This is a genomic window from Mesorhizobium sp. BR1-1-13, assembly GCF_020165515.1.
Lineage (GTDB): Bacteria > Pseudomonadota > Alphaproteobacteria > Rhizobiales > Rhizobiaceae > Mesorhizobium.
On record NZ_JAIUIH010000010.1, the window covers coordinates 112,102 to 223,032 of the forward strand.

Annotated in this window: 117 protein-coding genes, 1 tRNA gene and 2 pseudogenes (2 of these 120 cut by a window edge); 38 read left to right on the forward strand and 82 right to left on the reverse strand. The window is 62.8% G+C overall.

Annotated features, from left to right (window positions below; all coding sequences use genetic code 11):
* The 12 genes from LB533_RS22025 to LB533_RS22080 all read right to left on the reverse strand — a co-directional run.
* Window positions 1-301 carry the beginning of an LpxI family protein gene (locus LB533_RS22025; protein WP_411970904.1) on the reverse strand. It extends 599 nt beyond the left edge of the window, so only the first 301 of its 900 coding nucleotides appear in the window; it begins with the start codon at window positions 299-301; the stop codon falls past the left edge of the window.
* Window positions 288-1,121 (reverse strand): acyl-ACP--UDP-N-acetylglucosamine O-acyltransferase, encoded by an 834-nt coding sequence (gene lpxA / locus LB533_RS22030; RefSeq protein ID WP_140638181.1) that lies wholly within the window; start codon window positions 1,119-1,121, stop codon window positions 288-290. Before lpxA ends, LB533_RS22025 begins: the two co-directional genes overlap by 14 nt.
* A gap of 14 nt (window positions 1,122-1,135) precedes the next feature.
* Complete coding sequence (gene fabZ / locus LB533_RS22035) at window positions 1,136-1,600, reverse strand: 3-hydroxyacyl-ACP dehydratase FabZ (protein ID WP_140498686.1); 465 nt, start codon at window positions 1,598-1,600, stop codon at window positions 1,136-1,138.
* Window positions 1,593-2,651, reverse strand: a complete 1,059-nt coding sequence (gene lpxD / locus LB533_RS22040) for a UDP-3-O-(3-hydroxymyristoyl)glucosamine N-acyltransferase (protein WP_140548367.1) — start codon at window positions 2,649-2,651, stop codon at window positions 1,593-1,595. The genes fabZ and lpxD overlap by 8 nt, the downstream gene beginning before the upstream one ends.
* Before the next feature lie 76 nt (window positions 2,652-2,727).
* Window positions 2,728-5,106, reverse strand: coding sequence for an outer membrane protein assembly factor BamA (gene bamA, locus LB533_RS22045; RefSeq protein ID WP_140638183.1), 2,379 nt, complete (start codon window positions 5,104-5,106; stop codon window positions 2,728-2,730).
* A gap of 217 nt (window positions 5,107-5,323) precedes the next feature.
* Window positions 5,324-6,466, reverse strand: coding sequence for an RIP metalloprotease RseP (gene rseP, locus LB533_RS22050; RefSeq protein WP_224678224.1), 1,143 nt, complete (start codon window positions 6,464-6,466; stop codon window positions 5,324-5,326).
* A 100-nt stretch (window positions 6,467-6,566) separates the two neighbouring features.
* The gene (locus tag LB533_RS22055; protein WP_224678225.1) at window positions 6,567-7,382 is read right to left on the reverse strand and encodes a phosphatidate cytidylyltransferase; all 816 of its coding nucleotides are present in this window, start codon (window positions 7,380-7,382) and stop codon (window positions 6,567-6,569) included.
* Window positions 7,379-8,113 carry an isoprenyl transferase gene (locus LB533_RS22060; RefSeq protein WP_140548359.1) on the reverse strand — a complete coding sequence of 245 codons (735 nt, stop codon included), beginning with the start codon at window positions 8,111-8,113 and terminating at the stop codon, window positions 7,379-7,381. The genes LB533_RS22055 and LB533_RS22060 overlap by 4 nt, the downstream gene beginning before the upstream one ends.
* Window positions 8,114-8,146: 33 nt before the next feature.
* The gene (frr, locus tag LB533_RS22065; RefSeq protein WP_140498698.1) at window positions 8,147-8,701 is read right to left on the reverse strand and encodes a ribosome recycling factor; all 555 of its coding nucleotides are present in this window, start codon (window positions 8,699-8,701) and stop codon (window positions 8,147-8,149) included.
* Window positions 8,702-8,811: 110 nt separating this feature from the next.
* Window positions 8,812-9,534 (reverse strand): UMP kinase, encoded by a 723-nt coding sequence (gene pyrH, locus LB533_RS22070; protein ID WP_140498986.1) that lies wholly within the window; start codon window positions 9,532-9,534, stop codon window positions 8,812-8,814.
* Window positions 9,535-9,681: 147 nt separating this feature from the next.
* Complete coding sequence (locus tag LB533_RS22075) at window positions 9,682-10,791, reverse strand: aldo/keto reductase (protein ID WP_224678226.1); 1,110 nt, start codon at window positions 10,789-10,791, stop codon at window positions 9,682-9,684.
* Window positions 10,792-10,820: 29 nt separating this feature from the next.
* Entirely contained in the window at window positions 10,821-11,348 is a 528-nt protein-coding gene (locus LB533_RS22080) for a nuclear transport factor 2 family protein (RefSeq protein WP_224678227.1), read from the reverse strand.
* A 111-nt stretch (window positions 11,349-11,459) separates the two neighbouring features.
* Between LB533_RS22080 and LB533_RS22085 the strand changes: the two genes are divergently transcribed.
* On the forward strand, window positions 11,460-12,386 hold the full coding sequence (locus LB533_RS22085) for a LysR family transcriptional regulator (protein ID WP_140638189.1): 927 nt from the start codon (window positions 11,460-11,462) through the stop codon (window positions 12,384-12,386).
* 27 nt (window positions 12,387-12,413) lie between these two features.
* Here the strand turns inward: LB533_RS22085 and tsf are convergent, their stop codons facing one another.
* The 4 genes from tsf to LB533_RS22105 all read right to left on the reverse strand — a co-directional run bounded on the left by tsf (window position 12,414) and on the right by LB533_RS22105 (window position 15,697).
* Window positions 12,414-13,334, reverse strand: coding sequence for a translation elongation factor Ts (gene tsf, locus LB533_RS22090; RefSeq protein WP_224557195.1), 921 nt, complete (start codon window positions 13,332-13,334; stop codon window positions 12,414-12,416).
* Between the two features lie 107 nt (window positions 13,335-13,441).
* The gene (gene rpsB / locus LB533_RS22095; RefSeq protein WP_140498708.1) at window positions 13,442-14,224 is read right to left on the reverse strand and encodes a 30S ribosomal protein S2; all 783 of its coding nucleotides are present in this window, start codon (window positions 14,222-14,224) and stop codon (window positions 13,442-13,444) included.
* Between the two features lie 200 nt (window positions 14,225-14,424).
* The gene (locus LB533_RS22100) at window positions 14,425-14,703 is read right to left on the reverse strand and encodes a DUF4031 domain-containing protein (RefSeq protein ID WP_140638191.1); all 279 of its coding nucleotides are present in this window, start codon (window positions 14,701-14,703) and stop codon (window positions 14,425-14,427) included.
* Window positions 14,704-14,869: 166 nt separating this feature from the next.
* On the reverse strand, window positions 14,870-15,697 hold the full coding sequence (locus tag LB533_RS22105) for a cell envelope integrity EipB family protein (protein WP_140638192.1): 828 nt from the start codon (window positions 15,695-15,697) through the stop codon (window positions 14,870-14,872).
* A gap of 138 nt (window positions 15,698-15,835) precedes the next feature.
* Here LB533_RS22105 and LB533_RS22110 point away from each other — a divergent pair, with 138 nt between their 5' ends.
* The 4 genes from LB533_RS22110 (at window position 15,836) to LB533_RS22125 (ending at window position 18,903) form a co-directional block, all read left to right on the forward strand.
* Window positions 15,836-16,300, forward strand: a complete 465-nt coding sequence (locus tag LB533_RS22110; protein WP_224678228.1) for a RidA family protein — start codon at window positions 15,836-15,838, stop codon at window positions 16,298-16,300.
* Window positions 16,301-16,311: 11 nt separating this feature from the next.
* On the forward strand, window positions 16,312-17,040 hold the full coding sequence (locus LB533_RS22115; protein WP_224678229.1) for a glycerophosphodiester phosphodiesterase: 729 nt from the start codon (window positions 16,312-16,314) through the stop codon (window positions 17,038-17,040).
* A 56-nt stretch (window positions 17,041-17,096) separates the two neighbouring features.
* Window positions 17,097-18,311: a GNAT family N-acetyltransferase gene (locus tag LB533_RS22120; RefSeq protein WP_224678230.1), complete on the forward strand. Its 1,215-nt coding sequence runs from the start codon at window positions 17,097-17,099 to the stop codon at window positions 18,309-18,311.
* Window positions 18,312-18,468: 157 nt separating this feature from the next.
* Window positions 18,469-18,903 carry an HIT family protein gene (locus tag LB533_RS22125; protein WP_224678231.1) on the forward strand — a complete coding sequence of 145 codons (435 nt, stop codon included), beginning with the start codon at window positions 18,469-18,471 and terminating at the stop codon, window positions 18,901-18,903.
* Between the two features lie 196 nt (window positions 18,904-19,099).
* Here LB533_RS22125 and LB533_RS22130 read toward each other — a convergent pair whose 3' ends face one another.
* The 4 genes from LB533_RS22130 to LB533_RS22145 form a co-directional block, all read right to left on the reverse strand.
* A complete protein-coding gene (locus tag LB533_RS22130) occupies window positions 19,100-19,735 on the reverse strand; it encodes a chloramphenicol phosphotransferase CPT family protein (protein WP_140638197.1) in 636 nt (211 codons plus the stop codon).
* Window positions 19,736-19,797: 62 nt separating this feature from the next.
* Window positions 19,798-22,266, reverse strand: a complete 2,469-nt coding sequence (gene clpA / locus LB533_RS22135) for an ATP-dependent Clp protease ATP-binding subunit ClpA (RefSeq protein ID WP_224678232.1) — start codon at window positions 22,264-22,266, stop codon at window positions 19,798-19,800.
* A 6-nt stretch (window positions 22,267-22,272) separates the two neighbouring features.
* A complete protein-coding gene (gene clpS / locus LB533_RS22140; protein WP_027051901.1) occupies window positions 22,273-22,602 on the reverse strand; it encodes an ATP-dependent Clp protease adapter ClpS in 330 nt (109 codons plus the stop codon).
* Window positions 22,603-22,871: 269 nt separating this feature from the next.
* Complete coding sequence (locus LB533_RS22145) at window positions 22,872-23,201, reverse strand: phasin family protein (RefSeq protein WP_140498728.1); 330 nt, start codon at window positions 23,199-23,201, stop codon at window positions 22,872-22,874.
* Between the two features lie 283 nt (window positions 23,202-23,484).
* Here LB533_RS22145 and LB533_RS22150 point away from each other — a divergent pair, with 283 nt between their 5' ends.
* Window positions 23,485-24,918 carry a D-alanyl-D-alanine carboxypeptidase gene (locus LB533_RS22150; protein ID WP_224678233.1) on the forward strand — a complete coding sequence of 478 codons (1,434 nt, stop codon included), beginning with the start codon at window positions 23,485-23,487 and terminating at the stop codon, window positions 24,916-24,918.
* A 47-nt stretch (window positions 24,919-24,965) separates the two neighbouring features.
* Here LB533_RS22150 and LB533_RS22155 read toward each other — a convergent pair whose 3' ends face one another.
* The 3 genes from LB533_RS22155 to LB533_RS22165 all read right to left on the reverse strand — a co-directional run bounded on the left by LB533_RS22155 (window position 24,966) and on the right by LB533_RS22165 (window position 27,928).
* Window positions 24,966-25,664, reverse strand: coding sequence for a DnaJ domain-containing protein (locus tag LB533_RS22155; protein ID WP_181169265.1), 699 nt, complete (start codon window positions 25,662-25,664; stop codon window positions 24,966-24,968).
* A gap of 353 nt (window positions 25,665-26,017) precedes the next feature.
* Window positions 26,018-26,455: a DUF1489 family protein gene (locus LB533_RS22160; RefSeq protein WP_140638202.1), complete on the reverse strand. Its 438-nt coding sequence runs from the start codon at window positions 26,453-26,455 to the stop codon at window positions 26,018-26,020.
* Window positions 26,456-26,524: 69 nt separating this feature from the next.
* Window positions 26,525-27,928: an L-serine ammonia-lyase gene (locus tag LB533_RS22165; protein ID WP_224678234.1), complete on the reverse strand. Its 1,404-nt coding sequence runs from the start codon at window positions 27,926-27,928 to the stop codon at window positions 26,525-26,527.
* Between the two features lie 174 nt (window positions 27,929-28,102).
* Here LB533_RS22165 and LB533_RS22170 point away from each other — a divergent pair, with 174 nt between their 5' ends.
* Window positions 28,103-28,822 carry a DUF599 domain-containing protein gene (locus LB533_RS22170; protein ID WP_140638204.1) on the forward strand — a complete coding sequence of 240 codons (720 nt, stop codon included), beginning with the start codon at window positions 28,103-28,105 and terminating at the stop codon, window positions 28,820-28,822.
* On the opposite strand, the gene LB533_RS22175 is transcribed toward LB533_RS22170, so the two are convergent.
* The 6 genes from LB533_RS22175 to LB533_RS22200 all read right to left on the reverse strand — a co-directional run bounded on the left by LB533_RS22175 (window position 28,795) and on the right by LB533_RS22200 (window position 33,158).
* Window positions 28,795-29,592, reverse strand: a complete 798-nt coding sequence (locus LB533_RS22175) for a YdcF family protein (protein WP_140638205.1) — start codon at window positions 29,590-29,592, stop codon at window positions 28,795-28,797. The two genes, LB533_RS22170 and LB533_RS22175, sit on opposite strands and share 28 nt — an antisense overlap.
* Window positions 29,593-29,619: 27 nt before the next feature.
* On the reverse strand, window positions 29,620-31,185 hold the full coding sequence (locus LB533_RS22180) for an amidase (RefSeq protein WP_224678235.1): 1,566 nt from the start codon (window positions 31,183-31,185) through the stop codon (window positions 29,620-29,622).
* Window positions 31,185-31,643, reverse strand: a complete 459-nt coding sequence (locus LB533_RS22185) for a GNAT family N-acetyltransferase (protein WP_140638207.1) — start codon at window positions 31,641-31,643, stop codon at window positions 31,185-31,187. Before LB533_RS22185 ends, LB533_RS22180 begins: the two co-directional genes overlap by 1 nt.
* Window positions 31,644-31,650: 7 nt before the next feature.
* The gene (gene gatC / locus LB533_RS22190; protein ID WP_027044576.1) at window positions 31,651-31,938 is read right to left on the reverse strand and encodes an Asp-tRNA(Asn)/Glu-tRNA(Gln) amidotransferase subunit GatC; all 288 of its coding nucleotides are present in this window, start codon (window positions 31,936-31,938) and stop codon (window positions 31,651-31,653) included.
* Between the two features lie 88 nt (window positions 31,939-32,026).
* The gene (locus tag LB533_RS22195; protein ID WP_140638208.1) at window positions 32,027-32,443 is read right to left on the reverse strand and encodes a hypothetical protein; all 417 of its coding nucleotides are present in this window, start codon (window positions 32,441-32,443) and stop codon (window positions 32,027-32,029) included.
* Between the two features lie 19 nt (window positions 32,444-32,462).
* Entirely contained in the window at window positions 32,463-33,158 is a 696-nt protein-coding gene (locus LB533_RS22200; RefSeq protein WP_140638209.1) for a metal-dependent hydrolase, read from the reverse strand.
* Between the two features lie 123 nt (window positions 33,159-33,281).
* On the opposite strand from LB533_RS22200, the gene ruvX reads away from it, so the two are divergent.
* Window positions 33,282-33,788 (forward strand): Holliday junction resolvase RuvX, encoded by a 507-nt coding sequence (gene ruvX / locus LB533_RS22205; RefSeq protein WP_140638210.1) that lies wholly within the window; start codon window positions 33,282-33,284, stop codon window positions 33,786-33,788.
* Here ruvX and LB533_RS22210 read toward each other — a convergent pair.
* From LB533_RS22210 to LB533_RS22220, 3 genes are all read right to left on the reverse strand, one after another.
* On the reverse strand, window positions 33,706-34,047 hold the full coding sequence (locus LB533_RS22210; RefSeq protein ID WP_140638211.1) for a DUF6105 family protein: 342 nt from the start codon (window positions 34,045-34,047) through the stop codon (window positions 33,706-33,708). The genes ruvX and LB533_RS22210 overlap by 83 nt on opposite strands.
* Window positions 34,047-34,595, reverse strand: coding sequence for a hypothetical protein (locus LB533_RS22215; protein ID WP_140638212.1), 549 nt, complete (start codon window positions 34,593-34,595; stop codon window positions 34,047-34,049). The genes LB533_RS22210 and LB533_RS22215 overlap by 1 nt, the downstream gene beginning before the upstream one ends.
* A gap of 118 nt (window positions 34,596-34,713) precedes the next feature.
* On the reverse strand, window positions 34,714-36,342 hold the full coding sequence (locus LB533_RS22220) for a DNA alkylation response protein (protein WP_224678236.1): 1,629 nt from the start codon (window positions 36,340-36,342) through the stop codon (window positions 34,714-34,716).
* A 149-nt stretch (window positions 36,343-36,491) separates the two neighbouring features.
* On the opposite strand from LB533_RS22220, the gene LB533_RS22225 reads away from it, so the two are divergent.
* From LB533_RS22225 to dprA, 4 genes are read left to right on the forward strand one after another with little or no spacing between them, the layout of a single operon-like run.
* Entirely contained in the window at window positions 36,492-37,457 is a 966-nt protein-coding gene (locus tag LB533_RS22225) for an aspartate carbamoyltransferase catalytic subunit (RefSeq protein ID WP_140638214.1), read from the forward strand.
* On the forward strand, window positions 37,454-38,740 hold the full coding sequence (locus LB533_RS22230) for a dihydroorotase (RefSeq protein ID WP_224678237.1): 1,287 nt from the start codon (window positions 37,454-37,456) through the stop codon (window positions 38,738-38,740). Before LB533_RS22225 ends, LB533_RS22230 begins: the two co-directional genes overlap by 4 nt.
* A gap of 58 nt (window positions 38,741-38,798) precedes the next feature.
* Window positions 38,799-39,386: a glycerol-3-phosphate 1-O-acyltransferase PlsY gene (plsY, locus tag LB533_RS22235; protein ID WP_224678238.1), complete on the forward strand. Its 588-nt coding sequence runs from the start codon at window positions 38,799-38,801 to the stop codon at window positions 39,384-39,386.
* Window positions 39,383-40,519 (forward strand): DNA-processing protein DprA, encoded by a 1,137-nt coding sequence (gene dprA / locus LB533_RS22240; protein ID WP_224678239.1) that lies wholly within the window; start codon window positions 39,383-39,385, stop codon window positions 40,517-40,519. The genes plsY and dprA overlap by 4 nt, the downstream gene beginning before the upstream one ends.
* 9 nt (window positions 40,520-40,528) lie before the next feature.
* On the opposite strand, the gene LB533_RS22245 is transcribed toward dprA, so the two are convergent.
* The 5 genes from LB533_RS22245 to LB533_RS22265 form a co-directional block, all read right to left on the reverse strand.
* The gene (locus LB533_RS22245; RefSeq protein ID WP_224678240.1) at window positions 40,529-40,741 is read right to left on the reverse strand and encodes a hypothetical protein; all 213 of its coding nucleotides are present in this window, start codon (window positions 40,739-40,741) and stop codon (window positions 40,529-40,531) included.
* Window positions 40,742-40,793: 52 nt separating this feature from the next.
* The gene (gene otsB / locus LB533_RS22250) at window positions 40,794-41,597 is read right to left on the reverse strand and encodes a trehalose-phosphatase (protein WP_224678241.1); all 804 of its coding nucleotides are present in this window, start codon (window positions 41,595-41,597) and stop codon (window positions 40,794-40,796) included.
* Window positions 41,597-43,366 carry a trehalose-6-phosphate synthase gene (locus LB533_RS22255; protein WP_140638220.1) on the reverse strand — a complete coding sequence of 590 codons (1,770 nt, stop codon included), beginning with the start codon at window positions 43,364-43,366 and terminating at the stop codon, window positions 41,597-41,599. The genes otsB and LB533_RS22255 overlap by 1 nt, the downstream gene beginning before the upstream one ends.
* Before the next feature lie 80 nt (window positions 43,367-43,446).
* Window positions 43,447-45,609, reverse strand: a complete 2,163-nt coding sequence (locus LB533_RS22260; protein ID WP_140638324.1) for an amylo-alpha-1,6-glucosidase — start codon at window positions 45,607-45,609, stop codon at window positions 43,447-43,449.
* A 45-nt stretch (window positions 45,610-45,654) separates the two neighbouring features.
* Window positions 45,655-46,713, reverse strand: a complete 1,059-nt coding sequence (locus LB533_RS22265; RefSeq protein WP_140638221.1) for a glycosyltransferase family 4 protein — start codon at window positions 46,711-46,713, stop codon at window positions 45,655-45,657.
* Between the two features lie 137 nt (window positions 46,714-46,850).
* Between LB533_RS22265 and LB533_RS22270 the strand changes: the two genes are divergently transcribed.
* Window positions 46,851-47,369 carry a hypothetical protein gene (locus LB533_RS22270; RefSeq protein ID WP_224678242.1) on the forward strand — a complete coding sequence of 173 codons (519 nt, stop codon included), beginning with the start codon at window positions 46,851-46,853 and terminating at the stop codon, window positions 47,367-47,369.
* Between the two features lies 1 nt (window position 47,370).
* On the opposite strand, the gene LB533_RS22275 is transcribed toward LB533_RS22270, so the two are convergent.
* A tRNA-Lys gene (locus tag LB533_RS22275) sits at window positions 47,371-47,446 on the reverse strand.
* A gap of 296 nt (window positions 47,447-47,742) precedes the next feature.
* On the opposite strand from LB533_RS22275, the gene LB533_RS22280 reads away from it, so the two are divergent.
* Window positions 47,743-48,213, forward strand: a complete 471-nt coding sequence (locus LB533_RS22280; RefSeq protein WP_140638222.1) for a BA14K family protein — start codon at window positions 47,743-47,745, stop codon at window positions 48,211-48,213.
* A gap of 98 nt (window positions 48,214-48,311) precedes the next feature.
* On the opposite strand, the gene LB533_RS22285 is transcribed toward LB533_RS22280, so the two are convergent.
* The 16 genes from LB533_RS22285 to LB533_RS22360 form a co-directional block, all read right to left on the reverse strand.
* Window positions 48,312-48,782, reverse strand: a complete 471-nt coding sequence (locus LB533_RS22285) for a DUF6882 domain-containing protein (RefSeq protein ID WP_140638223.1) — start codon at window positions 48,780-48,782, stop codon at window positions 48,312-48,314.
* 41 nt (window positions 48,783-48,823) lie between these two features.
* Window positions 48,824-50,317, reverse strand: a complete 1,494-nt coding sequence (gene glpK, locus LB533_RS22290; RefSeq protein WP_140638224.1) for a glycerol kinase GlpK — start codon at window positions 50,315-50,317, stop codon at window positions 48,824-48,826.
* Window positions 50,318-50,410: 93 nt separating this feature from the next.
* Window positions 50,411-52,135 (reverse strand): ABC transporter substrate-binding protein, encoded by a 1,725-nt coding sequence (locus LB533_RS22295; RefSeq protein ID WP_140638225.1) that lies wholly within the window; start codon window positions 52,133-52,135, stop codon window positions 50,411-50,413.
* Window positions 52,136-52,218: 83 nt separating this feature from the next.
* Complete coding sequence (locus LB533_RS22300) at window positions 52,219-52,506, reverse strand: DUF2160 domain-containing protein (RefSeq protein WP_140638226.1); 288 nt, start codon at window positions 52,504-52,506, stop codon at window positions 52,219-52,221.
* A gap of 2 nt (window positions 52,507-52,508) precedes the next feature.
* Entirely contained in the window at window positions 52,509-53,429 is a 921-nt protein-coding gene (locus tag LB533_RS22305; RefSeq protein WP_140498790.1) for a carbohydrate ABC transporter permease, read from the reverse strand.
* Between the two features lies 1 nt (window position 53,430).
* Entirely contained in the window at window positions 53,431-54,297 is an 867-nt protein-coding gene (locus LB533_RS22310; RefSeq protein WP_140638227.1) for a carbohydrate ABC transporter permease, read from the reverse strand.
* Entirely contained in the window at window positions 54,298-55,365 is a 1,068-nt protein-coding gene (locus tag LB533_RS22315; protein WP_140498794.1) for an ABC transporter ATP-binding protein, read from the reverse strand.
* A 10-nt stretch (window positions 55,366-55,375) separates the two neighbouring features.
* A complete protein-coding gene (locus LB533_RS22320; protein ID WP_140638228.1) occupies window positions 55,376-56,455 on the reverse strand; it encodes an ABC transporter ATP-binding protein in 1,080 nt (359 codons plus the stop codon).
* Window positions 56,456-56,491: 36 nt separating this feature from the next.
* On the reverse strand, window positions 56,492-58,018 hold the full coding sequence (glpD, locus tag LB533_RS22325) for a glycerol-3-phosphate dehydrogenase (protein ID WP_224678243.1): 1,527 nt from the start codon (window positions 58,016-58,018) through the stop codon (window positions 56,492-56,494).
* 124 nt (window positions 58,019-58,142) lie between these two features.
* Complete coding sequence (locus LB533_RS22330; RefSeq protein ID WP_140515319.1) at window positions 58,143-58,910, reverse strand: DeoR/GlpR family DNA-binding transcription regulator; 768 nt, start codon at window positions 58,908-58,910, stop codon at window positions 58,143-58,145.
* Window positions 58,911-59,038: 128 nt separating this feature from the next.
* Window positions 59,039-60,448, reverse strand: coding sequence for a pyridoxal phosphate-dependent decarboxylase family protein (locus LB533_RS22335; protein WP_140638230.1), 1,410 nt, complete (start codon window positions 60,446-60,448; stop codon window positions 59,039-59,041).
* Window positions 60,449-60,545: 97 nt separating this feature from the next.
* Window positions 60,546-61,277, reverse strand: coding sequence for a peptidase (locus LB533_RS22340; RefSeq protein WP_140638231.1), 732 nt, complete (start codon window positions 61,275-61,277; stop codon window positions 60,546-60,548).
* 132 nt (window positions 61,278-61,409) lie between these two features.
* On the reverse strand, window positions 61,410-62,204 hold the full coding sequence (locus LB533_RS22345; protein WP_224678244.1) for a transglutaminase domain-containing protein: 795 nt from the start codon (window positions 62,202-62,204) through the stop codon (window positions 61,410-61,412).
* A gap of 7 nt (window positions 62,205-62,211) precedes the next feature.
* Window positions 62,212-63,153, reverse strand: coding sequence for an alpha-E domain-containing protein (locus LB533_RS22350; RefSeq protein WP_140638233.1), 942 nt, complete (start codon window positions 63,151-63,153; stop codon window positions 62,212-62,214).
* A 139-nt stretch (window positions 63,154-63,292) separates the two neighbouring features.
* On the reverse strand, window positions 63,293-64,705 hold the full coding sequence (locus LB533_RS22355; protein WP_181169266.1) for a circularly permuted type 2 ATP-grasp protein: 1,413 nt from the start codon (window positions 64,703-64,705) through the stop codon (window positions 63,293-63,295).
* A 172-nt stretch (window positions 64,706-64,877) separates the two neighbouring features.
* Entirely contained in the window at window positions 64,878-65,114 is a 237-nt protein-coding gene (locus LB533_RS22360; RefSeq protein ID WP_010909609.1) for an Lrp/AsnC family transcriptional regulator, read from the reverse strand.
* A gap of 216 nt (window positions 65,115-65,330) precedes the next feature.
* Here LB533_RS22360 and LB533_RS22365 point away from each other — a divergent pair, with 216 nt between their 5' ends.
* Entirely contained in the window at window positions 65,331-65,750 is a 420-nt protein-coding gene (locus tag LB533_RS22365; protein WP_140638235.1) for a DUF4864 domain-containing protein, read from the forward strand.
* A 28-nt stretch (window positions 65,751-65,778) separates the two neighbouring features.
* Here the strand turns inward: LB533_RS22365 and LB533_RS22370 are convergent, their stop codons facing one another.
* The 8 genes from LB533_RS22370 to coaD all read right to left on the reverse strand — a co-directional run bounded on the left by LB533_RS22370 (window position 65,779) and on the right by coaD (window position 71,331).
* Window positions 65,779-66,543 carry a DUF4145 domain-containing protein gene (locus LB533_RS22370; RefSeq protein ID WP_140638236.1) on the reverse strand — a complete coding sequence of 255 codons (765 nt, stop codon included), beginning with the start codon at window positions 66,541-66,543 and terminating at the stop codon, window positions 65,779-65,781.
* Window positions 66,544-66,753: 210 nt separating this feature from the next.
* Window positions 66,754-67,884 (reverse strand): tRNA guanosine(34) transglycosylase Tgt, encoded by a 1,131-nt coding sequence (gene tgt / locus LB533_RS22375; protein ID WP_140638237.1) that lies wholly within the window; start codon window positions 67,882-67,884, stop codon window positions 66,754-66,756.
* On the reverse strand, window positions 67,877-68,146 hold the full coding sequence (locus LB533_RS22380) for a hypothetical protein (protein WP_140638238.1): 270 nt from the start codon (window positions 68,144-68,146) through the stop codon (window positions 67,877-67,879). Before LB533_RS22380 ends, tgt begins: the two co-directional genes overlap by 8 nt.
* On the reverse strand, window positions 68,136-69,224 hold the full coding sequence (gene queA, locus LB533_RS22385) for a tRNA preQ1(34) S-adenosylmethionine ribosyltransferase-isomerase QueA (protein ID WP_140638239.1): 1,089 nt from the start codon (window positions 69,222-69,224) through the stop codon (window positions 68,136-68,138). Before queA ends, LB533_RS22380 begins: the two co-directional genes overlap by 11 nt.
* Window positions 69,224-69,673, reverse strand: a complete 450-nt coding sequence (locus LB533_RS22390) for a DMT family transporter (protein ID WP_140515312.1) — start codon at window positions 69,671-69,673, stop codon at window positions 69,224-69,226. Before LB533_RS22390 ends, queA begins: the two co-directional genes overlap by 1 nt.
* A 12-nt stretch (window positions 69,674-69,685) precedes the next feature.
* Complete coding sequence (locus LB533_RS22395; protein ID WP_140638240.1) at window positions 69,686-70,198, reverse strand: peptidylprolyl isomerase; 513 nt, start codon at window positions 70,196-70,198, stop codon at window positions 69,686-69,688.
* A gap of 27 nt (window positions 70,199-70,225) precedes the next feature.
* A complete protein-coding gene (locus tag LB533_RS22400; protein ID WP_224557239.1) occupies window positions 70,226-70,720 on the reverse strand; it encodes a peptidylprolyl isomerase in 495 nt (164 codons plus the stop codon).
* Window positions 70,721-70,830: 110 nt separating this feature from the next.
* Window positions 70,831-71,331: a pantetheine-phosphate adenylyltransferase gene (coaD, locus tag LB533_RS22405; protein ID WP_140638242.1), complete on the reverse strand. Its 501-nt coding sequence runs from the start codon at window positions 71,329-71,331 to the stop codon at window positions 70,831-70,833.
* A 194-nt stretch (window positions 71,332-71,525) separates the two neighbouring features.
* Between coaD and LB533_RS22410 the strand changes: the two genes are divergently transcribed.
* Window positions 71,526-71,678: a hypothetical protein gene (locus LB533_RS22410; protein WP_140498827.1), complete on the forward strand. Its 153-nt coding sequence runs from the start codon at window positions 71,526-71,528 to the stop codon at window positions 71,676-71,678.
* A 68-nt stretch (window positions 71,679-71,746) separates the two neighbouring features.
* On the opposite strand, the gene gyrA is transcribed toward LB533_RS22410, so the two are convergent.
* Window positions 71,747-74,545, reverse strand: coding sequence for a DNA gyrase subunit A (gyrA, locus tag LB533_RS22415; protein WP_140498829.1), 2,799 nt, complete (start codon window positions 74,543-74,545; stop codon window positions 71,747-71,749).
* A 183-nt stretch (window positions 74,546-74,728) separates the two neighbouring features.
* On the reverse strand, window positions 74,729-75,559 hold the full coding sequence (locus LB533_RS22420) for a helix-turn-helix transcriptional regulator (RefSeq protein ID WP_140638243.1): 831 nt from the start codon (window positions 75,557-75,559) through the stop codon (window positions 74,729-74,731).
* An 86-nt stretch (window positions 75,560-75,645) separates the two neighbouring features.
* Between LB533_RS22420 and LB533_RS22425 the strand changes: the two genes are divergently transcribed.
* Together LB533_RS22425 and LB533_RS22430 are read left to right on the forward strand one after the other, a co-directional pair.
* Window positions 75,646-76,182, forward strand: coding sequence for a hypothetical protein (locus LB533_RS22425; RefSeq protein WP_140638244.1), 537 nt, complete (start codon window positions 75,646-75,648; stop codon window positions 76,180-76,182).
* Window positions 76,183-76,355: 173 nt separating this feature from the next.
* On the forward strand, window positions 76,356-76,985 hold the full coding sequence (locus LB533_RS22430) for a MarC family protein (RefSeq protein ID WP_140498833.1): 630 nt from the start codon (window positions 76,356-76,358) through the stop codon (window positions 76,983-76,985).
* Between the two features lie 5 nt (window positions 76,986-76,990).
* Here the strand turns inward: LB533_RS22430 and LB533_RS22435 are convergent, their stop codons facing one another.
* Together LB533_RS22435 and LB533_RS22440 are read right to left on the reverse strand one after the other, a co-directional pair.
* A complete protein-coding gene (locus LB533_RS22435; protein WP_140638245.1) occupies window positions 76,991-77,416 on the reverse strand; it encodes an OsmC family protein in 426 nt (141 codons plus the stop codon).
* Window positions 77,417-77,495: 79 nt separating this feature from the next.
* Window positions 77,496-78,008 (reverse strand): single-stranded DNA-binding protein, encoded by a 513-nt coding sequence (locus LB533_RS22440; protein WP_140638246.1) that lies wholly within the window; start codon window positions 78,006-78,008, stop codon window positions 77,496-77,498.
* Between the two features lie 236 nt (window positions 78,009-78,244).
* On the opposite strand from LB533_RS22440, the gene LB533_RS22445 reads away from it, so the two are divergent.
* The 8 genes from LB533_RS22445 (at window position 78,245) to LB533_RS22480 (ending at window position 86,353) form a co-directional block, all read left to right on the forward strand.
* Window positions 78,245-78,559, forward strand: coding sequence for an ArsR/SmtB family transcription factor (locus LB533_RS22445; RefSeq protein ID WP_140638247.1), 315 nt, complete (start codon window positions 78,245-78,247; stop codon window positions 78,557-78,559).
* Complete coding sequence (locus tag LB533_RS22450) at window positions 78,556-79,059, forward strand: SRPBCC family protein (protein WP_140638248.1); 504 nt, start codon at window positions 78,556-78,558, stop codon at window positions 79,057-79,059. The genes LB533_RS22445 and LB533_RS22450 overlap by 4 nt, the downstream gene beginning before the upstream one ends.
* A gap of 31 nt (window positions 79,060-79,090) precedes the next feature.
* The gene (locus tag LB533_RS22455; RefSeq protein ID WP_140498846.1) at window positions 79,091-79,696 is read left to right on the forward strand and encodes an ATP-dependent Clp protease proteolytic subunit; all 606 of its coding nucleotides are present in this window, start codon (window positions 79,091-79,093) and stop codon (window positions 79,694-79,696) included.
* A 101-nt stretch (window positions 79,697-79,797) separates the two neighbouring features.
* Window positions 79,798-80,079, forward strand: a complete 282-nt coding sequence (locus tag LB533_RS22460) for a hypothetical protein (protein ID WP_140638326.1) — start codon at window positions 79,798-79,800, stop codon at window positions 80,077-80,079.
* Between the two features lie 708 nt (window positions 80,080-80,787).
* Window positions 80,788-83,709 (forward strand): excinuclease ABC subunit UvrA, encoded by a 2,922-nt coding sequence (gene uvrA / locus LB533_RS22465; protein ID WP_140638249.1) that lies wholly within the window; start codon window positions 80,788-80,790, stop codon window positions 83,707-83,709.
* Window positions 83,710-83,737: 28 nt separating this feature from the next.
* Window positions 83,738-84,208 carry a GNAT family N-acetyltransferase gene (locus LB533_RS22470; RefSeq protein WP_224678245.1) on the forward strand — a complete coding sequence of 157 codons (471 nt, stop codon included), beginning with the start codon at window positions 83,738-83,740 and terminating at the stop codon, window positions 84,206-84,208.
* 42 nt (window positions 84,209-84,250) lie between these two features.
* Entirely contained in the window at window positions 84,251-85,054 is an 804-nt protein-coding gene (locus LB533_RS22475; protein WP_224678246.1) for a DUF72 domain-containing protein, read from the forward strand.
* A gap of 147 nt (window positions 85,055-85,201) precedes the next feature.
* A complete protein-coding gene (locus LB533_RS22480; protein ID WP_224678247.1) occupies window positions 85,202-86,353 on the forward strand; it encodes a GGDEF domain-containing protein in 1,152 nt (383 codons plus the stop codon).
* Window positions 86,354-86,404: 51 nt separating this feature from the next.
* Here the strand turns inward: LB533_RS22480 and LB533_RS22485 are convergent, their stop codons facing one another.
* The 6 genes from LB533_RS22485 to urtA form a co-directional block, all read right to left on the reverse strand.
* Window positions 86,405-86,581 carry a hypothetical protein gene (locus LB533_RS22485; protein ID WP_140498860.1) on the reverse strand — a complete coding sequence of 59 codons (177 nt, stop codon included), beginning with the start codon at window positions 86,579-86,581 and terminating at the stop codon, window positions 86,405-86,407.
* A gap of 230 nt (window positions 86,582-86,811) precedes the next feature.
* Entirely contained in the window at window positions 86,812-87,507 is a 696-nt protein-coding gene (gene urtE, locus LB533_RS22490; protein WP_140548229.1) for an urea ABC transporter ATP-binding subunit UrtE, read from the reverse strand.
* Between the two features lie 69 nt (window positions 87,508-87,576).
* Window positions 87,577-88,323 (reverse strand): urea ABC transporter ATP-binding protein UrtD, encoded by a 747-nt coding sequence (gene urtD, locus LB533_RS22495; RefSeq protein ID WP_224661271.1) that lies wholly within the window; start codon window positions 88,321-88,323, stop codon window positions 87,577-87,579.
* A 5-nt stretch (window positions 88,324-88,328) separates the two neighbouring features.
* Window positions 88,329-89,558, reverse strand: a complete 1,230-nt coding sequence (gene urtC / locus LB533_RS22500; RefSeq protein ID WP_224678248.1) for an urea ABC transporter permease subunit UrtC — start codon at window positions 89,556-89,558, stop codon at window positions 88,329-88,331.
* On the reverse strand, window positions 89,555-91,171 hold the full coding sequence (gene urtB / locus LB533_RS22505; protein WP_224678249.1) for an urea ABC transporter permease subunit UrtB: 1,617 nt from the start codon (window positions 91,169-91,171) through the stop codon (window positions 89,555-89,557). The genes urtC and urtB overlap by 4 nt, the downstream gene beginning before the upstream one ends.
* A 106-nt stretch (window positions 91,172-91,277) precedes the next feature.
* Window positions 91,278-92,588 carry an urea ABC transporter substrate-binding protein gene (gene urtA, locus LB533_RS22510; protein WP_140498870.1) on the reverse strand — a complete coding sequence of 437 codons (1,311 nt, stop codon included), beginning with the start codon at window positions 92,586-92,588 and terminating at the stop codon, window positions 91,278-91,280.
* Window positions 92,589-92,900: 312 nt separating this feature from the next.
* Here urtA and LB533_RS22515 point away from each other — a divergent pair, with 312 nt between their 5' ends.
* Complete coding sequence (locus tag LB533_RS22515; protein ID WP_140638257.1) at window positions 92,901-93,299, forward strand: hypothetical protein; 399 nt, start codon at window positions 92,901-92,903, stop codon at window positions 93,297-93,299.
* Between the two features lie 48 nt (window positions 93,300-93,347).
* Here the strand turns inward: LB533_RS22515 and LB533_RS22520 are convergent, their stop codons facing one another.
* The 3 genes and pseudogenes from LB533_RS22520 to LB533_RS22530 form a co-directional block, all read right to left on the reverse strand.
* Complete coding sequence (locus LB533_RS22520) at window positions 93,348-94,070, reverse strand: DeoD-type purine-nucleoside phosphorylase (RefSeq protein WP_224678250.1); 723 nt, start codon at window positions 94,068-94,070, stop codon at window positions 93,348-93,350.
* 160 nt (window positions 94,071-94,230) lie between these two features.
* Window positions 94,231-94,434: pseudogene (locus LB533_RS22525) on the reverse strand (transposase); the annotation flags it as partial.
* A gap of 78 nt (window positions 94,435-94,512) precedes the next feature.
* Window positions 94,513-95,355 (reverse strand): oxidoreductase, encoded by an 843-nt coding sequence (locus LB533_RS22530; RefSeq protein ID WP_224678251.1) that lies wholly within the window; start codon window positions 95,353-95,355, stop codon window positions 94,513-94,515.
* Between the two features lie 49 nt (window positions 95,356-95,404).
* Between LB533_RS22530 and LB533_RS22535 the strand changes: the two genes are divergently transcribed.
* Window positions 95,405-96,031 (forward strand): TetR/AcrR family transcriptional regulator, encoded by a 627-nt coding sequence (locus tag LB533_RS22535; RefSeq protein WP_224678252.1) that lies wholly within the window; start codon window positions 95,405-95,407, stop codon window positions 96,029-96,031.
* Between the two features lie 205 nt (window positions 96,032-96,236).
* On the opposite strand, the gene LB533_RS22540 is transcribed toward LB533_RS22535, so the two are convergent.
* Window positions 96,237-96,995: an SDR family NAD(P)-dependent oxidoreductase gene (locus tag LB533_RS22540; protein ID WP_224678253.1), complete on the reverse strand. Its 759-nt coding sequence runs from the start codon at window positions 96,993-96,995 to the stop codon at window positions 96,237-96,239.
* 383 nt (window positions 96,996-97,378) lie between these two features.
* On the opposite strand from LB533_RS22540, the pseudogene LB533_RS22545 reads away from it, so the two are divergent.
* Together LB533_RS22545 and LB533_RS22550 are read left to right on the forward strand one after the other, a co-directional pair.
* A pseudogene (locus tag LB533_RS22545) lies at window positions 97,379-97,521 on the forward strand (carboxymuconolactone decarboxylase family protein); the annotation flags it as partial.
* A 68-nt stretch (window positions 97,522-97,589) separates the two neighbouring features.
* The gene (locus LB533_RS22550) at window positions 97,590-97,778 is read left to right on the forward strand and encodes a hypothetical protein (protein ID WP_224678254.1); all 189 of its coding nucleotides are present in this window, start codon (window positions 97,590-97,592) and stop codon (window positions 97,776-97,778) included.
* On the opposite strand, the gene cckA is transcribed toward LB533_RS22550, so the two are convergent.
* Complete coding sequence (gene cckA, locus LB533_RS22555) at window positions 97,756-100,332, reverse strand: cell cycle histidine kinase CckA (protein WP_140638262.1); 2,577 nt, start codon at window positions 100,330-100,332, stop codon at window positions 97,756-97,758. The genes LB533_RS22550 and cckA overlap by 23 nt on opposite strands.
* A 244-nt stretch (window positions 100,333-100,576) precedes the next feature.
* Between cckA and LB533_RS22560 the strand changes: the two genes are divergently transcribed.
* Entirely contained in the window at window positions 100,577-101,314 is a 738-nt protein-coding gene (locus LB533_RS22560; protein ID WP_181169267.1) for a flagellar biosynthetic protein FliO, read from the forward strand.
* A gap of 135 nt (window positions 101,315-101,449) precedes the next feature.
* Here the strand turns inward: LB533_RS22560 and dksA are convergent, their stop codons facing one another.
* Window positions 101,450-101,866: an RNA polymerase-binding protein DksA gene (gene dksA, locus LB533_RS22565; RefSeq protein ID WP_140498888.1), complete on the reverse strand. Its 417-nt coding sequence runs from the start codon at window positions 101,864-101,866 to the stop codon at window positions 101,450-101,452.
* 272 nt (window positions 101,867-102,138) lie between these two features.
* Between dksA and LB533_RS22570 the strand changes: the two genes are divergently transcribed.
* From LB533_RS22570 to LB533_RS22585, 4 genes are all read left to right on the forward strand, one after another.
* Window positions 102,139-102,642, forward strand: coding sequence for a SixA phosphatase family protein (locus LB533_RS22570; RefSeq protein ID WP_224678255.1), 504 nt, complete (start codon window positions 102,139-102,141; stop codon window positions 102,640-102,642).
* 62 nt (window positions 102,643-102,704) lie between these two features.
* Window positions 102,705-104,183, forward strand: a complete 1,479-nt coding sequence (locus tag LB533_RS22575) for a YcjX family protein (RefSeq protein WP_224678256.1) — start codon at window positions 102,705-102,707, stop codon at window positions 104,181-104,183.
* The gene (locus tag LB533_RS22580; protein ID WP_224678257.1) at window positions 104,180-105,301 is read left to right on the forward strand and encodes a YcjF family protein; all 1,122 of its coding nucleotides are present in this window, start codon (window positions 104,180-104,182) and stop codon (window positions 105,299-105,301) included. Before LB533_RS22575 ends, LB533_RS22580 begins: the two co-directional genes overlap by 4 nt.
* A 90-nt stretch (window positions 105,302-105,391) precedes the next feature.
* Entirely contained in the window at window positions 105,392-105,943 is a 552-nt protein-coding gene (locus LB533_RS22585; RefSeq protein WP_140498896.1) for a hypothetical protein, read from the forward strand.
* Window positions 105,944-106,031: 88 nt separating this feature from the next.
* Here LB533_RS22585 and LB533_RS22590 read toward each other — a convergent pair whose 3' ends face one another.
* On the reverse strand, window positions 106,032-106,298 hold the full coding sequence (locus tag LB533_RS22590; protein ID WP_224678258.1) for a hypothetical protein: 267 nt from the start codon (window positions 106,296-106,298) through the stop codon (window positions 106,032-106,034).
* Between the two features lie 264 nt (window positions 106,299-106,562).
* On the opposite strand from LB533_RS22590, the gene LB533_RS22595 reads away from it, so the two are divergent.
* Both LB533_RS22595 and LB533_RS22600 read left to right on the forward strand, forming a co-directional pair.
* Entirely contained in the window at window positions 106,563-108,398 is a 1,836-nt protein-coding gene (locus tag LB533_RS22595) for a monovalent cation:proton antiporter-2 (CPA2) family protein (protein WP_224678259.1), read from the forward strand.
* Between the two features lie 12 nt (window positions 108,399-108,410).
* Window positions 108,411-108,956: a DUF924 family protein gene (locus LB533_RS22600; protein WP_224678260.1), complete on the forward strand. Its 546-nt coding sequence runs from the start codon at window positions 108,411-108,413 to the stop codon at window positions 108,954-108,956.
* Here the strand turns inward: LB533_RS22600 and folK are convergent.
* The 3 genes from folK to folP are packed head-to-tail and all read right to left on the reverse strand — an operon-like array spanning window position 108,948 to window position 110,673.
* The gene (gene folK / locus LB533_RS22605) at window positions 108,948-109,475 is read right to left on the reverse strand and encodes a 2-amino-4-hydroxy-6-hydroxymethyldihydropteridine diphosphokinase (RefSeq protein ID WP_140638270.1); all 528 of its coding nucleotides are present in this window, start codon (window positions 109,473-109,475) and stop codon (window positions 108,948-108,950) included. The genes LB533_RS22600 and folK overlap by 9 nt on opposite strands.
* On the reverse strand, window positions 109,459-109,818 hold the full coding sequence (gene folB, locus LB533_RS22610; RefSeq protein WP_140498905.1) for a dihydroneopterin aldolase: 360 nt from the start codon (window positions 109,816-109,818) through the stop codon (window positions 109,459-109,461). The genes folK and folB overlap by 17 nt, the downstream gene beginning before the upstream one ends.
* Window positions 109,819-109,821: 3 nt before the next feature.
* On the reverse strand, window positions 109,822-110,673 hold the full coding sequence (gene folP, locus LB533_RS22615) for a dihydropteroate synthase (RefSeq protein ID WP_140638271.1): 852 nt from the start codon (window positions 110,671-110,673) through the stop codon (window positions 109,822-109,824).
* A gap of 135 nt (window positions 110,674-110,808) precedes the next feature.
* Here folP and LB533_RS22620 point away from each other — a divergent pair, with 135 nt between their 5' ends.
* Window positions 110,809-110,931 carry the beginning of a DUF922 domain-containing Zn-dependent protease gene (locus LB533_RS22620; protein WP_181169268.1) on the forward strand. 495 nt of this gene lie beyond the right edge of the window, so only the first 123 of its 618 coding nucleotides appear in the window; the start codon lies at window positions 110,809-110,811; its stop codon lies beyond the right edge, outside the window.

Sequence of the window (110,931 nt, forward strand, 5' to 3'; positions counted from 1 at the left end):
TGTCGGTCAGCCGGGGCCGGCGTCTGATTTCGCCGGCAAGGACCACATGAGTGATGCCGTGGCGCTTCAGCGTCGCCACCAGTGAACCGATCTGCTCGAGGGCGAGGCTGTCGTGTTCGTATCGGAGCAACTCCTGCTGGCGGTCGGCCTCACCTTCCATCAAGAGGATGAAGGGCGGGTAGCCATGCCCGGCCAGGCCTTGCGCGACTTCCACCGGCAGGCTGCCGCCGCCGGCGACGATGCCGACCCTGGCCCCCGGCGAGAGAACGAAATCCGCTGCCGCCGCCTCAGTCTTCTTCATCGCCGTCATCGCCATCGCTCCGCTTGAGCGATGGCACAGCATAGTGCCGCTTGCCGCGACTGGAGATGAAATCGATGATCTTCATGGCGGTCGGGGACGACGCAAACTCCGCCTTGGCGAACTCGATGTTCTCGCCAACGGTGCGGGAGCGATCGAAGATCATCTTGTAGACCCTGCGCAGCAGATAGATCTCGGATCTTGGCAGGCCGGAGCGCTTGAGCCCGATGATGTTGAGCCCGCGCAGGCTGGCCCGATTTCCCGCCGCCATGGCGTAGGGAATGACATCACCAACAAAAGCCGAGCACCCGCCAAGAAAAGCGTTGTCGCCTACCCGCACGAATTGATGAACGGCGCTGAGACCGCCGATATAGACGTTGTCGCCGATTTCGCAATGTCCGCCCAGCGTCGCGCCGTTGGCGAAGGTGGCGTTCTTGCCGACGACACAATCGTGGGCGATGTGGGCGTAGGCGAGAAAATTGCCATTGTCACCGACCGTCGTTTCGCCGCGGCTGGTATCGGTGCCGACATGCATGGTCACGCCTTCGCGAATGGTGCAATTCTCGCCGATGACGAGCGTGGTGCGGCCCCCCTTGTGCTTGGTGTTCTGCGGCGGCCCGCCCAGTATCGCCATCGGATAGACCTTGGTCGACGCGCCGATCGTCGTCGCGCCGATCACCGAGACATGGCTGACCAGTTCGACGCCGTCGCCGATCACGGCATCTGCGCCGACATAGCAGAGCGGTCCTATGCGGACGCCCTGGCCGATTTGAGCGCCTTCCTCCACGACGGAAGAAGGATGGATGGATGTGTTGATTTTCATAAGCATTCGATTTGTCAGTCGCCGGTGACCATCATGGCTGAAATCTCGGCCTCGGCGGCTTTGTTGCCGTCGACCAGGGCTTCACAGGCGAATTTGAGCAGGTTGCCGCGTTTTTTGATTTTCTTCACATGGATCTTCAACTGATCGCCGGGAACGACCGGTTTGCGGAACTTGGCATTGTCGATGGTCAGGAAATAGACCAGCGACGGCTTTTCAGTGCGAAGACTGCGGATGCAGATGGCCCCGGCAGTCTGTGCCATCGCCTCGACGATGAGCACGCCCGGCATGACCGGCTGCTCGGGGAAATGACCCTGAAAATGCGGCTCGTTTATGGTCACGTTCTTGATGCCGGTGGCGGATTCGTCGCCATCGATGTCGACGATGCGGTCGATCATCAGGAACGGATAGCGATGCGGCAGGAGCTTCATCAGTCCCAATATGTCGACTGCTTCCAGCGTCGTCCCGGTGATGTCAGCCATTGCTCCCCTCGCCCTGTTTGCGGGTCCTGGCGAGCTTGCGCAGCATGGCTATCTCGCGCATGGCTTCCGCCATCGGCTGTGCCGGATAGCCGCCCCAGATCTCGCCCGCGGGCACATTGCTCATGAATCCGCTTCTCGCGGCAAGCTTCGCTCCCGACCCGATAGTCAGGTGATCCGCGAGCCCGACGCCGCCGCCCATGGTGACATTGTCGCCCACGACGACGGAACCGGAGATACCCGAAAGCCCGGCCACGATGCAGTTGCGGCCAATGCGGACGTTATGCGCGATCTGCACGAGATTGTCGATCTTGGTGCCTTGGCCAATGATCGTGTCGGACATGGCGCCGCGGTCGACGGTGGAATTGGAACCGATCTCGACGTCGTCCTGGATGATAACGCGGCCGATCTGCGGAACACGTTCCGGTCCCTTGGCACCGGCAACGAAGCCAAAGCCGTCCTGGCCGATCCGGGCGCCGCCATGGATGATGACGCGGTTGCCGATCAAGGCATACTGGACGCTGGCGCCCGGGCCGATATAGCCGTCCCGCCCGATCTGGCAGGAACGGCCGATGACGGCATGAGGCGCGATGACGGTGCCGGCGCCAATGGACACTGCCGGACCGATCACCGCCCCGGCTTCGACGACAGCACCTTCCTCGACATGTGCGCTCGGATCGACATGGGCATGCGGCGAGATGCCGGTTTCACCGGTCATCGGCCCCGGTGTCGCCGCTGTCGGAAACAGCAGTCGTCCGACCAGCGCGAATGCCTGTTGGGGACGGGGATGTACAAGGACGGCGATGGCGGCAGGCGCCTTGCCGGCGAACTCCGCCGGGCACAGCACAGCGGCCGCCCGCAGCGACGGCATCAGCACGGAATTGCGTTTGCCATCAACGAAAACGAGCGCATTCTCGCCGCCTTCGTTGGCAGGCGCCAGCGCGTCGATGAAAACGCCGGACTGGCCGGAATCGACAAGCACCGAGCCGGTCAGATTCGCGACTTCGCCCGCCGTATACCGGCGTGATGGCGCGAAGAACACCGGATCGGTCATTCCAGAAGCTATATCCAGCTAGGTCGGAACATTTTCTCCCGGATCTCAACGACCCGGGAGCATCGTTATCCGCCGGTCAGAAGCGGGTCGATATGCCGAAGTTGAATTCCTGCACGTCATCCCTCGCTTCTTTCTTGACCGGGATCGCATAGTCGATACGGATCGGGCCGAACGGCGAAGCCCACATCAGGCCGACACCGACCGAGGCGCGCCATTTCATGCCCACGGATGATTGGTCAACCAAATCATTGGCAACCTTGCTGCCATAGAGAGTTGCTGCGTCTGCAAAGACCGCTCCGCGCAGACCGAAGCTTTCTGGAACGACCGGCAGCGGGAATTGAGCCTCTGCCGAAGCGTTGAAATAAGTGGTGCCACCAAGGTGGTCACCCGCATCGTCGCTATCGACTGGGCCGATACCACCATAAGCGAAGCCGCGGATCATGCGGTCGGTGCTCTGGAAGTGATCGAAGATGCGCAGATCGCCGTCGCCGCCGTAGCCCTCGACATGGCCGGCACCGCCCGAAAGAAGGCCAACCAGGTCGAGTTGCTCGGACAGGGTCTGATAGACGCTGCCGCGTCCCGTCACCTTTACGAACTTTGCATCACCACCGAGGCCGGCCACTTCCACGGTCGTGGTGGCGTAGATACCCTCATGCGGGTTCTTCATGTCGTCGATGGTGTTGTAGACCAGTCCCAGGCTGACAGACGACTTGATCCAAGGGCTTTGCTCGATGCCATCCAACACCGCTCGGGAAATGTCACAGGTGCCGCTGGGAGGATTTGGAGGATCGGTGGGACCGCAACCGTCGTCTACTTCATACTTCTCCCGGGAGATATTGTAGGCCAGCTGGGTCGAGATGCTGTCGGTGATCGGTAGGCCGAAGCGCACCGTCGCACCCAACGTATCGCTGTCGTAATCGTCGTATTCGCGGGTCCGCTTGTAGATATCGAAGCCGGCGGCGATACGGCGCCCGAGGAAATAGGGCTCGGTGAACGAAAGGCTGTAATCGCGCGAGTTCTTACCGCCACCCGCCGACACCTTGATGAACTGGCCGCGGCCGAGGAAGTTGCGTTCGGTGATCGATCCTTCGACGGACGGACCGGCGGTGTCGCCGCCGGTCGAATAGCCGGCACCGACCGAGAACTCACCGGTCGACTTCTCGACCACATCGACCACCAGCACGACCTGGTCCGGCGCCGAACCGGGCACCGTCGAAACCTCGACTTTGTCAAAGTAATTGAGATCTTCCAGCCGCTTCTTCGCGCGCTGGATCAGCACCTGGTTGAACGCGTCGCCTTCGCTGACGTCGAACTCGCGGCGGATGACATAGTCGCGTGTGCGGTCGTTGCCGCGGATCTCGATACGCTCGACATAGGCCTTGGTGCCCTGGTCGATGGTGTAGACCACCGAAATCGTATGATTCTCGAAATTGCGGTCGCCACGCGGCGTCACCTGCGCGAAGGCGTAGCCGGAGCCGGCCACCTTCTCGGTCAGGGCAATGATGGTGTCCTCGACGTTCTTGGCGTTGTAGACGTCGCCCTTATGGGTCTCGACCACCGATTCAAGCGCCTTCGAGTCGACTTCCGGAATCGTGCTTTCGACGCTGATGTCGCCGAACGTATAACGCTCGCCTTCCTGGACGGTTATGGTGACCGTGTACTTGTTGGTCGCGTTGTCGAGTTCGCCGACCGCGGATACGACCTGGAAGTCGGCATAGCCGTGATTGTAGTAGAAGCGCCGCAGCAGCTCCTGGTCGGCGCGCAGCTTGTCGTCGTCATAGACGTCGTCGCGCAGGATGAACGAAACCCAGGACGAGCGCTTGGTCGTGATCACATCTGACAGGCGGCGGCTCGAATAGGCGCTATTGCCGACGAAATTGATCGCCGCGATCTGCGTGCGATCACCTTCATTGACATGGAAGACCACGTTCACGCGGTTGTCGCCGAGCTGCATGACCTCGGTGGTTACGGCGGCATCGTCACGGCCGATACGCCTGTAGGCGGCCTTGACCGACTCTACATCGGCGTCGAGCGCCGCCTGCGAGAACGTGCCGCGCGGCTTCAACTGCACGGCAGCCGCAAGCGCGTTGTCCTTGAGCTTCTTGTTGCCCTGGAACAACACCTGGTTGACGACCTGGTACTCGGAAACCTTGACCACCAGCGTCGAACCGACCTGATTGATCTGCACATCCGAGAACAACCCGGTTCCGAACAGCGCCTTGACCGCGCTGTCGATGTCGGAGCTGGAGAAGGATTTGCCCGGCTTGATGGTGATGTAATTGCGGATGGTATCGGCGTCGACACGTTGGTTGCCGCTCACCTCCACCCTGCTGACGACAGCGGCTTCGGCCGCCGATGTGGCAACGAACTGCACTGCGAGCGCACCTGGCACGACCAAAGCCGCGGACAGGGCTGCCGCGGAAGCGGCGCTCAAAAACTTGGATGCTGCCTTCATCGGGCTTAATAACCTTTTCTCGTAGTCCCCACGGCGAGAAAACCGGACGTGCGGTAATTTCCCGTACCGTATTAACCGGATTTTCCCTACACGCAAGGCTTCTGGTTAATTTGTATTTACTTAACCCTGGTGCGTGGCTTTCGCGTCACTCATATCCCCGTGCATGGTAAACGGCGTCTCAACATCGACCATGCCGAAGCCAAATTTCTTCATGATTTCAGCATCCAAACAGATCGTTCCAGAACACGAAACCCATGAAGCCCAAAACCAGAAGCAGACCGGCCCGATAGGCCATTTCCATCATCCGTTCCGACACCGGCCGGCGGATGACAGCCTCCACCCCGTAGAACAGGAGATGGCCGCCGTCGAGGGGGGGAATCGGCAAAAGATTGAGGATGCCGATGCCCACGGACAGCAGCGCGACGAGCTGCACGAGCCATTCGAAACCGAGCTTCGCCGCCTTGCCGGCCATGTCCGCGATCTTCACCGGGCCGCCGAGCTGGCACTTGTCCTCGCGCCCAACGACGAAGCGCTGCAGGAACTGGCCGGTGCGCTGGATGACGTGACCGGTTTCCTCCACCGCCGCGGTCAACGCGCCGGCGGGGCTGTAGGTGATCAGCCTGGGCTGGCCGAGTTCCTGGTTGTTGACGACGCCGATCACGGCCACCTTGACCTTGTTGCCGAGCGCGTCCTGCTGCTCCATCAACTGCGGCGTGGCGGTCACGGTCACTTCCTTGCCGTCGCGCAGCATGACGAAGGTGATGCTGTCGCCGGCCCGGCCCGAAACCAGCCGTTGGACGTCACCGAAGGTTTCGATCTTGCTGCCGTCGACGCTGACGAATCGGTCGCCGGGCAGGATGCCGGCTTTCGCCGCCGGGCTGTCGGCGGTCACCTCGGCCACCATGGGTTCCGCGACATAGCGCCCATAGGCTGAAAACAGCACCGAAAAGACGACGATCGTCAGCAGGAAATTGAACAGCGGCCCGGCCACCACGGTCGCCGCCCGCTTCCAGATCGGCTGCGTGTGAAAGGCGACCTTGCGTTCCTCGTCGGTCAGCGTTTCGATCTCTTCCGTCGTCGGCTGGCTGGACGTGGCGTTCATGTCGCCGACAAATTTGACATAGCCGCCAAGCGGTATGGCGCAGAGCTTCCAGCGCGTACCGTGCCTGTCGTTGAAGCCGAAGAGTTCCGGGCCGAAACCGATCGAAAAGGCCCTGACGCCGATGCCGCACCAGCGGCCGACGAGATAGTGGCCCATTTCGTGGACGAACACGACCACGGTCAGCACGAACAGAAAGGGCACAAGCGTGCCGAGAAGGAAGCCTTCCATGCCGAAGATCGCGTGAAGAATCTCGTTCAACTCAAATCCTCAGTTCTTCCGCGACATCGTTGCGCCGCGACTGTGACATCAATCCAGGCGAATCCAAGGCGCGCCCGCATCGATCGTGGAACGATGCCGTTCAAATGGGAAACAGCCCCTGTGCCGGCTGATCGGCGCCCGCCGAAATCCAGCCGATGACGTATAGGGCGAAAGCCGCCGCGACAAGCCCGTCGACACGGTCCATGACGCCGCCATGGCCCGGAATGAGCGCGCCCGAATCCTTGCGGCCGTGGCGGCGCTTGACCCAGGATTCCAGGAGGTCGCCAGCCTGGGAGACGATTGAAAGCGCGAGCGCGACGAGACCGAGCATTGGCAAGTTGCCCGCACCGGCGGCGGCGGCCAGGATGAGCCCCGCAACGACCCCGCCCACGGCGCCGCCGAGCGCGCCACTCCGCGTCTTGCCGGGAGAGATGGACGGCGCCAGCCTCGGGCCACCGACGGCCCGGCCGACGAAATAGGCAAAGATGTCGGTCGCCCAGACCACCGCGAACAGGAACAGGATGGCGACGAGGCCGGAATGGTCGCCGTCACGCAGAAGCGCAAGGGAAAGACCCGAGACGGCTGCATAGGCAAGGCCGGAGGCATCCCACTGCCCGGTCCCGCGCAGTTGGGCGGCAACGGCCGTGACAGCGACCAGTGCAGCCATCAGCAGCAGCAGCCACAAGGCCGGCAGGCCGGCGATCATGGCACCGAGGAACACCAGCAGCAGCGCTTCCGGCAAAAAACCCAGCCCGGTCGTCCCGGAGGGGCGGGACATGCGCGTCCATTCATAGAAGATCACCGCCGAAATCGCGGCTGAAAGCAGCCGGAACGGCAGGCCGCCGAGCCAGGTCAGGCCAAGCGTCGCGATGGCAAGCACGACCGCCGAAAGGACGCGAAGCTGGAGATTGCTCATCCCGCGGCCGGTCGCGAAGCGACGTCCTGCGGGCCCAGTCCGCCGAAACGGCGTTCGCGCCCGGCGAACTCGCGCAAGGCCTCGGCTAGATGCTCTCGGCTGAAATCGGGCCAATAGCAAGGCAGGAAGACAAGCTCGCTATAGGCAGCCTGCCACAGAAGAAAATTGGAAAGGCGAAGCTCACCGCTGGTGCGTATGACCAGTTCGGGATCGGGAATGCCTTGTGTGTCGAGGCAGCCGGCAAAGGATTCGGCGGTGATCGCCTCGCTGTCGAGCTCGCCGCGCGCAACGGCCGAGGCAAGCTTGCGCGCCGTGCGCACGATCTCGTCGCGTCCGCCATAGTTGAAGGCGATGATCAGCGTCAGCGCCTCATTAGCCGACGTCAGCGCTTCGGCTTCTTCGAGCAGGAGCCTGATATCCGGCTGCAGCCCTGCCCTGTCGCCGATGATCCTGACACGCACGCCGCTGCGATGCAGTTCGGCGAGGTCGCGGCGAATGAACAGCTTCAACAGACCCATCAGGTCGCTGACTTCGGATTTCGGCCGCGACCAGTTTTCCGAAGAGAAGGCATAGACAGTCAGGTAGGAAATGCCGAGATCGGGCGCGGCGCGCACCGTCTTGCGCAGTGCCTCGACGCCCGCGCGATGGCCGGCGAGCCGCGGCATGCCGCGCGCCTTGGCCCAGCGTCCGTTTCCATCCATGATGATCGCGACATGCGCGGGCGTTGCCATGATCTCGCTTTCGGGCCAGCCGCCGGCCAGACCCTAAACCTGCATGATTTCAGCTTCCTTGTCGGAAAGCAGGTGGTCGATGGTGCTGATCGTTTCGTCGGTAAGCTTCTGGACCTGGTCGGAGCGCTTGCGCTGATCGTCTTCGCTGATAACGCCGTCCTTCTCCGCCTTCTTCAGGAAATCCATGCCGTCGCGGCGCACATGGCGCGCGGCGACACGGGCGTTCTCGGCGTAGCCATGCGAGATCTTGACGAGTTCCTTGCGGCGCTGCTCGTTGAGTTCCGGAAGCGGAATCCTGAGATTGGTGCCGTCCACGATCGGGTTGAACCCCAGATTGGATTCGCGGATGGCGCGATCGACCGCGCCCACCATCGACTTGTCCCAGACCGACACCGAAATCATGCGCGGCTCAGGGACCGTGACATTGGCCACCTGGTTGATCGGCATGCTGGTGCCATAGGCCTGCACCTGGATAGCGTCGAGCAGGTTGCTGGAAGCGCGACCGGTCCGCAGCGAAGCCAGGTCATGCTTGAACGCGGCGATTGCCCCATCCATGCGCCGCTTGAGATCGTCGTACTCACCACTCATCTTAGTCTCCTCGACCCGTCTGACGCGGGTTCACTGCTTTCGGGGCAAGACCCCGTGTTCGAGCCTGATTCCGAATTCCGGTTTCGCCTTTTCCGCGATCAGGCCCCGGATCAATCGTCCGCGACGACCGTGCAGCGGCCGCCGCCCCTCAGAATATCGCCGAAACCACCTTTTTCGTGGATCGAATAGACGATTATCGGAATGTTGTTTTCGCGCGCAAGTGCAATCGCAGCCGTATCCATGATGGAAAGCCCGCGATTTATCACTTCGGCATGGCTGATGCGCTCGAAACGCGTCGCGTTCGGGTCCTTCTTCGGGTCGGCAGAATAGACGCCGTCGACCTGTGTGCCCTTGAACAGCGCGTCGGCGCCGATTTCAGCGGCGCGAAGTGCCGCGGCCGAATCAGTGGTGAAGAACGGATTGCCTGTGCCGCCGGCAAAGATCACCACCTTGCCCTGGTTCATGTAGGCGGTTGCCTGGCGCTGCGAAAAACTCTCGCAAAGCTCAGGCATGGCGATCGCGGAAAGAACCACCGCATCGACGCCGATCTTGTTCAGCGAGGTGCGCAGCGCCAGCGAATTGATGACGGTGGCAAGCATGCCCATATGGTCGCCGGTGACGCGGTCGCCCCCCTTGGAGGCAACCGCCACACCGCGAAAGATATTGCCGCCGCCGATGACGACCCCGACCTCGATGCCGAGCGCGCGGGCTTCGGCGATGTCGCCGGCGATGCGGTCGACGACCGAAACGTCGATGCCGAAATGCTGTTCGCCCATCAACGCTTCACCAGACGCTTTCAGCAAGACACGTCGGTAGAGGGGCTTCACCGTCATCTGGTCCTCGAAAATCTCGGCGCGGCAAATCAGGAGGCGAAACTGCCCCGCTTCGCCTGGCGGCGCTGGCATGATGGTTCGACCCGATACACGAAGGGCGCGGCGATGTCACGCCGCGCCCTTGCGCAAAACCCCAGGCTTTTTCGATCAGTTGCTGCTGATGCTGACCGCCTCGCCTTCCACCAGAACCTGCGGCGAATAGCCGGAGGGCTTGTCGCCGGTCACGACACCGCCGGCCACCCTGACCTGGATCTCGGGCCCGAAATAGGAATGCGGGAATGGCGCCGGCATGCTGCTCACTGAATCCAGCCGCTTGCGGAGTTCGGGGGCAATCGAAAAATCCAGCGCCGCGAGGTTGTCCTGCAGTTGCGCGAGCTTGGTCGCGCCGAGAATGACGGTTGCGACGCCGGGCTGCGTTGCCACCCAGTTGAGCGCCACCTGGGCCATGCTGCGGCCGAGTTCGGCGGCCACCTTTTCGAGCTCGGCCACGATCGCCCAATTGCGGTCGCTGAATTTCCGGAAGCTCGGATGCGTGGTGTTGCGGAAACCGTCGAGCCGGCCGGCATTGCCGGCTTGCGTCGGGCGATATTTGCCGCTGAGCAGGCCGCTGGCCAGCGGGCTCCAAACCATGACGCCGGCGCCATGATGCGTGGCGAAAGGCACGAACTCATGCTCGATCGAGCGTTCGGCCAGCGAATATTCGAGCTGCAGGGCCGAAATCGGCTCATAGCCGCGCAATTCTGCGATCGCCTGTGCCCGCCCCACATACCAGGCCGGCACATCGGAAAGGCCGACGTGGCGCACCTTGCCCGCGCGCACCAGGTCGTCCAGCGTGCGCAGCACCTCCTCGGCCGGCGTCAGCCTGTCCCACACATGCATGAGATAGAGGTCGATATAGTCGGTTCCGAGCCGCTTCAGAGAGGCGTCCACGGCGCGCATTATGTTCTTGCGGCCATTGCCGCCGGCGTTCGGATTGCCCGGTTCTGAATTGAAGGTGAATTTAGTGGCGATCACCGCCTTGTCGCGCAATCCGCGCTCGGCGACGAATTCCCCGAGCCAGGTCTCGGCGGTGCCGCCGGTATAGAGATCGGCCGTGTCGAAGAAATTGCCGCCCGCCTCGACATATTCGTCAAAGATTGCGTGGGCTGTATCCCTGTCAGTGCCCCAGCCCAATTCGGTGCCGAAGGTCATGGTGCCCAGCGCCAACCGGCTGACACGCAAGCCGCTGTTGCCAAGCGTGTAGTAGTTCATGGTCATGATATTCTCCGATCGAGTTTGATGTTGGGTTATTGGCCGGGTGTCGTCTTGACCCAGGGATTGCCGCGCTCATGGGTCACGCGGAAGGTGAAGCCGTCGACCTTCCAACCCGCGCCGGAGCGGGTCAGGTGGTGCTCATATGTGCCCCAGACTTCCCAAAGCGGGTCGCCATTGCCTTCCATCCGGTTCCAGGCATAGCCGTTCGACAGGACGGTCGCCGTGTCCGCTTCGAGAACGACCTGGTGATTGGTGCGCAGATGCAGGCTGGTCTTGCTGCCCTTGAGGTTGCCGGCCCAGGCGCCGACCAAGTCGTCGGAGGCAATGTTGGCAGCCGGCTGTCCGGACAGGCTGCTGAAATCCGCGGTAACCCGATCCGCGAAATAACTGCGGGCAAGCTTCCAGTCCTGTGCATCGACCGCGCGGTCGATGGCATCGGCGATGCGGATGACCGCGCGCTCGTCGGCAAGCACCTGCCATCCGGCCGGTTCGGCGCCACCGGCATCGATCGGCGCCAGCGCCAGTCCTGCGGCGAAGGTCACATGTTTCAAAGCGTTCATGTCTCGTCTCCTGGAAATCAGCCCACCCTCTGTATCGGGGACAATGTGGGTCAACGCGCCGCCATCGATAAGATTGCATTGTTCGTAAAGACTATGCGATATCATTCATGAATGGATCGGGACCTGCTCACTCACCTGCCCGTCATCGTTGCCGTGGCGCGACGCGGCGGCTTCGCGCTCGCCGCGGCCGAGCTCGGCATGAGCCCGTCGGCGGTCAGCCATGCGGTGCGGCTGGTGGAAGAACGCATCGGCCAGCCGCTGTTTGCGCGCACGACACGCAGCGTCTCGCTGACAGAAGCCGGCAAGGCACTGGTGGAGACGGCGGGCCCTGCCCTTCAGGACATCGCGGAGCGGATGGACCGCATCCGCGGCGTCAAGGGACGGCCTTCCGGCCTGCTCAGGATCAATGCCTCCAACATCGCGATCCCTTTGGCGGTGACGCCTGTGATCGCAGCCATGGCCGATCGCTATCCGGATGTGACGGTCGAGGTTTTCGCCGACCAGGCTCTGGTCGATATCGTCGGGGAAGGATTTGACGCCGGCATCAGGCTGGGCGAGATGATCGCGCAAGACATGACCGCCATACGGCTGACGCAGCCCTTCAAGGCCGTGCTCGTCGCCTCGCCGGATTATATCGGAAAGCGCGGCCGTCCACGCGACGTGGCCGACCTCGAGAACCATAATTGCATAGGCTACAGGCTTGTCCGCTCCGGCGCGCTCTATCGTTGGGATTTGAACGACAACGGCAAGGATGTTGTGGTCGAGACGCGTGGCACCGCCGTCGTGACCGATTCGCTGGCGGCGATCGACCTTGCGCTTGCGGGGGTCGGGCTCGCCTATGTGTTCGAGCCGTTGGTGCGCGCCGATCTTGCCGCAGGACGCCTCGTCCAGGTCCTGCCAAAGACGGCAATCGAGGAACCCGGCCTTTTCCTTTACTTTCCGCGCCGGGCGTCGATGGCGCCGAAGCTGAGGGCCTTCATCGACACCGCACAGGAAATCGGCCGGGCATCCAAGCGGACACCCGGCCGAGTTGCCTGAGTTGTTCTGCCGTACTTGGTCTTCGGGCTATTTCTTGACCGCCGCCGCGACTTCCGCCGCGAAATCGGTCGCTTCCTTCTCGATGCCTTCGCCGAGCGCGAAACGCAGATAGGCCGAGATCTTGGCCGGAGCGCCGATCTGCTTCTCGGCATCCTTCAGCGCCTTCTCGACGGTGATGTCGGGATTGAGCACGAAGGCCTGCTTCAGGAGCACGACTTCCTCATAGAACTTGCGCAGGCGGCCCTCGACCATTTTCTCGATGATCGCCTCCGGCTTTCCGGACTGGCGCGCCTGGTCGGCGAAGATCGCCTTCTCGCGCTCGACTGCCGCGGGATCGAGTTCCTCGGTGGTCAGTGCCATCGGGTTGGTGGCGGCGACATGCATGGCGACCTGGCGGGCGAATGCATTGGCCGCGTGCTCATTGCCCGTGGTCTCGATGGCGACCAGGACGCCGAGCTTGCCAAGGCCGTCGGCCACCGCGTTGTGAACATAGGTCGCGACGGCGCCGTGCGGAACGGTGAGCTTGGCCGAACGGCGAAAGCCCATGTTCTCGCCGATGGTGCCGACGGCATCCTTGATCGTGTCGGTGACCGACTTGTCCGAACCCGGGTACTTCGCGGCAGCCACGGCCTCGCTCGTGCCATAGGCCAGCGCCACCTTGGCGACCTTGGCGACGATCTCCTGGAAGGCGGCGTTGCGGGCGACGAAGTCGGTCTCGGAATTGACCTCGACGACCGCGGCCTCGCGCACGCCGGAATCGACGCCGATCAGGCCCTCGGCCGCGGTGCGGCCTGCCTTCTTGTCGGCCTTGGAGATGCCCTTCTTGCGCAGCCAGTCGACGGCCTCTTCCATGTTGCCGTTGGTCTCGTTCAACGCCGCCTTGCAGTCCATCATGCCCGCGCCGGTCAAGTCGCGGAGTTCTTTGACCTGTGCAGCCGAAATGCTCATTATCGCCTCTTTGTTCAAATGCGCCGACGCACCATCGGTGCTCGACGGTGCGTCCGTTTAACGCGTCAAAATATTAGAAAGATGAAGGCCGTGACCGGCCTTCGCTATCACGCTTCCGGAGTTTCCGCCGCCGGAGTTTCGCCGAGCACCGGCTCGACCGGAGCTTCCACCGAGGCGCCGATGTCGACACCCAGCGCGCCCTGCTGGCGGGCGATGCCGTCGATGGCAGCCTTCGCGATCAGGTCGCAATAAAGCTGGATGGCGCGCGCGGCGTCGTCATTGCCCGGGATTGGGAAATCGATCTTGTCCGGATCGCAGTTGGAATCGATGATGGCCACGACCGGAATGCCAAGGCGCTTGGCCTCGAGGATCGCGATCGCTTCCTTGTTGGTGTCGATCACGAACATCAGGTCGGGTGTCGAGCCCATGTCCTTGATGCCGCCGAGAGCCTTGTCGAGCTTCTCGCGCTCGCGGTCGAGGTTGAGACGCTCCTTCTTGGTCAACCCTTGCGCCTCGCCGGCCAGCATCTCGTCGAGCTTGCGCAGGCGCTGGATCGAGTTCGAGATCGTCTTCCAGTTGGTCAGCATGCCGCCCAGCCAACGCGAGTTGACATAGTACTGGGCCGAACGCTGCGCCGCATCGGCGACGATATCGGATGCCTGGCGCTTGGTGCCGACGAACAGTACGCGGCCGCCCTTGGCGACGGTGTCGGAAACCTGCTTCAGCGCCTGGTGCAGCAACGGCACCGTTTGGCTGAGGTCGATGATGTGGATGTTGTTGCGGGCGCCGTAGATGTAGGGCGCCATCTTCGGGTTCCAGCGGTGGGTCTGGTGGCCGAAGTGAATGCCAGCTTCCAAAAGCTGGCGCATGCTGAAATCAGGCAGAGCCATTCTCATTTTCCTTTCCGGTTAGCCTCCACGGACACAGGCATTTCGGACGAAGTCCTCGATGCCACCGGAGGTTTCAGCCGGATTTCTCCCGGGCAGACACCAAAGTCCGTGTGTGGAATGAGCGCGCATATAGAGGGGAAGTGCTCTAAACGCAAGCGCAACGACACATTGCGGCGCGCCTGCGGCGATCCGCGCGTGCTTCAACGCTTTGTCTTACCCTTTGGCACCCTCACCCGCCGGAAGATCGCAACGATCTCCTCGCGGCTGCACTCGATGGCGCCGAGCCGGACCGCGCGGTCGCGCTCGAAACCGGTTATGTCATAATGCGGCGCCGATGTCTTCGGCGGCCCCTGGTAGGATGAGCGCTTGATGCCGAGTTGCGCGGCGAAACGATGCAGTTCATCGGTGTCGTCGGCCATCAGATGGCACCAGCGATGACCAACCCATTTCCAGATCGCCGCGTCGACATAGACCGCCATGAGGCTCGCCGCATTCCTTCTTTCGCCGACCGGTGCCCGCGACGAGCGATGATAGAAGGGATTCGCACAGAAGATGAAGCGGCCGGCGGCCTCGAGAAGGTGAGAAGCCGCCGCGGCGCTTTCAAGCCGTGGACCGCGACGCCGCCGCGTCGAGGCAAGTCGAAGCTTATTTCGTCGGGCAGGCCTTCGTCTGGTCGAACAGCGACAGATTGACCAGCTTGCCGGTCATGGAGAAATCGCCATAGTCCATGGTCAGATCGCGGGTGATGCCGTTCTCGTGCAGCTTGAAGCTGATCCGGTATTCCGGCGTCTCTTCTCCGTTCTTGGCACTGTCGTCGAAATAGGCGATGTCGACCGGCCAGTATTTGTCGGTGGCGAGCTTGGCCAGCGCCGGCGCTTCCGGATCGGCCTTGTCGGCATCGGTCCTCTTGCCGACGACGACGGTGGTGGACATCACCTTGTTGGCGTCCTCGGAACCGTCGAACAGATTGGTTTGATAGAAGTTTTCACCCTTCTCGGCCTTGTCGATCAATTCGACCAGGTGCTGGGTCGGAAACTGGGTGGCGGCAAGTTCCAGGCTGTTCTTCTCGGGCTTGTCGATATCGACCTTCAGCCCTTTCGTTTCCTTCGTGGCGACGCCCTTGACCTCCTTGTCGAGGTTCTGGTCGACAAAGGATTTGGTCACGAACGAGAAGGTCTTGCCTTCGGCGTCTTCGAACGTCGTCGTCTGCTGATCGGTCAGCTTGGTGTTGTCGCTGGTGGCGATTTGGGTGACAAAGCGGAATTTCACCGTATAGCCTTCGCAGGCCGAGCCGTTGAATTCATAGACCATGCGACCGGTAATGCCAGTGATGCCGGAGCGGTCGTCCGCCTTCTTGAGGGTAAGGTCGTAGACGGCGCGATGCGCCTGCAGCGCCGGCACGGCGAAAGCGGGACCTATCGAAAAGACCGCCGACAACAGGACGGCATGGAATGCAAGGCGCGTTGCGCGCATGAGAGGCTCCGATCGTCGCGGCTGATGGCAGGCCGCAGGGAAAGATGGTCCAGCTTAAAAAAAGTCGTGGCGGAAGCGAGGCAAAAATAGCAATTTCGGCCCGGCCGGCGCGGTGCCTTCCAGCAATAGGGAAAAGCAATGAGTGAAACAATCGAAAAGCGGCTAAACGACCTCGGGGTCGCCATTCCCGCGGCCGCGGCGCCTGCCGCCAATTACGTGCCGCATTGCAGGACCGGAAATCTGCTTTTCACCGCCGGACAATTGCCGCTCAAGGACGGCAAGCTGCAGGCGAGCGGACTGCTTGGCCGCGACGTCGACACAGCAACCGGCAAGGAAGCGGCAAAATACTGCGCGATCAACATTCTGGCGCAGGCCAAGGCAGCACTTGGCGATCTCGAGAAGATACGCCGGCTGGTCAAGATCACAGTCTTCGTCGCCTCCGCGCCGGATTTCGTCGAGCAGCACCTGGTCGCAAATGGCGCCTCCGATTTCCTGGTGGCGGCGCTCGGCGACCGCGGCAAGCATGCCCGTTCCGCCGTCGGCACGGCTTCGCTGCCGCTTAATGCCGCCGTGGAAATCGAAGCGATCTTCGAAGTCGAGTGAGCGAGCCTGACATGACCGACCTTTCCTGGCTGATTGCCCGGCCTGTCGCCCATCGCGGCTTTCACGACATGAACAAGACGCGCTGGGAAAACACCCTCTCCGCCTTTGCCGCCGCGGCCGAACGCGGCTATGCCATCGAATGCGACGTACACCTGTCGTCGGACGGAGTTCCCGTCATTATCCATGACGGGGACTTGCAGCGGCTGACTGGGCACGACGGTTTCGTCTGGCAGCGTACGGCGGCCGAACTGGCGGCGCTCAAGGTCGGGGGCACGTCTGATCATGTGCCGACATTGAGGGAGGTGCTCGATCTGATCGACGGCCGGGTGCCTTTGGTGGTCGAACTAAAAGGCGTGGCTGGATATGACAATGGCCTGGTGGCGAGCGTCGGCAGGCTGCTCAAGCGCTACAAGGGCAAGGTGGCGATCATGTCGTTCGACCACTGGCTGATCCGCGATTTCGCCAGGGATGCGCCGGGCATCCCGGCTGGATTGACCGCCTATGGCAAGGACGACAGGCTGATCGAAGCGCATTTCGCCATGCTGGCGCATCAGATCGCCTTCACCTCCTACGCAGCGGGCGACCTGCCGAATTCATTCGTCAGCTTTGTCCGTGAACGGCTCAAAATGCCGGTCATCACCTGGACGGTGCATGACCAGCCGGCGGTCGACCTTACATTCAAATATGCGGACCAGATGACGTTCGAAGGGTTCGAGCCCGATCTGGTCAAAGTCGCTTGAGGCAGGGTGCCTAGAACGTGACTTGTAGCGGTCCGGATGGAGCTTAAATAAGCCTCATGGATCAGGGCGATAACGGCGACGGGCAAACGGTTGATGCGGAGTATGCGATCCGCATTGCGGCGGGCATCGGCGCCTTCACCTGCGAAGAGTGGAACGGTTTCGCCGGGACCACGCGCAGCGATGCCGAAAACGGTTATAACCCCCTCGTTTCATATGCTTTCCTGAGCGCACTCGAGGATTCCGGGTGCGCCGTGCGGCGCACTGGCTGGCAAGGTCATCATCTCAGGCTGGAGAATGGTCAAGGCACGCTGCTCGGCGCGGTCCCCTGCTATCTCAAGTCACACAGCCAGGGCGAATATGTGTTCGATCACGGCTGGTCGGATGCCTTCGAGCGCGCCGGCGGCCGTTATTATCCCAAGCTGCAATGCTCGGTACCGTTCACGCCGGTCACCGGCCCTCGCCTGCTGGTGAGCAGGGGCCAGCATTCCGGCACCGTCAAGGCCGGGCTCGCCGCGGGATTGAAAGCGGTGACGGAAAAGCTCGGCGTCTCTTCCGCGCATGTCACCTTCGCGCAGGAGAGCGACGTGGACGTGCTGGAGGCGGCGGGCTTCCTACATCGCACTGACCAGCAGTTCCACTTCTTCAATGAAGGCTTTTCGAGCTATGACGATTTCCTCGCCACGCTCGCCTCCCGCAAGCGCAAGGCCATGAAGAAGGAGCGCCGCGAGGCGCTTGCCGACGGCATCTCCATCGACTGGCTTACCGGCAAGGACCTTACCGAACGGGCCTGGGACGACTTCTTCGCCTTCTACATGGACACCGGCAGCCGCAAATGGGGCCGGCCCTATCTGAACCGCGAATTCTTCTCTCTGATCGGCGAGCGCATGGCCGATGACATCCTGCTGGTGATGGCCAGGCGCAACGGCCGCTACATTGCCGGGGCTATTAATTTCATTGGCTCGGATGCGCTCTACGGCCGCAACTGGGGCTGCATCGAGGATCATCCGTTCCTGCATTTCGAGGTCTGCTATCACCAAGCCATCGACTTCGCCATCGAGCGTAAGCTGAAGGTGGTCGAAGCGGGCGCACAGGGCGAACACAAGCTGGCGCGCGGCTACCGACCGGTGACCATGCATTCGGCGCATTACATCGTCCATCCCGGCCTGCGCAACGCCGTCGCCGACTATCTCAGGCGCGAACGGCGCGAGGTGGAACGCATGGGCGAATATCTCGAAGAGCACACACCGTTCCGCAAGGATCTCGAGGAGTAGGCCATCCCACGAGGCAGGAGCATATGTCAGGTTCGGCATCCCTTGGGTTGGCCGTGCACGCCTGTGGAGATCGGCTTCATCGATCTCCCCTGATCGCCTTGCCGCTCACAAGAGGCTTCGCTACACCATTAGCGAGGCACAATCCGGAGCGTTCGCCATGGCCGAAACCGCCTATGACACCGACAACATCTTTGCCAAGATCCTGCGCGGTGAAATTCCCTCGCACCGCGTCTACGAGGACGAAGCGGTCGTTGCCTTCATGGATGTGATGCCGCAAGGGCCGGGCCATACGCTGGTCGTGCCGAAGATGCCGTCGCGCAATCTGCTCGACGCGGACCCGGCAACGTTCGGCCCCCTCTTCGCAGTCGTCCAGAAGGTGGCAGTCGCTGTCCGCAAGGCATTCAAGGCCGACGGCGTCACCGTGATGCAGTTCAACGAGCCGGCTTCCGGGCAGACCGTCTATCACCTTCACGTCCACGTCATTCCGCGCTTCGAAGGCATCGCGCTGAAGCCGCATACGGGCCAGATGGAGAAACCCGAGGTGCTGGCCGAGAATGCCGGCCGGATAAAGGCGGCGATGCCGCTATCCTGACGCCTGGCTCAAGCGGCTCCCAGCAACTGCGGTCGTCTGGGGAGATTGCCCAGTTGCGCATCGAAAAGCATGAACCCGTCGCCAGGACATCAGCGGGATCGCCATTCCGTCGAGCACATCAATCAGATTATGCCCGCCGCAGATGAGGATCGGGCCGGGCGGCTGAGATTCATTCTCATCGCCGCTGAGCGCGCGATCAGGACAGCTTGTCTGCGGAGAACGCCGAAAGCCTCTCAAACGCCGTCGGAGACTCTACATTTTGCCGGAGCCGCCCGCGGATCGCATCCGCACATTGTGCTGGCGTCAGAAGCGATGTGTCGACTTCCAGATCGTACACGCCAGGCCGGTGTACCTCCTCCTGCCACAGACGCACCGCCAACGGTACCGGGTCGTCAGGCGATCCCGCCACATATCCCCTCCCCGCCGGACTGTCGGCGCGCCTCTGCATGATGATTTCGATCGGGCAGCGGACACCCACGAACAGAACCGGCAGGCCTGCGAGGCGCCGGGCGCAATCGACAAGGCAATCAAGGGGTTGCGAATAGCTGTCGTGATGGCCGAGATCGGCCACGACATTCAACCCCATTCGGCTATGGGCCGCGATCGATTCGTAAAGCGCGGCATAGAACCTAGGCACGAGACCTTCAAGATCCGGGCGCTCGCCGCCGGGCCGCAAACCTATCCCCGGGCGACAGCGCGGCGGCGTGACCTGTTCATAGCTGTCGACGCCCAGGTTCATCCATGGGCCCTCGAAGCTTTCCTGAATTGCCCGCACGATGCTCGACTTTCCCGATCGCGGCGCGCCGTTGAGGATGATGATCTGGCCGGCCATAGCCACCCCGTTTGTGCCAACAAAAAAGCCCCGTTTCCGGGGCTTTTTCGAGGGAGTGACTATCAGCTCTTGCGCGGCAGTTGCGGCACCAGGCTGCGCTTGCCGCCGTCCTTGCCCTTGGGCTCGGGCTTCTGCGCGACGGCCTTCTTGGCCGTCGGCTTCTTGGCCACTGCCTTGCGCTGCTTGGGGCCGTCTTCCGGTTCTTCCTTCTTGGGCTTCACCGGTGCCTCGTCGGCAAGCGATTCGAGCTTCAAGCCGGTCTCGCCGGTTTCCTTCTTCTCGACGCTGACGCGCACCGTGCCGCCCTTCTTGAGCTTGCCGAACAGCACTTCGTCTGCCAGCGGCTTCTTGATGTGCTCCTGGATGACGCGGCCGAGCGGACGTGCACCCATGCGCTCGTCATAGCCCTTGTCGGCGAGCCAGGCGATCGCATCCGGCGACAGGTCGAAGGTGACGCCACGCTCGGAGAGCTGAGCCTCCAGCTGCATGACGAACTTCTGCACCACCTGATGGATGACCGGCACCGGCAGCGAGCCGAACGGGATGATCGCATCGAGACGGTTGCGGAATTCCGGCGTGAACAGCCGGTTGATCGCCTCGACATCGTCGCCTTCGCGCTTGGTCGAACCGAAACCGATCGCCGCGCGCTGCGCATCCGACGCGCCCGCATTGGTGGTCATGATCAGGATCACATTGCGGAAGTCGATCTGCTTGCCGTTGTGGTCGGTCAGCTTGCCATGGTCCATCACCTGCAACAGGATGTTGAACAGGTCCGGATGTGCCTTCTCGACCTCGTCCAGCAGCAGCACGCAATGCGGATGCTGGTCGACGCCATCGGTCAAAAGACCGCCCTGATCGAAGCCCACATAGCCGGGAGGCGCGCCGATCAACCGAGAGACCGTGTGGCGTTCCATGTATTCCGACATGTCGAAACGGATCAGCTCGACCCCGAGCGAAGCGGCCAATTGCTTGGCGACTTCGGTCTTGCCGACGCCGGTCGGACCCGAGAACAGGTAGGAGCCGATCGGCTTCTCCGGTTCGCGCAGGCCGGCACGGGCCAGCTTGATCGCCGAGGTCAGCGCGGTGATGGCGGTGTCCTGGCCGTAGACGACGCGCTTCAGCTCGATGTCGAGCCCCTGCAGCACCTTCTCATCGTCGGCCGAAACCGTCTTCGGCGGGATGCGCGCCATGGTGGCGATCGTCGCTTCGATCTCCTTGATGCCGATGGTCTTCTTGCGCTTGGCCTCCGGCACCAGCATCTGCGAGGCGCCGGTCTCGTCGATCACGTCGATCGCCTTGTCCGGCAGCTTGCGGTCGTTGATGTAGCGCGCCGACAGCTCAACCGAAGCCTTGATGGCTTCCGTCGTGTAGCGGACCTTGTGGAATTCCTCGAAATAGGGCTTCAGGCCCTTCATGATCTCGATGGCGTCCTCGATGGTCGGCTCGTTGACGTCGATCTTCTGGAAGCGACGTACGAGCGCGCGGTCCTTCTCGAAGAACTGGCGGAACTCCTTGTAGGTGGTCGAACCGATGCAGCGGATCGCACCCGAAGACAGTGCAGGCTTCAACAGGTTCGACGCATCCATGGCGCCGCCCGACGTCGCGCCGGCGCCAATGACGGTGTGGATCTCGTCGATGAACAGCACAGCGCCCGGATAATCCTCGAGTTCCTTGACGACCTGCTTCAGCCGCTCCTCGAAATCGCCGCGATAGCGAGTGCCGGCCAAAAGCGTGCCCATGTCGAGCGCGAAGATGGTGGCGTTGTGCAAGACTTCCGGAACATCGCCTTCTACGATGCGCTTGGCGAGGCCCTCGGCGATCGCCGTCTTGCCGACGCCGGGATCGCCGACATAGAGCGGATTGTTCTTGGAGCGGCGGCACAGCACCTGGATGGTGCGGTTGATCTCGGACTCGCGCCCGATCAGCGGATCGATCTTGCCGGCCTTGGCTTTGTTGTTGAGATTGACGCAATAAGCGGTCAGCGCGTCCTGCTGCTGCTTCTTCTTGCCGCCTTCCTCTTGCGGCTCGGCGCCGTTCGCGCCGCCCTGCTCGTCATCGGCGCCGCGCGGCGAACGCGTCTCCGACGCGCCCGGACGCTTGGCGATGCCGTGCGAGATGTAGTTGACCGCGTCGTAACGGGTCATCTGCTGTTCCTGCAGGAAATAGGCGGCATGGCTCTCGCGTTCGGCGAAGATGGCGACGAGCACGTTGGCGCCCGAGACCTCTTCGCGGCCGGACGACTGCACATGGATCACCGCGCGTTGGATGACGCGCTGGAAGCCGGCGGTCGGCTTGGAATCCTCGTCATAGCCGGTAACCAGATTGTCGAGCTCGGTGTCGATATAGGTGAGAACAGTGTGCTTCAACTCGTCGAGATCGACATTGCAGGCGCGCATGACGGCGGCCGCCTCAGTGTCGTCGATCAGGGCGAGCAGCAGATGTTCAAGGGTTGCATATTCATGGTGCCGCTCGTTGGCGAGCGTCAGCGCTTGGTGAAGCGCCTTTTCCAGGCCTTGGGAGAAAGCCGGCATGTTACCTCACTTCTTCTCCATCACGCATTGCAGCGGATGCTGATTCTGTCGGGCGAAATCCATGACCTGGGACACTTTGGTCTCGGCCACCTCGAATGTATAGACCCCGCACTCGCCCACTCCATGATTGTGAACATGAAGCATGATGCGTGTGGCGGCTTCGCGGTCCTTCTGGAAAAAACGCTCCAGCACGTGAACCACGAACTCCATCGGTGTGTAGTCGTCGTTCAGGATGAGGACCCGATAGAGGCTGGGTTTCTTGGTCTTGGTCTTTGTGCGCGTGATGACCGCCGTGCCGCGGCCGGCCTCATTGCCGTCGCCGCTGCCGTTCTGCATCCGTGCCCTGGTGGCAGTAAAACCGATCGTCACGTAATCCTGCCTCTTTCGAATCCTCATGCGAGTTCGACATGTAGGTGTTCGATGGATGATTTTAAGCCCTTCTGGTTAGCTGACAATATGGCTAGGTGCCCAACTTGGCCGATTTTCGCAATCGTGAAGGCGAGCCAGGCCCCTGATCGGAAATTGACACGAAAAAACCCGGCCGCGCTTGCGCGGCCGGGCTCTGTCTGGGCCCAATGGGCCAAATCTCGGTACTGCCGGACGAATTATTTCGCCTTGGCAACGATCGATTCGAACGGCTTATAGGCTTCCTTGGCGAGTTCGGCATAGAGGTCGCCGATCTTGGTGGCCTCGGCGACGAACGCCTCATAGGACTGCTTGGCATAGTCGGACTGGACCTCGATCGCCTTGTCGAGCGACTTGGCCGAGACAATCTTCTCGAAAGCGGCGCTGCCGGCCTCGAAGCTCTTCTTGGTGTATTCGCCGGCCTCGGCTGCAATTGCCTGCGCGCCCTTCGACAAGGAGGCAAAGCTCTTCAATCCGGTGTCGGCGAACTCTTTGCCGTATTTGCTGAAGTCCTCATAGGTCTGCGTCATTTCAATTCTCCCTGGACGGTTGATGCGCCCTGCCCCGAGCGCCTTGTGCAATGCACCCGAATATATTGTGCGGCGCACAAAAGTCAAGAAATCGCCTGCTTCCGTCCTAGCCAGTGTGGGCAATCGCTAAAATTCGAATAAACAGAGGCTCAAACCACCAGAAAATGGTGAACGCGGCGGTTACCATAAACGGATTGGTAACGCTGCCCCGATAGCTTGCCCAGAAGTGAGGCAGGATCCCTTTGCCGCCTCCAGCGCAACAAGAAATTCAAAGGAACTATCAGTGCGTCAGGCGTTGTCGGGCATCGTTTCCAAATCCGCGTCCCCTTTCAAAACGGTCATGATCATCGCCGTGGCGATGACCATCGTCGTTGCAGGTGCGGCCTCGTCGCTCGCCGCGAAGTCCGCGGCCATCGTGGTCGACGCCAAGACCGGCAAGGTGCTCTACTCCTCGGATGCCAACGCCCGGCGTTATCCCGCCTCGCTCACCAAGATGATGACGCTTTATTTGACTTTCGAGGCTCTTGCCAAGGGCAAGATCAGCCGGAACTCGCCGGTCGTCTTCTCGGCTCATGCCGCGGCAGAGCCGCCGACGAAGCTTGGCGTGAAGCCGGGCGGGTCGGTGGCGGTCGAGACCGCCATCCTGTCGATGGTGACCAAATCGGCCAATGATTCGGCCACCGCGCTCGGCGAAATGCTCGGCGGCAACGAGACCAACTTCGCCCGCATGATGACTGCCAAGGCGCGGCAGCTAGGTATGACCGGTACCGTGTTCCGCAACGCCAACGGCTTGCCCGATCCCGGCCAGTTCACCACTGCGCGCGACATGGCAACGCTCGGCATCGCGCTGCGCGAACATTTCCCGCAATATTACGGCTATTTCTCGCAGCGCTCCTTCCTCTACGGCCGCCAGCGCATCAATGGCCACAACCGCCTGCTTGGACGCATCAAGGGCGTCGACGGCATCAAGACCGGTTACACCCGCGCTTCGGGCTTCAACCTGGTTTCATCGGTTTCCGACGGCAACCGTCGCATTGTCGGCGTGGTCATGGGCGGCACCTCGGGCAGCAGTCGCGACAATCAGATGGCGGCCTTGATCAACACCTATCTGCCGCGGGCATCGACCCGGGGCGGCGGCGATCTGGTCGCCAAGACCGATAGCGGCAACCCGGTGACGGCATTGGCCAAGGTGCTGTTGCCCAAGCACGACGCACCGACTCCGGACGAGAAGCCGGTGGCGGTGGCAAGCGCCGATGACGCGGCCGAAGCCGTTGCCGACGACGCGACGGTTGCCCAGGGCGACAGCGATGACGCCGACGATACCGCAGCCGCAGAACCCAAACTGGTTGTTCCGGCAAAGAAAGTGAAGACGGTTATCGTCTCTGCCCCCAAGGTCGCCACGGCACAGGTGGTGTCCGCTTATGCCGAGCCGACGCCGGCCGTCGACCCGGTCAACACCGCGTCGGTACCGTCGGGTTGGGCCATTCAGGTCGCCTCGTCGCCGAAACAGTCCGAAGCCCAGGCCTTCCTCGACAAGACCACCAAGCAGGCGCCCAAGGTACTGGCAGATGCCTCCGGCTTCACCGTCGCCTTCGACAAGGACGGCGTCACCTACTACCGCGCCCGCTTCGGCGGCTTCGGTTCCAAGACCGCGGCCTGGAAGGCCTGCACTGCCCTCAAGAAGAAGAAAATCGAGTGCTACGCCGTCCAGCAGTAGGGGCGGCGTCGAAGATATCTCCCGGAAAATTTCTGCGTCGAAGGAGACTAATCGTGATTGGAGAGCAAGACGTCCTTGGCTTCGTTGATCCGCGCCGCCAGGAAAGACGTGCCGCCGATATCGGGGTGCAGGCGTTGCATCAGGCGGCGGTGCGCCTTGCGGACATCCGCCGCGGCGGCCCCCGCTTCAAGACCAAGGACCTTGTAGGCCTCCTCCTTAGTCATGGCGCCCGGACCTGGCGCAATACCCAGCCCTTCGCCACCGTGCGCCTCAGCGTTTTTGCGCCAGATGGGAAATCTGCCGTCAAGATACGTCTCTAGCAGTTGCCGGCTTTCCGGGTCGCCGGAGAGTTCGCGAAACAGCTGCAGCAATTCGGCTTTGCCCATCGCACCAAGCATCTTGCCTTCGTGGCGGCCTGCCAGGACAAGGCCTTCAAGGCCGCCTGTATCGTGATCGAGGTCCATTTCCAGCGCCGCTGTGCGGACGGTCGAGCGTCTCCGCGCCGGCATCGCGGCTCGCCGGTTCAGCCGCATCGAGCCGTACCAGGCGATCGCGGCGAGCAGGATGATGCCGCCGAGACCGCCACGCCCGACCAGCAGAACGGCGCCGCCGACCAATGCCAGCAAAACCGGCCCAACCTTCCTCATGTCGCCTGCAAGCCGGCTCGGGTCGGCCCGCACGAAAGCCGTTGCCAGGCCCATCAGCACCAGCAGCAATGCGACGACAACGATGATCGCGCCCATCATGTTCGACTGCCCCGCAAATGGCCGGCGACCAGCCGTATTTCCAGACTATTCCTGAACATGCGCAAGCCGCCACCGGGCGCAGTTCCTGCGCCGCAATCATGACCTTGCGCGACGCATGGTCCGCATCCCACCACACCGCAGCGCGATGTGGTCGGCGTGGATGCGTCAGATATCGAAACCGGATGGTTCCTATCGCTCATGATTTTCAAGATGTGGCGTTGTCGCGACGCTTGCAAGTCCAACGGACAGCAACATTGAGGGCCAGCAACCGCAGTCCGCCTATGCGGGCCGACCCTGCCGCCAGATTGCCCGGAAGCAAGCCAATGGGCTGCTCGGAACAAGCCGATGGTGATTCAAAGCAGGCCCAGATCGGCGAGTTCGCGCCGGAGTTTCGGCGGCATTTCGACATGCCCCGGCTTGCCCTTGCCGAGATCGGCAGGTGCATCTGACGGCTTTAGATAGCGCCAGCCCTGAAAGGCGCGGCGCGGCTGCCAGTCGGTGCGCACCACTTGCGGATCCAGCATCAGATGGCAGCGGCCGATGCCCTCGTCATCGGTGAACGGCCGGATCTCGGTGACCAACTGGCGGCATTGGACGCTGCCCTTGATCACCCAGTAGAGCGAGCCGCCGTCGATAATCTCATCGCCACGCGTCGGCACCATGCGGGTGGTGTGCCAATGCTCGGTCGGTTCGCCGGCACGGCGCCGCTCGTCGAGGCGGAACGCGATCCATTCTTCGAGATCCTCGACGCTGTCGCAGCCGACGCAGAGCTTTAGGAGGTTGAGAGCCATGCGCGAAGATTTAATCCGTCGCACGGATGCGTCAACGGCCCGAGCAAGTTCTCCACAGTGCCAGCGGGCTCAACACTCCACCACATTGACCGCCAGCCCGCCGAGGCTGGTCTCCTTGTACTTCTCGTTCATGTCGAGGCCAGTCTGGCGCATCGTCTCGATCGCCGCATCCAGCGGCACGAAATGGGTGCCGTCGCCCTTGATGGCAAGCGAGGCGGCCGTCACCGCCTTGACAGCGCCCAGCGCGTTGCGCTCGATGCAGGGCACCTGCACCAGCCCGCCGACCGGATCGCAGGTCATGCCCAGATGGTGCTCCAGCGCGATCTCGGCGGCGTTCTCGACCTGTTCGGGCGTGCCGCCCATGACGGCGCACAGGCCGGCCGCCGCCATGGCCGAAGCGGAGCCGACCTCGCCCTGGCAGCCGACTTCGGCGCCGGAGATGGACGCATTGGACTTGATGATGCCGCCGACGGCGGCTGCCGTGAGCAGGAAATCGCGAATGCTGGGCTGGTCGGCCTCGGGATGGAAATGCAGCCAGTAGCGCAGCACCGCCGGCAACGTGCCGGCCGCGCCGTTGGTCGGCGCGGTGACGACGCGCCCGCCGGCCGCATTCTCCTCGTTGACGGCCATGGCATAGATCGACAGCCAGTCATTGGCGAGCAGCGGATTGGGCCGGTTCTGCTGCCACTGCTCCTGCAGCTTGTCGTGCAGTTGCCTGGCCCGGCGGCGCACCTTCAGCCCACCCGGCATGATGCCGTCCTGCGACAAGCCGCGGTCGATGCAACTTTTCATGGCACCCCAGATGGCGTCGAGGCCGGCGTCGAGCTCCTCGCGCGACATTTGTGTTTCCTCGTTGACCCGCTTCATCTCGGCAATGGAAAGGCCGCTCTTGCCAGCCATCTTCAGCATCTCGAGGGCGTTCTTGAAGGGATAAGGGACTTTCTTGCCTTCGGTCGTCACCGAACCCTTGGCTTTCATCCGCTGCAGCTCTTCCTCCGAAACCACGAAGCCGCCGCCGATCGAATAGTAGATGCGCTTGAGCAGCAGGCGGTCGCCGGCGTCATAGGCATAAAACGCCATGCCGTTGGCGTGGCCCGGGAGCGGCGTCTTGCGATCGAGCACCAGATCGCTGGCCGGATCGAAACGGTAGGAGGGGTGGCCGGGCGGTAAAACCAGCTTGTCGGCGGTGATGCGAGCGACAATGCCGTCCGCCTGGTCAGGGTCGACCGTCTGCGGCGTCTGGCCGGCAAGGCCGAGAACGACGGCACGGTCACTGCCATGGCCGATGCCCGTATAGGCGAGCGAGCCGTGCAGGCTGGCGCCGATGCGGGCGACCTTGGCGCCGGCCGGACGCGGCCAGTCGTCTCCGGCGATCTCGTCGAGGAAACGGCGGGCGGCCGTCATCGGTCCCATCGTGTGCGAACTCGATGGTCCGATGCCGATCTTGAACAGGTCGAAAACCGAAAGGAACACGCGCCACAATCTCCCGAAGCCGCTCTGGGACTACATATAGGAACTCCTGCGATGTTTCCGCTGTTTTGAACGGCGCGGCGCAGCGCCTGCCGACCTTGTTTGCTCCGGCAGCGACATATCCGTCGCTGCCGCGGACGGTCGAAGCAATCGCACTGAATGTGATAGGTTCCGCCAATGGGCGATTCCCTCGATCTTTCGACAGCCGATCTCGTGGCGTTGGCGTTCTTCCTCATTGCGTGGGTTTTGCATACGCTCGCCTCGGACGGTGTGCTGGTCAGCCGCATGTCCCTGACAACGGCGATGAATGCGCAGCGGCAAGCCTGGATGCGCACGATGGCGGAACGTGAGATACGCATCGTCGACACAGCCATCATGGGCGGCTTGCAGCAAGGCACCGCCTTCTTCGCCTCCAGCTCCCTGATCGCGCTTGGCGGCTGCTTTGCCTTGCTCGGTGCCTCCGACCGCGTCCTCGAGGTGTTGAGCACCCTGCCTCTGGGCGGCGCCCCGTCGCGCTCGGCTTTTCAGATCAAGGTGCTGGGGCTGGTGCTGATCCTGGCGTTTTCGTTCTTCAAGTTCGGCTGGGCCTACCGTCTGTTCAACTATTGCTCGATCCTGATCGGTGCCGTGCCGATCCCGCATGGCGAAGCCTCGCGCAACCCGGTCACCGAAACGGCGGTGTGGAGGGCGGCGCAGATGAACATGCTGGCAGGCAAGCATTTCAACTCCGGCCTGCGCGGCGTGTTCTTTTCGATCGGCTATCTCGGCTGGTTCGTCGATCCGCTGGTGTTCGTGCTGTCGACGCTTCTGCTCCTGGCCGTTCTGGTGCGGCGCCAGTTCTTCTCGGCGGCGCGCCGCGCCGTGATCGGTCAGCCGCCGGGTGCGGGAAAAGGCTGATCGATGCGGCCGGACAGCCAATAGGCGACCAGCCCGATCCATTCGCGGATCGCTGTGGTCGTGGCCTGCAGCGAATCGGCTGGATTGTCGCGGAACAGGCCGATGCCTTCGCGTCCCGACGTCCGATAGTCGACCGGCCAGGGAACTGTCGCGAAACCGGCCTTGTCGAACAGCGCCTTGGCGCGCGGCATATGGTAGGCCGAGGTCACCAGCAGCCAGGTCTCGCCCAGCTTCGGCGTTATCAAGGCCTTGGTGAAGACGGCGTTCTCATAGGTGTTGCGGGATTTTTTCTCGAGGATCAGGCGCTCCGGTGCCACGCCCAGCGCGCCAAGCAGGCGCGGTGCGGTTGTGGCATCGCCCTCGGCATCGAGGAACAATTCACCATTGCCGCCGGAGACGACCACCTTGGCATCGGGAAAGCGCCGCGCCAGCACGGCCGTCTCGACCATCCGGTCGCCGCCGCTGTTGAGCTCGTAGCCGCCGCGAACCAGATTGATGCCGCCTTCGAAGCCGCCACCGAGCACGACGATGCCATCGACCCTTTCCGGCAATGGCGGGCGCGCAAAACGCTCCTCGAGCGGATTGAGCATCAAGGCGCCGAGCGAGGTCCAGGCCGAAAGCGCCAGAACCAAAAACGCCAGCACGCCGCCGGTGGCGGCCAGCCGCCGGCGGCCGAAAAATGCCGCGACCAGCCCCGCCAGCAGCAGGAAGATCGTCAGGTTGAGCGGCTGGATAAAGAACCAGAAGATTTTCGAAAGATAAAAGAACATCCCTCACCCCTCAGATGAGAAACGATCCTACCACCACTTCTCCGGCTGGAACGTTCCGGCCGCCTGCTCGATGACGGCAGCGGTCTGGAACAGCGTCTCTTCCTCGAACGGCCTGCCGATCAGCTGCAGGCCAAGCGGAAGCCCCTTGGGGTCGAGGCCGGCGGGCACCGCAATGCCCGGCAGGCCCGCCATGTTCACGGTGACGGTGAAGATGTCGTTCAGGTACATCTTCACCGGATCGGAAGCCATGTCCTCGTCCGCGATGCCGAAGGCGGCAGATGGCGTCGCCGGTGTCAGGATGACATCAACGCCAGCGGCAAAGACGTTCTCGAAGTCCCGCTTGATCAGATTGCGCACCTTCTGCGCCTGCAGATAGTAGGCGTCGTAATAGCCCGCCGACAGCACATAGGTGCCGATCATGATCCGGCGCTTGACCTCGCGGCCAAAGCCGGCGGCGCGGGTCTTCTCATACATCTCGACGATGTCCTTGCCCGGGACGCGAAGGCCGTAGCGGACGCCGTCATAGCGCGCAAGGTTGGAGGAGGCTTCGGCGGGCGCCACGATGTAATAGGCCGGTAGCGCGTATTTGGTGTGCGGCAAGGAGATGTCGACGATCTCGGCGCCGGCATCCCTGAGCCAGGCAATGCCCTTCTGCCAAAGGGCCTCGATCTCCTCCGGCATGCCGTCGACGCGGTATTCCCGGGGAATGCCGACCTTCATGCCCTTGATCGGCTTGCCGATCGCCGCCTCATAATCCGGCACAGGCCGGTCGACAGAGGTCGTGTCCTTCGGATCGACGGAGGCCATCGATTTGAGCAGGATCGCGGCATCGCGCACGTCGCGGGCGATCGGCCCGGCCTGGTCGAGCGACGAGGCGAAGGCGACGATACCCCAGCGTGAACAGCGGCCATAGGTCGGCTTGATGCCGACCGTGCCGGTGAACGCGGCCGGCTGGCGGATCGAGCCGCCAGTGTCGGTGGCCGTGGCGCCCGCGCACAGGAAAGCCGAGACGGCGGAGGCCGAGCCGCCCGACGAGCCACCCGGCACCAGCTGCGCATTGTCCAGGGTGCGCGCAGTCCTGGTGCCGCCGGCCGAAACGAAGCCGCCATCGCCCTGATGCGTGGTCGGCATCACCATCGTATCGACGCGCGAACGCCGCCACGGGTTGACCACCGGCCCGTAATAGGACGTCTCGTTGGACGAGCCCATGGCGAACTCGTCCATGTTGAGCTTGCCCAGCATGACCGCTCCGTCGGCCCACAGGTTGGAGGTCACGGTCGATTCGTAATGCGGCTTGAAGCCGTCGAGCACATGGCTGCAGGCCTGGGTGTGCACGCCCTCGGTGCCGAATAGGTCCTTGATGCCGAGCGGAATGCCTTCCAGCGCACCGCCCTCGCCTTTGGCCAGCCTGGCGTCGGAGGCCTTGGCCATGTCGCGCGCCTTGTCGCCCGTCACCACGACATACGCGTTGAGCGCCGGATTGGCGCGCTCGATCGCAGCGAGATAGGCGTCGGCAATCTCGGTCGCGGTGATTTCCTTGGCGCGCAGCTTGGCGCGGGCCTGCGAAATCGTCAGTCGGGTCAGGTCGCTCATCAGGCAAGGCTCTTTTCGTAAAACACCGACCACTCGGAATCGGGATAATCCAGCACCGGACCGCAGCGCGAGAAGCCGGAACGTTCGTAGACGGCCCAGGCGGCAGGATGGCGATCGCCCGTCTCCAGCACCAGACGCTTCAATCCTTCCTCGCGCGCCAGCGCTTCGACACGCTCCACGATCCTGGCGCCGATTTTCTGGCCGCGATGGGTAGGCCGCGTGTACATGCGCTTGACCTCACCTACGGCACCGTCATGGCGCTTCAGCGCCCCGCAACCGATTGCAAGACCGTCGTCCCGGGCGACGAAGACCGTGGTGTCCCGGCCGGCCATCTGCTCGACGGTCAGATGATAGCAGTGTTCCGGCGGCGTCAGTTCGAGCAGCGTCTCGTTGAGCTCCGCGACCAAGCCGCGCACATCGTCCTGCAGCGGCGTCTCGATGGCGATTTCGATGGCCATCGGCCTGCTACTCCACGACCTTCGGCACGAGGAAGAAGTTCTCTTCCGTGGCAGGCGCGTTGGCGACAATGTCGGCAGCCTTGTTGCCGTCGGTGACGACGTCCTGGCGCTTCTTCATCTCCATCGGAGTTACCGAAGTCATCGGCTCGACCCCGGAAACATCGACCTCGTTCAGTTGTTCAACGAAGCCCAGTATGGCGTTCAGCTCGCCGGTCATGCGTTCGGCATCTTCCTCGCTCACCGCGATGCGGGCGAGACGCGCGACGCGCTTCACTGTCTTGACGTCAACGGACATGTTTGTGCCTCGGGAAAACCAGCCCCGGCCTATAGCGGCGCCGCGCGCGGCGCGCAACATGTGCATGCCCACAATCGGGCAAATGGCCTCACGGCGGCGCCATGCCCTCGCACAGATAGTAGCTGCCGCTGTTGCCGCTCGCCTCGCTTTCGTCTTCGATGGGCCGGACGGAGACGAGATCGATCTGCGTCGGGCTCATCTGCGTCACCGAGAGCACGTCGGGAAAGACGTAGCCCGGCTCCTGGCAAATGGCCGTCACCGCCCAGCTCGGCGAGCGTGTCGCCTTACTGATCTGCAAGAACTCGCAATTGTATTCGACCCCCTGGAGGCCATGGGCCGACAGCACGATGTTGCCGGCATCGATCAGCGTCTGCAGGGTGTCTTTCCTGGCCTGTGCGCAGAGCTCCTCGGACTTGAGGTAGACCCCTTCGATGAAATCGTCCGCGGCAAACGCCGGCGACGCTGCAAACAGCATCGAAACGCAAAGAGAGTTCCTCAAACCCATGGTTTAATTCCGTTTCAATTTATAGCGTGACCGCCTCGCCGATCCCAGGCACGACAACATTCACGCCCGAACCTTCCATTCCGGCGACGAATTTGTCGGGCGTCTGGTCGAGCAGGCCGAAAGTCGCATAGTGGCATGGCACGGCGACGTCGAACTTGAAATAGCGGCGGCAGGCGAGAGCCGCGACAGCGCCTCCCATGGTAAAGCGGTCGCCGACCGGCACGAGGCCGATCTTAGGCTCATGCAGCTCGTTGACCAGCGCCATGTCCGAGAAGATGTCGGTATCGCCCATGTGATAGAGCGTCTTGTCGTCCTGGAAATGCAGGACCAGCCCGCAGGGATTGCCCATATAGATGCCGTCCCCATAGGACGAGGAATGCAATGCCTGGACAAAAGTCGTCGTGAACGGGCCGCAGTCCACCGTGCCACCGGTGTTGCCTTGGTTGATATTGTTCTGGTCGACGCCCTGGCCGCCGAGATAGTCGCAGATCTCGGGATTGGCGACCAGCATCGCTCCCGTCTTCTTGAGGATCTCCAGCGCATCGCCGACATGGTCTCCGTGACCATGCGTCAAAAGCACATGGGTGACACCTTCGGCCGGGCCTTCCCAGCTTTTCTTCCATAGCGGATTGCCGCTCAGGAACGGGTCCATCAGGATGCTTGCGCCCGCCACCTCGATCTTGAAGGCGGATTGTCCGTACCAAGTCAGTTTCATCAGCGAGTTCCTCGATTTTTGCTCCGTCGGAGGATAGAACGGCGTCAGCTCAAGAGCAAAGTGTTACGGCGTCCTCGCGTGTTCAAAACGCCGCGACGGCGCTGTCGGGTCAAAGGAAAACCGTTGGCTATCATTACCATCGAGGAATTGCCGGCACGGCTGGCCGGCGGCAGGACGCTTGCCGGGCTCGATCTCGGCGACAAGACAATCGGCGTCGCCGTTTCGGACCGTGGCTTTTCCTTCGCGCATCCGCGTCCTGTCATCATGCGACGAAAATTCTCGCTCGACGCGGCCGTGCTGCTGGATCTGCTGCAAAAGGAGAATGCCGGCGCGGTGGTGATTGGGCTGCCGGTCAACATGGACGGCTCGGAGGGCCCCCGCGCGCAGAAATCGCGCGCCTTCGTACGCAACATGGCCGCCTTGAGCGACCTTCCCTTCCTGCTATGGGACGAGAGGCTGTCGACGGTAGCCGCCGAACGGACGCTGATCGAGATGGATTTTTCGCGCGCCAAGCGCGCCGGCAAGATCGATTCGGCCGCCGCCGCCTTTATTCTGCAGGGAGTTTTGGACCGGCTTCGCTCGCTCGGTGCAGCCGCTCGTACTGCACCGGAACCGCCGCCCGCCTCCTGATCCAGCCGATGATTTCACGGCGGCGGCGAAACGCCCAGATCGCCAGCAGCAGCAGGCCGTCGAATATACAGGCTCTTCCAACCATACCGGGAATGATTGCCGGGTCGATGCCGAGCATCTGGCCGTAGAGTTGGAAGACGAAATCATGCAACTGCCGGCTCAGCATGACGTAGCCGAAATTCATGTCGTTGAGCGACAGGTAGAACCAGCCCCAGAAAAGCGCCATCGGAGCCGCCCACAATGCGAAAATGTAACGCATCAGCGGCCTCCCTTCCGGGTCGGCTCGGGCCGGCCGGATATCAGCGAAAGCAGGGAATTGTGGGCTGCGGCCCTGGCCATGCTGTGCGCCGTGGCGTGGATTTCGACCTCATCCGATGCGGCCAGCGTGCGGCGCTCGGCAAGCATGGCGACATAGGAGGCCAGAAGTGCGGCCAATTGCACGGCGACGACCAGGAACAGCCCGTTGATGCCTTGCGCCGCGCCACCGACCAGGATGAGCGACAGCACGCCGGAAGCGCAGATGAAGGCGACGCGTGCAACGCTGTCGGCGCCCGGATTGCTGGCATTGTTGATCAGCGCCTCGACAAAGGTCCAGAAGAACAGCACCGCCACGACAAGCAGGGCCGTGGCCAGAGGCGCAACCACGACGACATTTTCGAGATCGACGAAGCGGGCGCTCTCGATTGTCACGCCCAGCACGCCAAGCGCCCCGGCCACCCCGCGGTTTCCATCGATGCAGATGATCGCCAGCAGGGCGAAAACGATCGTCCAGTGCAAGGCGAGAAAAGAGGTCAATACCTGTCGCATCGTGATTCCTGCTTCGACAGGAACGACAGTGGGCTTTGCCGCCAGCCCTCGCAACGGAAACCATTTGTTAAGGTTAACGGCGCAGGGGAATGACCAAGGCGTGGTCCATGGCTGCTGCTCAGGTTGTTGGCGGATAAAGCGTGTCGATGATCATGCGCGCATCATGGCGCGAATCGAGCATGCCGTAGGTGTTGCGCCACTGGCCCGCCAGCCGCGTCTCGACGAAGGCATCGGCGATCCGCCCTGCCCCCAACCGGCGCAATTCCGCCGCCGCCGCGGACAGCGCCAGTTGCTCCGTCAGCAGGCGGGCCGAGCCTTCGTCGGTCGCGGCCACCTGCATCGCCGCCTTCAGCACACCGATGGTGCCGCGTCCGCCCGCGCCCAGGTCGCGATCGATGCCGGCAAGCACCTCCTCGAACAGGCCCGGCGCGCGGCCAAGCACACGCAGCACATCCAGTGCCATGACATTGCCCGACCCTTCCCAAATCGCATTGACCGGGGCTTCGCGACAATAGCGGGCGAGCGGCGCCTCCTCGACATAGCCGTTGCCGCCGAGGCATTCCATCGCCTCGTAGAGCAGCGGCGGCGCGATCTTGCAGACCCAATATTTGACGACCGGCGTCATGGCGCGGGCAAAGGCCGCCTCGCCGCGATCGCTCGCCGCCTCGTCGAAGGAACGTGCCAGCCGGAACGACAGGGCCGTGGCAGCGGCGACGTCGAGCGCCAGGTCGGCCAGCACGCGCTGCATCAGCGGCTGCTCGATCAGGTTGGTGCCGAACACCTGGCGATGGCGGGCGTGATGAACGGCTTCGGCCAGACCCGCCCGCATGATCGCCGAAGACGCCACGGCGCAGTCGAGCCGGGTCAAGGTCACCATGTCCATGATCGTCTTCACGCCGGCGCCCGGCTCGCCGACCATCTCGCCGATGGCGTTGACGAACTCCACCTCGGAAGACGCATTCGACCGGTTGCCGAGCTTGTCCTTCAGGCGCTGGAAACGGAAGCCGTTGCCCGAGCCGTCGCCAAGGACGCGCGGCACGAGGAAGCAAGACAATCCCTCGGGCGCCTGCGCCAGCACCAGGAATGCATCCGACATCGGCGCCGACATGAACCATTTGTGGCCGGTCAGGCGATAGAAGCCGCTGCCGACGCGCTCGGCCTTCGTCACATTGGCGCGCACATCCGTGCCGCCCTGTTTCTCGGTCATGCCCATGCCAAGCGTAAGCCCGGTCTTCTCGACCGGCGGCTTTTGGCTCTGGTCATATTTGCGCGTCGTCACGCGCGGCGCCCACTCGCGGAACAGTTTCGGGCTCGCCATCAGCGCTGCCAGCGAAGCACTGGTCATGGTGATGGGACACAGATGTCCGGTCTCGAGTTCGGCCGTCAGGTAGAACCGGGCCGCGCGCACCTGATGGCGGCGGCCGATCTCGGCATCGCCGTTCTCCCAGACCGAGGAGTGCAGCCCGTTGGCGACGGAACGGCGCATCAAGGCGTGATAGGCGGGGTGAAACTCGACCAGATCGATGCGCCGGCCCTGGCGATCATGCGTCCTGAGCCTCGGCGTTTCGACATTGGCGAGGCGGGCCAGTTCCTGGGCCTCCTGCGTCAGCACGAAGCGGCCGAGCCCGTCGAGATCCTTGCGCACCGGATCGGAAAAGCGCTCGGCAAGCTGGATCAGCAACGGATCGCCCCGCCAGGCGTTGCCGCCTGTCAGCGGCGGCGGCTGGTTCGTCACGTCGTCGGTCACGCTTCATCCTTACTGCCAGGCGGCTACGAATCCGGAGCCATCGGCTAGATATAGCCCAAGGCGCACGACGAAAATACCGGGGAGAACAGCCGCAATCCAAAGCTGGCGCTTGCAGCCATGGAACGTCCACCCTATAGCAGCCCCTTGAGATGACCGACGCTTCGTCCCTGCCACTCTATCCTCACCGCCATCTTCTGGGCATCCGCGACCTTTCCCCCGCCGACATCGAGCTTCTGCTCGACAGGGCGAACCGGGCTGTCGCGATCTCGCGGCAATCCGAGAAGAAAACCTCGACGCTGCGCGGCCGCACCCAGATCAACCTGTTCTACGAGGCTTCCACGCGGACGCAGTCGTCGTTCGAGCTGGCCGGAAAGCGTCTCGGCGCCGACGTCATGAACATGTCGGTGGCGAGTTCCTCGGTGAAGAAGGGCGAGACGCTCATCGACACGGCCATGACGCTGAACGCCATGCGGCCCGACATATTGATCATCCGCCACCAGTCGGCGGGTGCGGCCGCCCTTCTGGCCCAGAAGGTCGGCTGCTCCGTGGTCAATGCCGGGGACGGCGCGCATGAGCACCCGACGCAGGCACTGCTCGACGCGCTGACCATCCGCCGCGCCAAGGGTCCCCTGTCGAAACTGATCGTGGCGATCTGCGGCGACATCCTGCATTCGCGTGTCGCCCGCTCCAACATCATGCTGCTCAACGCGCTCGGCGCGCAGGTGCGCGTCGTCGCGCCCTCGACATTGCTTCCCTCGGGAATCGACAGGATGGGCGTGATCGTCACCGGCTCAATGGCCGAGGGCCTGAAAGATGCCGACGTGGTGATGATGCTGCGCCTGCAGCGCGAGCGGATGGAAGGGGCCTTCGTGCCTTCGGTGCGCGAATATTTCCGCTATTTCGGCCTCGACGCCGAGAAGCTGAAGGCCGCGAAAGACGATGCGCTGGTGATGCATCCGGGCCCGATGAACCGTGGCGTCGAGATCGCTTCGGAAATCGCCGACGGCCCGCAGAGCGTCATCCAGGAACAGGTCGAGATGGGTGTCGCCGTGCGCATGGCGGTGATGGAAGCCCTGCTCGATCCGCGCCGCAACCACGAGGGCCGCGGCGCATGAGCATCACGGTCTTCGAGCGCGCCCGCATCATCGACCCCTCGCGCGGCGTAGACGAGACCGGGACGGTCATCGTCGACGGGAAGAAGATAGCCGCCGCGGGCAAGGCTGCGCTGAACCAGGGCGCGCCCGAGGGCGCCACCGTCGTCGACTGCGCCGGCAAGGCGGTGATTCCAGGCCTGATCGACGGCCGCGTCTTCATCGGCGAACCGGGCGGCGAGCATCGCGAAACGATCGCGTCGGCAAGTGTCGCCGCGGCTGCCGGCGGCGTCACCTCGATCGTCATGATGCCCGATACCGATCCGGTCATCGACAATGTGGCCTTGGTCGAATTCGTGCTGCGCACCGCCAAGGACACGGCAATCGTGAATATTTTCCCGGCCGCCGCCATCACCAAGGGCCTCGATGGCCGCGAGATGACCGAATTCGGCCTGCTGCAAGAAGCCGGCGCCGTCGCCTTCACCGACGGCCGCCACACCATATCCAGCGCGCTGGTGATGCGCCGGGCGCTGACCTATGCCCGCGATTTCGGCGCAACCATCGTGCACGAAACCCAGGATGCCGACCTCGCGTCGTCGGGCGTGATGAACGAGGGACTCTACGCCAGCTGGCTGGGACTTTCCGGCATTCCGCGTGAGGCCGAAACCATCCCGCTGGAGCGCGACCTTGCCCTGGCGCGCCTGACGCGCGGCGCCTACCACGCGGCAAAGATATCGACGGCGATGGCGGCGGCATCGGTGGCGCGCGCGAAGACCGACGGCGCGACCGTCACATCGGGCGTGTCGATCCACAATCTGTCACTCAATGAAAACGACGTCGGCGAATATCGCACCTTCTTCCGGTTGACCCCGCCGCTGCGCGCCGAGGAAGACCGCCTGGCGATGATCGAAGCGATCAGGGACGGCACGATCGACATCATCGTTTCCTCGCACGATCCGCAGGACGTCGACACCAAGCGCCTGCCCTTCGCCGACGCGGCCGCCGGCGCCATTGGGCTTGAAACGTTGCTGGGCGCCGCCTTGCGGCTCTACCACAATGGCGACGTGTCGCTGCCGCGGCTGATCGAGACCTTGTCCACGGCGCCGGCACGGCTGTTCGGCCTGCCTGGCGGCACGCTCAAGCCAGGCGCTCTCGCGGACCTTGCGCTTGTCGATCTGGATGAACCCTGGATCGTCAGCGAAAGCGGCATTCGCTCGCGCTCGAAAAACACCTGTTTCGAAGGCGCGCGCCTGCAGGGCAAGGTCTTGCAAACGCTGGTGGCGGGCCGCAAAGTATTCTCGGTCTGAGCTGGCGGCCGCGCATCGCGCCGAATCCAGCCCGTCAGGGGGAAATGCGGGGGGAACAATGACTTACAACCTGATCCCGGCGCTGGTGCTCGGCTATTTCTTGGGCTCGATTCCGTTCGGGCTTCTGCTGACCCGTGCGGCAGGGCTTGGCGACGTGCGCCAGATCGGCTCCGGCAATATCGGCGCCACAAATGTGCTACGCACCGGCAACAAGGGCCTTGCCGCGGCCACACTGCTGCTCGACGCGCTGAAGGGCACGATCGCCGTGCTGATCGCGGGCCATTTCGCGCCCGAACTCGGCGCTTGGGCCGGCCTTGGCGCCTTCCTCGGCCATCTCTTCCCCATCTGGCTCGGATTCAAGGGAGGCAAGGGCGTCGCCACCTATCTCGGCGTGCTGATCGGCCTTGCCTGGCAGGTGGCGCTGATCTTCGCCGTCGTCTGGCTGGCCATGGCGTTCCTGTTCCGCTACTCCTCCCTTGCAGCGCTGACGGCCGCGGTCGCCGTGCCGATCGCCCTCTATTTCCTGAGCACACCGCAGATTGCCGCATTGTTCGTGGTGATGAGCCTGATCGTCTTCATCAAGCACCGGGCCAATATTTCACGCCTGCTTGCCGGCACCGAGGGCAAAATCGGGGCGAAGGAGTGAGCAAGCCGGTCGCCGGACCGCGCCTCAGCGACCGGCAGCGGTTGAGCTGGCTTCGACTGATCCGCACCCAGAATGTAGGTCCCGCCTCCTTTCGCGACCTGATCAACCGGTTCGGTTCGGCCGAGGTCGCGCTGGAAATGCTGCCGGAACTGATGATTTCGGGCGGCGCCAGCAGGATCGCCCGCATTCCCTCGATCGCCGAGGCCGAAGCGGAACTGGAGGCCGCAAGGCGGGCAGGCGCCCGCTTTGTCGGTATCGGCGAGCCAGACTATCCCGCCCTGTTGAAAAACATGGACCATCCTCCGCCGCTGCTGGCGGTGAAAGGCGAAGGCGCAGTGTTCCGGCTGCCTGCGGTGGCTATCGTCGGCGCCCGCAACGCCTCGCTCGCCGGCATCAAGATGGCGCGCATGCTGGCGAGCGACCTTGGCCGCGACGGTTACGCCATCATCTCCGGCCTCGCGCGCGGCATCGACACTTCAGCGCATCAGGGCAGCCTCTCGACCGGCACGATCGGCGTGCTGGCTGGAGGCCTCGATCTGCCCTACCCGCCTGAGAATGCCGGCCTGTGCGACGAGATCGTCGAGCGCGGCGGCGCCATCATTTCGGAGATGCCGTTCGGCTGGCAGCCGCGTGCCCAGGATTTTCCGCGCCGCAACCGCCTTGTCGCGGGTGCGGCGGTCGGTCTGGTGGTGGTCGAGGCGGCGCAGCGTTCCGGGTCCTTGATCAGCGCCAGGCTTGCAGGCGAAATGGGCCGGCTGGTGTTCGCCGTACCCGGCTCGCCGCTTGATCCACGCGCCGCCGGCACCAATGGCCTGCTCAAGGACGGTGCTACCTTAGTCACCGAAGCCGCCGACATTCACAGGGCAATCGCGCCGCTGACCGGTTTGCGGGCCCCCGAACTGCCGCCCTTTGAAGATCCCCCCGATTTCTCGGCCAGGCCGCCACCCAGCGAAGACGACCGCGCCAGGGTGACAGAAGCGCTCGGCCCGTCTCCCGTGGCGATCGACGAGATCATCCGCCACACCGGCCTGCATCCGGCCCAGGTATTCATGGTGCTCTTGGAGCTCGACCTCGCCGGCCGGCTCGAACGGCATGCCGGCGGCAATGTCTCGCTGGTCTTCGCGGAAGGCTGACAGCCTCCGTCAGTGGTGATCGCGCTTCTTCTGTTCGCTCTCGGTGTAGTCGGGCGTGTTTGCGCCGAACAGGTCCCTCTCGACGGCCTTTCGCCAGACCGCGTCGGCGTCTTCAGGACGCGACGGATCGAAAGTTGTCTCGGTGTCCTGCATGCGCCGGCGCGAACGCCGTCGGAGCCACGCGGGCATGATCTCGTGAATGAGGCTGGTGAACTGGACCATTGATCAACTCCCTGAACCCGTTCTTCAACATGCAAGATGCCCCTGCGCGGCCTCAGCTCTGCCGGGCAGAGGGCTGGACCACCTCCTCAAACCGGCCCGTGCCGGATTGGTCGTGGCATAGGGATTCGAGCCAGTTAAGGGTCTCGCCGACATCGGCCAGCGCGTGGCGCGCAACGGTTTTCCCTTGCGGTTTGATGCGGACCGAAATGCCATCCATTTCATTGACGGCTTCGAAGCCGTTCTCGTCCGACGTGTCGTCTCCGAGGAATACGGGAACCCGCCCCCGGAAAGCCGGCAACTCGCAGAAACGCCTGATTGCCGCTCCCTTGGCCGCTTCGAGCGGCATCAGTTCCACCCCCGCATTGCCGGCAAGAACCCGATATCCCAGCGGAAGCCGCTCCAGGGCCTGTTCGACCAGTTGCGTCGCCCGTTGCAGCAACTGCGGCGCCGCACGCGTATGGATGGCCAGGATCGGGCCCTTGCGCTCGATATAGACATCCACATTGTCCAGTTCCGCCTCGATTTCCTCGGCAAGCGCGGCAATGTCGGCGGGCTCGTCGGCCGCCTGGACAGGCCCGTCACGGACAAGCCGGTGCTCCAGGCCGTATAGACCCGCGGCCGGCAGGCGCAACGGCTGGAAGAGCCGGTCGACGGCGGAAACGGATCTTCCTGTAATGAAAGCCAGAGCGCCAGCCAGACGCTCGTCCAGCCTTGTCAGCATGCTTCGCAACGCATCGCCGACGACCACTGCATCCGGATGCGCGGCATGTTCGAGAAGCGTACCGTCAATGTCCAGGAAGAGTGCCCATCGGCCTTGCGGGACGGTCGGCACGGACAGATTTGCCGATCCCGACATCACAGCGCCGCGACCCGTTTTCGATCAAGCAACGATATCACATTAGCCGCGGCAACGGAGCCCGGCCCGGCGGGATCGATCGCGATTCGCTTGCGCAAGCGGGCGGCATCTAGAAGCATGCTGCCCGCCCAGCGATAGACATTGTTGTCGCGGACGATCTCGCGCATGCGCTGCATGCGCTGGCGCTGCTCGGCGGGCACCATGGTCAATGCCTGCAGCAACGCCTCGGCCATCATCGTCGCGTCGTAAGGATTGACGATCAGCGCCTCGAGAAGCTCCTTGGAAGCGCCGGCAAACATGCTGAGCATCAACACGCCCTGTTCGTCGTCGCGCGCGGCGACAAATTCCTTGGCGACCAGGTTCATTCCGTCGTGGAGGCTGGTCACCATGCAGACGTCGGCGGCTCGGTAGATTTCGTAGACCTGCTCCTGGGAATGGTGTTCAGCCACCATCAAGACCGGCGTGTAGCCGTCCCGGCCATAACGCTCGTTCAGCTCCGCCGCGCAGCGCAGGCATTCCTCGTACAGTTGCTGGTAGGCCGGCAGGGTTCCGCGGCTTGGCGCCGCGATCTGCAGGAACGCCACCTCGCCGATCCACTCCGGATGCTGCTTGAACAGTTCGTCCAAGGCGTGGAACCGGTCGAGAATGCCCTTGGTGTAATCGAGGCGCTCGACACCGACACAGAGGCTGACATTGTCCGCCAGCCCGAATTTTTCGCGAATTCGCGCGCGGCACTGCGCGATGGCAGGCAATTTCCCGAGTTGAGCCGGCGGCCACTCTATCGAGATCGGATAGGCGTGGACCAGGCTGGTCTGGCCGCCATAGGAGATGGCCGAATCCTCGCGCTCGATCCTGCTTTCCAGGAAGCGGTCGACGCTCTCGATGAAGTTGTTGCAGTGGAATTGCGTATGAAAGCCGATGATCGAGCTCCCCAGCAGGCCGTCCAGTATCTTTTCCCGCCAGGGGCAGATGCTGAAGACTTCCGAATTTGGCCACGGAATGTGCCAGAAGGTGATGACGATCGCATCGGGCAGGCGTTCCCGGATCATTCGCGGCAGCAGCGCGAAATGATAGTCCTGGACAAGCACGATCGGGCGCTCGTTGCGGGCTTCGGCAACCACGGTATCGGCGAATTTGCGATTGACGGCTTCGTATGTTTCCCAGTCGGACGTGCGGAAGACGGGCCGGGTAAAGGCTATGTGGCACAGGGGCCAGAGACCCTCATTGGCAAAACCCAGATAATAGCCTTGCTGTTCCTCGTCGGTCAGCCAGACACGTCGCAACGTATAGGACGGGTTCTCCGGTGGAACCTCTATGCGGTCGTTCTGGTCGACGACGAGATGATCCGCCGAGCCGCCGCCATAGGCTATCCAGGTTCCCGCGCAGGCACGGGTGATCGGCTCCAGCGCCGAGACAAGTCCACTCGCCGGCACAACCAGGTCGACATTGTCATCCCTGAGATTGTGAATGTAGGGCTCGCGGTTGGAGACGACGATCACTTGCGCATCCGGCAGTTCCTTCGCCAGGATTTCGCGCAGTGTAGAGGGCGACCAGTTGACGAGCGCCGCGTCGGCGGAATGGCCATTCTTTTCGAACTCCCGCAATACGACGCGAGCCTGTGGAGGCTCGACATTGGCCGGCCCTAGCGGGGTCCGGTGGGATCGCAGCGCGGAAATCACCAAGGCAACTAGGGAAACGCAGAGGCTGGCAAGAATGACGAACCATAGAGCGGAGGCGGAGTGGAGGAAGTCGAAACCGTTGTCTGCCATTGATGTGAATTGCTCCGGCCTGAATCGCGCCTCTCGCGGGGTGATTGTGCAACGCACGTGGCCGGGTATGGTTCCGGTTTTCAGCTCCGCACAATCAAAGGCGCCAATCCTTCATGGCGGTCGGCCAGGAAGGCGCCCACACGATCCCCTACCCGCTGGAACGTCAGGTCGACTGCCGTGCCCGCCACCGCGAGATGGCGGATCACCAGGCTGTCGATGCCGATTGGCAGGCGTGGCCTTGTGACATGGATTTCGCCGGCCCAGCCGTCGATATGGAGGCCTAGACAGGCCTGCATCAGCATGAAGGCGGAACCTGCCGACCAGGCCTGCGGCAGGCAAGCGACCGGATACGCGATCGGCGCCTCGCCCGGTGCGCGGGTGAAGCCGCAGAAGAGTTCGGGAAGGCGCATGTTGAAATGGACGGCGGATTCGAACGTTCCGCTCATCAGCCGCACCACGTCTTCGCGGATGCCGTATCGCCCCAGACCGGCCGCGCATATCGCGGTGTCGTGCGGCCAGATGGAGCCGTTGTGATACGACATGGGATTGAAGAATATCGCGTCGTCGGCCAGCGTTCTCAGTCCCCAGCCGGTGTGGAAAGAAGCCGACAGCAGCTGATCGGCGACGATCCGCGCCCGATCCGGATTCGGAAGGCCGACATAGAGCAGATGCCCGGCATTGGATGTGCGCACCTCGCAAGGCTGGCCGTCGCCGTCGAGCGCCAGCGCGTAATAGCCCAGCTCTTCGATCCAGAAATGGCTCTCAACCCGCTGGCGGATCTCTTCGGCCTTTCTTTCCCAACCCTCGGCTCTTTCGGTTTCGCCGCGCCGGTGGGCCAGTTTTGCCAGGCCCTGGAACGCTGCGAAAACATAGCCCTGCACCTCGACCAGTGCGATCGGCCCCGTCGGGATGCGACCATCCGCATGAAAGACGGAATCGAAACTGTCCTTCCATCCCTGGTTGGCGAGGCCCGATTCCGCCGCACGCCGGTAGGTGACGAATCCGGTCGGGCCGCTTGCCGCTTCGATCCATTCGGCGGCCGCACATAGCGATTGCCACAGGCCGTCGATAAAGGTCATGTCGCCGGTGCGGTCCGCGTAAGCGCAGGCGAGATGAACATAGAGCGGGGTGGTGTCGACGCCGCCATAGTAGCGGCCGAACGGCAACTCGCTCAGTGCCGTCATTTCGCCCTTGCGCGTTTCATGCATGATCTTGCCGGGCTGAGAGTCGCTGAAAGGCGAGGTTTCGGTCGCCTGATGCTGCGCAAGAAAGGCAAGCACGCCGCGCGCCAGGCCGGGATTGAGCCAGAGCATCTGCAATGCCGAGATCACGCCGTCCCTGCCGAAGGCCGTCGAGAACCACGGAATGCCGGCATAGGGATAGGGGCCGGTCGCGAGTTCGGTGGTGAGCAGCGCCACGTCGGCACGGGCGCGCTCCATCCAGTCGTTGAACACCCTGCCCGAACTGTGCAGCGTCGCACCATGGCGGCGCTTGGCGCGCATGCCGAAACGCGCGCGGGCCGCTGCGGCGCGAAACCGGTCGCGGTCGGGCACATCCGCTATCTCGCTGCCGACCTCCACATACAGCGTCTTGCGGCTACGCTTGGTGACGGCAATGTAGAAATCCGCCCGGTCGGAGGTCAACTCGTCGGGTTTCTGCGAAAACGATATCGTCGACGTACGCACTACCTTGTCCAGGCCTTCATACCGAAGCAGAACCGAGTTCTGGTCCATCTCGGCCGTATGGGCGGTGCCTCGTTTGGCGCGCGTCGAGCCACGAACTTCGAACATGTCGCGGAAATCGGCGGCGAAGCGCAGCGAAAGCAGGACGGTCGAATGTTCCTGGCTGTAGTTGGAAAGGGTCAGGCGCTCATACAGCCGGTCCTCCCACAGCAGCCTGACACGCTCGATGTGGATCGCTCCTTGCGGGATGGGACGGCCGCCGGCGCTCTCTATAGGCAGATTGGTCAGGTTGGAGGTGAACAGGACATTGTCCTGGCTCAGCGATGCGCCCAGCAGCGATGTCGAACGCCCGCCGACCGCCAGGCGGAATTCGGAAAGCACGCGCGTGTCGTCGCGGAAGAAGCCGTCGCCCACACCGCGTATGTCGCCATAGGAATCGGCGACGGCGAAGCAGTCGCCATGCTTGAGTGCGAAGAGCCGGTGCGGTTCCCTCGGCGCGGTTTCGTCCAGGGAGGCCAGGGCTATTGCGGGATCGAGCTTGCGCTCGTCAAGTTGGGTGATGGTCAAGAAGACTGTCCCGTGCTTGTTTCTGAACGGGGCACTGTACTAGGAAGCCCGGATTTGTTGAGTGTCGATTGCCTGTGAATAGGTCGCGACATAGTCGCGCGCCATACGGTCGGCTGAGAACCGTCCTTCGAAAACGGCCCTTATCCGGCGCCTGTCGAGCTGGAGCAGGGCCGGCATGGTAGCGACGGCATCCTCGATGGTTTCGACGACGAAGCCGGTCACACCGTGATCGATGATCTCGGGCATGGCGCCGCAGCTCCAAGCCATGACAGGGGTTCCGCAGGCCATCGCCTCGATTACCGCCAGACCAAAAGGCTCGGGCCAGTCGATGGGAAACAGCAAGGCAGCGGCGTTGCCGAGAAACCTGCTCTTCTGGTCCTCGCTGATCTCGCCGACATATTCGACGCGATCGCCATCGATCAGCGGCTGGACGACCTCCTCGAAATAGGCCCGGTCGCCCTCGCCCACCTTGGCCGCGAGCTTGAGCCTCAGGCCCGTGCGCCTGGCAATCTCGATCGCCCGGTCCGGCCGCTTGTCGCGCGACATCCTGCCAAGGAACGCCAGATATGTGCCGTCGGAGCCGGCTTCAAAATCCGGCCTATAGAGATCGAGCGGCAGCCCATGATGGATGGTCGCCAACCAGTTGGCGGACGTGAGCCTCGTCCTCTGGCTGCGTGAAATGGAAATCATCGGAAAACGCGGGAACCGCTCATAGGCCTGCGCCATATCCACATAGTCCAGCCTGCCATGCGGCGTCGTCACCGTTCGCTCCGGCATATGGCGGAAAAACGGGAAATGCATGAAGTGGCTGAGATGGAAGTGAAGAATGTCGAAATCGTCGGCCTGTCTCCTGACTTCCTCAAGCATCGACAAATGCGCCGCGATCTCCGACTTCAACGGCCGCGGATCGAGGCGCAGCGCCCGTTCCCGGCACGCGACCAGCCGGGCGGAGGTCCTGGTATCGCCGCTGGCAAACAACGTTACATCGTGGCCGAGCCCGACCAGAGCTTCGGTGAGATAGGAGATGATGCGTTCGGTGCCTCCATAGAGCCTTGGCGGCACGGATTCATACAGCGGCGCGATATGGGCGATCTTCATTGGCCTGCGTTCCCTCAATAAGCTGGTCACAGGCAAAAATGCATCAGCGGCGCGATCGTTCCTCCGCCATCGGCAGATGCGTCACTCTCGTGTTTGATGTTCTCCCGGGCGGCCCTATTTCTTTAGGTGCTGGTTCCGTGCGCGACGACCACCCCGAGGAGGTTCCGATGCAGCAACCGAAGGACATTGCGGCCCGGCGGCTGGACATGATCATCGAACAATATGTCGAAGCCAGAAAAAAACAGCGCTTCGGCTATGTTTCGACGGACCAGGCCGCCAGGGTCATTCACAGAATCCTGAAACCCACGCCTTCCGATCCCTCCTTTTCGGATCACGAACTCGACGACATGGTCGCCGCCCTCGCTGTCAAGAACGGATTGGCCGTCGTCTTCGACCGCGGCGTCAGAGGGTCGGTCGGCGGTAGCGAGGCGGAGCTGGACAGAAAGGACCCGGCCATGAGAGCACCAGCGGAAGGCCCCGACGTTGCCGGTGCGGTGGACGCGATCCTGGTTCAGCAAAAAACCGCCCCGCCATCGATGAGGGCGATGATCTCACTGCTGCGCGAACGCACCGGCACCAGCCGATCGGACGCGGACCTGGAAGGACTGATCGCCAAAAAGGCCGCTGTCCTGAATGTGCATTTGTCGCGGGACTGAGTGGTGAGCGCGATGGGATTCGAACCCATGACCTACTGATTAAAAGTCAGTTGCTCTACCGGCTGAGCTACGCGCTCCCGTGGGCTGGAAACGGCGCCCTCGAAATTGCGCGGAACATAGGGAGAGTGCCTCGACCGGTCAACCGGAAAAAACGGGCCACCAAGCCATGCGTACCCGCCGTGCCCGCTCTCCCGGCTGGCCGTTTCGGCAAAGACATGCCGAACCTTCGCCAGGCAGGCGAAAGACCCTGTGGCCTCCATCGATCCCAAACCGGAGAAACATTACAAATCAGCAACTTGCCTTTTCCAGGAACAATTCGCGAGCGTACCCGTTCCTCCGCCACAAGGGACGTCAACCTTTCAAGGAGAAGATCATGAACAAAGTCCTGTCGGGTTTGCTGGCGACCACACTGTCAGCTTCGTTCGCAGTCGCGGCCGCCATGCCGGTCGAAGCCTCACCGGCCTATGTGCCGCAGCCTGCATCTGTCTCGTCCGATGTCCAAACCGTTCAGTACAGGCCGTGGGAGCGGCGCCGTAACTTCCGCGGCGAGTTTCGCGGCAACCGCAACTTCTACCGCGACAACCGCGGAGCCTACTGGAACGGCCATCGCGGCTACCGTGAATACCGGCCGGGCTATCGCCGTCACGGCGATTTCTGGTTCCCGCTTGCTGCTTTCGCCACTGGCGCGCTGATAACCGGCGCGATCGCCAACAACCGGAACCGCGTCTACGAAGGCAATTCGCACGTGCAGTGGTGCTATGACCGTTACCGTTCGTACCGCGCATCCGACAACACGTTCCAGCCGTATAACGGCCCGCGCCAGCAGTGCATTTCACCCTACTGATGGGCGACAGTGTTCGTCAAAGGATAGAAAGTCAAAGCCCGTGCCGGAAATGGCGCGGGCTTTCTGTGGTTGGTCGAAAGACGACAGACAGTTTGTGATCAGTTGGCCCACTTGATGGTCTTCAAGATCAAATACAGACCCCCTTGGACGCTCGGGGAACGGTAGGCTCCCAGTGCATTGCAAATCCTGACCGTGGCGCCGGCCAGTCCCCAGCCGAGCGCCTCGAGGTTGTCGGTATTGGTCACGTAAGCCTGAGCCAGATCATCGATGCCGTTCTCCTCCCCGAAGGATCGAACCCGCTTCGCATCGTCAAGGACCTCCCCCGGCAAGTTTGAATTTGCCCAGGCCCAGAGCCAATTATTGGCTCCGACACTCGTGGTGCCTGCAACCTGGATTTCAGCGACGACCTTGACGACGCCTTCCTCCGAAAAAAGAAGCGTGCCCGCCGTCAAATCATAGTCATAGCGGGACCAGCTACCGAGGCGGAAATCGCGCAGGCGTGTATTCTTGGCCTTCAGCTCGTCGAATGCCTCGTCGCGCCACGCTGGATACCAGTCTGGATGTTTCACGCCCGTTATCCCCTCGCCCGAGCCTTTCACTGCGCTCCTTGCTATGGCACACTCAGCGTCCTGCGAACAGCATCGCGCCACCCCGCCAGCTTGGCCGAGCGTACCGCTGGTTCCATGTCCGGTCTGAAGCGCCGGTCGAGCGCCCATGTCTTGGCGAATTCCCGCGCCTTCGGCCACACGCCCGCCTTCGAGCCGGCGAGCCAGGCGGCACCGAGCGCGGTTGTCTCCAGAATGGTCGGACGGTCGACCGGAGCGTCGAGAATGTCGGCCAGCCGTTGCATGGTCCAGTCGGATGCCACCATGCCGCCATCGACCCGAAGCACCGTCTTGGCCGCCGTACCCTTCCAATCCTTGCGCATGGCATCGAGCAGATCGCGCGTCTGGTAGGCGACGGATTCGAGCGCGGCGCGGGCAAACTCCGGCGGTCCCGAATTGCGGGTCAGGCCGAAGATCGCACCCCGCGCCTCGGCATCCCAGTGGGGCGCGCCGAGCCCGACAAAGGCCGGCACCAGATACACATCCTGGGTCGGATCGGCCTCGGCCGCCAGCTTGCCGCTCTGTTCGGCCTTGCCGATCACCTTGATGCCATCGCGCAACCACTGTACGGCGGCGCCGGCGATGAAGATCGATCCTTCCAGCGCATAGGTGGTCTTGCCGTTCAGCCGATAGGCAATCGTGGTCAACAGCCGGTTCTTCGAGCGCACCAGATCGGCGCCGGTGTTGAGCAGCGCGAAACAGCCGGTGCCGTAGGTCGATTTCATCATGCCGGGCTCGAAACAGGCCTGGCCGATGGTCGCTGCATGCTGGTCGCCCGCAACACCGAGGATCCTAATCTCGGCACCAAAGAGATTTTTCTGGGTGATTCCAAAATCATCGGCGCAGTCCTTCACCTCGGGGAGCATCCTTGCCGGAACGTTCAGGATGGCCAGCAGCTCGTCGTCCCAGGCATTCTTCTCGATGTTGTAGACCAGCGTGCGGGAGGCGTTTGTGGCGTCGGTGGCATGCACCTTGCCGCCGGTCAGACGCCAGATCAGGAAACTGTCGATGGTGCCGGCCAGCAATTCGCCTTTCTCGGCGCGTCTCCTGGCGCCTTTCACCTTGTCCAGCATCCAGGCTATCTTCGTGCCGGAGAAATACGGATCGAGCAGCAGGCCGGTCTTCCTGGTGAAGGTCTTTTCCAATCCCTGCTTCTTCAGCTTCCGGCATAGCGGCGCGGTGCGCCGGTCCTGCCAGACGATCGCGTTGTGGATCGGCTTGCCGGTGGCCCTGTCCCAGATGACGACGGTCTCGCGCTGGTTGGTGATGCCGAGCGCGGCAATGTCCGATGCCTCCCGCCCGGCATTCTTCAATGCGCCCTTCACGGTCGCCACGACGCTGTCCCAGATATCTTCCGGATCATGTTCGACCCAGCCGGAAGCAGGATAGTGCTGGGTGAATTCTTGCTGGCTGCTGCCGACGACTTTCATGTCGCGGTCGAACAAAATCGACCGGCTCGATGTCGTGCCTTGGTCGATTGCCAGGACAAAGCCATTCATTCGCACTTCCTCCGTCATGATACAAAGAAGGGAGACGGCAACGTGCCGCCTCCCTGAATTTCACACGGGCGCGAGCGCCCGCATAGGACAGTCCTACTTCTGCCAGCTCTTGACCAGTTCGTCATAGTTGATGGTCTGCGGCTTCTCCTTCTCGTTTTCGATCTTGAGCTGAGGAGCGAGATTGCCGGCCTTGACCGCGTCGGCGTTCCAGTAGGCGAGATCATGTTCCTGGGCGAGCTTCGGCCCGATATCGCCCTGGACGCCGGACCTCTCGATGCGGCCCATGACCTTCTCCTGCTCGGCGCAAAGCGAATCCATCGCCTCCTGGGCGCTCTTTGCGCCCGACGAGGCATCGCCGATCGCCTGCCACCACAGCTGTGCCAGCTTCGGATAGTCCGGCACGTTGGTGCCGGTCGGCGACCATTGCACGCGGGCCGGCGAGCGATAGAACTCGATCAGGCCGCCGAGCTTCGGCGCGCGCTCCGTAAAGCTCTTGTCGTGAATGGTGGAGTCGCGGATGAAGGTGAGGCCGACATGGCTCTTCTTCACGTCCACCGTCTTCGAGGTGACGAACTGGGCGTAGAGCCAGGCGGCCTTGGCACGGTCGGTCGGGGTCGACTTCATCAGCGTCCACGAACCGACATCCTGGTAGCCGAGCTTCATGCCGTCCTTCCAGTAGACGCCGTGCGGCGACGGAGCCATGCGCCATTTCGGCGTGCCATCGTCGTTCATGACGGGTAGGCCGGGCTTGACCATGTCGGCGGTGAAGGCCGTGTACCAGAATATCTGCTGGGCGATGTTGCCCTGCGCGGGAACCGGGCCGGACTCCGAGAAGGTCATGCCCTGCGCTTCCTGCGGTGCGTAGGCCTTCAGCCAGTCGAGATACTTCTGGATGGAATAGACGGCGGCTGGACCGTTGGTATCGCCGCCACGGGCCACGCAAGAGCCGACCGGACGCGAGTTCTGGTCGACCTTGATGCCCCATTCGTCGACCGGCAGACCGTTAGGAATGCCCTTGTCGCCATTGCCGGCCATGGACAGCCAGGCATCGGTGAAGCGCCAGCCGAGCGACGGGTCCTTCTTGCCGTAGTCCATATGGCCGTAGACCTTCTTGCCGTCGACGTCGCGGCCGGTGAAGAACTCGGCAATGTCCTCATAGGCAGACCAGTTGACGGGAACGCCGAGATCGTAGCCGTACTTGGCCTTGAAGTCGGCCTTGTTCTTCTCGTCGTTGAACCAGTCGTAGCGGAACCAGTAGAGGTTGGCGAACTGCTGGTCGGGAAGCTGATAGAGCTTCTTGTCTGGCGCGGTCGTGAAGGAGGTACCGATGAAATCCTTCAGATCGAGATTCGGATTGGTGACGTCCTTGCCGTCGCCCTCCATCCAGTCGGTCAGGTTGCGCACCTGCTGGTAGCGCCAGTGCGTGCCGATAAGGTCGGAATCGTTGACCCAGCCGTCATAAAGGTTCTGGCCGGTCTGCATCTGGGTCTGGATCTTCTCGACGACGTCACCTTCCTGGATGACGTCATGCGTGACCTTGATGCCAGTGATGGCGGTGAAGGCCGGCGCCAGCACCTGCGATTCATACTGGTGGGTGGCGATGGTTTCCGACACGACCTTGATGTCCATGCCGGCGAACGGCTTGGCCGCATCGATGAACCACTGCATTTCCTTTTCCTGATCGGCGCGCGAAAGCGTCGACAGATCGCCTATCTCCTTGTCCAGGAAAGCTTTTGCCTCGTCCATGCCGGCGTAGGCGTTGCCCACGCCGAGCAGCAGGACAAGGGCGGTGGTCGATGTTAAAAATTGCCGTCGCATTGTGTTTCCTCCACGTTTTGAAAAGATTTCAAGTGCGATCTGGAGCGGTCGCCAGCAAGGCGGCCGCTCCAACAGTTCCCCCTCTATACGTAGCGGAAGACGCCGATGGCGTAGACCACGGAGAGAGCGAGAGCCCACCACAGACTGGGTCCGACAAGACCCAGCCAAGCGAGATGGATGAAGGCGCTGCCAAGCAGCGAAACGAAGAGACGGTCGCCGCGCGTCGTCTTGAAACGCAGCACGCCGATGCGCGGATTGCCGCCCGGCGAGGCATATTCCCAGACACCCATGCCAACCAGCAGCAGCGCTATGACGGCGAAGAAGGCGGCCGTCGGCCAGGTCCACGCCATCCACGAGAAGTCGAGGTTCATGGTCACACCCTCCCCAGGGCGAAGCCCTTGGCGATGTAGTTGCGGACGAACCAGATGACGAGCGCCCCGGGGATCAGCGTCAGCACGCCGGCTGCAGCGAGCAGGCCCCAGTCCATTCCCGACGCCGACACAGTGCGGGTCATGGTAGCGGCGATCGGCTTGGCATCGGTGGTGGTCAGCGTTCGGGCGATGAGCAGTTCCACCCATGAGAACATGAAGCAGAAGAAGCAGGCTACGCCGATGCCGCTGGCGATCAGCGGCATGAATATCTTCACGAAAAAACGCGGAAACGAATAGCCGTCTATGTAGGCCGTTTCGTCGATCTCCTTCGGCACCCCGGACATGAAGCCCTCAAGGATCCACACCGCCAGCGGCACGTTGAACAGGCAGTGCGCCAGCGCCACCGCGATATGCGTGTCGATGAGGCCAAATGCCGAATAAAGCTGGAAGAACGGCAGCGCGAATACCGCCGGCGGTGCCATGCGGTTGGTCAAAAGCCAGAAAAACAGATGCTTGTCACCGAGGAACCGGTAGCGCGAAAAGGCATAGGCCGCCGGCAGCGCCACGGCGACCGAGATCACCATGTTCATCACCACATAGGTGATCGAATTGATGTAGCCCGAATACCACGACGCATCGGTGAAGATGATGGTGTAGTTGCGCAGCGTCGGCGCATGCGGATAGAGCGTCAGCGAATTGACGATCTCCGCATTGGTCTTGAAGCTCATATTGATGAGCCAGTAGATCGGCAGCAGCAGGACGATGATGTAGAGCGTCGGCACGATCCACCACCAGCGCGATTCCTCGCCACGGCGGCGCATGCGCCTGTCCAGTTCGCTTTGCGACAGCGAACTGGCGAGTCTTTCCGAAGCGGCGGTCCCGTTCACCAGGTTGCGCTCGGTGCGTTCGTTGGCGCCGGCCATATCAGCGCTCCGCATCGTAGTTGGTCATCACGGTGTAGAACACCCACGACAACAACAGGATGATCAGGAAGTAGACCAGCGACATCGCCGCCGCCGGACCGAGGTCGAACTGTCCGAGCGCGGTCTTGACGAGGTCGATCGACAGGAAGGTCGTCGAATTGCCCGGACCGCCGCCGGTGACGACGAAGGGCTCCGTGTAGATCATGAAACTGTCCATGAAACGCAGCAGCACGGCAATCAGGAGCACGCGCTGCATCTTCGGCAATTGGATGTAGCGGAACACCGCCCAGCGCGAGGCGCCATCGATCTTGGCCGCCTGGTAGAAGGCATCGGGGATCGAGACCAGGCCGGCATAGCAGAGCAGCACGACGAGGCTGGTCCAATGCCAGACGTCCATGATGATGACGGTAACCCAGGCGTCGAACGGATCCTGCACGTAATTGAAGTCGATGCCGAGCGCGTTGACGTAATAGCCGAGCAGGCCGATATCGTTGCGGCCGAACACCTGCCAGATGGTGCCGACGACATTCCACGGGATCAAGAGCGGCAGCGCCATCAGCACCAGGCAGACCGGCACGCCCCAGCCCTTTTTGGGCATGTTGAGGGCAATGAAAATGCCAAGCGGCACTTGGATCGCCAGGATGATGAAGGAGAAGATCAGGTTGCGCACCATGGCTTCCCAGAAGCGATCGGAATGCAGCAACTCCTCGAACCATTCGGTCCCCGCCCAGAAGAAGACGTTGTTGCCGAACGTGTCCTGTACCGAGTAGTTGACGACGGTCATCAGGGGGATGACGGCCGAGAACGCCACCAGCACGAGCATCGGCAGCACGAGGAACCAGGCCTTGTTGTTCCAGGGCTTTTCCATTTACGCCCCCATCTCGACACGCCAGGAATCGGCGTAGATGTTGATCCCGGCTGGATCGAACCGCACTTTTGGATCGGCGGGAACGGTTTCGTCCTCGCCGATGACGGCGGCGATCTCGCGGCCTTCCAGACTGGCGCGCACGACCTTGTGGCGGCCCACATCCTCGACCTTGCTGACGTGGACGGCCATGCCATCGCGGCCGAGCCTGACATATTCGGGACGGATGCCGAGTTCGACGACGCCGCTTCCGGCCTTCGGCGCGCCTGGCAATTGGATGCGCTGGGAGCCAAGCGTCGCTGTCTTGCCATCGATCGCTACCGGCATGACGTTCATGCCGGGCGAGCCGATGAAGTAGCCGACGAAGGTGTGGCGCGGCCGCTCGAACAGCTCGGCCGGCGTGCCGATCTGCACGATGCCGCCATCATACATGACCACCACCTGGTCGGCGAAGGTCAGCGCCTCTGTCTGGTCGTGCGTGACATAGACCATGGTGTAGCCGAAGCGGCGATGAAGCTGCTTCAACTGCGAGCGCAGCACCCACTTCATGTGCGGGTCGATGACGGTCAGCGGTTCGTCGAACAGGATCGCATTGACATCCGAGCGCACCAGTCCGCGGCCGAGCGAGATCTTCTGCTTCTGGTCGGCGGTCAGGCCCCTCGCCTTCTTCCTGGCCCAGTCTGCCAGGTCGATCATGTCGAGCGTCTCGCGCACCTTGCGGTCGACGTCGGCCTCCGGAACGCCGCGGTTGCGCAGCGGGAAGGCCAGGTTGTCGTAGACGGTCATCGTGTCGTAGATGACCGGGAACTGGAACACCTGGGCGATGTTGCGCTCCTGCGTCGACAACCGGGTGACGTCCCTGCCGTTGAACAGCAATTGGCCGTGCGATGGGTGGAGCAGGCCCGAAATGATGTTGAGCAGCGTGGTCTTGCCGCAGCCGGATGGGCCTAGCAGCGCATAGGCGCCACCGTCCTCGAAAGTGTGGTGCACCTCCCGCAGTGCGAAATCCGCATCGGTGCGCGGGTTCGGCAGATATGAGTGCCTGACATGGTTGACGTCGATGCGCGCCATCGTTTTCTCCTCAGGCCGCCAGCTTTGCCGCGGCCACGGCGACGCCATGTTGGTCGAAAACCAGGATGTGACGCGGGTCGATGAACACTTCGACCACGTCGTCGGTCTCGAAATCGCGGATGCCATGGGTCAGCATCACCCAGCGCGCGTCGGCAAAATCAAGATGGATGAAGCTTTCCGAGCCGGTGATCTCGGTGATGGTGACCTTTGCCCGCACCGGCACGGCACTCGCATTCGGCCGCTCGAGCGACAGATGGTGCGGCTGGAAGCCGATCGTGTAATTGCCGTCGGCAATGCCGACAAGTTCCGGCGGCACCGGCAGCTTGACGCCGCCCTCCAGCAGGAAATCGGGCCCGTTCTTGGCCAGCACGATCGTGTTGAGCGGCGGATCGGCGAAGGTCCTTGCCGTCACCAGGTCGACCGGTTTGCGGAACACCTCGATGGTCGGGCCGAACTGGGTGATGCGGCCTTGCGACAGCGTCGCCGTGTTGCCACCGAGCAGCAGCGCCTCGTGCGGTTCGGTCGTGGCATAGACGAAGATGGTGCCGGCGGCGGCGAATATCCTCGGCAGTTCTGCGCGCAATTCCTCGCGCAGCTTGTAGTCGAGATTGGCGAGCGGCTCGTCTAGCAGCACCAGGCTTGCGTTCTTGACGATGGCGCGCGCCAGCGCGGTGCGCTGCTGCTGGCCACCGGACAGGCTGAGCGGCGTGCGGTCCAAATAGGGCGTCAGCTTGAGCAGGGCAGCGGCTTCACGCACCTGACTGTCGATCTTGGCCTTCTCGACGCCCGCTACCCGCAGTGGCGAAGCGATGTTTTCGTAGACGCTCATCGCGGGATAGTTGATGAACTGCTGGTAGACCATGGCAATCTTGCGCTTCTGAACAGGCTGTCCGGTGACGTCCTTGCCGTCGAACCAGACCGAGCCGGAAGTCGGCGCGTCGAGGCCGGCCATCAGCCGCATCAGGCTGGTCTTGCCGGACAGCGTCGGCCCGAGCAGCACGTTCAGCGAGCCATGCTGGAGCGTCAGCGACACGTCGCGGATATGCTCCACCGCGCCGACCGTCTTGGTGACGTTCCTCAGTTCCAGCATGATGCCTCCTCCCAGGCCTTGTGCATCAGCAGCCCTTCATTCCGCGGCCGCGACGTGGCGGCGACTTATGCCGCGCATGAATTCATCCAACGCCGCCGTCTGCTCGCGGCTGAAATGCAGGCCGCGCTTGGTCCGGCGCCACAGCACATCTTGCGATGTGACGGCCCATTCGTTCTCGACGAGGTAGCGGACCTCGGCCTCGTAAAGGTCGGCGCCGAAATTGCGGCCGAGGTCGGCATTCGATTTGGCAAGGCCAAGCAGCAACTGCGCGCGCGTGCCGTAGAGCCGCGTGAGCCGGCGCGCCAAACGCTGGTCGAGAAAGGGATAGGCGCTCTTCAGCCTCGCCACTTGCGCATCAAAACCGGTCGCCGCGAAATCGCCGCCCGGCAGCGGCGCATTTGCCGTCCACGGCTTGCCGCGCCTGCCGAGAAAGCCTTCGATCTTCTCCAGCATCGATTCCGACAGCCGGCGATAGGTGGTGATCTTGCCGCCGAACGTGTTGACGATCGGGGCTGTGCCCTCGCCGCCATCGGCCTTCAGCACATAGTCGCGGGTGGCCTCCTGCGCCTTCGAAGCGCCATCGTCATAGAGCGGACGCACGGCCGAATAGGTCCAGACGATATCCGAACGCTTGACGGGTTGGGCGAAATACTCGCTTGCCGCGGCGCAGAGATAGTCGATCTCGGTGTCGCTGATCTTCACGTCGTGCGGATCGCCGGGATAGTCCTGGTCGGTGGTGCCGATCAGCGTGAACTCGTCCTCATAAGGAATGGCGAAGATGATGCGGCCATCCTTGTTCTGGAAGAAATAGGCGCGCGGATCGTCGAATTTCTTCGCGATGACGATGTGACTGCCCTGCACGAGGCGAACATTGTGCACATCGTTGAGGCCGACGACGCCGGAAAGCACATGATCGACCCAGGGGCCGGCGGCATTGACCAGCAGCCGCGCCTTGACCTCTTCGGTCTCGCCGGTCCGCAGATTTTCGATCCTGATCGTCCACAGCCCGCCTTCGCGGCGCGCCCCGACCACCTTGGTGCGGGTGCGGATGGTGGCGCCCCGGTCGGCGGCGTCACGCGCGTTCAGCGTCACCAGCCGCGCATCGTTTACCCAGCCATCGGAATATTCGAAGGCCTTCTTGAACAATGGTTTCAATGGCTTGCCGGCAGGGTCTGTGGTCATGTCCAGGGTCCTGGTCGCCGGCAGCAATTTGCGCCCGCCAATATGATCGTAAAGGAAAAGGCCGAGCCTGATCAGCCAGGCCGGACGCAGGCCCTTGGCATAGGGCAGCACGAAGCGCATCGGCCAGATGATGTGCGGCGCGTTCTTCCACAGCACCTCGCGTTCCATCAGCGCTTCACGCACTAGGCGGAATTCGTAGAATTCGAGATAACGCAGGCCACCATGGATCAGCTTGGTCGAGCCTGAGGAGGTTCCGCTGGCGAGATCGTCCATCTCGGCAAGAAATACCGAAAACCCGCGGCCGGCGGCATCACGGGCAATGCCGCAGCCATTGATGCCGCCGCCTATGACGAAAATGTCACGGATCGAAGATGCGTCCACCAAGTCCTCCAACAATTTCGCAATGCACCATTTGGCTCTTTTGCGAAACCGTGGCGGGATTATTTCGAACTCATAACGAATGTCAAACGAAATATCACAAGGCCGTGAAAGCGCTACAGCATCCTCAATCGAGCGAGGTTTCGATCAGTTGAACCTCGGCCTCCTGGCAGATCTTGCGCACCGATGGGATATCGCAGCGGTCGGTGATGAAGGTGTTGACCTGCGACAGATGGCCGATGCGAACCGGCGCCGTGCGCTCGAATTTGGTCCGGTCGGATACCAGGATGACGTGCCTGGCATTGGCGATGATGGCTTGCGCGACCTTGACCTCGCGGAAATCGAAATCGAGCAAGGCGCCGTCATGGTCGATTGCCGAGGCGCCGATGACGGCGTAGTCGACTTTGAACTGCCTGATGAAATCCACCGCCGCCTCGCCGACGACGCCGCCATCCGAGCCGCGAACCACCCCGCCCGCGATCACCACCTCGATCGAAGGATAAATGCGCATCCTGTTGGCAACATTGATGTTATTGGTGATGACCATGAGGCCGCTGTGATCCAGCAGCGCCTTGCTGACCGACTCCGTCGTGGTGCCGATGTTGATGAACAGCGAGGCGTTGTCCGGGATCAGCCTGGCGGCCGCGCTGCCGATCGCCTCCTTCTCCTCGGCGGCGATCTTGCGCCTGGCTTCGTACTCCATGTTCTCGATGCCGGAAGGAAACAGGGCGCCGCCATGGATGCGCGACAGCAACCGCTGGTCGCAAAGATCGTTGAGGTCCTTGCGGATGGTTTGCGGCGTGACGTTGAAGTGGGTGGCCAGATCGTCGACCAGAACGCGGCCATGATCCTTGGCCATTTGGACGATTTCGGCATGGCGCGGCGACAGATACATCTGAAGACCTTCTGCTTTCGTTTTTCTTGACCATAGACGAAAACGAAAGCAATGAAAAGGCGTGAGCCGGCTAATGGAAACCACATGATAGCAAAGGCAAACTTGGTCGCAGTTCCGACTCAGCCGGTTCAGGTTAGTCCGCGCGCGATTTCGGTGATCGGGGCAAAAGCCGAATCGACATCCGCCGCGGTCGCCTCGAACTGGCCGACCTGGAAGCGGATGGCGACGCGCCCGTTCACCCTGGTCTGTGTCAGGTAGATGCGTCCGTCATCATTGATCGCATTGACCAGCCGGAGATTGTGCTCGTCGGCATCCGCTCCATTCGCCTTGTGCCGGAACGAAAACAGCGACAGCATTGGCTCGGTGACGATCTCGAAATCCGGCTCGTCGGCCAGGCGCGCTGCCAGGCCTTCGCTCCAGGCGACGTGGTTGCGGATCATCGTGCGCAGGCCTTCCAGTCCATGCGCGCGCAGCAGGAACCACAGTTTCAGCGCGCGGAAGCGACGGCCGAGCGGCACCGACCATTCGGAATAATTGATGATGCCGTCATGACCGTGCGTCTTCAGATAATCCGGCTTGATGGCGAGCGTCCTGACATGGCTTTCGGGGTCGCGCAGGAACTGGATCGAGCAGTCGAACTGCGCGCCAAGCCATTTGTGCGGGTTGAAGACGATAGAATCCGCCTGCTCCACACCGGCCCAGAAATGCCGGTATTCCGGGCAGATCATCGCCGATCCCGCCCAGGCGGCATCGACGTGAAGATAGACCCCGTGGCGTTTGGCGATCGCGGCGACGCCGGCGATATCGTCAGTGCCACCAGTGCTGGTGCCGCCGACGCAGGCGATGATACCCGCCGGCAGCAGGCCTGCCTTCTTGTCGGCGACGATTGCCGCCTCGAGGGCCGCCATGTCCATGGCGCGAAAGCGGCCGGCAACCGGAATGCGCACGAGATTGTCCTCGCCGATGCCGGCTACCCAGATCGCCCGGTCGATCGAGGTATGCACCTGATCCGACGAATAGACGCGCAACCGCGCCTGCCCCGTCAGGCCCTTTTTGTTGCCTTGCCAGTCGAGCGCGCGTTCGCGCATCGTCAGCACCGCCGCCAGCGTCGCCGAGGAAGCAGAATCCTGGATGACGCCGGAAAAACCTTCCGGCAGGCCGAGCGCCTGGCGCATCCAATCGACAGTCCGCGTTTCGAGTTCCGTCGCTGCCGGCGAGGTCTGCCACAGCATGCACTGCGCGGCCATCGCAGAGACCAGATACTCAGCCACCACAGAAACTGGTGCTGCGTTGGCCGGAAAATAGGCGAAGAAGCGGGGATGCTGCCAATGCGTCATCCCCGGCACGATCTTCTCCTCGAAATCGGCGAAGATCCTGTCCATCGGCTCCGCGTCTTCAGGCGGCGACGCTTCTATGCTCCTGAATATGTCGCCGGGCTCGATCCGAGGCCGCACCGGGCGCTGGCGCAGCGTTTCGCGGTAGTCGGCGCCCCACTCAGCGACCCGCCGCGACCATTGCCGGAAATCATCACTGTTCATCCTGTCCTCCCGACATGATCGCTTCACCGGCGCCCTTCGCCCGGTTTTCAAAACGACTGTTAAACTTTTGCAACCACCGGAGAAATCCGGCACGTCCTTATCCCGGGAAATCCGGCAGACTGGCAAAGGCCGTCTTCAAGGCGCTCGACCAGCCGTCGGAGATCGTGCGGTAGTACGGGTCGTCATGGCCGATCCGCTTCTTCAACCCTACCTGGAAGGCGTCCTTTTCCAGGAAGAGCAGATCCAGCGGGAGCCCGACCGACAGGTTCGACTTCAGCGTGGAATCGAACGACACCAGAAGCAGCTTCACGGTCTCCGCGAGACTCATCGACCGGTCATAAGCGCGGATGATGATCGGCTTGCCGTATTTGGTTTCGCCGATCTGGAAAAAGGGCGTGTCATCCGTCGATTCGATGAAATTGCCCTCGGGATAGATCATGAACAGGCGCGGTGCGCTGCCCTTTATCTGGCCGCCCAGGATAAAGGAGGCGTTGAAGTAGGAATCGGCCTTGTCGCCGGCGGGCGAGGCATGTGCGATGACGTCCTTGACGGTTTCGCCGACCAGCCGCACCGTCTGGTACATGGACGGCGTTTCGAGCACTGCCGCGTGCCGTTCGCCAACCGCCTTGGTGCGCTCGTCGAGCACGCTGATCACGGCTTGCGTCGTCGCCAGATTGCCGGCCGACATCAGCACGATGACGCGCTCACCGGGGTCTTCCCAGACATGCATCTTCTTGAAAGTGGAGATCGAGTCCATGCCGGCATTGGTGCGCGTGTCCGACATGAACACGAGCCCGCGATCGATCTTGAGGCCGACGCAATAGGTCATGGTTTACTCTTCCGGCAGCGAACCCTAAAAGCGCGTCGCGTCGGAACGGATCCATGCGGCGCGCTGAGGTCCTTGTTTTCATGCATGTCGTCACCCAAACCAAGGTGGCGTTGGACGACCTGCATCAGGTGATTACTGCTCCACCGTGACGGTGACGGCAAGCCGCTCTTGCGCCTGTCCCAGCAGAATCCCCGAAACCGGCGACGCATCGCGATAGTCGCGCCCCGTCGCCACTCTCACATAGCGCTCATCAGGAGAGATACCGTTGGAGGGGTCGAAGGCAACCCAGCCGAGGCCCTGAACATGCGCTTCGGCCCAGGCATGGCTTGCCGCCTGCTCGATGGCCGCGTCCATCATCAGATAGCCGCTGACATAGCGTGCCGGGAAACCCATGGCGCGCGCGGTGGCGGCAAAGATATGGCTATGATCCTGGCAGACCCCGGTTTTCAGCGCGAGGGCCTCTTCAGCCGGGGTCGTCGCATTGGTGATGCCCGGCGCATAGGCGACCCGCTCGGAGATGATAGCCATCAGACGGTGCAGTCTCTCGATATCGGTGCCCTTGCCGACTGTCTCGGCGAGTGCGCGAATGCCATCGCCTATCATGGTCAAAGGCGTCTCCTGCGCGAACAGCCAGAGCGGCGCGAACCCCTGATGCGGCCCACAAACGCCCGATGTATCGCGCGTCACCACCTCGCCTGATGCCTCGACCGTGATGAAATCATGGTCACCCTCGACGCTCAACAATCGGGTCTCATTGCCGTAGTGGTCGGCAAATCGCACTTCCTCGCGCGCGCCTTCCACCTCCACGGCCCAGGACAGCACCGTCTGCGTCCGCCCGCTCACTGGAAGCAGCCGTAGCCGCTGCAGCAGGTACTGCACCCATGCGTCGTAACGGTATTCGGTCCGATGGGTGATCTTGAGCCGCATGGCCTCCTCAATAGAACCTGTAATCCTGCGCGATCTCGTCGCCGAGCCTGGTGTTGTCGCGAATGAAGCCGGCAAGGAATTCATGCAGGCCGGCGTCGAAAATATCCTTGATCGAGCCTGCCCGCAGCATGGCCTGGGTTTTTTCCGCCGTTGCATGGCAGGCATGGCGCTCGCCATAGTCGTCGCCGAGAAACTTCAGGTGCTCGGCCAGGAAGCGATAGCAGAAGGTGAGCGATCGCGGCATGCGCACATTGAGAATCAGGTAGTCGGCGATGTTGGTCGGCTTGTAGTCGGCGTCGTAGACCCAGCGGTAGGAACGGTGCGCCGATACCGAGCGCAGGATCGATTCCCACTGGTAATTGTCGAGCGTCGAGCCGACCCAGGAGATCGACGGCAAGAGGACGTAGTACTTCACGTCGAGGATGCGCGCCGTATTGTCGGCGCGCTCGACGTAGGTGCCGAGCTGCGAGAAATCGAAGATCTCGTTGCGCAGCATGGTGCCGTAGAACGAGCCGCGGATCAGCGCCGTTTCGCGCTTGATCGCATCGAGCACGTTTGGCAGGTCACGCTCGTCGATCGGCCTTGCCAGCATGCGCTTCAGCGCCATCCAGGCCTCGTTGATGCTTTCCCAGGTCTCGCGCGTCAGCGCGGTGCGCACCATGCGGGCATTGTTGCGTGCAGTCTCGATCGACGACATCGTGCTCGACGGGTTCGACGTGTCGCGCAAAAGGAAGTCGGCTACATCAGCCGCCGTATAGTCCTGATACTTCTGCGTGTATGCGACGTCGGAGCCGGCGCTGAGCAGCACCGAATTCCACTCTTCCGACGCGCTCTGCGTGCGCGTCAGCGCCATGCGCAGGCCCGCATCGACCAGACGCGCCATGTTTTCCGCACGCTCGATATAGCGGTTCATCCAGTAGAGCCCGTTGGCGGTGCGGCCGAGAAGCATGGAATGGCCCTTCGGGCTAGTGAGTAGTTATTAGTGAGTAGTTATTAGTGAGTAGCGAATAGTAAGCAATTGAATCTCAATGGAATATGGCATTTCCCGTCCCCTGTACTGCCTACTGACTATTCCCTACTCACTCATCTCAATCATCCAGCACCCAGGTATCCTTCGTGCCGCCGCCTTGGGAGGAATTGACCACCAGAGAGCCCTCCTTGAGCGCGACGCGCGTCAGCCCGCCCGGCACGATCTGGATGCGGTCGGAGACCAGCACATAGGGCCTCAGATCGACATGGCGTGGCGACAGGCCCTTTTCGGTCAGGATCGGACAGGTCGAGAGCGCCAGCGTCGGCTGGGCGATGTAATTGGACGGCTTGGCCTGCAGCTTCGTGGCAAAGTCCTGGCATTCCTTCCTGGTCGCCGCCGGTCCGACCAGCATGCCGTAGCCGCCGGAACCGTGCACTTCCTTGATCACCAACTCATCGATGTGTTCGAGCACGTACTTCAGGCTGTCCGGCTCCGAACAGCGCCAGGTCGGGATATTGCCAAGGATCGCCTTGCGGCCGGTGTAGAACTCGACGATTTCGGGCATGTAGGAATAGATCGCCTTGTCGTCGGCGATGCCGGTTCCCGGCGCATTGGCGATCGTGATGTTGCCGGCCCGGTAGACATCCATGATGCCGGGCACACCAAGCGCGGAATCTGGACGGAAGGTCAGCGGATCGAGGAAGGCATCGTCGACCCGGCGATAGAGCACGTCGATCTGCTTGTAGCCTTCGGTCGTGCGCATCGCGACATGACCGTCCACCACGCGCAAATCCTGCCCCTCGACCAGTTGCACGCCCATCTGATCGGCCAGGAAGGCATGTTCGAAATAGGCGGAGTTGTAGCTGCCGGGCGTCAGCACGGCGATGGTCGGCGTGCCCTTGGCGTTCTGCGGCCGCACCGCCGCCAGCGACTGGCGCAAAAGCTGCGGATAGTTCTCCACCGGCCGCACCTTGATCTGTTGGAACAGCTCGGGGAAGAGCTGCATCATCGTCTCGCGGTTTTCCAGCATGTAGGAAACGCCCGATGGGGTGCGCGCATTGTCCTCCAGCACGTAGAACTCGTTTTCGCTGATGCGCACGATGTCGACGCCGATGATGTGGGTGTAGACGCCGGCGGGCGGCCTGACCCCGATCATCTCGGGCAGGAAGGCTTCGTTCCTGGCGATCAGGTCGCGGGGAACGCGTCCGGCCCGCAGGATTTCCTGGCGGTGATAGATATCGTCGAGAAAGGCGTTCAGCGCCTGCACGCGCTGCTCGATGCCTTGCGTGAGGCGGCGCCACTCATTGCCAGAAATGATGCGCGGAACGATGTCGAAGGGGATAAGCCGCTCGGAGGCTTCCTGCTCGCCATAGACGGCGAAGGTGATGCCGGTTTTGCGGAAGACGCGTTCGGCGTCCTGCATTTTCTCGGTGAGCCTGGCCGGGTCCTGCTCTTTCAGCCAGCGATCGTAAGCCGAATACGGTCTTCTAAGTCCGGAGACCTCCGGAAGCATTTCATCGAACGCTGCCAATCGCATACTCCCCTGTGACGCCATTTCACTGGCGCCGCCGGAGAAAATCAAGCGCAATCGGTGATTTGAGGGATGCGAACCAGCCAGTATATCGCAACTGCCTAAAATCAAGGCAGCAGGAATATGACCTTGATCACACTTTGCCTCGTGCCCGGGCAGGCGAGGACAACAGCTAAAAGGCCCGGAAGGTGACGACGGTGAACGTGTCCTTTATGCCGGGGAGAATCTGCACCTTCTCGTTGACGAAGTGGCCGACATCCTCCTCGTCGTCGACATAGAACTTGGCGAGCAGATCGTAGTTTCCGGCGGTGGAGTAGATTTCCGAGGCGATCTCGGCATCGGCAAGCGCGCTGGCAACCTCATAGGACTTGCCCAGCTCGCATTTGATCTGCACGAAAAACGCCTTCATGGCTCCGTCCTGCTCATACGCACAAGCGGCTCTTCTGGCAGACTGGAGCCGGGCTTTCAAGCGCCGGAATCAAGGCTCAGGCTGCCCGCGCGCGAGCAAAACGCCGATGCGAGACGAATGTTCGCCATCGCTGAAACCATGAAGCGCCGCCAAGCGTATGTTATCATACCTCCTCAATCGCATTTTGAGAGGGTCCCGAGACAAGGGAGACAGACCATGCGCCGCACGCTTTGCGCACTCGCATTCGTTCCCCTCTTCCTGGCATCGTCGGCATTTGCCGGCGAGGCCGAGATCAAGGCGGCACAAGCGGCCATCGACGGCCAGCTCAAGGCTTTCATCGCTGACGATGGTGCCAGCGCCTACAGTTTCGCTGCTCCGAATGTGAAACAGATTTTTCCCACAGTCGAAACCTTCATGAACATGGTGACCAATGGCTACGCGCCGGTGCGCAACCCGCAGAGCTACTCGTTCGGCAAGGTCGAGGAGACGGGCCCGACCTCGATCATCCAGCAGGTGCTGATCGTCGGCCCCGACGGCAAGGACTACGAGGCGGTCTATACGCTGCAGCAACAGCCGGATGGCGCGTTCCAGATCACCGGCTGCAGCCTGCGCGCATCGAATTCGCTGAGCACCTGAGAACGATAGACGTTTACCCGAGCCAAGCTTACCCTTCTACTTGAGATAGCCCAGAAGTACCTGGTTGCGGGTTGGAGGCGTCCTCCGCGGCTTTTTTGCCGCGTTCGATACGTTTCGTCAGCACGAAAAGGAAATTGCCAAGAGCCTCCGCAAACTCCACTGACTGGACAGCTTCAGCCGGTAGGATGTGGGGTTTATCTTTATCGGCGTGTCGAGGATTGTTCGCCCCAAGCCTCACCGAATGCGCCCACGCCCCCATGCTCTCCGTCAGCCTATGGTCCGCAACAGCCCTGTTAATCCGGGTGTAGACACTTCCGTCCTCGTACCCCAGTTCCTTCAGCATCGCGTCAACGGCCGATCCAGCCATAACGGCCGAAGCGTCTGGAGCATGCAAGGTGTCCATGGCCTGCTGGAGAAAGGTGCGGGCGATTGGCGGAATGTCTTCGTGCGCAGATCTAGCTTCCGGGATGAGCTGAACAATCGGTCCTGAATCGCTTTCCTCACCTGCCTTGCCTCTCGCCAGAATTGCGCCGCCACAAGCCGTGCAGAAATAGACACCCCAAACGTAGGATTTTCCACCAAGCTCGTTCTTCACAACACCATGAGTGATCCACCATTGGTCGAACGTTGGATTGGGGGTTGAGCAATGTGGGCAGCGACCTTCGGGCCTGATCGCCTTCCTGAAATACAGCTTTGGGATTTCGAGCGCGATCCGCAGTGCATCAATTTTCGATTGGAAAGGGTCTTCTTCCATCATTTGCAGCGCCAAACATTTGTAGAAACCAATATCCAATCATTAGAGCGTCCACTACACCCTGAGTAGGGGCTGCTGGCGAAATGATCTAGTTATACCAAATTTGATTCGCGGCCTTGACCTCGTCCCACTTCCGCCCCTTGATCCACATCTGCGACCGGAGCCGGCTTATTCAAAAGTGCGGATCGTGAGCCCATGGTCATCAGAGCCGCAAGCAAGCAGGGAGAGGGTAAGGCTCTATAATCCTTTTCAAATGGCCGGAATGTCGCCCTTGGCCCAGCCTTCTGTGATCTCGGCCCCACGCGCCTCGAACGTGCTGGTTTCGACCGCAGCCCGGATGTCCTGCATCAGCTTTTGGTAATAGGAAAGATTGTTCCAGGTCAAAAGCATTGCGCCGAGCGCCTCCTGCGAGCGCACCAGATGATGCAGGTAGGCGCGGGAATAGTCGCGCGCCGCCGGGCAGTCGCTCTCCTCGTCGAGCGGGCGCGGATCGTCGGCATGGCGGGCGTTGCGCAGATTGACCTTGCCGCGCCTGGTATAGGCAAGCCCATGCCGGCCGGCCCGGGTCGGCATCACGCAGTCGAACATGTCAATGCCGCGCGCCACCGATTTCAGGATGTCGTCCGGCGTTCCGACACCCATGAGATAGCGTGGTTTATCCGCCGGCAGTTCCGGGCAGGTGATGTCGAGCATCTCGAGCATCACCGCCTGCGGCTCGCCGACGGCCAGGCCGCCAACGGCGTAGCCTTTCAGGTCCATCGCAGCCAGGGCCTGTGCCGAACGCACCCGCAAATCGGCCTTGTCGCCGCCTTGCACGATGCCGAACATCGCCTTTCCCGGCTGCTCGCCGAACGCCGCCTTGCAGCGTTCGGCCCAGCGCAGCGACAATTCCATGGCGCGCTCGATTTCCTTGCGCTCCGCCGGCAGCGCCGTGCATTCGTCAAGCTGCATCTGGATGTCTGAATCGAGCAATCCTTGAATCTCAATCGAACGCTCCGGCGACATTTCGTAAGGCGCGCCGTCGATATGTGAGCGGAAGGTGACACCCCTTTCGGTCAATTTCCGAAGCTTCGACAGCGACATGACCTGAAAGCCACCGCTGTCGGTCAGGATCGGATGCGGCCAGCGGGCGAATTCGTGCAGACCGCCAAGCTTCGCCACGCGTTCGGCGCCGGGCCGCAGCATCAAATGGTAGGTATTGCCCAGGATGATATCGGCGCCGACGCCGCGCACCTGATCCATGTACATCGTCTTGACCGTGCCGCCGGTGCCGACCGGCATGAACGCCGGCGTGCGGATTTCGCCGCGCGGCATGCTGATCAAGCCGCGCCGCGCCTTGCCTTCGGTCGCCAGCACCTTGAAGGTGAACGTCTCAGCCATTGAATTCCTTGTCGTGTGCCGGTGCGTCCGGAGCCTGTTCGTCCAGCGACTGGCGGTAGTGGATGCAGCCGCGCATGAATTTTGGCCAGGGCGGCACGGCGATTGCCGGATCGATCTTCTCGGGCAGCAGGTCCCACAAATCGGGATGATGCCAGCAAAGATCGTGCCCCGATGCATCGCGATGCTGGCGAATGCCGGCGCGCAATTTTTTGACTTCGGCGATCAAACTGTCGCGGTCCAGCCTGTCGAGGTCATCGTCCATCGCTCATCTCCGCTCGATACAGCAGGCTTGCATCTCCGTAGGAGTAGAATCTGTAATCGTGCTCAATGGCATGCGCATAGGCGGCGCGCATCGTCTCGAGGCTGCTGAAGGCCGAAACCAGCATGAACAGCGTCGAACGCGGCAGATGGAAATTGGTCATCAGCATGTCGGCGGTGCGAAAACGGTAGCCGGGCGTGATGAAGATGTCGGTCGGCCCGGACCAGGCAGCGAGCATACCATCCTCTCGCGCGGCGCTTTCCAGCAGGCGCAGCGAGGTCGTACCGACGGCAATGATGCGCCCGCCCCGCGCCTTCGCTGCATTCAACGCGTCGGCAGTTGCCTCGCTGACCGAGCCGATCTCCGCATGCATCTTGTGATCGGCGGTGTCGTCCGCCTTAACCGGCAGGAACGTGCCGGCGCCGACATGCAAGGTGACGAAGCGGCGCTCGATGCCCTTGGCGTCGAGCGCGGCGAACAGCTCCGGCGTGAAATGCAGGCCCGCCGTCGGTGCTGCGACGGCGCCTTCCTCCCGGGCATAGATGGTCTGGTAGTCGGCCCGGTCGCGCTCGTCGTCGTCGCGCTTCGAGGCGATATAGGGCGGCAGTGGGATGTGGCCGACCGCATGCAGCGCCTCGTCGAGGAAAGGGCCCGACAGGTCGAAGCCGAGCAGCGCCTCGCCCGCCTCGCCCTTTTCGATCACCGTGGCGTCAAGCTGGCCGAGGAAGCACGAATTGCCGTCATGGCCGAAATGGATACGGTCGCCGACGGCAACGCGCTTGCCCGGCCGCATGAAGGCCAGCCAGCGGTCAGGCGCCATCCGCATGTGCAATGTGGCTTCGACCTGCGCCGCCGCCTCGCCGCGCCGCCTGATACCTTTGAGTTGCGCCGGGATGACCTTGGTATCGTTGAAGACCAGCACGTCGCCGGGCCGGAGCAGGGAAGGCAGGTCGCGGACCGCCCGGTCCGAAAACCCCTCGCCCGGCCTGACCACCAGCATCTTTGCGCTGTCGCGCGGCTCTGCCGGGCGAAGCGCGATACGCTCTTCCGGCAGGTCGAAATCGAACAGATCGACACGCATCAGAAGAGCCTGATAAGCAGCGCCCCGGCCAGAAGCAGCACCGCGCCGGCCACGCGGCCGAGCGAGATTTCGCGAACCGCGACGCCGAGGAACCCGACGCGGTCGATCAGCATGCCCGCCAGCAACTGGCCCGCCACCAGGAACGCCATCAGGGCGGCGGCGCCGATGCGTGGCGTCAGGATGGTGGACAGCGTGACGTAGAAGCCGCCCAGCATGCCGCCGGCGATGAACAGCCAGGGCGCGGGCGCCTTCCAGTCGAGCGAGATGCCTTGCAGTCTCACCACCGCGACGGCAATGATGCCGAGCACGATGGCTCCCGACAGGAACGAAAACGCAGCCGCCGCGACCGGGAGCCCCAGGCCGCGCGCCAACTGCGAATTGATCGGCGCCTGAATGGCGATGAAGGCGCCCGACAGGATGCCGAGAAGCGACCAGACGACGCCCATCATTGTCCTGTCGCCTTACTTGACGTCGGCCGCGACCTTCAGCGACACGATCTTGTCGGGATCCTGCACCGGCTCGCCGCGCTTGATCTTGTCGATATTGTCCATGCCTTCGATGACCTGGCCCCAGACCGTGTACTGGCGATTGAGGAAGGCTGCATCGTCGAAGCAGATGAAGAACTGCGAATTGGCCGAGTTCGGATTCTGCGAGCGCGCCATCGAGCAGGTGCCGCGGCCGTGGTTGGCATTGGAGAATTCGGCCTTGAGATCCGGCTTGTCGGAACCGCCCATGCCAGCGCGAGAAGGCGCGAAAGAGGGCTTGCTCGAATTGCCGAACTTGACGTCGCCGGTCTGCGCCATGAAGCCCTCGATGACGCGGTGGAAGACCACGCCGTCATAGGCCCCTTCGCGGGCCAGTTCCTTGATGCGGGCGACATGGCCGGGCGCCAGGTCGGGAAGCATTTCGATGACGACCTTGCCCTTGGTCGTTTCCATGATGAGCGCGTTTTCGCGGTCCTTGATGTCGGCCATGTCTGATATCCTTTTCAAAAAACAGAACTATTTGTCGGCGGCGATACGAACCTTGATCATCCGGTCGGGATCGGTGACCGTGCCGTTGTCGGCCTCGTCGCCCTTCTTGATGTGGTCCACCAGTTCCATGCCGCTGACGACATTGCCCACGATGGTGTACTGGCCGTCGAGCGGCGGCGCCGGCGCGAACATGATAAAGAACTGCGAGTTCGCGGAGTTCGGATCCTGCGAGCGTGCCATGCCGACCACGCCGCGCTTGTAGTGCTCGGTCTGCGAGAATTCCGCCGGCAGGTCCGGCAGGTTGGAGCCGCCGGTACCGACAGCCTGGGCGTTGAAGCCCTTGTTCATGTTGCCGAATTTGACGTCGCCTGTCTGCGCCATGAAGCCGTCGATGACGCGGTGAAAGGCGACGTTGTCATAGGCATGCTCACGCACCAGCTTCTTGATCTGCGCGACATGCTTGGGCGCGAGATCGGGACGCAGCGCAATGGTCACGTCGCCGTCCTTCAACGTTATGATCATGGTGTTTTCCGGGTCGGCGGCATAGGCCGAGACCGATGCGGTCACGAGGCCGGCAAGCACGACGAGGAACGAGGCGAGCTTTTTCAGCTGCATGGTCTTCTCCGAGAAACCTATTTTGCGAATTTAGCGGTGAGCGCACCGGCAACGGCGGCCGGCACGAAGGGGCGGATGTCGCCGCCCATCGACGCAATCTGGCGCACAAGTGTGGCGGTAATGGTTCTGACCGAGGGGCTGGCGGGCAGAAACACCGTCTGCAGCTCCGGCGCCATCGTTTCGTTCATGCCGGCCATCTGCATCTCGTAGTCCAGATCGGTACCGTCGCGCAGGCCGCGGATCATGATCGAGGCGCCCTGTTTCCTGGCGGCGTCGATGACCAGCCCATCGAAGGCGACCACCTTGATGCGCGCGCCATCGCGGCCGAATTCGGCCTTGGTCGCGGCCTCGATCAGTCCGACCCGTTCCTCGAACGAAAACAGCGGCTTCTTGCCGGGATGAATGCCGATCGCCGCATAGACGATATCGGCCACGGCCAGCGACGCCTTCAGCACGTCGAGATGGCCGTTCGTCAACGGGTCGAAAGAGCCGGCATAAAGGGCAATTCGTTCGGTCATGCCGGTGCTTCTAACGGGCGCGCGGACGGAAGGCAAATCTCATTGATGCGATCCCCTTGAACCTTTTTGCAGGGATGAACGACAGATGAATGCGCCGATCACGAACGCTTCACGCAGCGTTCACTACCTTGCCCCTTTAAGAAGATGAAACCAAAGTCCCATCTAAGCGTTGTAGAGCGCAGGAGAATACGCACATGCTGATCTACATGCTCGCCACTGCAATGACCGTCGCCATGCTGATCGCCACTGTATTCGGGCTGCATCAGGAGGCCCAGCGCGTCCGCATCAAGACCAACGCCAAACGCTTCGAAGGGTTCGGCCCCCGCAAGCCCCACCGTCACTATTGAATTAGCCTGAATTTGTTGCGATGCGCCGGCCGATTGGCCGGCGTTGCCATGTCTGGGCCAAGCCAGACTTATTGCGCATCATCCGGGCCGGCATCCGCCGCCGGATCGATCTCGGCACCAACCTCGACGATTTCTTCCTCGTCCGATTGCGGCTCGGAAATCCGCTCGACCGAAACCACTTTCTCGCCTTCCGCCGTGTTGAAAATGGTCACGCCCTTGGTGGCGCGGCTGGCGAAGCGAATGCCATTGACCGGCACCCGGATGACGGTACCGCCGTCGGACACCAGCATGATCTGGTCGTCATTGCCGACCGGGAAGGTCGCCACCAGCCTGCCGATCTCGGCCGTCTTCGACACGTCGGTGGCCCGAATGCCCTTGCCGCCGCGTCCGGTCAGACGGAAATCATAGGACGATGAGCGCTTGCCGTAGCCGTATTCCGTCACCGTCAGCACGAACTGCTCATGCGCCTTGAGGAACTCATAGCGCTCGTCTGACAGCTCCGCCTCCTCGCCGACCTCTTCGTTGGTCAACGCGATCTCTTCCTCCTCGCCTGCCGGGATGCCGGCGGCCAGGCGCCGTTCGGCCACCACGCGCTTCAGATAGGCGGCGCGTTCAGCCGGCGGCGCATCGACATGCTCGATGACGGCCATCGAAATGACGCGATCCGTTTCGGCCATGGCGATGCCGCGCACGCCGACCGAGTTGCGGCTCTGGAAGACGCGCACGTCGCCGACGGAAAAGCGGATGCACTGGCCGGAGCTGGCGGTCAGAAGCACGTCGTCATTGTCGGTGCAGGTCTCGACGCCGAGAATCTCGTCGCCCTCCTCCTCCAGCTTCATGGCGATCTTGCCGTTACGGTTGACCTGGACGAAGTCGGAGAGCTTGTTGCGCCGCACCGTGCCGCGCGTGGTGGCGAACATCACGTCGAGCTCGCCCCAGCTCGTCTCATCTTCCGGCAACGGCATGATTGTGGTGATGCGCTCGCCCTGCTCCAGCGGCAGCATGTTAATCAGCGCCTTGCCGCGCGACTGCGGATTCCCGATCGGCAGGCGCCAGACCTTCTCCTTGTAGACGATGCCGCGCGAAGAGAAGAACAGCACCGGCGTGTGGGTGTTGGCCACGAACAGGCGGGTGACGAAATCCTCTTCCTTGGTCGACATGCCCGAGCGACCCTTGCCGCCGCGGCGTTGCGCCCGGTAGAGCGACAATGGCACGCGCTTGATGTAGCCGGAATGGCTCACCGTCACGACCATGTCCTCGCGCTGAATCAGGTCCTCGTCTTCCATGTCCGCGCCGCCTTCGCTCAGCTCGGTGCGGCGCGGCGTGCCGAACTCGTCGCGCACGGCCGCGAGCTCGTCCTTGACGATCTGCTGGACGCGGGCGCGGGACGACAGGATATCGAGATAATCGACGATCTCGGCGCCGATCGTGTTCAACTCGTCGGCGATTTCGTCACGGCCAAGCGCCGTCAGGCGCTGCAGGCGCAACTCCAGGATCGCGCGCGCCTGTTCCTCGGACAGATTGTAGGTGCCGTCCTCGTTGATGCGGTGGCGCGGGTCGTCGATCAGGAGGATCAGCGATTCGACGTCGCCGGACGGCCAGCGCCGCTCCATCAACTGCTCGCGCGCGGTCTGCGGATCCGGCGCGGTGCGGATCAGCTTTATCACTTCATCGATGTTGGCGACGGCGATTGCGAGGCCGACCAGCACGTGGGCCCGGTCGCGCGCCTTGCGCAGCAGGAACTTCGTGCGCCGGGTGACCACCTCCTCGCGGAAGGACACGAATGCCCTCAGCATGTCGGTCAGCGTCAGCAGTTCGGGCTTGCCGCCATTCAGCGCCACCATATTGGCGCCGAATGAGGTTTGCAGCGGCGTGAAGCGATAGAGCTGGTTGAGGATGACGTCGGCCACCGCATCGCGCTTCAGCTCGACGACGACCCGATAGCCCTGGCGGTCGCTCTCGTCGCGAATGTCGGAAATGCCCTCGATGCGCTTGTCGCGCACCAGTTCGGCCATCTTCTCGATCATCGACGACTTGTTCACCTGGTAGGGAACCTCGGTGATGATGATCGATTCGCGGTCATTGCCGCGGGCCTCGATGTTGACCTTGCCGCGCATCACGATAGAGCCGCGGCCGGTCGAATAGGCGCTGTAGATGCCGGAGCGCCCGAGCACGATGCCGCCGGTCGGGAAATCCGGCCCCGGAATGATTTCCATCAGCGCCGGCAGGTCGATGGCCGGATTGTCGATAATCGCGATCGCGGCGTTGCAGACTTCGCCCAGATTGTGCGGCGGGATGTTGGTGGCCATACCGACGGCGATGCCGCCCGAGCCATTGACCAGCAGATTGGGAAAGCGCGCCGGCAGAACCTTCGGCTCGCTGCCGGAAGCATCGTAAGTGTCCTGGAAATCGACCGTATCCTTGTCGATATCCTCCAGCAGTTCATGCGCGACCTTGGTCAGCCGCGACTCGGTGTAGCGCATGGCCGCCGGCGGATCGCCGTCGATCGAGCCGAAATTGCCTTGCCCGTCGATGAGCGGCACGCGCAGCGACCAGTCCTGCGCCATTCGCACCAAGGCGTCATAGATAGAGGCGTCGCCATGCGGATGGTATTTACCCATCACGTCGGCGACCGGGCGCGCCGACTTCACATATTTGCGGTTCCAGTGATAGCCGCTCTCATGCGCGGCGAAGAGAATGCGGCGATGCACCGGCTTCAGGCCATCGCGCACGTCGGGCAGCGCGCGGCTGACGATCACGCTCATGGCGTAATCGAGATAGGAGCGCTGCATCTCCTCGATAATCGAAATCGGCTCGATGCCGGTGGGGCCGCCGTCGGCGCCGCGCGGTGTTTTTTGGTCGGTCAAATCGGATCACAATCTAAACAGGAATCACTTGCCGTATATATAGGAAGCGCGGCCGAAACTCCAATGTCGACGGCACTTTTCCAGTGTCGATTTTGGCGGTGATTTCAAAAGGATACCGGTGATTGCGACGATATGGCCGAGATGCTTTTCGGAGCCATCGACGCAAAGGCCCGCCATCTCGTGTTAGCGGCGGCCCGCGCGACGGGCGCGATAGCTGCCGGGTGTCTCCCCCATTTCACGCCGGAAGCGGCGATTGAAAGTTGACAGGTCGTTGAAGCCCGCCTCGAAGGCGATCGTCGAGATCGCCTTGTCCGAAGCGTGGAGCCGCACTGCTGCCCGGTGCAGCCTGGTCCTCAGCAGAAACCGGTAGGGGGTCATCCCGGCAATCTGCCGGAATGTGCGCAGGAAATGATACGGACTGGTCGCCGTCTCCCGGGCCAGCACGGCCAGCGAAAGTGGCTGATCGGCATCGATCTCGATACGCCGAACCGCCTCTGCGACCCGTTTCTGATCCCGGCGGCTGGGTGTCCGCGTCTTCTTGGTGTGCCCTGAGCCTGCGGCGACTGCTGCGCCGGCAATGCGCAAGCCGAGTTCCTCGAAAGCAGCGGTTTCGGCCACATCGCGCGCGGCCTCCGCTTCGGCCAGCAGCGGCATCAGCGCCGGCAAGGGCGGCAGGCGCGGCGCCTCGAAAGCCAACGTTCTGGCGCCCGGTACGCCCTCCACGATCCGTTCCATATAGGCTGGACTGAAATGAAAGGAGAGGCAGCGGTCGCCGGCGCCGTGCTCGTGGCCGCATTCGTAGCATGTCCCGGGATTGCCAAGCAGGACAGCGCCTGGCGCGAGCATCGCGGTGCCTTGGCTGCTGCGATAGCGGAAGGTGCCACCGGTCACCGCGGCGATGCAGAATGTCCGGTGCTCTTCCTCGAACGGTCGGTCGTCGGCGCCCGCCGTGCACACCACGTCCGACACCTGCCAGCCTGGCCCCGAGGCAATGATCCTGTCACTCGTCGTCATGGCCCGAAAGATAGCAATTTTTCCCAAGCGAAAAACCCTGCGTCGGCCTATCGCTCGCAGTCTCCTGACAGCATGAAGGCACAGTCATGACCGACTACCCCTCCTTTGCCGAAGTCCTGCACAGCGACGGGCCCGCCCCCCGTCTTGCCGAGAATTTGGATCTCTACGGCCGCTTCGTCGGCGCCTGGACTTTCGATGCCAACCGTCATCTGGAAGACGGCACCGTGCTGACCGGACGCGGCGAAGTGCATTTCGGCTGGGTGCTGGAAGGCCGCGCGATCCAGGACGTCTGGATCCTGCCCGCGCGCGATGCCGGCCCCTCGCCCTCTCTCGGCCAATGGACCTTTTATGGCACAACCTTGCGCGTCTATGATCCCGGCGCAAACGCCTGGCATATTTTCTGGAGCGATCCGCGCAACCAGTATTACAGCCGCCAGCTCGGCCGCGCCGAAGGCGACACGATTGTCCAAGTGGGCGCCGACGGCACCGGTTCCTCGGTACGTTGGAGCTTTTCACGGATCACGGAAAATTCCTTCCGCTGGCTCGGCGAGCGCTCGCACGACAATGGCGCGACATGGCGGCTCGAAGTGGAGTTCCTGGCGCGGCGCTCTGACCGTACCTGATCAAGCAAGCCGCAACGCAAACTCAGGCATTCCCTAGCGTTCTTTCGCGTCTCCCTCGGCCCAGCCGGCCTTCGCAGAGTTCGCGAGCCGCCTCTCCCCGGCCGGTTTCCTCCGTCCCTGCTTTGCTCTACCAATGTCGGGATGCGGGCTCGGCCCGGCGGGAGGGGTGAGAAATGCCGAGTTTCGACAGCCTGTTCAACGCCTTCGTCACCATTCTGGTGACCATCGACCCGCCGGGGCTGGCGCCGCTGTTTCTGGCGATAACGCGCGGCATGAACCGCGAGGAGCGCCAGCAGGTCTCGGTCCGCGCCTCGGTCATCGGCTTCCTGGTGATGGCGCTGTTCGCGGTTGCCGGCGCCTCGATCCTGTCGGTGTTCGGCATCACGCTGCCGGCCTTCCGCGTCGCCGGCGGGTTCCTCTTGTTCTTCATCGCTTTCGAAATGGTGTTCGAGCGCCGGCAGGACCGCAAGGAGAAGATCGGCGACGTCGCCATCACCAAGGACATGATCCACAACATCGCCGCCTTCCCGCTGGCGATTCCGCTGATCGCCGGTCCCGGTGCGATTTCGGCGACCGTCCTGCTTTCCGGCTCGTTTCAGGGTTTTGGCGCCCAGGCGGCACTGGTCGGCATCATCTTCGTCTGCCTTGCCATCACCTATCTGGTGTTCGTGCTGTCGGAGCGCATAGACCGCATCCTCGGCCAGACCGGCCGTTCGATCCTGACCCGCCTGCTCGGCGTCATCCTGGCAGCGCTTGCCGTGCAGTTCGTGGCCGATGGCATCAAGGCGCTGATGGCCTCATAGGCCGCTTATTTTGCCGTCGTGTCGATAATTTCGAAATCGTGGGTGATCGCGGCGGTCTTGGCCATCATGGCAGAAGCCGAACAGTATTTTTCGATCGAGAGATCGATCGCCCGTTTGACCTTGTCGCGCGACAGCGCCCGGCCCTTGACGATGAAATGCATGTGGATGCGGGTGAAAACCCTGGGGTCGGTTTCTGCCCGGTCGGAATCGAGCTCGACTACGCAGTCCTCGATCGCCTCGCGCCCCTTTTCGAGGATATGGACCACGTCATAAGCTGAGCAGCCGCCCGTGCCGATCAGCACCAGCTCCATCGGGCTCGGCCCCGGCGTCCTGCCTTCAGGGCCGAACGCGGTTCCAAGCACCAGTTTGTGGCCACTGCCGGACTCGCCGACGAAGGTGCGCTCCTCCACCCATTTTACCCGTGCTTTCACTGAATGTGCCTCTCCGCTGGAATCAACAGACCGCCACGCGCCGCGCGGCGGTCAAGGAATAATGCCAATCCGTTTTTTCTCAGAACGGGATTTCGTCGTCCAGCTCGCGCGAAGAACCGCCGCCGCCCTTGGAACCGCCGCCGCCACGATTGAAGCCTTCGTTCGGGCCGGACTGGCCGAAATCGGAACCACGGCTGCCGCCGCCGGAATAACCGCCGACCTGGCCGCCCTCGCCCTGGCCGCGCGCGTCGAGCATCTGCAGCTCGCCGCGGAATCTCTGCAGCACGACTTCCGTCGTGTATTTGTCGGCACCGGTCTGGTCTTGCCATTTGCGTGTCTGCAACTGGCCCTCGACATAAACCTTCATGCCCTTCTTCAGATACTGCTCGGCAACCTTGGCGATGCCCTCATTGAAGATGACGACATTGTGCCACTCGGTCTTTTCCTTGCGCTCGCCGGAATTCTTGTCGCGCCAGCTTTCCGATGTTGCGATGCGGATGTTGACGACCGGCTCGCCCGAATTCAGGCGGCGGATCTCCGGATCCGCCCCGAGATTGCCGACCAGAATGACCTTATTGACGCTACCCGCCATGACACTTCTCCGCGCTCGTCCGAAACAAATTTTTGTCGCAGCACCTTACAGGTTGCGCACACCCGTTGCCTGCTGCGGCTGCCTTTTCCCACAAGGTTTTTGTTCTCTTTTCGTTCCTATATGCATCGCCGCTCATTGTCAAGGATTGGCAGCAATGCCGGAGCCGCCAGCTTCCTTTCATATGGGCCGCAAAAGACCGCTTGCCAAATCGATAAGTATCGACTTATGCTTTCATCATGATCGAAGCGGAAATTTTCCGGGCGCTGGCGGATCCCACCCGACGCGCCGTCTATGAACGCCTCGCCACCAGCGAGATGACGGTGTCGCAACTGCGCACCGGCATGACGGTGTCGCAGCCGGCTGTGTCGCAGCACCTGGCCGTGTTGCGCGGCGCAGGCCTGGTGGTCGAACGGCGGGCGGGCCGCAACGCCTATTACCGCGCCGATCCGCAAGGGCTCGATCCGCTGCTCGGCTGGATCGAACGCTACCGGACGTTCTGGCCCGAGCGCATCGAAAAACTGAAGGCGGTTCTCAAGGACATGGACCAATGACGCACGCATCAGTGACCGACGAAAGCCATGCGCGGACCGCTCCCGACGCGATCGAGTTCGAGTGCGATCTTCCCGAGCCGCCGGAAAAGGTATGGCGGGCGCTGACCGTGCCCGAATTGCTTGCGGCCTGGATGATGCCCAACGACATCAATCCTGAGATCGGCAGCAATTTCGCCTTTGCCGGGCCGGATGCGCCGATCGAATGCGAGATCCTCGATGCCGAGCCCGGAAAAAGGCTTCGCTACTCCTGGCGGGAACAGCCGCGGCCGGACGAGGAACGGGACCCGCTCGACAGCATCGTCACCTTCACGCTCGCCCGCACCGTTTCGGGCGGCACGCATCTGCATATTATCCATGAAGGCTTTGCCCGTGCGGCGACATCCGCCGCCAGGCCCATGGTGACCATGGCAGGCGCCGGCTGCCGGCTTTCATTCGCTGCGAGCGCCTCCGGCCGCCGCCCCGCCGCCAATTCACCTTGCCTTCTGCAGCGCGCCGCTTGACCGGCCGACACATGAAAAACGGAGAGAGACGATGACCGGTTTTGCCAATCTGGTGCCGATGGTGATCGAGCAGTCGAGCCGCGGCGAGCGCGCCTTCGACATTTTCTCGCGGCTGCTGCGCGAGCGTATCGTCTTCATCAACGGCGAGATCAACGACGGCATGTCGGCGCTGGTCTGCGCCCAGCTTCTGTCGCTGGAATCGGATAATCCCGACAAGGAGATCTCGCTTTACATCAACTCGCCTGGCGGCGTGGTGACCAGCGGCTTCGCCATCTACGACACGATGCAATATGTCAGCTGTCCGGTGTCGACGGTGTGCATGGGCTTTGCTGCCTCGATGGCTTCGTTCCTGCTGATGGCTGGCACGCCGGGACGGCGCATCGCGCTGCCCAACGCCAGCCTCGTCCTGCACCAGCCGCTGGGCGGCTTCCAGGGTCAGGCATCGGACATCCAGCGTCACGCCGAAGGCATCCTGCGCACCAAGCGGCAGATGACCGAACTCTATGCGCGTCATTGCGGCCGCACCTATGAAGAGGTCGAGCGCACGCTCGACCGGGACTATTTCATGACCGCCGAGGAAGCGAAGGCCTGGGGTCTCGTCGATCATGTCTACGACACCCGCAAAAAGGCGGCGTGACCGGCACAAGCACGATGAATTGAGCCGCGACGGCCCCGCCGTCCGGCGATTTGATGACCGCCGGTCTGGCCACCTCGACGGGGCGACGCTATAACCGGCCGATGATCGACTGCCGCTCATTCCGACCCCAGCGTCTTGCCGTCACCATCGTGGCCGGAGTGCTCATGCTGGCCGGCGGCGCCCTTGCCGGCGACAGCCAGAAAGGCAGCCTGCCCGGTGTGGCCGGCGATTATCGTATCGCCAAGCCGGCCCCGCAGCCCGAGCCCGATGACGCCTTCCCCGCCAATGGCAACGGCCAGTTCAAGATCGGTGATACCGATGTCAGGATTTCCGGCAGCATCACGGTCGACATCGGCGCCGGCGGGATCAAACCGCCGCGGTAGCTGACATGTCGCGGGCCGTCAGTACCTGCGCGTTCCGCCAAAAGAGCAGCCCCGCCGTGCTTCTAGCAAACGGGCGGGGCTTTTCTGGATCTATAATCCAATCTTTCGCCGGGAATGTTTTACCGGCTTTCGATTTCGGATGCTTCGCGGCGTTCAGCCGACGATCCGACCAGTAGTCTCTGATTTTGGTGCATCCGGCAGGGTCACATCGGAAGGCGCTTGCGTCTCCCTGGCATTTGTGCCTGCCGCGGCTCCAATCACTGCTGGAGCCTCAAGGGACTGTCCGGTGGCGTCATGCTCCACTCCTGTGTCCATTGCGACAATCGTCGTCAGAAGCACTGATCGCGTTAGCCCGCGGCGTCTCGCAGTCGGCCTTTGGGCGGCGAGGCCATCGAAAGACAGCCGGCTTCGTTGACGTATGGAGTCTGCTCCCCTCAGCCGGGGACGTCAACCGCTCGATGGCCGAACGGGAAAAATGTGATCGAACGACATATCCGCTGATGGGACCACGCCGCCTGCTCCACCGCTTTTGTCAGGAGCGTGTTCGGCCTTTGTTCTTTCCGCTTGCCCCTTCGCGCGAAAGACGGTTAAACGACTTGGTCGAGAATTGCGGCGTCTCTCGACGCGGCGGCAAAAATACCTACATAGGGGACGGCCGGGGAAAACCCGCCGATCCCACAAATTCCAGATCTGAGGCGGCGACCGGCAATGGCCGACCATAAATATCTTTCCATTCGCGGGGCGCGCGAACACAATCTGAAGAATATCGATCTCGACTTGCCGCGTGACAGTCTGATCGTCATGACCGGCCTGTCGGGCTCCGGCAAATCGTCGCTTGCCTTCGACACCATCTACGCCGAAGGCCAGCGCCGCTATGTCGAGAGCCTGTCGGCCTATGCGCGGCAATTCCTCGAAATGATGCAGAAGCCGGATGTCGACCAGATCGACGGCCTGTCGCCGGCCATCTCCATCGAGCAGAAGACCACCTCGAAGAACCCGCGCTCGACGGTCGGCACCGTCACCGAGATATACGACTACATGCGGCTTCTATTCGCGCGCGTCGGCGTACCCTATTCGCCGGCCACCGGGCTGCCGATCGAGAGCCAGACGGTGTCGCAGATGGTCGATCGTGTGCTGGCGGTCGAGGAAGGCACGCGCCTGTTCATCCTGGCGCCGATCGTGCGCGGCCGCAAAGGCGAGTACCGCAAGGAATTGCTCGAGCTGCAGAAAAAAGGATTTCAGCGCGTCAAGGTCGACGGCGTCTTCTACGAGATCGCTGATGTGCCGGCACTCGACAAGAAGTACAAGCACGACATCGACGTGGTCGTGGATCGTATCGTCGTGCGCGGCGACCTCGCAACGCGCCTTGCCGATTCCATGGAGACCGCGCTGAAGCTCGCCGAGGGGCTGGCGGTGGCGGAGTTCGCCGACAAGCCGCTCGATGCCAGTCAGACCGGCGAGGATTCGGTCAACAAGTCGAAGAACGAGACGCATGAGCGCATCCTGTTCTCGGAAAAATTCGCCTGTCCGGTCTCCGGCTTCACCATTCCCGAGATCGAGCCCAGGCTGTTCTCGTTCAACAACCCGTTCGGCGCCTGCCCGACCTGCGACGGGCTGGGCAGCCAGCGCGCCATCGATCCCAATCTGGTCGTCCCCGACGAGAACGTCTCGCTGCGCGACGGCGCCGTCAGCCCATGGGCGAAATCGACTTCGCCCTACTACGTGCAGACGCTGGAGGCGCTGGGCAAGGCTTACGGCTTCAAGCTCGGTGACAAGTTCAAGGATTTGACCGGGGAAGCCCAGGAGGCCATCCTGCGCGGCACAGGCGAGCGCGAGATCACCTTCCAGTATGATGACGGCCTGCGCTCCTACAAAACGACCAAGACCTTCGAGGGCGTCATCCCCAACCTCGAGCGGCGCTGGAAAGAGACCGAATCCGCGTGGATGCGCGAGGAGATCGAGCGCTTCATGTCGGCCACCCCCTGCCCGGCCTGTCGTGGCTACAGGCTGAAGCCGGAAGCGCTGGCGGTGAAGATCGCCGGCAAGCACATCGGCGAAGTGACCGAACAGTCGATCCGCAAGGCCGACCAATGGTTCACCGATCTGCCGGCGCAGCTCAACGACAAGCAGAACGAGATCGCCGTGCGCGTGCTCAAGGAAATCCGCGAGCGGCTGCGCTTCCTCAACGACGTCGGCCTCGACTATCTCACTTTGTCGCGCAATTCCGGCACGCTGTCGGGCGGCGAGAGCCAGCGCATCCGGCTGGCATCGCAGATCGGCTCCGGCCTCACCGGCGTGCTCTACGTGCTGGACGAACCGTCGATCGGCCTGCACCAGCGAGACAATGCGCGCCTGCTCGACACGCTGAAGCACCTGCGCGACATCGGCAACACGGTCATCGTGGTCGAGCATGACGAGGACGCCATCCTGCATGCCGACTACGTCGTCGACATCGGTCCGGCCGCCGGCATCCATGGCGGTGAAATCATTGCCCAGGGCACGCCGCAGCAGGTGATGGCCAACCCCAATTCGATCACCGGCAAATACCTTTCGGGCGAACTCGAAGTGGCGACACCAGCGGTTCGCCGCGAGGCGAAGAAGAACCGCCGCCTGAAAGTGGTCGGCGCACGCGGCAACAATCTGAAGAATGTCACCGCCGAAATTCCGCTCGGCACCTTCACCGCCGTCACAGGCGTATCGGGCGGCGGCAAGTCGACCTTCCTGATCGAGACACTGTTCAAGGCGGCCTCGCGCCGCATCATGGGCTCGCGCGAACATCCGGCCGAGCACGACCGCATCGAGGGCCTGGAATTCCTCGACAAGGTCATCGACATCGACCAGTCGCCGATCGGACGGACCCCGCGCTCCAACCCCGCCACCTATACCGGCGCCTTCACGCCGATCCGCGACTGGTTCGCGGGCCTGCCGGAAGCCAAGGCGCGCGGCTATCAGCCGGGACGCTTTTCGTTCAACGTCAAGGGCGGCCGTTGCGAGGCCTGCCAGGGCGACGGCGTCATCAAGATCGAGATGCACTTCCTGCCCGACGTCTACGTCACCTGCGACGTCTGCCACGGCAAGCGGTATAACAGAGAGACGCTGGACGTGCTGTTCAAGGGCAAGTCGATCGCCGACGTGCTCGACATGACCGTCGAGGAAGGCGTCGACTTCTTCGCCGCCGTGCCCGGCGTGCGCGACAAGCTCGACACGCTGAAGCAGGTCGGCCTCGGCTACATCCATATCGGCCAGCAGGCAACCACGTTGTCGGGCGGCGAGGCGCAGCGGATAAAACTCGCCAAGGAGCTGTCGCGCAAGGCGACCGGCAAGACGCTCTATATCCTCGACGAGCCGACCACCGGCCTGCACTTCCACGATGTCGCCAAGCTGCTGGAAGTGCTGCACGAACTGGTCGACCAGGGCAACACGGTGGTGGTGATCGAGCACAATCTCGAAGTGATCAAGACCGCCGACTGGGTGCTCGACCTCGGCCCCGAGGGTGGCGATGGCGGCGGCGAGCTGGTCGCCTCCGGCACTCCGGAAGCGATCGTGCGCGAAAAACGCAGCTACACCGGCCAGTTCCTCAAGGAATTGCTGGAACGACGCCCCGGAGGCAAGCGCGAAGCAGCGGAGTGATGGCGGGCTGGCGTTGGGAATCTCCGGAATGAAGATCAGGAAAGCCCTTGCCCCGGATGTCACCGCCGTCATAACTCTGACCACGGATGCCTACGCGCCCTACACCTTGCTGCTCGGCGCGCCGCCGATCCCAGTCACGGAAGACTATGCGCCGCGCATCGAACGCGGCGAGGTCTGGCTGCTGGAGAGCGGGGACGAAGTTGCCGGAGTGCTCACACTGGAGCGGCATGAAGACCACGCGATGATCTTCTCCGTCGCCGTGGCGCCAGGATTTCAGGGCAAGGGCTTCGGCATCGCGCTGCTGAAACATGCGGATCAGCAGGCGCGCCTGTGGGGCGTGCCGGAGGTGCGGCTCTACACCAATGCGAAAATGGAGCGCAACATCGCGCTCTATCTCGCCTATGGCTATCGCGAAACGGGTCGCCGCCCCAATCCTTACCGGCCAGGATGGATGCTCGTCGACATGGCCAAGCCGGTCGACGAGGTCACGACGGCCTGATTTTTCTGAACGCGGCCAGATTTCTGAAACGGGAGGACGACAATGAGCAAATCGGGAACAATCCGCGCCGGGATGGGGGGCTGGACCTTCGAGCCGTGGGACACGTCCTTCTACCCGGAAAAACTCCCCAAGGCCAAGCAGTTGCAATACGCCAGCCGGCAGGTACCGAGCATCGAGGTCAACGGCACCTACTATTCCAGCTTCAAGGAACCGACCTTCGTCAAATGGGCCAATGAGGCCCCCGACGGTTTCGTCTACTCGCTGAAGGGCAACCGCTTCGTCACCAACCGCCGCGTGCTTGGCGAAGCCGGCGAATCGATGATGCGCTTCCTCGGCTCCGGCGTTGCCGCGCTCGGCGACAAGCTAGGGCCGATCCTGTGGCAGTTCGCGCCGACCAAGAAATTCGATCCGGACGATTTCGAGGCCTTTCTGAAACTTCTGCCCGAAAAGCAGGACGGTGTCGCGCTGCGCCACGCCCTCGAAGTCCGCAACGACAGTTTCATCGTGCCGGAATTCCCGGCGCTCGCGCGCAAATACAGGGCGGCCATCGTCTATGCCGATCACGCAAAATATCCTGATATCGCCGATATCACCGGCGATTTCATCTATGCGCGGCTGCAGACCGGCTCGGATGACAATCCGGACTCCTACACGCCAAAAGGCCTCGATGAATGGGCGGCGCGGACCAAGGTCTGGGCGGAAGGCAAGCAGCCGGCCGATTTGCGGCGCGCCGACCCTGCCACCGACGCGCCGGTGCAACCGCGCGACGTGTTCGTCTACTTCATCACCGAGGGCAAGGTGCGCGCGCCCTTCGGCGCCATGGCACTTATGAAGCGGGTCGCCTGAGAAACTCTGCGCAGACGGCCCACTGGCGGCGACGCCTGCCCTGAACCGTCGCATCTTCGTCGCTATCGTAACCTTATCGATACTTCCTTGCGTCATGACTGCAGCAACGCCAGGCTGCAGGGTCGTCGCGGGCAAGGAACGAGGGGCATGTCGCTCGACTACAACTCACTTCTGCTGGCGGTCGGTTTCTCCGCTGCCTGCCTGAGCCTGACGTTGTTCGGCACCTGGCTCACCGCCCGCACCGACAAGTTCCTGCTCACCTGGGCGCTCAGCGCCTTGCTGGTCGTGGGCGAGGTCTTCACCTATGACGCCTATCTCGACGCGCCCAGGCGCGGCCTCGGCATCGCCACCTTCACCTTGCTGCTGGTCGGCTTCTCGATGATGCTGGGCGCCGCCTACCAATTCAGAAGCGGCGGGTCACCGATACCCAGGATTCTGATCGGCAGCGGCATTTCACTGGCAGTGGCGCTGCCGCCCATGGCTCTGGGCTATGACGGGCTCGGCTTCATGCTCGAGAACCTGTTTGCGGCCCTGCTCTTGTTCGCCACCGCCGCCGAATACTGGAAAGGCCGCGCCGAGGCCCCGGCGCTTACCATCGGCGCCGCCGCACTCTATTCGGCGACCGCCATGTCCTTCCTGCTCTGCGCGACGGTTTTGGCATGGGATGGCAAGCTGATCATGAGCCATGCGCCGAGGAACTGGGCCGAGGATCTCAGCCTCGTCGTCGTCATCGCCAGCATGACCGGCATCGGCGCCTTGTCGCTGGCCCTCAACCAGGGGCGTCTGGCGGGGCATCACCGCCGCAACGCGCTGACGGATCAGCTGACCGGCCTGCTCAACCGCCGCGCGCTGTTCGACCTCTTTGGCGATTCCCCCGTCGGCGCCTTTACCGCCGTGGTCGTGTTCGACCTCGATAGCTTCAAGGCCATCAATGACGAGTTCGGCCACGCGACGGGCGATGAGGTGCTGAAAGTGTTCGCCAAGGAGCTTGCCGGCAACCTTCGCCCGACCGATGTCGCCGCGCGCATGGGCGGCGAGGAGTTCGCGGTGGTGTTGAAGCGGACTTTGCCCGAAACAGTGGAAAACACGGCCGAGGCGATACGAACCTCATTCGCCGCGCGCCGCATCGACACCGAGAACGGTTCCCTGACATGCACCGTCAGCGCCGGCTTTGCTTTCGGCACCAAACAGGGCCTGAGCTTCGACAAGGTGCTCAGCGCCGCAGACGAGGCGCTCTATGCCGCCAAGCGCGGCGGCCGCAACCGCGTCACCGCCTCGACGTTCCGGCGGGCCGGCTGACCACGCGCATCAATGCCGTGCCTGTGATCGTTGGATGGGCGAATGCGGCTTTTACGCCGCCATGACAATTTCATTGAAGGCATCGAGGTCGACATAGAAGACCTTGGTGATCTCCTCGATCAGCTCGTCGTGGTCATAGCCCTGAGATTTCAGAATGTTGATGGCTGTGATGATGTCGACGCGCTCGGTGAGTCGCCGTTTCTGGTAGTCCTCGACGTAACGTTCCATGGCTGCCCCTTAGCCTGTGTGCCCAAACGCGTTGAACGACAGAGATCGCAGGGAGGATGCTAGGAACGCATGCTTGCGCGGAACTTGCCCGTCGCCCACCTCGATCTGCGACAAACCAGACTGATACGGAAGCGGCCGACTCACAAAGCCATCAGAAGACTAGCATGTAGTATTGAGCGTGCCAGCGGGTGTTGAAGAAAGATTGAGTAATCTTTCATCAGGAGATGGATTTACACCGTCAGGAACTTCCTGACATCCGCCCGGTCGAGATCTTCGGCAGGACCAGTATGGACGATCTGGCCGCGGTCCATGATGTTGACCTCGTCGGCGAGTTCGCGGCAGAAGTCGAGATATTGCTCCACGAGAAGAACCGCAATGCCGGCCTGGTCGCGCAGATAGCGGATGGCGCGGCCGATGTCCTTGATAACAGACGGCTGGATGCCTTCGGTCGGCTCGTCGAGCACCAACAGCTTGGGTCGCATAACCAATGCCCTGCCGATGGCGAGCTGCTGCTGCTGGCCGCCGGAGAGATCGCCGCCGCGGCGGCCAAGCATCTGCTTGAGCACCGGAAACAATTCGAAGACATGCGCCGGCACGTTGCGGTCGGCCCGCTTCAGCGGCGCGAATCCCGATTCGAGGTTCTCCCGCACGCTGAGCAGCGGAAAAATCTCCCTGCCCTGCGGCACGAATGCGATGCCCGACCGGGCGCGGTCATACGCCGCGCTCCGGTCGAGCGCCTTCCCCTCGAAGGCAACGCTTCCGCTCGTCAGCCGGTGATGGCCGACGATCGATCTCATCAAACTTGTCTTGCCGACGCCATTGCGGCCGAGCACGCAGGTGATCTTGCCGGCGCCCGCTTTCAGCGACACGCCGCGCAGCGCCTGGGCGGCGCCGTAGTGGAGCGTGGCATCGGAAACTTCGAGCATGTCAGCGCCTTCTCCAGAACCGAAGGAAGGCAAGATCGAAGCGATCGAATTGTACGCGCCAAACCATGATCATCTCCCCAGATAGACTTCGACGACGCGTTCATCGGCGGATACGAAATCGAGTGTGCCTTCTGAAAGCACCGAGCCCTCATGCAGGCAGGTAACCTTGACGCCGAGCTCGCGCACGAAATGCATGTCGTGCTCGACAACGATCACCGAATGGTCACGCGCGATCTCCTTGAGCAGCCGCGCGGTTTCCTCCGTCTCGGCGTCGGTCATGCCGGCGACCGGCTCGTCGACCAGCAGCAGCTTCGGGTCCTGCGCCAGGAGCATGCCGATCTCCAGCCACTGCTTCTGGCCGTGGCTGAGATTGGCGGCCAGCTCGTCGCGTTTGTCGCCGAGCCGGATGGTCCCGAGGATGTCGTCGATCCGCCGCGCCTCGGCGGGTGAGCGTCGATGGAACAGCGCCGGAAAGATCGAGCGCGGCCCCTTCAGCGCCAGCATCAAATTTTCCTCGATCGTGTGGCTTTCGAAAACCGTCGGCTTCTGGAATTTGCGGCCGATGCCCATCATGGCGATCTCGGCCTCGTCGTGCCTGGTGAGATCCACCTGGCCGTCGAAGAACACCTCGCCCTCGTCGGGCCGTGTCTTGCCGGTGACGATGTCCATCATCGTCGTCTTGCCGGCGCCGTTGGGGCCGATGATGGCGCGCATCTCGCCCTTGTCGAGCACCAGCGACAGATTGTTGATGGCGCGAAAACCGTCGAAGGAAACCGAGACGCCGTCGAGATAGAGGATGGTGTTGCTCTTCGACATAGCCCTCACTCCGCCGGCTGTGGTTCGGGGTTTGGCGAGGACCATTCGCCGGGTGTTCTCGCCGCCGCCCGCACGACCTTGGACGGCGCGATTTCACCATCGGCACCGGCCCCCTCGGCCAACGATGCCGCGCGCAGCGCCTTGGCGTTGCCGCGCCAGCTGTCCCACATGCCGATGATGCCTTTCGGCAAGAGCAGCGTCACGGCGACGAACAGGCCGCCGAGTGCGAACAGCCACAGTTCAGGCAGCACGCCGGTGAACCAGGATTTTCCGGCGTTGACCAGCAGCGCACCGATGATCGGCCCGATGATGGTGCCGCGCCCGCCGACCGCTGCCCAGATCACCACCTCGATCGAATTGGAGGGTTCGAATTCGCCCGGATTGATGATGCCGACCTGCGGCACGTAAAGCGCGCCCGCGACGCCGGCCATGACAGCTGAAACCGTGAAGGCGAACAACTTCACATTCTCCGCCCGCCAGCCGAGGAAGCGGGTGCGGCTTTCGGCATCGCGCACCGCCATCAACAGCTTGCCGTATTTGGAGCCGACAATCGCCCAGGTGACGAAGACGCCGAGCGCCAGCGTCACCGCGCTTGCCGCGAACAGCGCCGAGCGGGTTGCGTCGGCCTGCACGTTGAAGCCCAGAATGTCCTTGAAATCTGTGAGACCGTTATTGCCGCCGAAGCCCATGTCGTTGCGAAAGAAGGCGAGCAGCAGCGCATAGGTCATCGCCTGCGTGATGATGGAGAGATAGACGCCGGTGACGCGGCTGCGGAAGGCGAACCAGCCGAAGACGAAGGCGAGCAGGCCGGGTACCGCCAGCACCATGAGGCCGGCGAACCAGAAATGGTCGAAGCCGGTCCAGAACCAGGGCAGTTCCTTGTAGTTCAGGAACACCATGAAATCAGGCAGGACCGGGTTGCCATAAACGCCGCGCGAGCCGATCTGGCGCATCAGATACATGCCCATCGCGTAGCCGCCGAGCGCGAAGAAGGCGCCGTGGCCGAGCGAGAGGATGCCGCAATAGCCCCAGACTAGGTCAAGCGCGAGCGCCAGCAGCGCATAGCAGAGGTATTTGCCGGTCAGCGCCACGATATAGGGCGGGACGTAGAATGCGCTCGTAGGCGAAACAACCAGGTTGAGCAGCGGCACGACGATGGCCGCCGCCAGCAGGATGAGGATGGTGATGGCGATGCGGCGGTCCGCGCCCGCGGCGAAGAAGCGTCCCGACATCATGCTTCCACCGCCCTGCCCTTGAGCGCGAACAGGCCGCGCGGGCGCTTCTGGATGAACAGGATGATCAGCACCAGCACGACGATCTTGCCGAGCACCGCCCCGGCATAGGGTTCCAGGAACTTGTTGACGACGCCGAGCGAAAAGGCGCCGACCAGCGTGCCCCACAGATTGCCGACGCCGCCGAAAACGACGACCATGAAACTGTCGATGATGTAGCCGCGGCCGAGATTGGGCGAGACATTGTCAATCTGGCTGAGCGCCACGCCGGCTATGCCGGCAATGCCGGAACCGAGCGCGAAGGTCAGCGCGTCGACCCATGGCGTCCTGATGCCCATCGAGGCGGCCATGCGCCGGTTGGCGGTGACGGCGCGCATCTGTAAGCCCCAGGGGGTGCGCTTCATCACATAGAGCAGCACGGCAAAGACGCTGAGCGCGAACACCAGGATCCAGAGCCGGTTCCAGGTGATGGCAAGTTGGCCGACATCGAACGAACCCGACATCCAGGAGGGATTGCCGACCTCCTGGTTGGTCGGCCCGAAGATCGAGCGCACTGCCTGCTGCAGGATCAGCGAAACGCCCCATGTCGCCAGCAGCGTCTCCAGCGGCCGGCCGTAGAGGAAGCGGATAACGCCGCGCTCGATGGCGAGGCCGACAAGCCCTGCGACCAGGAACGCGAGCGGCAGCGCGATCACCAGCGACCAGTCGAACAGGCCGGGAAAGGATGTGCGGATCACCTGCTGGACGACGAAGGTCGTGTAGGCGCCGAGCATCACCATCTCGCCATGCGCCATATTGATGACGCCCATGACGCCGAAGGTGATGGCAAGCCCGATCGCCGCCAGCAGCAGCACCGAGCCCAGCGAAATGCCGTACCAGATGTTCTGTCCGGCGTCCCACAGCGCTAGCGTCGAATTGATGTTGGCGATTGCCGCTGTCGCGGCTTCCTTCACTGCGCCCGAGGCATTGGCCTCTGCCGAGGTGAGCAGCGATACCGCATCGCGGTCGCCGCGCGCGCCGATCAGGGCGATTGCCGCGAGCTTGTCGGCATCCGGCCGATCCGAGCTCAGAATCGACGCGGCACGAGCCTGTTCCAGCAAGGTCTTGACACTGGCGACCGTCTCATTGGCGATCGCGGCATCGAGCGGCTCGATGTTTGCGGCATCGGGCGTCTTGAACATGGTGTCGGCGGCGGCGAGCCGCACGGCCGGATCCTTGGCGCCAAGCGTCAGCGTGCCCAGCGCATCGCGGATGGTGCGGCGCAGCGTGTTGTTGACCTTGATCTTGATGATGTCGTCCTTGGCCGCTTCACCGGATGGTTCGCCGCTCAGCGGGTCGAAAAGCTCGACCCGTTCGCCGCCTTCCTTGCCGACGAAGACCAGGGAATCGATCTTGCGGACATAAAGATTGCCGTCGGCGAGCGCCGCAAGCGGCCGCTCGACGGCCGGGTCGCCGGTCGCCGCCAAGTCGTGAACGACAGCTCCCGTCTCCGAAAAACCCTTGGCGGCGGCGAACTTGGCGATGATGCCACGCAGATCGGCTTCGCCAGCGCCCGACGACGACAGCGTCGCCAGCAAGAACAGCAGCGTCAGGCCAAGTGCGCGGAAAAGGTTCATCGGCGTCAGGCGGCTCTTCAGGGTTGAGTTGGACGTCCGGACGGCGGAGGAACCGTCCGGACGCTCGCGGTCATGGGCATGGACCTGAAGGTCCAGCCCGGGAGGATCAGTTTGTGCCCTTGCCGCCGCATTTGCCGGTGGCGACATTGAAGTTGCCGCAGGACAGAGGCGCCCGCCAATCGGAGATCAAGTCCTTGGAATCGGGCAGGTAATCCGACCACTCGTCGCCCATCACCAGCCCCGGCGTGCGCGAGACCGTCTCGAACTGGCCGTCTGCCTGGATTTCACCGATCAGCACCGGCTTGGTGATGTGATGGTTCGGCATCATCGTCGAATAGCCGCCGGTCAGGTTCGGCACCGAGACGCCGACCATGGCGTCAATCACCTTGTCCGGATCGGTGGTGCCGGCCTTCTCGACCGCCTTCACCCACATGTTGAAGCCGATATAGTGGGCCTCCATCGGGTCGTTTGTGGTGCGCTTGTCGTTCTTGATGAACTTGTGCCAGTCGGCGATGAACTTCTTGTTCTCGGGTGTGTCGACGCTCTCAAAATAGTTCCAGGCGGCGAGATGGCCGACCAGAGGCGCCGTGTCGAGACCGGCTAGCTCCTCCTCGCCGACAGAGAAGGCCATGACCGGGATGTCCTCGGCCTTGATGCCCTGGTTGCCCAGTTCCTTGTAGAACGGCACGTTGGCGTCGCCGTTGACGGTGGAGACGACGGCGGTCTTCTTGCCGGCCGAACCGAACTTCTTGATTGCCGAGACTTCGGTCTGCCAGTCGGAGAAACCGAACGGCGTGTAGTTGACCATGATGTCTTCCGCCGCGACGCCCTTGGCCTTCAGATAGGCCTCGAGGATCTTGTTGGTGGTGCGGGGATAGACATAGTCGGTGCCTTCCAGCACCCATCGCTTCACCGAACCGCCGTCCTCGCTCATCAAATAGTCGACGGCCGGAATGGCCTGCTGATTCGGCGCTGCGCCCGTATAGAACACGTTGCGCTCACTCTCCTCGCCCTCATACTGGACGGGATAGAACAGGATGTTGTCGAGTTCCGAAAACACCGGCAGCACCGATTTGCGCGACACCGAGGTCCAGCAGCCGAACACCGCCGCGACCTTGTCCTTGGAGATCAACTCGCGCGCCTTCTCGGCGAAGAGCGGCCAGTTGGACGCCGGATCGACGACGACCGCTTCGAGCTTCTTGCCGAGCAGCCCGCCCTTGGCGTTCTGCTCGTCGATGAGCATCAGCATGGCATCCTTCAGCGTCGTCTCCGAAATCGCCATCGTGCCGGACAGCGAATGGAGGATACCGACCTTGATCGTGTCGTCGGCCGCCTTCGCGGGCGCCGACATGGACAGGCCGGCAGCGACCACGCCCGCCGAAAACATTTTTGTTATTGTCGAGAAATTACCCCTCATGCCTGACACTCCCAAGCTGATTGATTGCAACGCAACACTACGAAGCAACCCCCATGCCAATCGCCGAGGCGGTCTCGCGGGAGAAGTTAATGCTCAATATTATCAGTGGTTTGACATATCGTACTTAGAGAAATCGTGAGGGCCGGTTAAAAATTGGTTGAGAGAAATTTGCGCAGCGCACACGGTTTTTGCCTAATTTTCGTCCAATTTTTCCAAATGCCTAGATTTTGATCTCCGCAAGCAGGCCGCACCCGACAATATTGCGGCACGGCACACAAATGGGGCAAGTTCGATCCTCAACCGAGGGACGTCATGGCATCCGGAATTTCACGCATCTCTACCGGCCTATTGTTTCTGGCGGCGGCGACCGGGGCGGCGCGAGCCGACTTCAGCGACGGCAAGATGCCCGACGGCATTTATCATTGCGAGGTCTACCTGCTCGGCATGTTCCTCAACCTCGGCGACATCACCATCAAGGGAAATGTCTATACCGGCCCAATCACCTTCGGAACGGCCCAGCAGGGCTACAATTACCAGATGGACGCAAACGGGGTGATCTCCTGGCTGGGACCGCTCGGCGGCTACACCGCCGGCGGCAACTCGTTGTCCCTCACTCAGGCGACTCTGGATGGTCAGGGCCCGCCTTCATTCGACATCATCATGAGGCAACCCGACGGCGCCTTCACCGCCTCGACCTGCACGAAGGACTGAAATGTCCGTTCGGAATTGTATGAGGATCGGAGCGACTCGGCGAGGCTGTCAAACACCGGGCCGATCGTCGGCGGCGATTTCGAGCGCCAGCCGCGTCATGTCGGTAAACAGATCCTGGCGCTCTGCATATTGGGTCTGTTCGCCGCTGTCGATATCGTCGACCACCGTGCAGATCGATAGCGCACGGGCCCCGAAATGCCTGGAAATGCGATAGAGCGCACTGGTCTCCATGTCCACGGCTAGCGCGCCGGCTGCCTGCGCATCGGCAAAACGGGCGCGTCCCTCCGGATGGTGGAAGACGTCGCTGCATGCCGTCAGTCCGGCACGATGGTCGATGCCGAGTTCGGCCGCCTTCGCCAATGCGCGGGCAAACAGCGCCGGGTCCGGCCCGGCTGCAGCGTCATAGAGGCCGAAAACCTGACCGCTTCGGGCGCTTTCGGGCCGCACCGATTGGGAGATGACGAGGCTGCGCAGTTTTACGTCAGCGGTCAGCCCGCCGCAGGTGCCAGTACGGATCAAGGTCCGCACGCCATAGCCGTCCAGCAGCTCATGCGCATAGATCAGAAAGGAGGACCCGCCGATGCCTGTCGCCTGGATGCTGATCGGCTGACCACGAAACAGCCCAGTGAAGCCAAGGGCACCGCGCCGGCGGTTGATGCAGCGCGGGGCCTCCAGGAATGTCATGGCCATCCATTCGGCGCGCTGGGGGTCGCCCGGCAACAGCACAATTTCGGCGTAGTCGCCCTTGCTGGCTTCGATGTGTGGCGTCAACAGCTCGTCCCTGCCGTTTCATCCACAATCATGGCCTTGTCGCAGTATTGCGCAAGAGGCATTCGGGAACGCTAATACACGGAAACTTCGTTTCAGGACGACAATATCACGAAAACAAAGAGTTAAAGCGGTCGGCGAACTCTATCAAAGCTGAACTGTTCTAGGACTCATAAGCGCGGAGCCACAGCCGCATCGAGGCGAGCTGGACCATGGCGAGGAAGTTGGCGGCGAGCTTGTCGTAGCGGGTGGCGACACGCCGGAAGCGCTTCATCTCGGAGAAGAACCGCTCGATCAGGTTGCGCTCGCGATAGAGCCGCTTGCTGAAGCAAGGCTGCACTTGGTTGCTCTTCGGCGGGATGTTCGGCCGGCTTCGGGCCGAGCCCCAATTGCAGGCTGATGAAGACGCGCGGCGCGTCTTCATCAGCCGACGCACTCCAAGCGCTCATGATGCGAAGCTGGTTGAGCGCGAAAGCTCCTCCCACGCGCTGATTTCGCCCCGCATTACGTCGAGCTTCTGGTCGACCAGCCCCAGCGCGTCGTCGCCCAGGAACAGCCGTACCGGCGGGTTCGCGGCATCGACCAGCACGAGCAACGCCTGCGCGGCCTTGGCCGGATCGCCCGGTTGGTTGCCGCTCTTGGCCTGTCGCGCGGCGCGGACCGGGTCCATGACCGCGTCATAGTCGGCAATGCTGCGCGGCGTGCGATCCATCGAGCGTCCGGCCCAATCCGTGCGGAATTGGCCGGGAGCGAGCGCCGTCACCCGAATTCCAAAGCCTGCCACTTCCTTGCCGAGCGCTTCGGAAATGCCTTCGAGCGCGAATTTGCTTCCGCAATAGAAGGTGATCCCGGGCATGGTGATGAAGCCGCCCATGGACGTGACGTTGATGATATGGCCGCGACGCCGCTCGCGCATGCCCGGCAGCACCGCCTTGATCATCGCGACGGGCCCGAAGACGTTGGCGGCGAACTGGCGCTGGAGATCGTCCATGGAGGACTCCTCCAGCACGCCCTCATGGCCGTAACCGGCGTTATTCACCAGCACGTCGATTGGACCCGCCTGCCGTTCGGCCGCGGCGACAGCCGCCGGGACCGTCTCGAAATCGGTCACGGCCAGCAAGAGCGGGTGGGCGCGATCGGGCGCGAGCGTTGCGAAGATCTCGGCGTCGGTTTTCCGCCGCACGGTGCCGATCACCCGATGGCCCGCTTCAAGCGCGCCTCTTGCAAATGCTCGCCCCAGCCCGGAGCTGACACCGGTGATGAGGAATGTCTTAGGGGTGGAAGTCATGGTTCACTCCGGGCTATGATTGAAACTATATCATGATATAGATAACAGCATGACACCAAACAAGACCAAGGTTGCTCCGACCGCCACGCGGGGTGAGCCGCTTCGCCAGCGTGTGATCGATGCGGCGGAGCGACTGCTCCGACAGGGTAAGGCCGATTTCTCGATGCGCGACCTCGCCACCGAAGCCGGAGTCAGTTTCGCGACGCCGTTCAATCAGTTCGGGAGCAAGGCCGCGATCATGCACGCCCTTTCGCGGCGGCGGATCGATACGATGGCCCAGCGCTTTGCCGGGATGTCACCGCCTGCTGATGCCGCCGGCCGCGTGCTGTTGGCCATCGATACGGCGGTCGAGGTGATGCTGGAGGAGCCGGAGATAAACCGGGCCGTGATGGGGTGGATCGGCACGGCCGGCCCGTCCCCCGGAAGGGTCCTGGCGCACTCAACAACCTTGTGGTCGCTTGCCCTTGGAGCGGGCGAAGGCTTGATCGCGGCCGGCAGGCAGGAGGCGCTGCGCAGTTTGCCGGAGCAGCTCGCATTTGCCTTTCGTGGGGTCCTGTCATTCTGGACCGCCGGCGAACTGCCGGATGAGGCGCTTGCCTCGAAGGCGCGAGAGATCGCAAAAACCTTGCTGCTCGGATTTGCTGAACGGCCGCTAATCGGCGATTCCGTCTCCTAAGCTGCCCTCCGGGGAACCACCAATCTCGGCCATTCCCGATTTATGGGTTCATGGCCTAGAGTAGCGCAGCGTACCCAGCGATTGTTCTTGGCCGAATGTCGCCGATAGTCGCTAGTCAAGCGGGGGGAGAGCGCATGCTGTCATGACGGTGGCATCGTTGAATTTCGAACGGAAGCGCAAGTTCGATCAGGCACTCGCGATTAAGTCACCACGGGATGGTTTCGTTTTCCCACTGCGTGAACGTGCCCGCCGGGCCGTCGGGGCCGAGCAGCGCGACGCGCACCACCTCGCGGGAACCCTCTTCAACAGATTCTGTTCCCCGATATCCGTTGAGGTTTGTCTTGGTGTAGCCCGGAGAGACCAAGTTGACTTTGATCGCAGTCGACTCCAACTCGATCATCAAGGCGAGCGTCATCGCGTTAAGGGCCGTCTTGGAGGCCGAGTAGACGGGACTGAAGATCGCGCGGTATTGGAAGGCCGGGTCTGCGTTCAGCGTCAGCGAGCCAACGGCGCTCGACACGTTGACGATGCGGGCATCCGACGACTCGCGCAGCAGCGGCAGCATCGCCTGGGTGACGGCGACGACGCCGAACACGTTGGTCTCCCACACCGCGCGCACCTCATCGAGCGACACGACGCTCGGGTGAGTCGACTTGGCATAATCCTCGGCCGACTCGGCCGCCCGTCTTCTGGTATTCGAGATGGCCGCGTTGTTGACGAGCAGGTCGAGACGGCCGAACTCGCCCCGGATGCGCTCTGCCGCGGCGGTAATCGAAGCCTGATCCGTCACGTCGAGTTGGAGCGCAATGGCGCCCGCCCCGATCTCCTTGGCCGCAGCCTCGCCGCGTGTGGAATCGCGCGACCCGACCAGCACGGTGACGCCGTTTGCCACGAGTTCCTTGGCGACTTGAAGACCCACTCCTTGGTTCGCCCCTGTGATCAGGGCGATGCGTTTATGCCGCATGGCGATACTCCTTCGAAGCGTTGTTCAGGCAGCGGATCGTTCCGGAACCGGCCGTCGGCGCAGGCTTGCTTACATGATCCCTGGCGATAGGCCGCTTCCATCGGCCCGATCGGTTCCGTGTGGCATGATCTTGCCGATCTCTCAAAGCCACGCCGCTCGTGACCCAACGCTTCGGTCGTCGCGGAGTTTCAGCGAATACAAATTTTGATCGTGCGAAGGTCTCCCATCGAATTGGCCCCAAGGCCTGTCGCCCTCAACGGGCTCGAGCGCGGATGGCCTGTGCGAGAATATCCCTTGGGTCCCGGAGTCAAACGTGTGGATGGCCTGCATTTTCCATGCTGAGCGGAGTGTCGTTCGCTGGCGCCATCTCCTTCAAGCTCTCGACCTACGAGATCATCCTTGCTCGGAAGGGCAGTCCAGCGACCCCAAGCGCAATGCGGCCGTCCAGTTCGCCCGCAAGGTCATCGAGACCCAGGGCAATGTCAGCGACGCCGATCTGGAGGCCGTGGCCGCCGCCGGCCACACAGGCCTCGCCCAGGCGACAGAGGTCGCTATCGGACTTATCCGAACTGCGCGGCTGCCCGTGCGGCCGGCGTGACGCCCATCAGGTACGAGCAGGCCGGCTATGGGAGCCATCTGGACCGCGATGGGACGGAGTGGCCTGCGAGTGACTGCCTGCCCGGCCCAGCGCGAAGCCGGCGATCATCGTCGCCCAGGTTCCTTCTGCGTGACGTAAGGTCTCATGCCACGAACCTCCGTGTCAGGACTCCAGCATGTCCTTGACGATCGTTGCCAACTGCTTGAGCGAAAACGGTTTCGGCAGGAAACCGAAATGCGCGTCCGCGGGCAGGTTCCTGGCGAACGCATCCTCGGCATAGCCGGACACGAAGACGAATTTGATGTCCGGCTGGCGCTTGCGCAGTTCGCCGAGCAGCGTCGGCCCGTCCATCTCCGGCATCACCACATCCGAAACCACGATGTCGACCTTGCCGCCGAGCGCTTCGAACACTTCCAGCGCCTCGACCCCGGAGGACGCCTCGTGCACGGTATAGCCGCGCGAGGTCAGTGCCCGCATGCCGCCCATGCGCACCGCATCCTCGTCCTCGACCAGCAGCACAGTGGCCGACCCGGACAAATCCTTGCCTGTCTCGGCCGACTTGGCAGGCACCGCTGCCGGTGCTTCCCCGGGTTCGCCTGCCTTCTTTGCCTCGGCGATGTGGCGCGGCAGGAAGATGCGGAAGACCGAACCCTTGCCGACCTCGGAATCGCAGAAGATAAAGCCGCCGGTCTGTTTGATGATGCCGTAGACCATGGACAGGCCAAGGCCGGTGCCCTTGCCGACCTCCTTGGTGGTGAAGAACGGTTCGAATATCTTCTTCAGCACGTCGGGCGCGATGCCGCTGCCGGTGTCCTCGACCTCGGCCACCACATAGTCCGCCGGAGTGAGTTCCCGGTAGGGGAAGGTCTTGCACTCCTCGGCGGTCACATTGCGGGTGCGCACCGTGAGGTCGCCGCCCGCCGGCATTGCATCGCGCGCGTTGACCGCCAGGTTGACCACCACCTGCTCGAACTGGCCGATATCGACCTTGACCGGCCAAAGATCGCGACCGTGGTCGATCTTCAGCTTGATGTCGTTGCCGACCAGACGGGCGAGCAACATCCTGAGATCGGCGAGCACGTCGGTGAGGTTCAGCACTTCCGGCCGCAGCGTCTGCTTGCGCGAAAAGGCCAGCAACTGCCGCACCAGCGAGGCCGCCCGGTTGGCATTCTGCTTGATGTTCATGATGTCGGGAAAGGATGGGTCCGACGGCCGATGGTTGGTCAGAAGCAGGTCAGACGCCATGATGATGGCGGTCAGCACATTGTTGAAGTCGTGCGCGATGCCGCCGGCAAGCTGGCCGACCGCCTGCATCTTCTGGCTTTGCGCCATCTGTCCTTCGAGCGCCTTCTGCTCCGTCGTCTCGACGGCGTAGACGATGGCCGACTCCTCGGCCCCCTCGCCGCCTGTGCCGTCGGCGACCGCATTGACGTAAAAACGGATGTGGCGCTCCTCATTGCCGGGCAGGAGCGTGTCTATCGGCTCGATATCGGCCTGCCGCTGCCTTGCCTTTTCGAAGGCCGCGGCAAAGGCCGGGCGGTCACGTTCGTGGATGACCGTGTCGAGCCGCATGCGGCGATCGACGGCGTCCCGGTCGACGACCGATGAAAACAGCGAAAGGAACGGCGCATTGGTGCGCAGGATGCGCCCGCTGGCGTCGACGCCGGCGATCGCCATCGGCGTCGAATTGAAGAAGCGGGTGAAGCGCACTTCCGAAGCGCGCAGGTCCGCCGAGGCGTCCTCGCCTTGCGTGCGGTTGAGCACGATCGTGCGCGTCGGACCGTTGAGGCCTTCGCGGCTGGCTGAAACGCGATGCATGAAGCGCACCGGCAGCGCCTCGCCCGTCATCGTCGTGAGGTCGAGATCGATGACCGCGTTGCGCGTCGTACCGGGGTCGGCCTTGACCGAGCGCACCAGCGCCATGCCGTCGCCGGCGACGATCTCCGGCAGGGAGACGGCGCCGGGCGTGAAGCTGGCAAGGTCGATGCCCAGCCATTCGGCGAGCGTGGCGTTGATGTAGGTGACGCGGCCTTCCTGGTCGGCGGAAAAGAAGCCGGCGGGCGCGTGGTCGAGATGATCGATCGCCTTCTGCAGGTCCAGGAAGAAACGCTCCTGCTCGGCGCGTTCCTGCGAAATGTCGGCAAGTTGCCAGGCGAGCATCGGCAGCCGCTGGCCCGGCACGCTGAAGGTGCGGGCGCGGGCGCGATACCAGCGCGCGCCGGGCTCAGCACCAGGCTTGATCGACTGCGCGAGTCGGAATTCGCCGTCGCCCGGCTGGCCGTCACGCAGGCCGGAGGCCAGTCGGTAGATGGTGACCGAAGCTTCCGGAACATCCGAAAGCAGCCCTTCGACCGTCTTCAGGTCGGCCGCGGAAGAGGCTCCGGTCATATCGGCATAGGCGCGGTTGGCATAGACCACGCGGCCCTTGGTGTCCGTGACCAGAAGGCCCTGCGACATCGAATCGACGAATGCCTTCGACAGTTCGTCGCCCGTCGAGCGTGGCGTGATCTGCACGAAGCCGATTGCCGTGGCGAACAGGAAGCCGACGCCGATCATCGCCAGCACGCCGAGCATGCCGAGCAGGAAAGGGTCGCCGAGCCGTTCGCGGAACAGGCCGAAGACGATGGCGGCCCCCGTCAGGACGGCAATGAAGATGACGAGCCGGGTGACGGCGCCGGGCCGCGTGTTCTGATCGACGATTGGTACCGGATAGAAATCGCCGCGCGCTTCCTTGGCCATGTGCCCCCTGCTCTTGAAGTCCGGTGTTCCGATACTCGCCGCAATGTGTGCCGACGCCCGCCCCTGTCGGGTTGAATCATATTCTCCTGGTCCCGAAAAGGCCCGGGCGGCAAATGTCAGATAAAAATGATGTCGGCCGGCCCTCTAGTGTTTCAAGCTGTTCATGAAGCGTGAAAGGCAACTTGCGGTAGCCCGCCGCAACGGTCTAGTGTCGCGTCACTTCCAAACCGATCAGGGGGAACCAATGCTGCAATGGCTGGATAGCGTAGCGGGCCCCGGCTATGTAGCGGCACTGCTGTGGACCTTCGCGGCGCTGGTCCTGCTGGTCATCGTCCTCATCATCGTCAAACTCGTTCGCAACCTGACCTTCGGCACCTTTGTCGCGGGCGGCCGGAACCGCAAGACGCGGCTTGCGGTCATGGACGCCACCGCCGTCGACAGCCATCGCCGCCTGGTGCTGGTGCGCCGCGACGACATCGAGCATCTGCTTTTGATCGGCGGCCCGACCGATGTCGTCGTCGAGCGTGACATCCGCCTTTCTGCGCCACGCCGTCCCGCGCTGACCGGAGATGGCGGCTCGCAGCAGCCTGTCGCGGTGGCAAAGCCGCGTCCGCCTCAGCCCACCCCGGCGCCGGCGAGACAGGCACCTGCTCCGCAGCCGGTGAGCGCAGCGCCGCCCGCCCGTCAGCGCGCTCCGGAGCCGGTGCCGAAGCCGGCGGCGCAGGGTTATCAACCGACCAATGTCACGCCGCTGCCTTCCTACGGTTCCGCAAACGTCAATGCCGTTCGGCATGCCCCGCCTCCGGCTTCACCACCGCCGGGGCAGGAAAGCATCGACGAAACGCTGATGAAGGAACTTGAGGTTTCGCTCGACCAGCCCCGCTCGAGCAGCCCGGCGAGTAAGCCGGTGGCAAAAACACCGCCGTCGCTCGACGACGAGATGACCAGGCTTCTGGGCGAACTCTCCAGCCAGAAAAGATGAGCAGCGCTTGCGCCCGGGCCTGAAAAACCGCTCGGGGTTTTGCGCGCATCGCCCGGGTCTGAAAAAAGAAATGGCCGGAAAACCGGCCATTTCGACAGCGATATCGCTGAAATCTTCTTGAATGCAGACCGCAGGCTAGTCGTCGCGATAGACCTTCTCGCGGCGCTCGTGCCGCTCCTGCGCTTCGATCGACAAGGTTGCGATCGGGCGGGCATCCAGCCGCTTCAGCGCGATCGGTTCGCCGGTCTCCTCGCAATAGCCGTAAGTGCCTTCCTCGATGCGCTGCAAGGCCGAATCGATCTTTGCGATGAGTTTCCGCTGGCGGTCGCGCGCCCTGAGTTCGATGGCGCGGTCGGTTTCCGAAGAGGCGCGGTCGGCTAGATCAGGGTGATTGGCGTTTTCCTGCTGCAGGATTTCGAGAGTTTCGCGCGCTTCGCGCAATATGTCATTCTTCCAGGTGACGAGCTTTGAGCGGAAGTAGGATTTCTGCCGCTCGTTCATGAACGGCTCATCTTCGGAGGGTACGTAATCGGCGGTAACGGCATCGTTCATTCGACTCACCCAAACAGCCCCAAATTTGGCGCCTATATATTCGCGGTCAAACGCCTGCACAAGCGCAATCGATTACCGATTCACGCAATTGTTAATCTGCCTCGATGAGCGCGATTGAGGTGATTCGGGCTGGCCTTAGGTACTGAATCCTTCGAACTGGCGACCGCCGGCTGATGATTCGTCATGTCCGAAAAACGACTGCCATTGTGCGCCGCGCCGTTCTTGTGGCTAATCACGGCACGGTTCGGGCTGTTGGCACGGGTGGAGGTTGGGTGAGCAGGCTTTATCTGTTGAGGCACGCCAAAGCCGGATGGGCGCTGCCCGGCATGCGTGATTTCGATCGCCCGCTCGATGCGTCCGGCCGCGCTGATGCGGAGGCGATGGGCACCGCCATGCGGTCGCGTTCCTATGTGCCCGATCTGACGCTTTGCTCCACAGCCCGGCGCGCGAAGGAGACGCTGGAAAGCGTGGCCGGTCGGGCCGACACCGGCCGGGTTCTGTTCGCCGACGCGCTCTACAGCGAGGACGCGGCCGCGTACCTCAGCCTCATCCGGGACAATGGTGGGGTGGGTTCGATGCTGCTCGTCGGCCACAATCCGATGACGGAGGATCTCGCCATGGCGGTGTCCGGCGATGGCGAGGAAAGCGCCCGCGCCATGCTCAATCATGGTTTCCCGACCTCGGGCCTGGCGGTCGTGCGCTTCCGCGGCGACCTTGCCGCGGCCGCCCAGGGTGCTGGCTATCTCGAGGCATTCCTGACGCCGGCCGACCTCTGACGCCATTTCAAACCAGCACGGCAACGCCTATATCGGACCTGTCGCAGCCTCGAGAAACAATTTTGGCATCATCGCTGACCACTTTCACCGACGAGGCGAGAATTGCCCTCGACACGCTTTCGGGCCGCGCCAGCGGGCTTTTTTCGCCATCGCTGCGGCTGGGCGTCACGGGCCTTTCCAGGGCGGGCAAGACGGTTTTCATCTCGGCCCTGGTCCACAACCTTATTCACGGCGGGCGCCTGCCGCTGTTCGAGGCGCAGAAATCCGGGCGCATCGCGCGCGCTTTCCTCGAAGAGCAGCCCGACGACGCGGTGCCGCGGTTTCAGTACGAAGACCATATCGCCGCCTTGGTGAACGACCGCGTCTGGCCCGATTCGACACGCGCCATCTCCGAATTGCGGCTGACCATAGAATATGAATCGGCCTCCGGCTGGAACAGGATGTTTTCCTCCGGAAAGCTGTCGGTCGACATCGTCGACTATCCCGGCGAATGGCTGCTCGACCTGCCGCTGCTCGGCAAGTCCTTCGCCGATTTTTCGCGCGAAGCCTTTGAAATGGCTGCGTTGCCGGTGCGCGAGGAGCTGTCGCGCGCCTGGCGGGCACTCTCGGCCGAGATCGACCCGAACGCCGATGCCGAGGAGATGACGGCGCGCCGCCTGGCCGAGGAGTTCGCCGCCTATCTCAAAGCCTGCAAGCTCGACGAGCGGGCGCTTTCGACTTTGCCGCCGGGCCGTTTCCTGATGCCTGGCGATCTCGAAGGCTCGCCCGCATTGACCTTCGCGCCTCTGGCCGGCCTGGGCGACAAGCGCCCGCGCAGCGGCTCGCTGCACGCCATGATGGAAAGGCGCTACGAGGCCTACAAGACCCATGTCGTCAAACCCTTCTTCCGCGAACACGTCACCCGGCTCGACCGCCAGATCGTGCTGATCGACGCCATGCAGGCGCTGAACGCCGGCCCCGGAGCCATGGCCGACCTGGAGCGCGCGGTGACCGAGATCCTCGCCTGTTTCCGTCCTGGACGCGGCAGCTTCCTCACCGATCTTTTCTCGCGGCGCATCGATCGCATCCTGATCGCCGCCACCAAGGCCGACCACCTGCATCACGACAGCCATGACCGCTTGCAGGCGATCGTGCGGCGGCTGGCAGACCGCGCCGTGGCGCGGGCGAATTTCACCGGCGCCGGCGTCGACGTCGTCGCCATGGCGGCGGTGCGCGCAACACGGGAAGGCACCGTCAAACAGGGCCGCGAGACATTGCCGGTCATCATCGGCACACCGCTCGCGGGCGAGACAATCAATGGCGACACCTTTGACGGGAAAGCTGAAACGGCCATATTTCCCGGTGATTTACCGGGGAAAATTGATGCTGTCTTCGAAGCTCCCGGGGGAGCTCACAGGCAGGACAATACCGACCCGGCGATCCGCTTCGTGCGTTTTCGCCCGCCAAAACTCGAGCGCACGGCCGAGGGCGTCACGCTGTCACTGCCGCATATCCGTCTCGACCGTGCCTTGCAGTTCCTGATCGGAGACCATCTGGCATGACCGCGCCCCGCAAGCCGGCGGCATTCCGCATCGAACCGGAGGCCACATCGCAGCAGGACGCGGCGCAGGCGCGCCGTGCCCAGGCCGGGGCGCCGGAGGCGCGCCGTGCCCAGACCGACACAGAGCGCAAGCCCCGTGCGGCGAAGAGCGATGCCGCGCTGGTCATCCCGTCGGAGATCGACGTGTTCGACGAGCCGGACATCGTCGCCGCCGAACCGCCGCCGGCGGTCGCTCGCAGGAAACGTTCATTGCTTGGCTCCATCTTCTTCGGCGCGTTCGGGGTGCTGGTTTCGCTGGCCATCGGCCTGTGGACCGATGAGCTCGTTCGCGATCTGTTCGCGCGCGCCGAGTGGCTGGGTTGGCTGGCCGCCGGCATGGCTGCCGTCGCCGTGCTGGCGCTGGTGGTGATCCTGATTCGCGAATTCCTGGCGATCTCCCGGCTTGCCGAGGTCGAAAAGCTGCAGAAGCGTGCACTCGATGCGATTGCACGCGACGATCCCAAGGCGGCGCGATTGGTGGTCGACGAGCTGTCGGCCTTCGTCGCGGCCAAACCCGAAACGGCTGCAGGCAGGCGCGCGCTGGCCGAGCTGCGCGACGAGATCATCGATGGCGCCAATCTGGTGCGTCTCGCTGAAGCTGAGATCCTTGGCCCTCTCGACGCCAGGGCCAAGATCATGATCCTGGAAGCCGCCAAACGCGTGTCGCTGGTGACGGCCGTCAGTCCGCGTGCGCTCGTGGACGTCGCCTATGTCGTGTTCGAGGCCGGGCGCCTCATCCGGCGCCTTTCGGAACTCTATGGCGGGCGGCCGGGAACATTGGGCTTCTTTCGCCTGGCGCGCAGCGTGCTAGCGCATCTGGCGGTCACCGGTTCGATCGCCGTCGGCGACAGTTTCGTCCAGCAGATCGTCGGCCACGGCCTCGCCGCGCGCCTCTCCGCCAAGCTCGGCGAAGGCGTCGTCAACGGCATGATGACGGCGCGCATCGGCATCGCCGCGATGGAGACGGCGCGCCCCCTGCCCTTCAGTGCGGCAAAACGGCCGGGACTGGGTGATTTCCTCTCCGCGCTGACATCGTTCGCAAGCAGGAAGGAAAGCGAGAACACCCCGCCTGGCAAGTGAACGACGACCTTGGCAGTGACGAAGCATTAACCAATCTTGTTCATGGTCGCACTGGTTCCAAAACAGCCTCTTTCTTGCCGGGTGTCGTCGATGAAAAGCGTAATTCTGTCCAGCCTGTTGCCCCTGGCGGTCGCGATCACCACTGTCGCCGGCATTGCCGCACAGGCGTCCGCGGCGGAGCCGGACAAGCAGTTCTTCCGGTCCGCCGAAGGCAAATGGGTGGGCCCGGGCGAGATCGTCGCCGGCAAATACAAGGGCACGAAGTTCAACTGCAGCTTCACCGGCTCGACCCCCGACGGCAAGATGGGCATGACTCTCGACGGCGGCTGCCGGGTGGGCATGTTCACCCAGCCAATGTCGGCCAAGATCGAACGCAAGGGGCGCGATTACAAAGGCTCCTTCATGGGCGGCGCGGCCGGTGCCGGCCTGGATATCATCGGCGGCAATGTGGTCGATGCCCGCAAGGTGGTGTTCACCATCAACCGCAACCAGCTGCGCGGCGTCATGCAGGCACGCATCCCCGACGACAATTCGATGACGGTGACCGTTGCCGTGCGCGTCGCGGACCAGCTGGTGCCGGTGATCGGCATGAGCCTGAAGCGGGTCGACGCGATCGAAGTCGGCTCCATCGCGCCGAACTGAGCGCATATCAACCGCATATAACCAAATACAAAAAAAGGAGGCGGCGGCCAATCGCCACCGCCTCCTTTGAAGACGTCGATAGGAACGATCAGCCCTTGATCGCCGCCGTCACCTCGTCAAAGGCCTTGCAGGCGTCGGCCAGGGTCGCGGTGCCCTGATATTTGGTCATCACCTCTTGCACCTTGGCCGTCAGATCGGCCGCCTTGGACGGATCCTTGGTAACCGCCTCCTGCAGCGCGGCGGCCATGTCCTGCGCCTTCTTGGTAGCGACCTCGGCCGTGCACTCAGGCGCCTTGGAGCACGCCGAGCCGGCAAGCACCGCCAGGCCGACGGCAACGAGCAAAAACTTCTTCATGTCAGTCATCTCCTCAAAAAGGGCGCGACTTGATCGCCACACCCTCCACTGGCCGAAGCCGAGCGTGCTTAACCTCCGATTGCAGCCAGACGCAACGCGGCCTCGCGCTCAACTTGCGTAACGTGCCTGCAACATTGCCCGCCGGCAGGATTCGGGCTGTTACATGCTCGCCGAAGCCCCTATCCTTGCGGCGCTGGCGCCTGATCCGAGGCGTCTTGACCCGACCGCACAGGCTGCGGTCCTCAAACGAGCGGAATGGCGGGAATGGCGGCAGAGGCAGCGGGCAGCGAGCTTGTTCAGGTGGTGGCGCTGCTCGCCGCGGGTGTCGTCGCCGTTCCCATCTTCAAGCGTATGGGCCTGGGCTCGATTCTCGGCTATCTGGCCGCGGGCGTGGTGATCGGCCCATTCGGTATCGGTGTGTTTTCCGAATCGGGAGCCATCCTCCATGTCGCCGAACTCGGCGTCGTCATGTTCCTGTTCATTATCGGGCTGGAGATGCAGCCGTCGCGGCTCTGGGGCTTGCGCCGGGAGATCTTCGGCCTGGGCGCGCTTCAGGTCGGGGTCTGCGCGGTCTTGCTGACCGGTGTGGGAATAGCCGGAGGCTTTTCCATCGCGCAGTCCTTCGTCGCCGGAGCCGGCTTCGTGCTGACCTCGACGGCGATCGTCATGCAGCTTCTGGAAGAGCGCGGCGAAATCGCCTCGCCCAAGGGCCAGCGCATCGTCTCCATCCTGCTGCTGGAGGATCTGGCGATCGTACCGCTGCTGGCCCTGATCGCGTTCCTGGCGCCAGGCGGCACCGACACCAGCCTGTCGGAGCGGCTGGCCGAGGTCGGCATCGGCCTTGCCGCGATCATCGGCCTGGTGCTGGCCGGACGCTTTCTGCTCAACCCTTTCTTCCGCATCCTGGCGGATGCCCGCGCCCGCGAGGTGATGACGGCGGCCGCCCTTCTGGTCGTTCTCGGATCCGCCCTTGCCATGCAGCTCAGCGGGCTGTCGATGGCAATGGGCGCGTTCCTGGCCGGCGTGCTGCTATCCGAATCGACCTTCCGCCACCAGCTCGAAGCCGACATCGAACCGTTTCGCGGCATCCTGCTCGGCCTGTTCTTTCTCGCCGTGGGCATGTCGCTCGACCTGCATGTGGTGGTTCAGAACTGGCGGCTGATCGCCGTCTATGTCGTTGCCTACATGGTCATGAAGGCGCTCGGCATCTACATCGTCGCCCGCATCCTGAAGTCGGGCCATCGCGAGGCGCTGGAACGCGCCGTCTTCATGGCGCAAGGCGGCGAATTCGCCTTCGTCCTCTATTCGGCTGCCGCTTCCGTCGGCATCATCGACGGCCAGGCCAACGCGACGCTGACGGCCATCGTCATCATCTCCATGGTGCTGACGCCACTGGCGATCGTCGCGTTGCGGCATCTGACGCCGCGCGACGAGCTGTCGCTGGATGGCGTCGACGTCGCCGAAGGGCTGACCGGCAGCGTGCTGATCATCGGATTCGGCCGCTTCGGCCAGATCGCCAGCCAGCCATTGCTGCTGCGCGGGATCGACGTGTCCATCATCGACAACGATGTCGAGATGATCCAGGCGGCGGCCGATTTCGGCTTCAAGGTCTATTACGGCGACGGCACGCGGCTGGACATTCTGCACGCCGCCGGCGCCGGGCGCGCACGCGCCGTGCTCATCTGCGTCGACAAACCGGATGCAGCCGTGCGCATCGCCGAGCTCGTCAAAGCCGAGTTTCCCTTGCTCACCGTGCTGGCGCGCGCCTTCGACCGAGGCACCGCGCTACAGCTCATCCGTACCGGCGTCGACTACCAGCTGCGTGAAACATTCGAATCGGCACTGGTTTTTGGCGGTTCGACGCTTGAGGCCCTGGGCGTCGACCCGGAAGACGTCGCCGAGGTGGTCGAAGACGTCCGCCGCCGCGACACCGCCCGCTTCGAGACGCAACTCGCCGAAGGCATCCGCTCCGGACAGCGCTTCCTGAAGGGCAATATCGGCACGCCGATCCCGACGCCGCTCTCCACGCCGCGCCGCCCCGGCCAGGCGCTCAACGAGGAAACGGCCGGCGTTCTGCACAAGTCCGAGCCGGCGGATTGATAGGAGAAAAGCATGGATTTGGACAGCAGAGCCCTGTCGGTCACCAGATTCTGGCGTGATGCCGGAGCGGACGCATGGTTCGAGAAAAGCGATGTTTTCGACGGCGATTTCCGCAACCGCTTTCTTGAGCTGCACTACGCGGCCGCACGGCGCGAATGCGACGGCTGGTCGGAGCATGCCGAAGGCTCGCTGGCGTTGATGATCCTGCTCGATCAGTTTCCGCGCAACTGCTTTCGCGGCACCGGCCACATGTACGCCACCGACCCGCTGGCGAAGCATTTTGCCCAAAAAGCTGTCACGGCCGGCCAGGACCTGGCGCTCGAACCGGAATTGCGGGTGTTCCTCTATCTGCCGTTCGAACATTCGGAATTGCTCGCCGACCAGGAACGGTCGGTCGAGCTCACCGCGGCCAACGCGCCGGACTACCTCAAATACGCCGAAGAACACCTCGACATCATCCAGCGCTTCGGCCGTTTCCCGCATCGCAACAAGATGCTCGGCCGCGAAACCACGCCGGAGGAAAAAGTCTTTCTGGACGATGGCGGGTTCTCAGGCTGACCCTGGCCTATCCAGCCACCAGTCGCGGCCCGACGGCAGGCGTTCGATACCGGCCGCATCGACGGCGGCCAGCCGCTCCGAGACGCTTCGCCCGCTTACCGCAAGATCGGGCGCGATCTCGGCCAGCGGCGCCAGCACGAAGGCACGTTCAAGCATGCGCGGATGCGGCACTTCCAGACCGGTTTCGTGGATGACGCGATCGCCGAAAACCAGGATGTCGATATCGATCAGGCGCGGCCCCCAGCGCTCCTCGCGCACGCGCTTCAGCTTGCGCTCGGCATCGAGGCACAGGTCGAGCAAGGCCCGCGGCGAGAGCCGTGTCGAGAGTTCGGCGGCGGCGTTCAGGAAGTCGGGCTGGTCGAGCTTGCCCCAGGGAGGCGTGCGGTAGAGCGAGGACACCGCGGCCACGCGAGTGGCGGCATCGGCGTCGAGCAGGCGCAGCGCCGCCGCCATCGATCTCGCCGGATCGCCGAGATTGCCGCCAAGGCTGAGATAGACGGTGTTACTGCGGCCAGACAACGGTCACCTCGACGTAATCGAGCACGCCGGGGACCGGCGCATTCGGCTTGCGGACCGTGATTTCGGCTTTCCTGATCTGCGGGAAGCGTTCCGTCAAGGCTTTTGCGACTTCCAGGGCCAGCGCCTCGATCAGGAAGCGCCTGTGTCCGGTGATGATCTCCTCGATCACCGTGAAGGCAACGCCGTAGTTGACGGTTTCCCCGATGGCATCGTCGACCAGCGCGCGCCCGGGCTCCACGGTGAGCGAGGCGTCGACATAGAAGCGCTGGCCGAGCGCCTCCTCCTCGTCCAGCACGCCGTGCCGGGCAAAGAAGGCGCAGTTCTTCAGGCGGATGACATACATGGTTCAGCGTTCCGAAGCGGCGGTTTCGCGCGCCAGCATAGCATCCGCCACGGCCAGCGCGTCCACGTTGATTGCGACATCGTGGACGCGAAACAGGTCGGCGCCCTTCAATCTCAGTATGACGCTCGTCGCCGCAGTCCCAGCCCCTCTTTCGGCGGCATCGCGGCCCGTGACGGTGCCGATGAAGCGTTTTCGCGAGGTTCCGGCCATCAGTGGAAATCCGAGGGCGTTGAGCTCGGAAAACCGCGCCATCAGGTCGAGGTTATCCTCGGCCGTCTCCTTGGCGAAGCCGAAGCCGGCATCGAGAACGATATGATCGTCGGCGATGCCATGTCGGCGGGCGATTTCCAGTGATTTTTCGAGGAACGCGAACTGGTCGGCGATGACGTCGGGCAGTTTCCGGCGATCCCGCCCGGTATGCATGATGATGAGCCCCGCCCCGGTTTCGGCTGCGACACGCGCAATGTCCGGCTCGCGCTGCAAGCCCCAGACGTCGTTGACGATATGCGCCCCGGCCGCGACGGCCAGGCGCGCGGTCTCGGCGCGATAGGTGTCGACCGAAATCAGCACCTCGCCGGAACCCGCCAGCGCCTCGATCACCGGCAGGATCCGCTGCTGCTCCTCGCCTGCCGTGATCGCGGACGCGCCCGGCCTGGTCGATTCACCGCCGACATCGACGACCAGGGCGCCTTCGCCCAGCATGCGGTGCGCCTGGACCAGCGCGGCTTCGGCGGCATCGAACAGACCGCCGTCGGAAAAGCTGTCGGGCGTGACATTGAGAATGCCGACCACCACGGCCTTGTCGCCAAGGTCGAGATGACGTCCGTGCGCCAACTGCCATCGCCTCGCCGTCATTGCTCATCAACCATGGGGCTCATCAACCATGTGGCTCATCAACCAAGTGGCTCATCAATCATGTGTGATCCGCACCAGATCAATTCCGTTGCGCCGGCAATGGCCGTAAAGCAAGGTAGGTCGAGAGGCAACCTGATGAAACGAACCCTGCTTTGCGCATTGCTGCTTGCCGCCACCGCCGTTCCGGCGGGCGCGGCCAATCTCGTCAAGACATATAGCTACTTCGCCGTTGGCGGCAGGACGCTAGAAGACATCGAG

What these genes read in the sequence shown, in the direction of transcription:
- lpxA (WP_140638181.1), bottom strand. Translation starts at nt 1,121, where the DNA reads ATGAAAATCAACACATCCATCCATCCTTCTTCCGTCGTGGAGGAAGGC.
- fabZ (WP_140498686.1), bottom strand. Translation starts at nt 1,600, where the DNA reads ATGGCTGACATCACCGGGACGACGCTGGAAGCAGTCGACATATTGGGA.
- lpxD (WP_140548367.1), bottom strand. Translation starts at nt 2,651, where the DNA reads ATGACCGATCCGGTGTTCTTCGCGCCATCACGCCGGTATACGGCGGGC.
- bamA (WP_140638183.1), bottom strand. Translation starts at nt 5,106, where the DNA reads ATGAAGGCAGCATCCAAGTTTTTGAGCGCCGCTTCCGCGGCAGCCCTG.
- LB533_RS22055 (WP_224678225.1), bottom strand. Translation starts at nt 7,382, where the DNA reads ATGAGCAATCTCCAGCTTCGCGTCCTTTCGGCGGTCGTGCTTGCCATC.
- LB533_RS22060 (WP_140548359.1), bottom strand. Translation starts at nt 8,113, where the DNA reads ATGGCAACGCCCGCGCATGTCGCGATCATCATGGATGGAAACGGACGC.
- frr (WP_140498698.1), bottom strand. Translation starts at nt 8,701, where the DNA reads ATGAGTGGTGAGTACGACGATCTCAAGCGGCGCATGGATGGGGCAATC.
- pyrH (WP_140498986.1), bottom strand. Translation starts at nt 9,534, where the DNA reads ATGACGGTGAAGCCCCTCTACCGACGTGTCTTGCTGAAAGCGTCTGGT.
- LB533_RS22075 (WP_224678226.1), bottom strand. Translation starts at nt 10,791, where the DNA reads ATGACCATGAACTACTACACGCTTGGCAACAGCGGCTTGCGTGTCAGC.
- LB533_RS22080 (WP_224678227.1), bottom strand. Translation starts at nt 11,348, where the DNA reads ATGAACGCTTTGAAACATGTGACCTTCGCCGCAGGACTGGCGCTGGCG.
- LB533_RS22085 (WP_140638189.1), top strand. Translation starts at nt 11,460, where the DNA reads ATGGATCGGGACCTGCTCACTCACCTGCCCGTCATCGTTGCCGTGGCG.
- tsf (WP_224557195.1), bottom strand. Translation starts at nt 13,334, where the DNA reads ATGAGCATTTCGGCTGCACAGGTCAAAGAACTCCGCGACTTGACCGGC.
- rpsB (WP_140498708.1), bottom strand. Translation starts at nt 14,224, where the DNA reads ATGGCTCTGCCTGATTTCAGCATGCGCCAGCTTTTGGAAGCTGGCATT.
- LB533_RS22100 (WP_140638191.1), bottom strand. Translation starts at nt 14,703, where the DNA reads ATGGCGGTCTATGTCGACGCGGCGATCTGGAAATGGGTTGGTCATCGC.
- LB533_RS22105 (WP_140638192.1), bottom strand. Translation starts at nt 15,697, where the DNA reads ATGCGCGCAACGCGCCTTGCATTCCATGCCGTCCTGTTGTCGGCGGTC.
- LB533_RS22110 (WP_224678228.1), top strand. Translation starts at nt 15,836, where the DNA reads ATGAGTGAAACAATCGAAAAGCGGCTAAACGACCTCGGGGTCGCCATT.
- LB533_RS22115 (WP_224678229.1), top strand. Translation starts at nt 16,312, where the DNA reads ATGACCGACCTTTCCTGGCTGATTGCCCGGCCTGTCGCCCATCGCGGC.
- LB533_RS22120 (WP_224678230.1), top strand. Translation starts at nt 17,097, where the DNA reads ATGGATCAGGGCGATAACGGCGACGGGCAAACGGTTGATGCGGAGTAT.
- LB533_RS22125 (WP_224678231.1), top strand. Translation starts at nt 18,469, where the DNA reads ATGGCCGAAACCGCCTATGACACCGACAACATCTTTGCCAAGATCCTG.
- LB533_RS22130 (WP_140638197.1), bottom strand. Translation starts at nt 19,735, where the DNA reads ATGGCCGGCCAGATCATCATCCTCAACGGCGCGCCGCGATCGGGAAAG.
- clpA (WP_224678232.1), bottom strand. Translation starts at nt 22,266, where the DNA reads ATGCCGGCTTTCTCCCAAGGCCTGGAAAAGGCGCTTCACCAAGCGCTG.
- clpS (WP_027051901.1), bottom strand. Translation starts at nt 22,602, where the DNA reads ATGCAGAACGGCAGCGGCGACGGCAATGAGGCCGGCCGCGGCACGGCG.
- LB533_RS22145 (WP_140498728.1), bottom strand. Translation starts at nt 23,201, where the DNA reads ATGACGCAGACCTATGAGGACTTCAGCAAATACGGCAAAGAGTTCGCC.
- LB533_RS22155 (WP_181169265.1), bottom strand. Translation starts at nt 25,664, where the DNA reads ATGATGGGCGCGATCATCGTTGTCGTCGCATTGCTGCTGGTGCTGATG.
- LB533_RS22160 (WP_140638202.1), bottom strand. Translation starts at nt 26,455, where the DNA reads ATGGCTCTCAACCTCCTAAAGCTCTGCGTCGGCTGCGACAGCGTCGAG.
- LB533_RS22170 (WP_140638204.1), top strand. Translation starts at nt 28,103, where the DNA reads ATGGGCGATTCCCTCGATCTTTCGACAGCCGATCTCGTGGCGTTGGCG.
- LB533_RS22175 (WP_140638205.1), bottom strand. Translation starts at nt 29,592, where the DNA reads ATGTTCTTTTATCTTTCGAAAATCTTCTGGTTCTTTATCCAGCCGCTC.
- LB533_RS22180 (WP_224678235.1), bottom strand. Translation starts at nt 31,185, where the DNA reads ATGAGCGACCTGACCCGACTGACGATTTCGCAGGCCCGCGCCAAGCTG.
- LB533_RS22185 (WP_140638207.1), bottom strand. Translation starts at nt 31,643, where the DNA reads ATGGCCATCGAAATCGCCATCGAGACGCCGCTGCAGGACGATGTGCGC.
- gatC (WP_027044576.1), bottom strand. Translation starts at nt 31,938, where the DNA reads ATGTCCGTTGACGTCAAGACAGTGAAGCGCGTCGCGCGTCTCGCCCGC.
- LB533_RS22195 (WP_140638208.1), bottom strand. Translation starts at nt 32,443, where the DNA reads ATGGGTTTGAGGAACTCTCTTTGCGTTTCGATGCTGTTTGCAGCGTCG.
- LB533_RS22200 (WP_140638209.1), bottom strand. Translation starts at nt 33,158, where the DNA reads ATGAAACTGACTTGGTACGGACAATCCGCCTTCAAGATCGAGGTGGCG.
- LB533_RS22210 (WP_140638211.1), bottom strand. Translation starts at nt 34,047, where the DNA reads ATGCGTTACATTTTCGCATTGTGGGCGGCTCCGATGGCGCTTTTCTGG.
- LB533_RS22215 (WP_140638212.1), bottom strand. Translation starts at nt 34,595, where the DNA reads ATGCGACAGGTATTGACCTCTTTTCTCGCCTTGCACTGGACGATCGTT.
- LB533_RS22225 (WP_140638214.1), top strand. Translation starts at nt 36,492, where the DNA reads ATGACCGACGCTTCGTCCCTGCCACTCTATCCTCACCGCCATCTTCTG.
- LB533_RS22230 (WP_224678237.1), top strand. Translation starts at nt 37,454, where the DNA reads ATGAGCATCACGGTCTTCGAGCGCGCCCGCATCATCGACCCCTCGCGC.
- plsY (WP_224678238.1), top strand. Translation starts at nt 38,799, where the DNA reads ATGACTTACAACCTGATCCCGGCGCTGGTGCTCGGCTATTTCTTGGGC.
- LB533_RS22245 (WP_224678240.1), bottom strand. Translation starts at nt 40,741, where the DNA reads ATGGTCCAGTTCACCAGCCTCATTCACGAGATCATGCCCGCGTGGCTC.
- otsB (WP_224678241.1), bottom strand. Translation starts at nt 41,597, where the DNA reads ATGTCGGGATCGGCAAATCTGTCCGTGCCGACCGTCCCGCAAGGCCGA.
- LB533_RS22255 (WP_140638220.1), bottom strand. Translation starts at nt 43,366, where the DNA reads ATGGCAGACAACGGTTTCGACTTCCTCCACTCCGCCTCCGCTCTATGG.
- LB533_RS22265 (WP_140638221.1), bottom strand. Translation starts at nt 46,713, where the DNA reads ATGAAGATCGCCCATATCGCGCCGCTGTATGAATCCGTGCCGCCAAGG.
- LB533_RS22280 (WP_140638222.1), top strand. Translation starts at nt 47,743, where the DNA reads ATGAACAAAGTCCTGTCGGGTTTGCTGGCGACCACACTGTCAGCTTCG.
- glpK (WP_140638224.1), bottom strand. Translation starts at nt 50,317, where the DNA reads ATGAATGGCTTTGTCCTGGCAATCGACCAAGGCACGACATCGAGCCGG.
- LB533_RS22295 (WP_140638225.1), bottom strand. Translation starts at nt 52,135, where the DNA reads ATGCGACGGCAATTTTTAACATCGACCACCGCCCTTGTCCTGCTGCTC.
- LB533_RS22300 (WP_140638226.1), bottom strand. Translation starts at nt 52,506, where the DNA reads ATGAACCTCGACTTCTCGTGGATGGCGTGGACCTGGCCGACGGCCGCC.
- LB533_RS22305 (WP_140498790.1), bottom strand. Translation starts at nt 53,429, where the DNA reads ATGGCCGGCGCCAACGAACGCACCGAGCGCAACCTGGTGAACGGGACC.
- LB533_RS22310 (WP_140638227.1), bottom strand. Translation starts at nt 54,297, where the DNA reads ATGGAAAAGCCCTGGAACAACAAGGCCTGGTTCCTCGTGCTGCCGATG.
- LB533_RS22315 (WP_140498794.1), bottom strand. Translation starts at nt 55,365, where the DNA reads ATGGCGCGCATCGACGTCAACCATGTCAGGCACTCATATCTGCCGAAC.
- LB533_RS22320 (WP_140638228.1), bottom strand. Translation starts at nt 56,455, where the DNA reads ATGCTGGAACTGAGGAACGTCACCAAGACGGTCGGCGCGGTGGAGCAT.
- LB533_RS22330 (WP_140515319.1), bottom strand. Translation starts at nt 58,910, where the DNA reads ATGTATCTGTCGCCGCGCCATGCCGAAATCGTCCAAATGGCCAAGGAT.
- LB533_RS22335 (WP_140638230.1), bottom strand. Translation starts at nt 60,448, where the DNA reads ATGAACAGTGATGATTTCCGGCAATGGTCGCGGCGGGTCGCTGAGTGG.
- LB533_RS22340 (WP_140638231.1), bottom strand. Translation starts at nt 61,277, where the DNA reads ATGACCTATTGCGTCGGCCTCAAGATCGATCGCGGGCTCGTGTTCATG.
- LB533_RS22345 (WP_224678244.1), bottom strand. Translation starts at nt 62,204, where the DNA reads ATGCGGCTCAAGATCACCCATCGGACCGAATACCGTTACGACGCATGG.
- LB533_RS22350 (WP_140638233.1), bottom strand. Translation starts at nt 63,153, where the DNA reads ATGCTTCTCGGCCGCACCGCCAACGGGCTCTACTGGATGAACCGCTAT.
- LB533_RS22360 (WP_010909609.1), bottom strand. Translation starts at nt 65,114, where the DNA reads ATGAAGGCGTTTTTCGTGCAGATCAAATGCGAGCTGGGCAAGTCCTAT.
- LB533_RS22365 (WP_140638235.1), top strand. Translation starts at nt 65,331, where the DNA reads ATGCGCCGCACGCTTTGCGCACTCGCATTCGTTCCCCTCTTCCTGGCA.
- tgt (WP_140638237.1), bottom strand. Translation starts at nt 67,884, where the DNA reads ATGGCTGAGACGTTCACCTTCAAGGTGCTGGCGACCGAAGGCAAGGCG.
- LB533_RS22380 (WP_140638238.1), bottom strand. Translation starts at nt 68,146, where the DNA reads ATGGACGATGACCTCGACAGGCTGGACCGCGACAGTTTGATCGCCGAA.
- queA (WP_140638239.1), bottom strand. Translation starts at nt 69,224, where the DNA reads ATGCGTGTCGATCTGTTCGATTTCGACCTGCCGGAAGAGCGTATCGCG.
- LB533_RS22390 (WP_140515312.1), bottom strand. Translation starts at nt 69,673, where the DNA reads ATGATGGGCGTCGTCTGGTCGCTTCTCGGCATCCTGTCGGGCGCCTTC.
- LB533_RS22395 (WP_140638240.1), bottom strand. Translation starts at nt 70,198, where the DNA reads ATGGCCGACATCAAGGACCGCGAAAACGCGCTCATCATGGAAACGACC.
- LB533_RS22400 (WP_224557239.1), bottom strand. Translation starts at nt 70,720, where the DNA reads ATGATCATAACGTTGAAGGACGGCGACGTGACCATTGCGCTGCGTCCC.
- coaD (WP_140638242.1), bottom strand. Translation starts at nt 71,331, where the DNA reads ATGACCGAACGAATTGCCCTTTATGCCGGCTCTTTCGACCCGTTGACG.
- LB533_RS22410 (WP_140498827.1), top strand. Translation starts at nt 71,526, where the DNA reads ATGCTGATCTACATGCTCGCCACTGCAATGACCGTCGCCATGCTGATC.
- LB533_RS22420 (WP_140638243.1), bottom strand. Translation starts at nt 75,559, where the DNA reads ATGACGACGAGTGACAGGATCATTGCCTCGGGGCCAGGCTGGCAGGTG.
- LB533_RS22425 (WP_140638244.1), top strand. Translation starts at nt 75,646, where the DNA reads ATGACCGACTACCCCTCCTTTGCCGAAGTCCTGCACAGCGACGGGCCC.
- LB533_RS22430 (WP_140498833.1), top strand. Translation starts at nt 76,356, where the DNA reads ATGCCGAGTTTCGACAGCCTGTTCAACGCCTTCGTCACCATTCTGGTG.
- LB533_RS22440 (WP_140638246.1), bottom strand. Translation starts at nt 78,008, where the DNA reads ATGGCGGGTAGCGTCAATAAGGTCATTCTGGTCGGCAATCTCGGGGCG.
- LB533_RS22445 (WP_140638247.1), top strand. Translation starts at nt 78,245, where the DNA reads ATGATCGAAGCGGAAATTTTCCGGGCGCTGGCGGATCCCACCCGACGC.
- LB533_RS22450 (WP_140638248.1), top strand. Translation starts at nt 78,556, where the DNA reads ATGACGCACGCATCAGTGACCGACGAAAGCCATGCGCGGACCGCTCCC.
- LB533_RS22455 (WP_140498846.1), top strand. Translation starts at nt 79,091, where the DNA reads ATGACCGGTTTTGCCAATCTGGTGCCGATGGTGATCGAGCAGTCGAGC.
- LB533_RS22460 (WP_140638326.1), top strand. Translation starts at nt 79,798, where the DNA reads ATGATCGACTGCCGCTCATTCCGACCCCAGCGTCTTGCCGTCACCATC.
- uvrA (WP_140638249.1), top strand. Translation starts at nt 80,788, where the DNA reads ATGGCCGACCATAAATATCTTTCCATTCGCGGGGCGCGCGAACACAAT.
- LB533_RS22470 (WP_224678245.1), top strand. Translation starts at nt 83,738, where the DNA reads ATGAAGATCAGGAAAGCCCTTGCCCCGGATGTCACCGCCGTCATAACT.
- LB533_RS22475 (WP_224678246.1), top strand. Translation starts at nt 84,251, where the DNA reads ATGAGCAAATCGGGAACAATCCGCGCCGGGATGGGGGGCTGGACCTTC.
- LB533_RS22480 (WP_224678247.1), top strand. Translation starts at nt 85,202, where the DNA reads ATGTCGCTCGACTACAACTCACTTCTGCTGGCGGTCGGTTTCTCCGCT.
- LB533_RS22485 (WP_140498860.1), bottom strand. Translation starts at nt 86,581, where the DNA reads ATGGAACGTTACGTCGAGGACTACCAGAAACGGCGACTCACCGAGCGC.
- urtE (WP_140548229.1), bottom strand. Translation starts at nt 87,507, where the DNA reads ATGCTCGAAGTTTCCGATGCCACGCTCCACTACGGCGCCGCCCAGGCG.
- urtD (WP_224661271.1), bottom strand. Translation starts at nt 88,323, where the DNA reads ATGTCGAAGAGCAACACCATCCTCTATCTCGACGGCGTCTCGGTTTCC.
- urtC (WP_224678248.1), bottom strand. Translation starts at nt 89,558, where the DNA reads ATGATGTCGGGACGCTTCTTCGCCGCGGGCGCGGACCGCCGCATCGCC.
- urtB (WP_224678249.1), bottom strand. Translation starts at nt 91,171, where the DNA reads ATGAACCTTTTCCGCGCACTTGGCCTGACGCTGCTGTTCTTGCTGGCG.
- urtA (WP_140498870.1), bottom strand. Translation starts at nt 92,588, where the DNA reads ATGAGGGGTAATTTCTCGACAATAACAAAAATGTTTTCGGCGGGCGTG.
- LB533_RS22515 (WP_140638257.1), top strand. Translation starts at nt 92,901, where the DNA reads ATGGCATCCGGAATTTCACGCATCTCTACCGGCCTATTGTTTCTGGCG.
- LB533_RS22530 (WP_224678251.1), bottom strand. Translation starts at nt 95,355, where the DNA reads ATGACTTCCACCCCTAAGACATTCCTCATCACCGGTGTCAGCTCCGGG.
- LB533_RS22535 (WP_224678252.1), top strand. Translation starts at nt 95,405, where the DNA reads ATGACACCAAACAAGACCAAGGTTGCTCCGACCGCCACGCGGGGTGAG.
- LB533_RS22540 (WP_224678253.1), bottom strand. Translation starts at nt 96,995, where the DNA reads ATGCGGCATAAACGCATCGCCCTGATCACAGGGGCGAACCAAGGAGTG.
- cckA (WP_140638262.1), bottom strand. Translation starts at nt 100,332, where the DNA reads ATGGCCAAGGAAGCGCGCGGCGATTTCTATCCGGTACCAATCGTCGAT.
- LB533_RS22560 (WP_181169267.1), top strand. Translation starts at nt 100,577, where the DNA reads ATGCTGCAATGGCTGGATAGCGTAGCGGGCCCCGGCTATGTAGCGGCA.
- dksA (WP_140498888.1), bottom strand. Translation starts at nt 101,866, where the DNA reads ATGAACGATGCCGTTACCGCCGATTACGTACCCTCCGAAGATGAGCCG.
- LB533_RS22580 (WP_224678257.1), top strand. Translation starts at nt 104,180, where the DNA reads ATGACCGCGCCCCGCAAGCCGGCGGCATTCCGCATCGAACCGGAGGCC.
- LB533_RS22585 (WP_140498896.1), top strand. Translation starts at nt 105,392, where the DNA reads ATGAAAAGCGTAATTCTGTCCAGCCTGTTGCCCCTGGCGGTCGCGATC.
- LB533_RS22590 (WP_224678258.1), bottom strand. Translation starts at nt 106,298, where the DNA reads ATGAAGAAGTTTTTGCTCGTTGCCGTCGGCCTGGCGGTGCTTGCCGGC.
- LB533_RS22595 (WP_224678259.1), top strand. Translation starts at nt 106,563, where the DNA reads ATGGCGGCAGAGGCAGCGGGCAGCGAGCTTGTTCAGGTGGTGGCGCTG.
- LB533_RS22600 (WP_224678260.1), top strand. Translation starts at nt 108,411, where the DNA reads ATGGATTTGGACAGCAGAGCCCTGTCGGTCACCAGATTCTGGCGTGAT.
- folB (WP_140498905.1), bottom strand. Translation starts at nt 109,818, where the DNA reads ATGTATGTCATCCGCCTGAAGAACTGCGCCTTCTTTGCCCGGCACGGC.
- folP (WP_140638271.1), bottom strand. Translation starts at nt 110,673, where the DNA reads ATGACGGCGAGGCGATGGCAGTTGGCGCACGGACGTCATCTCGACCTT.